The organism is Bacteroides reticulotermitis JCM 10512 (assembly GCF_000517545.1).
In the GTDB taxonomy this organism is placed as follows: domain Bacteria; phylum Bacteroidota; class Bacteroidia; order Bacteroidales; family Bacteroidaceae; genus Bacteroides; species Bacteroides reticulotermitis.
In genome coordinates, this window is the sequence record NZ_BAIV01000024.1 from 1 (window position 1) to 103,328 (window position 103,328).

Consider the following 103,328-nt stretch of genomic DNA (forward strand, 5'->3'; position numbering starts at 1 on the left):
TCATAATGCAAAGTTACTGGTAGCTGTTAATATCCGACAAAGGGATTATTAAGCTATAGGCCTATATTGGTCAGAGTAGGTCCGCCAAAGTTGGGAATTCGTACGACGAAGGTTGGTTTTCCCAAAATTAGTAAACGTCCATTTGTCTATCGGGATTTGTACAAACGAGGTTATTTAGGTCCATTCGGAAGGGATTATATCATAACCGGGTGGAGAATTCAAGAAGAATAACAGCATATTCGAAAACAAACGTTGAATTATGTCGATTGCTCAACCAGTCAATAGATTCTACTCTCTCTCTCTCTTTAATATAAAAATCCGGTTCTAATTGTGTCCGATGATAACGGTACGATTAGAACCGGAACCCTTTCAATAGCTTTCAATCATTTGTGGGAACTTTTCTTCTTTGACATCCTGAATATAGCTTTGTGTAGCTTCGGTCATTATGGTATGCAGGCCGGCGTATCGATAACAGCTTCTTTCGTTGTTTAAAGTATTGAAAACTATTTCGGTGCCTCAACAAATTCTTTTGCTTGAAGAAGTATCTCTGAATGGTGAGTTTGAGAAACTATAATATAGCGATTGTTCTTTTTATAGGGCAAAAAGATTTAAAATCTATCAAAAAAGAAACTTTATTATATAAATGTGGCTTTAATTAGTAGGTTTTACTTCTCTTTTATTATTTTTGTCGAAACATTCGCTAAAATGCTAAAAAGATTATTCAAGAAGAAAGATATCACTGCCATACTCAATGAATCGGAGAACTCCACCGACGGGCTCAAACGTAGCCTTTCGGCTTTCAACCTCGTAACACTCGGTATAGGCGCCATTGTAGGTACAGGAATATTTGTGATCACCGGTCAGGCAGCAGCCGCTTATGCAGGCCCTGCGCTGACCATTTCCTTTTTCATATCCGCACTGGGCTGTGTGATGGCAGGTCTATGTTATGCTGAGTTTGCCGCCATGATTCCCGTGTCCGGTAGTGTGTATTCGTACAGCTACACAACGATGGGGGAGATATTGGCTTGGTTTATCGGGTGGATTCTCATACTCGAATACCTCTTTGCTTGCTCGAGTGTGGCCGTTGGCTGGTCGGGGTATATGCTCAGCCTGCTCCATGAGTGGGGGCTGGATCTACCTGCGCAACTATCTTACGCTACGTTCGATCATACCAAAGAAGGTTGGGTGTGGACAGGCAGCATCATCAATTTTCCGGCAATCTTTATTGTGTCGGTCGTGTCGGCCTTCCTCATTGGAGGAATCAAGCAATCGGCCTGGGTGAACAATATCATTGTAATCATCAAAGTGAGTGTGATTCTGCTATTTGTAGGCTTCGGACTTTCGTATGTCGATGTAGGTAACTGGACTCCTTACATTCCCGAAAACACCGGAACTGTAGGCGAATACGGTTGGACTGGAATCCTCCGTGGAGCCGCGGTCGTCTTTTACGCCTACCTCGGCTTCGACGCATTGTCGACCGCTGCCGGTGAGGCACGCAATCCGCAGCGGGATATGCCCAAGGGAATATTAATCTCTTTGTCGATATGTGCGGTGCTTTACATTGCCGTAACCACGGTTCTCACCGGAATTGTACACTATAAAGAGTTGAATGTAGCGGCTCCTATCGCTGTGGCTGTTGATCAGGCAGGGGCGGGGCTTTCCTGGTTAAGCCCTTTCATCAAGTTGGGAGCGGTTGCGGGACTTAGTTCGGTGATTCTGGTGATGATGCTCGGACAAGCCCGTATCTACTATTCCATATCGAAAGACGGACTCTTGCCCAAAGTCTTCTCCAAAGTGCATAGCAAGCATGGCATACCGCGCAACGCTACGGTTTTCGCTAGCATTATTACCGGATTAATCGCCGGTCTCTTTCCGTTGCATGTTCTCAGCGAACTGGTGTCTATCGGTACGCTGATGGCGTTTACCATTGTTTGTATCTCTATCATGATATTGCGCAAAACACAACCCGGCCTCAAGCGTCCTTTCCGTACGCCTTGGGTGCCTTTTATTCCTTTGCTCGGAGCCGGAATCTGTATCGTACAGATGGTCTTTTTGCCATGGAGCACGTGGGAACGGATGATTGCATGGACAATTCTGGGATTCATTATTTATTTCCTTTATGGCATCAAACACAGCAAGCTGAATGAGCCGGATAAAACCGGGAGATAGATTGAAAGTAGTAGTAGATCAGTTACTTGGCTGTAGAAGTAACTCTGTATTACATCACACGGGCGGAAATGAATAGATTTCCCTGAAGTGCGAATTTAAGTGGTTGAAAATAGATCAACTTTATGTTTTATTGCTACCTTTGATGTAAGTACTTTAGAATTAAACATGAAACATGACAGACTTAACTAAAGATAACTTGTTTATAAAGCGTTTCAATGCCGGTGAACAGCATGCGTTTAAAGAGCTGTTTCACCGCTATTACAAACCCCTTTGCAGCTATGTTTATGCCATAATCAAAGACGTTGAAGCTACGGACGACATTGTACAGGATCTGTTTCTGGTGCTATGGAATAGAAAGGCCGATTTTGATCATATAAACCGCATCGCTTCTTTCTTGTTTATTTCCGCGCGCCATGCCAGCTTCAATTTATTGGATCATGAGGAAGTGAAGCTGAGGAAAATGAGCGAATACTTATCCGAATACCATAGCGAGGAGACGGAAGAACATCTGCTGATTGAAGAGTTTGACCATATGCTCAATCGCTGGGTGGAATCTCTGCCTACCGAGTGTGGCAAAATCATGAAGCTAACTTTAGCCGGCAAAAAGAATAAAGAGATTGCTGACGAACTCGCTATCTCTGTCCAGACAGTTAAAAACCAGAAGGTAAAGGGCTTTAAAATTTTACGTACTTTATACAGACAAGACTATCTGCTGATCATCCTTTTCATTAACTTGTTCAAATATTCGGGATAAAAATTTAAAACCCGCATAGTACGTTCTTCCTTCTCGGCTGTTATACTGTAAAACGACAAGACGATGAGGAGAGACAGGTTAACCTATTTATTATTTCAATACTATATACACGAACTTTCTGAACAGGAAATCAGAGAGCTACAACTGTGGTTGGATGAATCTCCTAAGCATCGGCTGTTGTTGGAGAAAGTAATGGATGCCGACAGGATAAATGAACAAAGAGACGTCGAAAGCCTTTTCGACGAACAGAAAGCCTGGCAAAAACTCTCTCCCCGTTTATCAATCAGAAAACAGAAAAAAAGGTTTCACCTTCGGTTGATTCGCTATGCGGTAGCCATATTGGCCGTGATCGCATTCGACTGTTTGTACTGGCTGAACCGCTCCGACTCAACCTCGGAAGTTACACGGCCGTTGACCGAACAGCCCGACTTATGGGCAGCGAAGGAAAATGTGACACTCTCATACAATGGCAAAGAAAAAGTACTCAATAGCAACCAATATACGGTAAAAGACACGACAATTCTTTCTGAACGTGAGTTGAAAACTGCCGAGATACTCACAATTGATGTGGCTCGGGGGAATACCTTTAGTCTGATTCTGGACGACGGAACTCAAATCGTACTCAACTCGGCTACCAGAATTAGCTTCCCCCGGCACTTCAATTCTAATATGCGCGAAGTAACGTTGTGGTATGGTGAGGCCTATTTTCAAGTGGCTAAGTCTGCACAAAAACCGTTTGTTGTCCACAAAGGGCAGTCGCAAATCCGTGTGCTTGGAACGAGTTTTAATATAAATGCGTATGCAAATGAAAATACGATAACTACGACATTGGTCGAAGGGGAAGTCTCTTTCTCCTCGGTAAACAAACAGAATTACTCACTCACCCCCGGTATGCAAAGCTGCATGAACACACAGACCGGCGAAACGGAGCTGAGGAGTGTGAATACAGCAGTTTACACAGCATGGATTGAAGGTAAGTTTATCTTCCAATCGATGGAACTGGAAGCGATCATGCGGCAGATAGAACGCTGGTATGCGGTGGATGTTGTCAATCGGGCCGGAGAATCGCAAAACTCTCACTTTCGGGGAACAATTAGCCGGGACCTGAGCCTGCAACAGGTACTGGACATACTACAACAAACGACGGACTTAACTTTTACTCTGGATGAACGCACGATAACTATCACACAATAAATCGGAACTGACTTAATCTAAATAACCTTTTAAGAATATATTAATGTAACCTTATTGAAAAATTATGATTATTAAACATGAAGACATTCTCAAGCAAAAGTCTCGCAAGGTGACGGAGACTCTTTCCCCGAAAGGGGTAAAACGTATGGTCTGTTTGGCAATCGTTCTGTGCATTTGTTCCATGCTGAATGTGCAGGCAACGGTCCAACAGCAACGAATCACAGTTTCTCTGAAAAACGTGACTATAGAAGCGGCAATGAGCAAAGTGGAGGCTTTATTGCATCAAAGTTTTTTTGTTAACCGGGAATCGGTCAATATGAACCGCACCGTGAATCTGGAATTGAACAATGCTACTTTGGAGGTCTTGGTTGAGAAGCTGTTTGGCAAAGGCTTCAAATACGAATTGGTGAATAATATTATTGTTATCTCTAAAAGGAAGGAAGAAAGCAGTGCTTTGCAGCAGGCTCAACAGCCCAAACAAGCTCAGGAAACGGTGGTTACGGGAGTTGTGCTCGAAGAGTCGGGCGGGATGGTACCGGGAGCCTCTGTTATGCTCAAAGGGACAACAATTGGTGTGGCAACCGATATAAACGGTAACTTTTCCTTGAAAGTACCGGCTTCTCATAAGGGGAAGAAAATAATTGTATCGGTTTCGTTTGTGGGTATGAAGAAAGTCGAAAGGGAATACACCGGCAAACCGTTGACTTTTAAATTGGAAGAGGATATGGCCGTTATTGGCGATGTGGTGGTGAATGGCTACTTCCAACAGGCGAAAAATAGCTTTACGGGTGCTGCTCGTACCATCTTACAGGAGGATTTGCAGAAGGCGAGTAATCAAAACATACTGACAGCACTTCAGAATATCGACCCTTCTTTTATGAAAGTCGAAAACAATTTGATGGGTTCTAACCCGAATGTAATACCTGATTTCCAAATTCGAGGATCGAGCAGTATCTCGACCATGGAAAGCTCGTATACCGGTAACCCGAATATGCCGGTGTTTATTGTCGACGGCTTTGAGGCGTCGGCAGAGAAGGTGTTTGATATGGACTTACCGGGTGGCTTCTATTACCCTGCTCAAGGATGCGGCAGCAACTGCTATTTACGGTTCGCGAGCATCTAATGGTGTGGTTGTAATTACGACCAATGTACCGGCTAAAGGTAAGATCCAGTTGAGCTACAATGCAGATGCTACTATCTATATGGCCGATCTGAGCGATTATGATTTATGTAACGCAACAGAAAAGCTGGAGATTGAACGCTTGGCAGGAATGTACACAGCCCGCGCTGTGGCCGATCAGATTAATCTGGATGAATCGTATAATACGAAATTGAGCAATATACAGAAAGGATATAATACATATTGGTTGGATAAACCGATTGACAAATCGGCTATTGCCCAAAAACATTCACTTCGTTTGGATGGGGGGACTGATAATATCCGCTATGCCATGGAAGTGAACTATAGTGATACGCCGGGAGTTATGAAAGGCTCCGGACGTAAACGTATGGGAGTCGGTATGGATTTGCAGTATATCTATAAGAATATCACATTTAAGAATAGTCTGACGTATTCGGATGTATCTGCTGTTGATTCACCTTACGGATCGTATAGCACGTATGGGACGTTAAACCCTTATGTACGTTATAAGAATGATGAGGGTCATTATATTTATAAAGTGGATGAGTTTGCTCCAGTGGGTTATGCAACTACTTACCCTTCTTACAACCCCTTGTTTAACACAACACTGCATACTAAAAGTGAAAATGGCTATAGTGACCTGACTAACAACTTCGGTATTGATTGGACGGTGATGGAAGACTTACGCTTAAAAGGAAGCTTCGCTATTATACGTCAGAATACGGACTCAGATACCTTTAAACCGGCTAAACATACGGATTTTGCCAACTATAGTATTGAGGACTTCGACCGTAGAGGTTCTTATGTCGCTTCTAGAGGCGAATCAACGATCTATAATGCTAACTTGATTTTGACGTATTTCTGGCAAATGAACAAACATGTCTTAAACAGTAATCTTGGCTGGAACATACAGGAGAATGTCAATAAATCATTTAGCGTACAGGCAGAAGGATTCCCGAATGAAAAGCTGGACTATATCAGTTTTGCAACTCAATATCAAAAAAACGGGTCACCATCCGGTAGCGAATATACATCGCGCCTAGTTGGTTTTCTGGGGAATGTGAATTATAGCTATGACGAGAAATATTTGTTAGATCTCTCTTTCCGTGGAGATGCTTCCTCACGCTTTGGCTCAGACAATCGTTGGGCACCTTTCTGGTCGGTAGGCTTAGGTTGGAATATTCACAATGAGAAATTCTTGAAAAAGGTGGAGTGGATAGACCGCCTGAAGATTAGAGCCTCTTATGGGCTGACCGGTAGCCAGGATTATAACCCTTATCAGGCGATTACCACGTATCAGTATCTGTCGGGTTCGCGTTATCACAATTCGGTTGGAGCATCGGTAATAGCTATGGGGAATGAAGATCTGGGATGGCAGCGGACTACGCAGCAGAACTATGGGCTTGATTTGGACTTTTGGAAGAATCGGATAACGTTGACTGCAAACTTTTATGTGAAAGACTCGAAGGATGTGTTGACGGCCGTCACACTTCCCCCTTCTTTGGGCTTTGGTTCGTATATGGACAATCTGGGAGAGGTGCAGAACGTGGGTTATGAGGTTGATCTTCGTGTAGCGATTCTTGAGAATAAGCGTGATCGTTTGTTCTGGAGTGTCAACGCAACTGTTCTACATAATACAAATAAACTGAAGAAAATCTCGAATGCACTGAAGGCTTATAACGAAAAGCAGGATAACGAGTCATCAGCCGGTTCTAACCGTCCGAAAGTACGCTATATTGAGGGACAATCAATGAACTCTATCTGGGTGAATGAGTCTTTGGGAATCGACCAGCCACGGGAAATGAACTCTTTCGCGCGAAGAATGGAGATGTCGTTTCTGACTGGAGCCCCGATAATTACGTGATCGGAGGATGTGCTGACCCTACAATACAAGGTACATTCGGCACAAATTTCTCATGGAAAGGATTCCAGTTGAATATGATTTTCAGGTATAGTTGTGGCGGGTATATTTATAACCAAACCTTGGTCGATAAAGTGCAAGATGCCGACTTACGCTACAATGTAGACCGTCGTGTATTCCTCGATCGTTGGCAGAAACCGGGTGACGAAGTGATGTTCGCTAAGTTTGGTGACGGATTCGGAGCTAATGTGGGTCATTCAACCAAGCCAACTTCCCGTTTTATTGAGAAGAATAACTATTTGGATCTTGCGACTCTGAATATTGCGTATGATATTAATATGCCGTGGATGAAACGTATCGGATTGAAACGTCTGAAGGCTACGTTCTACATGAATGATGTGTTTCATATCTCAACTGTAAAACAAGAGAGAGGAATAAGCTATCCATATGCTCGCAATTTCAGTGTCGGCTTGCAAGCCCGTTTCTAAACTTTATAAAAATAGATTGATTATGAAAATACAAACGAATATGTATATCGTACTTTTAGGACTTTTGGTCCTCACTTCTTGCAGTGACTGGCTGGATGTAGATCCAAAGTCGCAAGTCAAAAAAGAAGTGTTGTTTGAAAGTGAATCCGGATATCGGGATGCTTTGATGGGCGTCTATACAATAATGGGACGAACCGGACTTTACGGTGGCAATGAAACAATGGGTTTTTTGGATATTCTGGCACAAAGCTACTCGGAAATTGGTGCTGTTTTGGAAGAGATACCTAAATATAATTATGAAAATAGTACGGCAGAGTCAACTATTAATTCGATTTGGTCGGGCAACTATAATGCCATTGCCAACTGCAACTATATATTGGAGGATATTGATAAGAAGCAGTCGATCTTTAGTAAAGGAACTTACGAAACCGTCAAGGGTGAAGCTTTGGCACTGAGAGCCTATCTGCATTTTGACTTGCTCCGTGCTTTCGCTCCTTCCTATAAAACGGGAGCTGATCGGGACGCTATTCCGTATGTTAATATAATTTCTAAGAAACCGATCCCTCAATCTACCGTGGCGGAGGTGTTGGACTATGCGATTCGCGATGTAGAGGAAGCACGCACGTTGATTAAACCTTTTGATCCGCTAGGCCCTGCATACGAAACGTATGAGGAACTTAAGTATTCGAACGAGGAGTTTATTGAGGATGATGGATTTTGGTTGTATCGTAAGTCGCGTCTGAACTATTACGGGATGACTGGCCTACTTGCCCGCATGTATCTCTATCAAAACAACAAAGCGAAAGCGCTTGAATGTGCCCGGGAAGTTATTGACTCTGAGAAATTCTCTTTGATCACGGAAGAGGAAATCAAGAAGAGTGAGTATTCACTGGCCGAACTGATGGAGAAAAAGGAGTACATATCTTCTATTTACGTATATAATATGGATGATGGACGCTCGAAACGGTACTTTAAAGACAAGGCAGATATGATCTGTTTTATAGGATCCTCTCGTCGGTCTGATCTTTTTGGAGCATTAGGAGTCGATATTGACTGGCGGAACCAGAAAGGCTTTTCTATGAATAAAGGAGAAAGCAAGGCTTTTATTAATAAGTACATGATATCCAATCGCATCCCTTTGATCAAACTATCGGAAATGTACTTGATAGCCGCTGAAGCTTCGGGAGATAAAGAAGTATTGCAGGTGCTGCGTGACCATCGTGGCTATATGAACTATCCGTTGAGTGAAGCAAGCAGTTTGGGCGATGAAATTACGAAAGAGTACCGAAAAGAGTTCTTGGCAGAAGGACAACTCTTTTACTATTACAAACGACTGAATTTTGAGCGTATACCTTTCGCTACTTCTGTTGCGACTGAAAAGGTATATGTATTACCGATGCCGGATAATGAATTAGAATTTGGAGACATAAAACAATAAGCGTATATGAAAAAGATATTCATACTTAGTATACTGCTTGCCACGTTGTGTGCAAGTTGCAAAAACAATGAAAACTATCCATTTAAAGGAGCGGACGCTGTCTACTTTCAGGCAAATGGAGATTGGGCTGTGGTACAGGATAGTATAAACTATAGTTTTGCAGGAAAAGGCGTGGATGAGGCTGTTGTTGGGATCAGAATCAACCTGTTGGGTTATGCTAGTCCGCAGGATCGAAAGGTGCGTGTAGTAGTGGATGAGGAGGAAACAACCGCTAAGGAAGGGGTACATTATCAGGCATTGAAAAATGAATATACGCTTCCGGCAGACTCTGTTTACCTCATGCTTCCTGTAATTGTGTACAATAAGGACGAAACGCTCGAAAACAGAAGTGTAACTTTAGACTTACAGTTGGAGGAAACCGAAGATCTCCAGCTGGGGATTGCCGGCCGTACGAAAGTTCGTTTGCTTATTAACAATATGCTCAAGAAACCTACGTATTGGGAGCAAGCGTTAAAATATAGTTTTGGTGTTTATTCCCGTACCAAGCATGAACTGTGCATCTTATTACTCGGTTTCGATTTTCCGGAGGACGTGAATGATTATGATGTTACTGACCAATTTGGGAGGTCTCTGGAATGTACATGAGCAATTATTTTGAAGAGAACTATCCTGTCTATGATGAGAACGATAACATCATCGAACCTTGGTAAAACAGCGTAAATATAGATGATTATGAAAAAATATAAATTGGTTTTGCTGGCTTTCTTATCCGTATGCGTGTATTGTGCATGCGTAGAGGATAAAGGGAATTACGATTACATTGAATTGAACGATATGACGATTCAGCCGCTTGAGAAGAAATATACGGTTGAACTATTTTCTCAAGTAAAGATAGCTCCGGAAATAACGTTGAAAACGGGAACCTTCAATCCGGATAATTATACATATCTATGGATGCTGTACACAATATTCAGTGATCCGTTTACTGCCGATACCCTGTCTCTGGAAAAAGATCTGGATATTGAAATAAGTGCTCTTCCTAGGGACTATCAGTTGCACTATCAAGTGAAGGACAAAGAAACCGGATTGATCTGTACGCAAACAACCGAATTTACAGTGATCAACTCTTTTTCAATGGGTTTGATGGCATTAAGCCGGGTGAATGATGACGCTAATCTGACTTTTATTAATGTATTGGATCAGATAACTGAGGACGCATACGAGAAAATAAACGGAGAAATTGCCGGTAAGAATCCGAAGGGTCTCCGTCTTATTGGCGACGGTATGTTATCGGACGCTAATCCAACGGTTGTGATCATGACAGATGACGAGCGTGGAGGAACCGTAATTAATTCGCGGGATTTGGTGTCTATTATGGATTTTAGTGAAATGTTCTATTTTAAACTGGAGACTGTTAAGCCACAGGTGTTTATGAAAAACGAGTTTGCAATTATTGAATTTGTAATCAATGACGGAGGTATTTATAAACGTGACGTAATGGGTAATGGATTCTATCCTAAATACGGGGTAAAGCTGAAAGGGGACTACGAGTACATGGCTCCTTTTGAATTTCATGACATGTCTGTGGCTTACTTCTACGATCAGGTTAAGCAACGATTTATGTATATGCCAGGACCTATGCAAGGAAACTCTGTTATTGAGTTGAATGATATAGCTACTGAGGAACCCAATCCCGAAGATCCCGGTAAAGTTGTTATCGGAGCGTTTAACCCCAATGATGTCGGATTACACATGCTATGGGGCGGTTTGTTTGGACAGGACTATGCTAAAAAATATGGACGTGCTGTTATGGAGGATGAGGAAGGAGAACGATATCTGTTGTCATTTGAGGCTATTCCCGGGCCTGATTTTATGCCGCTTCATAAATTCCATGTCTCAACTGAAGGGATTAAAGAAGCAAAGACGTTCACCACTTCGCAAAATGGAACGTTTTTGTATTATGCTTATAAGAATAAGATTGTATGCGTGAGCTTTAGTTCCGGCATGGTGGTTAATACCTATGAATTTGCCGACGGACAGCGGGTAGACTATGTAGAATGTGACCAGAAGAATAATATTAATCATCTCTGGGTAGGGGTGAGCGATGGATCGAAGGCTAAACAATCGGGTTCCATTGTAATTATGGACATGAGTACGGATGGCTCTTTGAAGGAGGTTACACGCTATGAAAATGTATGTGGCCAGATCGTAGATTTTGAATACAAAGAATAGCTTATAACTCTATACAACTATCTCTCTTTTTAATTGGTTTATTTATGGTTTGAGCGAATCCCTCCTGTCCGATGTGTTGGACGGGAGGGATTTATAATTAGGAGGTGTGCTCACACGCTCCGATTGGGCTGTTTGAACGTTCTTCGTCACTTCAGGTGCAAGCCTGTTTTCTCAAAGAGATAATTCCGTAGGATAACAAAAACCACCGGATATTTACAAGTATAACCCCTATTTTCTATCGTTCTTCTCCGCTAGTTTTAGTCATTTCAGTAGCCAATGCGATTTCGTTCGACCCGGGTGTTTGTTTCGTTCCACCCCGGTGTACCTTTCGTTCGACCTGGGTGTTTGTTTCGTTCGACCCGGGTGGAACGAATTGGAATTTGCAGTCCGCCTCATAGATACTGGCTGTTATTTTTTCTTTCCAACCCTATAATTAGCTAGATGTCTGATAACTACAGGACTAAACGAAAGCTAATTTGCGCGAAGAGCCTGTTTTAATCGGGCGGGTTATTTCTCTTGACTCTTCTCGAGGGCATTCCGTTCGGTCTTCTTATTCACAAAACCGATTTTCAAGTTGGCAGCTTCTTGTTCTTTTTTAATTTGCTCGATAGCGGAAAGTATCTGAGCCAGTTCGTATACACTGGCAGCTGCCAATCGGTCGGTTGGACTCATGGTTGTATTGAACTTACGTTCGCCAAGATATTCCACGCGAATGTTTTTATCTTTGTTGCTACTGATAAAGCTAATCACATTACCGTCTTCGCCCAGTTTATAATCGGCTTTCTCGATCTTCTCGCTTCCGTCGGTTGTCTCGTAGCTGTCTTTGGAAGCAGGTGTCTCGGCAAAGCTTCCGTCGGGAAGAATCACTTTCACGCTGGTATGATGAATGTTGCTTCCACCGCAGTAGACGGAGGTCATGCTCATGATGCCTTGTTCGCTGACTTGGAAGCGGAGGTATGAGCGATGCATATTCTTTTCAATGGTTTGTGTAGGCCAGAGATAGTTACCTACGTTTTGGTATTCGGCATTTTTCTCTAACGTATACTTGCTTTTTATCGCTTCAAACTCTTGTTGTTTGGCTAGAAGTGCACTGTCGAGATAGGTCAATGTTTGCTGTTGAGCCTTCAACTCGACCTGTAACATCAACTCCTGACCGGCTTTGCGGGCTTCAAAAGCTTTGGGATACAGCGTCTTAATACTGTCTATTTGTAACTTTGCTTCAGCATAGTCGCCACGTTCATAAGCTGCGCGGGCAACATCCAGCTTTTCGCCGGCTTTCTTCTCGATGCTGTTTCCACAGGCTCCCAGCACCAGTGTGCCGCAAAGGAGGATAATCAGTCTTTTCATCTGCATATTGTTCTTGTTGTTAAAGGGGTAAACCAAAATAACCTTGGCAAAAATACAAATAATATCCCTTTTTTGTACCTTTGCCCCTTTAAAACTTCTAATTTGTACAGAATGATTGAGTTGACTCAGGAGGAATTGAAGCAGCAATTTAGCGAACCGATCTTTACACAGATCTCCGAAACAGCCGATGCACTTGGACTAGAGTGCTATGTTGTAGGCGGTTATGTACGCGATATATTTCTGCAACGTCCCTCTAAAGATATAGATGTGGTGGTAGTCGGTAGTGGAATTGCGATGGCAGAAGCGTTGGGCAAGCGTCTCGGACGAGGAGCTAATGTTTCTGTTTTCAAGAACTTCGGCACGGCACAGGTCAAATATAAAGGAACGGAGGTTGAATTTGTTGGAGCTCGTAAAGAATCTTATCAACGGGACTCTCGTAAACCGATTGTGGAAGACGGAACGCTGGAAGATGATCAGAATCGCCGTGACTTCACCATCAACGCACTAGCCGTTTGTTTGAATAAAGCACGTTTCGGTGAGTTGATCGATCCGTTTAACGGGATGGCGGATATGAAAGAGAAGAACATCCGTACACCTCTCGATCCTGACATTACCTTTAGCGACGATCCATTGCGCATGATGCGTTGCATTCGGTTTGCTACGCAACTGGGATTCTATATTGATGATGATACGTTCGATTCGCTCCGACGTAATGTGGAACGAATCAAGATCATTTCTCAAGAGCGCATTGCCGATGAACTGAATAAGATCATCCTTTCGCCTATTCCTTCAAAAGGCTTTGTTGAGCTTGAACGGAGTGGCTTGTTGCCGCTTATCTTTCCTGAATTGGCTGCTATGCAAGGGGTGGACACGCGTAACGGACGGGCGCATAAGGATAATTTCTATCATACGTTGGAGGTGCTCGACAATATCAGCAAACATACGGATAATCTTTGGTTGCGTTGGTCGGCATTGTTGCACGACATTGCCAAACCTGTGACGAAGCGCTGGGAACCCAGAGCGGGGTGGACCTTCCACAATCATAACTTTATCGGTGAACGGATGGTGCCTACTATCTTCCGGAGTATGAAGCTTCCCATGAACGAGAAGATGAAGTATGTACAGAAGATGGTAGGGTTGCATATGCGCCCCATTGCCATTGCCGACGATGTGGTGACTGATTCGGCCGTACGCAGGCTGCTTTTTGAAGCGGGTGATGATATTGATGACTTGATGACGCTTTGCGAAGCGGATATCACATCGAAGAATACTGAACGCAAACAACGCTTCTTGAACAACTTCCAACTGGTTCGCCAGAAGTTGAAGGACTTGGAGGAGAAAGATCGTGTCCGTAACTTCCAACCTCCTGTGAGTGGAGAAGAAATAATGAAGGTTTTCGGCTTGCATCCCTGTCAGGAGGTGGGCTCGTTGAAGAGTGCGATAAAGGATGCGATCCTGGATGGTGTTATCCCCAACGAATATGAGGCGGCTTATGCCTTTATGTTGGAGAGAGCGGCTAAGATGGGCTTGAAGCAGGTTGAGGAAACGAAAGAATAAAGAGGTGCTTGACGCTGCCAATAGGCGTTGAAGTATGCCGAGAATAAAAGAAGTACTTATTGTTTGCTAACCAACTTCTGCTGGTAGGAAAACAATAAGTACTTCTTATTTCTATACTTCTGTTAGCGAAGTGTTATGCCAGTTCGATAATCTCTTCTTCGCAGTGAGTTAGCTTTTCAGCACCTTCGTTGGTTACGACCCAGGTGTTTTCGATTCCCACAGGGCCTACTCCCGGCAGTACGATCTTGGGTTCGAGAGCGAATACCATTCCCGGTTCCAGTTCTTGTTTGACGCGAGGGGCTAATACCGGTGCTTCATTGATTTCGAGACCGATACCGTGGCCGATAAATTTGGCTTGTTGTCCGATACCCATAAACTTATCGGCAAATCCGGCTTGTGTAGCTATTTCGATAGCTGCGTTGTAAAGTACTTCACAAGGAGTTCCGGGGTTAGCGAGCGAGGCTACCTTATCCTGTATGTCCAGACAGACTTGATGAGCCCTATAGGCTTCTTCACTCAGTTTGCCAATGGAGAATACGCGACTCATGTCACCCATATAGCCGTTGAAGTTACCTCCCAGATCGACCATTACACTTTGACCTTCTCTCAACGGAGTTTTATTGGCTCCACCGGGTAGGGCAGGATCAAGTCCTTCGCCACCCAAAGCGAAGTCGTACGGAGAGGGATACGAGGCATTGTCACCCGTAAGTATGCTTCCCATGAAGATCTCCATGCTGCGTCCAAATACACGGAAGATTCCTAAGTTGCCTTGCAGGCGCATTAAGCGTTCGACCTCAATCGAGAATTCAATATCGGACATTCCCGGACGATAAACAGAGGGTATCTGCTCGTATGCTTTGGCGTGCGATACACTGGAGCGACGGAGCATTTCTACTTCAATATCTGTTTTCACGCTACGTGCCTGACGAATCAACGGAGTTCCGTTTACAACTTCTGTATCGGGGAATAATTGAGCCAAGCGGCAATATTCCGTATAAGGAAGTTCGTCACCTTCCAACATCAGTTTGGTTGGAACAGGCAGATCGTTCTCTTTCAGTAAATCAAGGATCTGTTCGGGTTTCCGAATGGGGAAAGCGCGTTCTCCGGTGATGTTATTGGGACGTTTGAAGAACAATACTGCCGGTGAGTGCAGGGGGAGATAAAGATATCCGCTGACTACTTGTCCATAGGTGTATATTAGGTTAGCATTACAAGTGATGAGCGCGGCATCTATGCCCTGCGCAGACATCAGGCTGCGAATCTTGTCGCGGCGAAGCTTTAATTCGGGTTGTAACATGAGCGTATTCGAGTTTTAATAGTTGCAATTGTTTTTATTTTCATCGTGCAAAGGTAATTAATTGAACTGAAAATAAGACCAAACTAAAAAAAATAGCACCACCCGCGTCCTATCACAGGGAGCGAGTGATGCAAACCACAAATACAAATACAACTAAACAAAGTTATTTAGATAATGCCTTGCCCGATCATAGCTTGAGCTACTTTCATGAATCCGGCTATATTGGCACCTTTCACATAATTGATGTATCCATCGGGCTCTGTACCGTATTTGGCGCATTGTGCGTGGATACCGTGCATAATTGTGTGAAGCTTTTCATCTACTTCGGCGGCAACCCAGCTCAGGTGCATGGCATTCTGAGACATTTCGAGGCCGGAAGTCGCAACGCCACCCGCATTGACTGCTTTACCCGGCGCATACATTACTTTATGTTCGATAAAGAGGTCGATAGCTTCAGGGGTACATCCCATATTGGATATCTCTCCAACACAGAGAACGTTGTTCTTTATCAGGCTTTCGGCATCTTTTCCATCCAACTCGTTTTGTGTGGCGCAAGGCAGAGCGATATCGGCCACTACTTCCCAAGGATGTTTGTTGGCTACGAAGGTTGCTTCCGGATATTTCTCGGCATAAGGGCAACAATATCATTGCCCGAAGCCCGAAGTTCGAGCATATAGTCGATTTTTTCACCGCTAACGCCTTTCGGATCGTAGATATATCCGTCGGGACCGGAAATCGTAATGACCTTGGCACCTAGTTCAGTTGCTTTGGTCGCAGCTCCCCAAGCGACATTGCCGAAGCCGGAGAGGGCAACTGTCTTTCCTTTAATATCAATGCCTTTTGCTTGCAACATCTGATTGACAAAGTAGAGTCCTCCGAAACCGGTTGCTTCCGGACGGATAAGGGAACCGCCAAATTCCAATCCCTTGCCTGTGAAGGTACCTGTGAATTCGCGTGTGAGCTTTTTGTACATACCGAACATATAACCGACTTCACGGCCACCTACTCCGATATCACCGGCAGGAATGTCCATGTCCGGTCCCAAATGACGCCACAGTTCGAGCATGAACGCTTGGCAGAAACGCATAATTTCAGCTTCGCTCTTACCACGGGGTGAGAAGTCGGAACCACCTTTTCCACCACCCATGGTAGGGTAGTCAATGCATTCTTGAATGTTTGCTCGAAACCGAGGAATTTAAGAATGGACAGGTTGACTGATGCGTGAAGACGGATACCGCCTTTGTAGGGGCCAATAGCGTTGTTGAACTGAACCCGATACCCAAGGTTGGTTTGTACTTCGCCTCGGTCGTCTACCCAGGTTACCCGAAAGGTGAAGATGCGGTCGGGTTCTACCAGTCTTTCAATGATCTTGGCTTTCTCAAACTCAGGATGTTGATTGTATATGTCTTCGATTGAAAGAAGTACTTCTTTTACGGCTTGAAGGTACTCAGATTCGCCGGGGTGCTTAGCCTCTAGAGAGGTCATAATCTTTTGGATGTTCATAATACGATGTGTTTAAAGGTTAGTTTTGATAAAACGTAAACTATCGTGCAGCAAATATAGGAAAAAATAATAAGAGCTATAATTTTTTATGCTTTTATTTTGCGGGAAAAGTGATAAAATGTTAGCGAATGTTCGAGGAAAAGGAAGTCCCATCTTCCTTTGATCTGTCAAAAGGAGGATGGGACTTATAATCGATTACAAAAAGTCAAAGTGGACTTCTCTTAGAATTTCGGTTTCATACCTAGGTTATACATGATGAATCCGTAGATGTCGGCTTGTTCTTCCAGTACTTTCGCCATCGGTTTACCGGCTCCGTGTCCGGCCTTGCTGTCTATGCGAATAAGCGTGGGGTAAGTTCCGTCGTTAGCTGCCTGTAGGGTTGCCGCAAACTTAAAAGAGTGGGCGGGTACTACGCGGTCGTCATGGTCGGCGGTTGTAACAAGTGTAGCGGGGTAGGTAGTGCCCGGCTTCAGATTATGTATCGGAGAGTAGGCTTTGAGATACTCGAACATCTCTTTGCTGTCTTCACTGGTTCCGTAATCGCTTGCCCAGTTCCATCCAATGGTGAATTTATGGTAGCGAAGCATATCCATAACACCTACCTGAGGGATGGCTACGCGGAATAGATCGGGGCGTTGTATCATACAGGCTCCTACAAGTAAGCCTCCGTTGGAACCTCCTACAATGGCAATCTTGTCTTTATCCGTATATTTCTGATCGATCAGGTATTCGGCAGCAGCGATGAAGTCGTCAAATACATTTTGTTTCTGCATCTTGGTTCCGGCTACGTGCCATTCTTCGCCATATTCGTTACCTCCACGCAGGTTGACTTGTACATAGATTCCTCCGTTTTCGAGGAAAGGAATACGGGCGGCACTAAAACCTGGGTTTAAGCTGATACCAAAGCCACCGTAACCGTAAAGGAATACCGGGTTCTTGCCATCTTTCTTCAAGTCTTTCTTATAGGTGAGGAACATCGGCACTTTTACACCGTCTTTGCTGGGGAAGAAGATCTGTTCGGTCACGAAATCATCGGAATTGAACTCTACTTTCGGAGCACGGTATAGTTCATAGGTGTTCTGATCCATATCGTACTTGTAAGTTGCTCCGGGAATGGTAAACGAAGTGAATCCGAAGAAGCATTCTTTATCGTCTTTATCACCTCTGAATCCTACCGAACCGAGTGAGGGCAGTTTGATCTCCTGCAATTGTTTTCCATCGAGATCGTATACGTAGGCATGGTTAGAGGCGTCCTTGTCGTAGGTAAGGAATAACTTGCCGCCAATTATCTCCGCGTCCGAAAGAACGGATTCCGATTCAGGAACAAGTTCCTTCCAATCGGCAAGCTTAGGACGGTTGATGTCGGCTACCATTATTTTATTCTTCGGCGCATTGTAATTGGTGGTAAGGTAAATCTTCTCGCCGATAACTTCGATCGGACTGTATTGATAGTCAAGATCGGTGGTTAGCTGCACAAAGGGTGCATTCGGTTTACTTAGATCGCGTATGGATAGATTGTTACCTCTACCTGCTCCCGACTCGAATAAGAAGAGTATCCGTTCGTCCTGACTGGTTGAAACGGTGTAGAAACGTTTCGGGTAAGCCGTATTCTGGTAGATCAGCTTGTCTTTCGACTGTGGTTCGCCTATCTTGTGGTAATACACCTTATGATTCTCATTTACGTTAGAGAACTCTTTGCCTTTGGTGGGAGCGTCATACGCACTGTAATAGAAGCCATCTCCCTGCCAGGCTGCACCCGCAAACTTAGCCCATTCAATATGGTCTTCCAATAGTTTGCCGGTTGCCGTATCCATCACATAGATTTCGGACCAGTCTGAGCCGCTACGTGAAATGCTATAAGCGGTATATTTCCCATTGTTGGAGAAGTAAAGCCCGGTCAGCGCAACGGTGCCGTCTTCCGAGAGTTTATTGGGATCGAGGAATACACGAGGTTCGCTGTCCAACGCATCTTGCACATAGAACACACTCTGATTCTGCAAACCGTCGTTCTTGCTGAAGTAGTATTTACCATGCTTCTTCATGGGTGCGCTGATCTTCTCATAGTCGGCTAGTTGGGTGAGCCGCTTCAGTAGGTTTTCCCGGAAAGGGATCTGGCTAAGATACTCATTTGTCACTTTGTTTTCTGCTTCTACCCATGCGGTAGTGGCAGCACTCGTATCGTTTTCCAACCAGCGATAGGGATCGGGAACTTGTGTACCGAAATACACGTCAACAGTATCTACCTTGGCTGTTTCGGGATAAACCAGCTTCTTTTGCTGGGGTGCACATGACATGACCATGATTCCACTCATTAATAAGGATGCTTTTTTCATGTAGTTAATCTCGTTTATAAATAGAACTTCGAGTCACAAACTTACAAAATAATTGAGGAATTGCAACTAATCTTTGTCAGAAGATAGTAGAAAATGATATATAAAGAATTAACTTTGCGAAATAGACAAGCCTTACTTCGAACAATTTGATATATAAAAAGAGAAAGACTTTATGCTCAGCAAATATAAATTAAACCAACTCTACTTCAAAGATACACAGTTTGCCAACCTCATGACCCGGCGTATCTTTAATATTCTGTTGATCGCCAATCCGTACGATGCTTTCATGTTGGAAGATGACGGACGGATAGACGAGAAAATCTTTAATGAATATACGTCACTTTCCTTGCGATATCCACCTCGGTTCTCGCAGGTGTCTACCGAAGAAGAGGCGTTTGCCCAATTGGAAAGTATGCCGTTCGACTTGGTTCTCTGTATGCCGAGTACGGGTGACAATGATAGTTTTGATATCGGACGCCAGATCAAGGAGAAATACGAACATATACCGATTGTTATTCTGACACCTTTCAGTCACGGTATTACCAAACGAATCAGTAACGAGGATTTGAGTGCGTTTGAGTATGTGTTTTGCTGGCTCGGAAATACGGATTTACTGGTTTCCATCATCAAGCTGATCGAAGATAAGATGAATCTGGAGCACGATGTGCAAGAGGTAGGTGTGCAGCTTATCCTGTTGGTTGAGGATGGAGTACGTTTCTACTCGTCGATCCTTCCCAATCTGTATAAGTTTGTATTGAAGCAGAGTCAGGAGTTCTCCACCGAAGCCTTGAACGCGCATCAGCGTACGCTGCGAATGCGTGGACGTCCTAAAATTGTATTGGCACGTACGTATCAGGAAGCGTCGGAGATTTATCATAAATACCAAAATAATATACTGGGCGTTATTACCGACGTACGTTTCCCGAAAGTGGAACGAGGCGAGAAAGATGGATTGGCGGGCATCAAACTTTGTGCTGAGATACGAAAGGACAATCCTTTCATTCCGCTTATTATCCAGTCCTCCGAGTCGGAGAATTCTTTGTATGCGGCCAAGTATGGTGCCAGCTTCATTGACAAGAACTCCAAGAAGATGGATGTCGACCTGCGTCGCATTGTTTCGGACAACTTTGGCTTTGGCGATTTTATCTTCCGCAATCCGGAGACCGGTGAGGAGATTGCCCGTGTACGAAATCTGAAGGAGTTGCAGAACATTCTGTTTGCTGTACCTGCCGAGTCTTTTCTTTATCACATCAGTCGTAATCACGTTTCCCGTTGGCTGTATTCGCGGGCGATGTTCCCCATTGCCGAATTTCTGCGACCGATAACCTGGAATAGCTTGCAGGATGTGGATGCTCATCGCAAGATCATATTCGAAGCCATTGTGAAATACCGTAAGATGAAGAACCAGGGTGTGGTTGCTGTCTTCAAACGCGATCGATTCGACCGTTACTCTAACTTTGCACGTATCGGCGACGGGTCGTTGGGCGGTAAAGGACGCGGTCTGGCGTTTATCGACAACATGGTGAAGCAATATCCAGAGTTTGACGAGTTTGAAAACGCAAGCGTAGCTATTCCTAAAACTGTAGTGCTGTGTACGGATGTGTTCGATGAGTTTATGGAATCGAACAATCTCTATCAGATCGGACTTTCGGAGGTTGATGATGATACCATACTACGCTATTTCCTGAAGGCGAAGCTGCCCGACCGACTGGTAGAGGACTTCTTTACCTTCTTTGATGTAGTGAAATCACCGATAGCTATCCGTTCGTCTTCTTTGTTGGAAGACTCGCATTATCAGCCATTCGCGGGGATTTACAGTACCTATATGATTCCTTACCTGGATGATAAATATGAAATGTTGCGTATGCTTTCCGATGCGATTAAAGGTGTGTATGCTTCGGTCTACTTTCGCGATAGCAAAGCCTATATGCAGGCTACTTCCAATGTGATCGATCAGGAGAAAATGGCGGTTATCTTGCAGGAGGTTGTCGGTAATCAGTATGGCGATCATTACTATCCGTCTATGTCGGGTGTGGCGCGTTCGCTCAATTATTATCCGATAGGGGACGAGAAAGCGGAAGAAGGAACGGTTAATCTCGCTTTAGGGTTGGGTAAATACATTGTAGATGGTGGCATGACACTTCGCTTTTCTCCCTATCATCCGCATCAGGTGTTGCAAACCAGTGAATTGGATATTGCGTTGAAGGAGACTCAGACTCGTTTCTATGCATTAGACTTGAAGAATGTGGGCGAAGAGTTTTCCATCGACGACGGTTTTAACCTGTTGAAACTTCATGTGAAGGAAGCCGAGAACGACGGTTCTCTGCACTACATCGCTTCTACATACGATCCACACGACCAAGTGATACGTGACGGACTTTACCCCGGTGGGCGCAAAGTAATCACATTCGCTAATATCCTACAGCATGACGTTTTCCCGCTGGCACGTATCCTGCAATTGGTGTTGAAGAATAGTGAACAGGAAATGCGACGTCCGGTAGAAATCGAATTCGCTGCTAGTCTGAGTCGGGACAAAGATAGGCAGGTACGTTCTACCTCTTGCAGATCCGTCCGATTGTGGACAGCAAAGAGATGCTTGATGAGGACCTGGCTCAAGTACCGGATGCGAGTGTGGTCTTACGTTCCGACAATTCATTGGGGCATGGCGTGATGAATGACATTTGTGACATTGTGTATGTAAAGACCGATAATTACAGTGCTTCCAACAATCAGGCCATTGCCTGGGAGATTGAGAAGATCAACCAACAGTTTCTGGCGGATGGTAAGAATTATATTCTGGTTGGACCGGGACGTTGGGGAAGTAGTGACTCTTGGTTGGGCATTCCTGTGAAGTGGCCGCATATCTCCGCTGCCCGTGTCATTGTGGAAGCCGGATTGACCAACTACCGCGTAGATCCCAGTCAGGGGACACATTTCTTTCAGAACCTGACTTCTTTCGGCGTGGGTTATTTCACGATCAATGCTTTTATTAACGATGGTGTATACAACCAGGAATTTCTGAATGCGCAGCCTGCTGTGGAAGAGACCAAGTTTCTGCGCCACGTCCGTTTTGAACACCCGGTTGTGGTGAAGATGGATGGAAAGAAGAAGTTGGGTGTTGTGCTGTTGCCGAAGGATGACGCACGGTAAGAGCAGTTAGTATATAAAAATACTCCCGCCTTCTCTTTCGAAAGACGGGAGTATAAACTATAGCTTACTATATAGGGCTGATTATAAGACTCCTTGTGCCATCATCGCTTTGGCAACCTTCATAAATCCGGCTACGTTAGCTCCTTTTACATAGTTTACATATCCGTCAGCTTCCGTACCGTACTGTACACAAGCTTCGTGGATGCTCTTCATGATGCTTTTCAGTTTATCGTCTACTTCTTCGGAACTCCAGCTTAGTTTGATTGAGTTCTGAGTCATTTCCAAACCGGATACCGATACACCACCGGCATTAGCTGCCTTACCCGGTGCATACAATATTTTTGCTTCCTGGAAGATACGAACCGCTTCCGGAGTAGAAGGCATATTAGCACCTTCGGCAACAGCGATCACGCCATTAGCAACCAATTTCTTGGCATCGTCACCATTAATCTCGTTCTGAGTAGCAGAAGGCAGAGCGATATCTCCCTTTTCTCCCCATGGGCGAGCTCCTTCTACGTATTTGCATCCGTATGTTTCGGCATATTCGCGGATACGACCCCGATACAAGCCTTTCAGTTCCATGATGTAATTCAGTTTTTCGCGGTCGATACCTGCGGGATCATAGATGTAACCATCCGAATCGGAGCAAGTTACTACTTTACCACCTAGTTCGAGAACTTTCTCAATGGTGTATTGAGCAACGTTACCGGAACCGGAAACCAGACAGGTTTTACCTTTCAGGTCGGTACCTTTAGTTTGCAGCATTTCCATCAGGAAGTAGATGTTACCGTAACCGGTTGCTTCCGGACGAATGAGTGAGCCTCCGAATTCGCGCCCTTTACCAGTGAATGTTCCGGTAAATTCATGAGTCAGCTTCTTATACATACCGAACATGAAGCCTACTTCACGACCTCCTACACCAATATCACCGGCTGGAACGTCTGTCTCAGGACCGATATGACGCCACAGTTCCAACATGAACGACTGTACAAAACGCATTACTTCAGCGTTTGATTTGCCACGTGGAGAGAAGTCCGATCCTCCTTTACCACCACCCATAGGCAGTGTGGTGAGTGAGTTTTTGAATGTTTGTTCAAAAGCCAAGAACTTCAGAATTGAAAGATTTACGGATGAGTGGAAACGGATACCGCCTTTGTAAGGGCCGATCGCGTTGTTGTGCTGTATACGGTAACCCATGTTTGTTTGGATATTGCCTTTATCGTCCATCCAAGTAACACGGAACTGGTATACTCTATCGGGAATACACAAACGTTCAATCAGGTTTGCTTTATCAAATTCCGGGTGTTTGTTGTATTCTTCTTCAATGGTAGAAAGAACTTCTTCCACTGCTTGATGATACTCTGGTTCGTTGGGGAACCGTCTTTTCAAATCGTCTAAGACCTTAGCTGCATTCATAATCTTTTTCTTTTATTGGTTGTTGTAAATTCGCTTATCCACTTCTTTTAATGCGGTTGCAAAAGTAAAGATAAAAATTGTACTTTCAAACATATTATAAATAAAAGTGCGATAAAATATTAAATATGATATTTTATCGCACTGAAAGTGGAAAAAAAGATATTATTTCTTTCTTTTGATTGCTTTGTATATAGGGATGCCTGCCAAGCTCCGGAGAGGATGATCATACCGATAGTCATTCCATTGATCTGCTTCGCTTTGGACAGTATTAAATAGCAAAGCGCCAGCCAAAAGAGGCTGACGCATACTATTTGTGATTTACTTAACGGACGTTTCACTTATTTCTTCTCTTCTTGTCTACGATGGCGTCAATCACAGCAACCGCAGTGATGTTGACAATGTCGCGAACCGAACTTTCGGAATCGGTGAAATGAATAGGTTTATTCAGTCCCATCTGGATCGGGCCAATAAGTTGAATGTCATGATTCATAGCCTGCAACAACTTATAACTGGCATTGGCAGAACTTAGATTCGGGAATATCAATGTATTGACATCCTTACCGTTCAGGCGAGTGAATGGGTACTTAGCATCACGTAGTTCGCGGTTGAATGCGAAGTTCACCTGCATTTCGCCATCAATAGCCAGATCCGGGTTCTGTTCCTGTATCGTAGCTACTGCCTGATGTACTTTCATCGGGCTACCGGATTGATCGGAACCGAAGTTCGAGTAACTAATCATGGCCATAACCGGCGTATGATTGAAGAAACGTACGGTCTTCTCGGCCAACTGAGCGATGTCTGTCAGCGTAGTTGTATCCGGATGACGGTTGATTAATGTATCCGCCAGGAAGTAAGTTCCTTTCTTCGTATTTAAGATGTGCATGGTACCGAAGTGTTTGTAGCCGGGCTGTATGCCGATTACCTCTTTGGCAACCTTAATCGTATTGCTATATTTGGTATAGAGTCCGGTAATGAAAGCATCGGCTTCACCTGTTTCCACCATCATCATACCGAAATAATTGCGTTCGAACAACTTATCGTTGGCTTCTTCGAAAGAGAAACCTTCGCGGGCACGCTTTTCTGCCAGAATATGTGCATAGCGTTCGCGGCGTTCAGTTTCGCGGTCGTGACGCATATTGACGATCTCAATACCTTCAAGGCACAATTCCATTTCCTTAGCTAGCTTTTCGATGCGTTCCTCATTGCCCAGCAATATGGGGTGACAGATGCCTTCCGACTTAGCTTCTACGGCAGCTTTCAGCATATTGGGGTGAATACCTTCGGCAAAGACTACGCGTTGCGGATTGCAACGAGCCGTATCAAACAGTTGACGAGTCATTTTGGATTCATATCCCATCAATTCGCGCAATTGGATCTTGTACGCGTCCCAGTCTGTAATTTCGTTGCGTGCCACACCGCTTTCCATAGCTGCTTTTGCCACAGCGCAAGAAACCTCGGTGATAAGACGTGGATCGACCGGCTTGGGAATAAAGTATTCGGGGCCGAAAGTGAAGTTATTTACGTGGTATGCCTCGTTCACTACATCGGGTACAGGCTGTTTGGCCAGATTAGCGATAGCGTGTACGGCGGCAATCTTCATCTCTTCGTTGATCGCTTTGGCGTGTGTATCCAATGCACCACGGAAGATATATGGGAATCCAATTACATTATTGATTTGATTCGGATAGTCGGAGCGTCCGGTAGCCATTAGCACATCGGGACGTGCCTCCATCGCTTCTTCGTACGAAATCTCGGGCGTTGGGTTAGCCAGTGCGAATACGATTGGCATGGGAGCCATGCTACGTACCATGTCTTGCGACAATACGTTACCTTTAGACAAGCCTAGGAATACATCGGCACCTTTTATCGCTTCTGCCAGCGTGTGAATATCAGTCCGATCCGTAGCGAAATATCTCTTCTGCTCATTCAGGTCGGTACGTATCTTATTGATAACGCCTTTACTGTCGAGCATGACGATGTTTTCGAGACGGGCTCCTAATGATACATACAATTTGGTACATGATACAGCGGAAGCACCGGCACCATTCACGACGATTTTTACCTCTTCGATCTTCTTGCCTGCTACCTGTAAAGCGTTCACCAGTCCGGCACTGGAAATAATGGCCGTACCGTGTTGGTCGTCGTGCATGACGGGAATATCTAATTCTTCCTTCAGCCGGCGTTCTATTTCAAAACACTCCGGGGCTTTGATATCTTCCAGATTGATACCTCCAAAGGTCGGTGCGATGGCTTTAACTGCTTGGATAAATTTCTCAGGATCTTTTTCGTCCAGTTCGATGTCAAACACATCTATCCCTGCGTAAATTTTGAAAAGCAATCCTTTTCCTTCCATTACCGGCTTGCCACTTAGTGCACCGATATCACCTAATCCAAGTACGGCTGTTCCATTTGAAATAACAGCGACAAGATTACCTTTGGCTGTATACTTATAAGCATCCAACGGATTCTTCTCAATTTCAAGACATGGTTCTGCTACACCGGGAGAATATGCTAGTGATAAGTCGGTTTGTGTACTGTACGGTTTGGTAGGAACTACCTCAATCTTACCGGGTTTGCCCTGTGAATGGTAGAGCAAAGCGGCTTCTTTGGTTATTTTACCCATAGTATTTAAGTATTTATATGTGAGTTTTTCGAGTGATCGCAAATTTAGGAATAAAAGTTAGAATTCGTCGCCCTACGGATATAAATTCTATTAAATTTATAGCAAAATGACTAAAAAAATGAGAATATTTGTTAGTTTAATCGGCTTGTATCTTAAAATCCTGAAATTGTTTATTTTATTGCTAAGCGGGTTAGTGGGAAACCTCAACAAGGCTTTCGGAATAAAGCGTTGTACACACGGGTGCTTTATTTAGGGCCTGCCTTTTTCGGAAACTTGCTTTGAGGAACTCATTCTGCCAAAAAACTTTGAAAAATAACTCTTTTTCGGCAAGACTCGCATCGGAGCAGTTAGTCAACGATCAACGATGCGTGGAAATCGCTCTTAAAAAGTAAACCGGATGCAGGGATAAGGAATAGATGCGTCCGTGCCGGAGGAGAAGATGTAGAGAAGGAACGCTGCTAAAAACAGGGATCAGGGAAAGGCTTGGCAATTGGTTAGAGCGAGAAGCGTAGACGAAGCCGGATAAAAGGGGAAGACGTAGGTGACCGGACAAAAGGTTACGGCGTTTGGTTATTCTCATGCCTATGAAACTTTATTCTCATGCGGAGGAAACAGTTGTTTCATGCCTGTGAAACACTTTTCTCATGCCTATGAAACAACTTTCTCATGCTTGTGAAACACTTTTCTCATGCCTGTGAAACAAAAGCTTCACCTATATGAAACAACTGATATGCAATGTTCTTCTGTGGCTACACTTCGGTTGTGTTTACCTTTGATCTCTCTATACACATTGCTGTGCATAGAGAGAATCTGGTTAGTTTTCGACAAACGTATTGAGCGAATGCGGTTGCAATGTGGCGTTTAAATAGCGTTTACCCAGTTTGAGGGTTATTTCTTTGACTTCATGATTGAAGTTGCCGACTGTAATCACCTGCTTTTGTTGCGGAGTCATTACCACTAGAATCGGTGTTTTATCATTCTCGCCGGCTTTGTAAGACACGATCTTCGAGTCGGGCAGGATGTAATGACTATAATGTTTTACCGCGTAATACTCCGGGGTGAATGTGGCGGTTCCGGCTTTGGAATCGACGTGAATCAGCGAGTTTTGCTTCCAACCCCATCCGCTGAAGCTCCGTCGGCCAGTATCGCATTCCAGAACGTGTACTCCTCACAGCCATTCCCTAAGTAATGGTTCATCAGTTCAAAGGTATGTTCGGCCGCTTTCCAGTCGAAACTGCCCCATCCACATTCGCTTTCCGACTGCACATATTTATATTCCGGATATTTGGCGCGCAGCTTGGCTAATATCTGTCTGCCTTCCCACTGAAGACCGATGCCTTGAACGCTGGCACGCATCCGAGGATCCGAGAGCACCTGATCGATGAAGTCGAATCGGTTGGTATTGATGGTACCGAAGTACAAAGCCACTTCCGGATGGCGCTTCTTTAATGTCGGTTGTAGATACTCCGTGTGGAAACGGATGATACCCTCCGGTGTCCAGGCGCAACCGGGATAATTGGTGTAGCTCCAGGCTTCGTTCTGAAACATCACCATCGATACGGGGATTCCCTGTTCCTTATACGCGTCGACGAACTTGCAGAAATAGTCGGCATACGTTTGCAAATAGCGCGGGTCTTGTATCAAGTAATCGTTCACGGCGAGTTGTTGCGGAAACACCTTCGCATTCTTCTCCGTTTGATTCTCGAACAAGGCCACGTCCGACAAAGGAGCCATCTCATTCTGATTCCGGTCGCTGCGTACCGAGTAGTAGTGATTGATCTTCAACCAGGATGGGGGAGACCATGGAGAGGTCCAGAAAGTCATGTTCGGATTGTATTGCTGCGCCGCTTTGATGAAAGGAATTAGCGTCGTTTGGTCTCGTTTGATGTTGAAGTGCTTCAACTGGAAATCGCCCGATACCTCATCACAGCTGTACCAGTCGCGGGCGTAGTCGTTGGCATTCATCGAGAAGCGTCCCAGGGTGAATTTCAGATCTCCATCGGGAGCAAACAACTTTCGCAGAATCGATTCCTGTTCGTTTCGGGGAAGCATGTTGAGCGCGTCCCAACCCAATTCATTGAAGCACGTCCCCCATGCTTTGAATGTCGTTCCCTCTTCCGCTCCGTTGACTGTGAGTAGCGGCGTTTGTTCGGCATTTGTCTGCAATTTCACCTTGACCGATTGCCACACACGGCCTTCGGTACTGCTGATCCACTCGAAAGATTGGGCATGAACGCCTGCGGATAGTGCTACCACCAGTCCGCTTAGTAGTATGATTCTTTTTGTTACGTTTTTCATGTCTTTACGCTTATTGATGTGTTTTAATTGAAATCGTTGCTTCCGGTAAACCCTTCGCCGACACGGTGAGCGAGATCACACCTGTTTCTGTGTCCGGCTGAACGATCGCGATTGCTTTTCCGCGGAACACTTTCGGTTGCAGCTGCGAAAACTTGCCATGTCGTCGGCACTCGCGTTACCGGCAGCAAGCACGCGGCCCGCTCCACTCTGTTTAATCTCCACAGGCAGGGAGCAGTCGGGAACCACATTCCCTTCGGCATCCACAACCTCGATCTGTACAAAAGAGAGGTCGTTTTTATCGGCCCGTATTTCCGAACGGTCGGCAGTCAGGCGGACGCTTGCCGGGCTACCCGCTGTGCGAAGTTCGGCTGAGGCTGTTTCTTTCTTCCCTTTCACGTTAACCGCTTTGAGCAGTCCCGGTTCGTAGCCGACCTCGAATGAAGCCGTGTAAGAGTCCGCAGACGTTGCCTTTTCACCTATCAGCCGGTTGTTCAGGTACAATCTTACCTTCGGAGAACGGCTATACACATGTACCGTCATTGTTTGGCCTTCCATCCCTTGCCAGTTCCAGCTTAGTAGTTCGTTTTTCCATCCCCAGTAGTTGATGTCTTCCTTTTTCCCTTCGGCCACAGGAGGTTGAACCGCCAGTGAAATATCCCGTCGATTCCAAAGAATGTCGCGATAATACGACTGGGGCTTTTTATCTCCGCAGAAGTCAATATCCCCGCACCAGGCATTGTACCAGGGCCATCCCATGAATTGCGGACTGCGTTCTCCCGGAGCGAGTTCGAGCGTATGGGCGAGCCCTGCTTCTCCGAGGTAGTCGACTGCCGTCCACACAAAATCACCTATTAAATAAGGATGCTTGTCAATCAGGTTCCAGTTCTGAGCAGCCTCTTTGGGCACGGATTCGCTGCCGTACATCACCCGTTCGGGGAATCCGGCATGATCTTCCTCGTACTTCGTCCATTGATAATTGTAACCCGCAACGTCCAAATGGCGGAAAGCTCTTTCCGAATCCTTCTCCCAAGTGAACTGCCGCCTGTCCCAGAAAGCGTTGACTCCGGCGGTTGTGAAGCGTGTGGTGTCGTATTGCTCGATGGTGGCGATCAGCTTTTTGGCTATATCCACTCCGGTGGGGTCGTCGGCACGCTCGGCTATCTCATTGCCGATGCTCCATAGGATGATGGACGGATGGTTTCTGTCCCGGCGAACCATCGTAGCCATGTCGTGTTCACTCCACTCATCGAAGTATTGGTGATAGTCCTGCGGTCGTTTCGCTTGTTGCCATTGGTCGAACACCTCGTCGATCACGAGCAGTCCGAGGCGGTCGCATGCTTGCAGGAAATATTCCGAAGGCAGGTTGTGCGCGCATCTGACGGCATTGAATCCATTGGCTTTCATCAGTTCCACTTTGCGTTCTTCGGCTCGGTCGATGGCTACGGCACCCAGCAGACCGTTGTCGTGGTGCAGACATCCGCCTTTAAGCTTCAGCGGTTTCCCATTGAGCAAGAATCCTTCGCGGGCATTGAACTCGATCGTCCGTATGCCGAAAGGGATTGCGATCTCATCCCGTTCTTGCGTGTTCGTTTCCCCACCGTCTGTCGATACGGATAGGTAAGCGGTGTATAAGTTGGGCGTATCTACCGACCACAACATCGGCTTGGGTACATCGAGCGCGAATGAAAGCGGCTGCGAACTGTCCTTCTGAACGGCGACTTCTTTGATTGTTGAGCAGACCTCGGCTCTTGTGGGCGAGAGGATTCGTATATGCAGCTTGCCACTCTTCTCTTTGAGAGCGGAATTGTGTACGAGGGTGTGTATGTTCACGATGGCTTTCTTGCCTTCCAACTTAGAGGCGTCTATGAATGTGTCCCATTCGTCGAGATGCACCTTAGCGGTTTTAATGAGCCACACGTGCCGATAAATGCCCGAGCCGGCGTACCAACGGCTGTTCAACCCTTCGTTGATCACTTTAACGGCCACGGTGTTTGGCGTGCCGGGAGCCTTGCAAAAGGGCGTGATGTTGATGCGAAACGGCATGTAGCCATACGGGGTGAAGCAAACCTTTTGTCCGTTGATCCACACTTCGGACTGATTATATGCTCCTTCAAAATAGAGCGACAGGTTTTTATCGGCATCTTCCGGAAGGAGAGTGAACTCTTTCCGATACCATCCTTCGCCACCTACGGTTTGTCCCGTGTCGGCGCCACCGATACTTAAACGTGAGAAGGGACCGAGGGTGATTCCTTCACGTTGTACCGGTACAGCTTCCACACTCCAATCGTGCGGTAGGTCGATCACTTTCCATTGGGAATCGTTAAAGGCGGGTTGTTCGGCGTTTGCCATACACCCGCGATGGAATTTCCAGTTGGCGTTCATGTTTACTTTGCGCTCCGAAGCAAATCCGACGGTCGCGATACTTAGCATGAAAAAAGAGAGAATCCATGCGCTACCTGAGAACATTGAATGTTTATTCATAGCTTTCGAATTATTCAATTAGTAATACAGGCAAAGATAGGGTGGAAGAGGGGCGTTTGCTGAACAACCATGTAACAAAAGCCTGCAATAAATGTATCAAAACACCGATGCAAGAGTCTTAAACTTGATAGTGGTACTTCCACCGGGTTTTATCCTTTATATTGCGTGGGCAGTACGCCGAACATCTCTTTGAAACATTTGCTGAAATAACTTGGAGTGGCGAAGCCAACCCTTTCGGAAATTTCAACAATAGACAGTTCGCTGTTTCTTATCAGTCGTGCCGCTTTCTTTAAACGGATGCTTCGGATGAACTCGGTCGGTTTCTGTCCCGTAATCGATTGAAGTTTGCGGTAGAGGTTCATCCGGCTCATACACATATCGTCGCTGAAAAGCTCCACACTGTAGTCGCTATTATCCAGATTCTTCTCCACCAGCGCCACCGCTTTCCGCAGAAACTCTTCGTCCACCTTAGACGATGTGAGGTCTTCCGAACGCACTTCAATCTCGGACAGGAATATCTGCTTGCGTTTCTGTTGCAATGCCAGCAAGTGGTGGATGCGGTTGTTCAGTATATCCATGTTGAAAGGTTTGGTGAGGTAGCAATCGGCTCCTGCCTGATAACCTTCCAGTGTGCTTTCGTCGCCTGTGCGGGCTGTGAGTAGGATAACGAAGAGATGTGAGGTCTTTACGTTTTGTTTCAAGCGCTGACAGAGTTCGAAGCCCGTCATTCCCGGCATCATCACATCACTCACCACGATGTCCACCTCTTTTTCGAGAGCGATCGTTTCCGCCTCTTCACCGTTGGACGCTTCCCATACGTTGTACGCCTGCGAGAGTTGTTGGTACATGAACTGCCGGAACTCGCTATTGTCTTCTACGAGCAGAATCGTTCTCCGGCTTCCCGTTTCGAGCGAAGGCGCTTTCCCGGCCAACTCCTCGCTTTCCGGCAATAACTGAGGTGCTGCCAACTTGGTGGGAAGGTAAACCCGGAATTCACTACCCTCGTTCAATTGACTATCTACCTCTATGAATCCTTGGTGCAGATTGATGTATGTTTTCACAAGATGCAAGCCTATGCCACTTCCGGTTGTTTCCTGTCGCCCGTCATGCGCGCTCATTTGGTAGTAGCGGTCGAATATGTGTGGAAGATCTATCGGATCGATTCCTTTTCCCGTATCCCGAATACCTATATATATATAAGGTATATCGTTTATGGTAACGTTCTCCATCGACACCTCAATGCAACCACCGGCATCGGTAAACTTGAAAGCGTTGTTTAGCAGGTTGTAGAGTACGCGGTGCACCTTCTCCCGATCGAAGTACATATAAAGCGGTGCTTCGGGTGGCGAGACTGAGAACCGAATCTCCCGGTTGGCGGCATAAGGCTGAAACGCTTCGCAGGTGGAGGAGACGAACTCGTGGATATCTCCGTTCATCAGGTGTAGCTTTTCGCCTTTCATCTCCAGCTTGCGGAAGTCCAGTAGCTGGTTGACCAACTGCAAAAGTTCTTGGGCGTTGTGGTAAATGCCGGATAACTGTTGTTTCAATCGGCTGTCCTGAATGCTCGGGAGCAGACTGTTTAAGGGCGTGATAATCAGTGTCAGGGGCGTGCGAAGCTCATGACTGATGTTGGTAAAGAAGCGGAACTTCATTTGAGTCAACTGCTCTTCCAACTGCGCATGCTGCTTGCGGTGCAGACGCTTGAAGTAGAACCGGAGCGATCCGCCCACCATCAACGTAGCCAATACTATATATAAGGTATAGGCCCACCAAGTTTCGTACCACGCCGGCAGCCGGTTGATGTGCAGACAAGATACCGGTTGCGCCCAACAGCCGTGAATGTCGGTCGCTTTGATTTCCAGCGTGTAGTTGCCTTTCGGGAGCTTGGTAAAGTACGCGATATTGATGCCCGGCGGAAGATAATTCCAATTCGTGTCCCATCCGCTGAGCCGGTATGCATAGCAGATCTGTTTGGCGTGCAAGTGCTCCAGTGTGGAGAATGCCACTTCGATGTTGGTGCTGTAAGGAGATAGCTCCAGTTGGTGCGTGTCCATACCGGTGAGACTCGTTTCCCCGTCGATCTTTACCGAAGAGACAACCGGAATAACATGGTCGGGAGACTGATCCAATTCAACCGAGGGCGTAACTTGACAAAACGCACCGATCCCTCCCAGGCAGATTGTTCCGTCAGCTTCCGGATGGATGGAAAGGAAATAGTCTACCTGAATGAATCGGTCGGAGTTATAGAGCAACCTGAACGACTGATTCTTCGGATTATACTCCTTTACATACTGATCGGCCAACACCCAGATATGCCCCAGATGGTCGACGGACATCGCTTTAACTGCGTCACCGTTGGCATTGGACGCACTGCCTTCTTGCGTCAACTCTCCCGTTTGCGGGTGATAGCTGTATACTTTGCCTTCGAGCGTTCCCACCCAGAGCCTGCCATCCGGAGCAAGAATTGCCGATGAGTAGTTTTCTCCTTTACAGATAACGTTCATGCGCCCGTTGGGTGTGATGTGTAAAAGCTCACTGCCTTCCGTAATGCAGTAGATATGCTTGTCTGGTGTGAGCACGATCTCTTTCACGGGCGCGGTGGTGGAGTAGACCTTCGTGATCTTATCCGTAGAAACCTCCTGGCAATAAATGGCGTTTTCGGTTCCGATCCATAGGTTCCCAAGTTGGTCTTCTCGCAATACCTGAATCTGTCGGGTTGCTGGCAGAGAAATCTCTTTCACCAGTTGCATACGCATGCCTTCGTGTTGTAGATGCAGTATGCGAGCGTTGTTGCACGCTGCCCATATGCCCGGTTGCGTGCGACAAGGTTCGATGCATTTCGTGACATAGCTATTCCCCGTTACGTTGGGGAAGTCCGAGGCAAAGGTCAGTTGTTCGGAAGCGGGGTGATACAGCGATAATCCCGTCCGTCCCTGCCATATCCAGTAATAGTCTTTCTCCTGAATCGTTCGGTCGGCCATGACCGGATAGCCCGTACTTGAAGACATAGCCGATACGGGATAGCGTTTGATCTTATTCGAATCGAACGAAAGAATGAAAGAGTGTGGCGAGTAGGCGGGTACCCATAGGTTGCCCGTGCGGTCGGCAAGCAGTCGGTCTAATATCTTCTTGTTTTGCGGAAGGAACGAGGCTGTGGAGATGCGTTGCAGTTTGTTGTTTTCGATTCGATATGCGTAGAGATCGTCCATAGCCGACACCCAGAGGATGTTTTGCCGAGGGTCTTTCAGAACGCTTAATAGCTGAGTCGTATGAGAACTTTGCGCGGTTGCTTCCAGCGTGGCGGGTTGGAGTTCGCAAACGGCATCCTTCGACAGGTCCGACGTGCCCGGAATGAAACGTACGACTCCCTTGCCCCAGGTTGCCACCCAGTAACAATTGTTCGCTACATCTTCAACCATCTGAGTCGGAGAAGCGTCACACGGCCATTGGCAAGGTGAGAAGTGCTCCGTTGCCGGGTCGTAATGCAGTAAACCACCTCCCCATTGCATGACCCAAAGCGTATGCCGACTGTCTTCATAGAAGTCGGTTACCGTGAATCGGCCTTGATTCCATACGGACGGATGAATGTCCAATAAACGTCCCGCAGGGGAATAATGGTAGATCATACCTTCGGATGCTACCCAAGTTGTCCCGTCGTGAACGGACAAAGCGGCATCGATTCGCTGCTTTCCGAGTTTCCGATCTGTGATCTCCGTTATCTGATAGTTGGCTTTATCCAGCTTGTACAATCCGCGATCGGTTCCGAACCATATCTGATTGTTCTTATCTTCCGTTATGCAGGTTATGTCGTTGCTCGTTAGTAAATGCGGCGTATGCAAATCCGAACGGAAAACATCGATCTGATAACCATTGTCACGGCATAAACCACCTCCTTCTGTTCCGTACCACATATAGCCTTCACGGTCTTGAAACATACGGTGGATGTGGGCTACCGGCAACAGTTTCTGGGTCGGAAGTTCGGTCATGACTATCTGCTGCGCCGCAATGGACAGCGTAGTCAAGAAACTAATGATAAGGATTATACAGCGTTTTGGGTACATGCTTTTTGTCTTACTATCGAGCATTTGGTAATGATCGTTTAGCAAAGATACCTTTTTTTATTCAAGCTGCGATTGCTTGCCTGAAACTACATCCTTTTGGAACATTTTTGTGGCAGTATGATGCCCGCATCGTGGATCGGGATAAAGACTACCTTATTGCAGCGCACGTATGCGGACGTCGATATTCGGGGTATCTTTCAGCCCTGTTTTTACTTTGTCGATCTCTGTATTTCCGTAATGGTAAGGATATAAAATAGATGGGCGAACCACTTTGGCTGCTTTTATGGCTTGTTCCGGCGTCATGGTATAAGGCTGGTTAACCGGCAAGAAAGCGATATCGATATGCTTGATCTGTTTCATCTCGGGAATATCCTCCGTATCTCCGGCAATGTAAATGCGGGTTCCGCCTAAGGTCAGAATGTATCCGTTGTCTCGCTCTTTGGGGTGAAACTGTTCCCGGCCGGGAGTTGTGTTATAGGCAGGCACTGCTTCCAGTTTAAACTCCGCTTCCAATTGGAGCACATCGCCATTCTTCATTGCTTTTCCTTTCTTGAGTGCTTTTTGGCAGTTGGGATTGGCTATTATCTGCGTGCGCGCTGCTGTAATGGCGGCAATAGCTTTTGTGTCGAAATGGTCCTGATGCTCATGGGTAATCAGGATGTAGTCGGCTTTCGGCTGTTGGGTATAGTCGGCATAGTCAGATACCGGATCGATGAAAATGGTTTTACCCGCATATTCTATCAATAGGCTGGCATGTTTGAAGAAGGTAATCTTCAGGCTCTTTCCGTTCTTGGCCGAAAATGAATCGCTCTCGAAATTCGGGCTTGCTACGGATGTATCAGCTGCTTTAACAAAAGAACGGGCGTATGAGAAGTTGTACGAAAAGCATAGTACAAATGCGATGAATAGGATCTTTTTCATGTCTATACGGGATTTAGTTCCCCACAAAGATAAAAGAAGTCTGGTTCTTTCGAATTAATATTCAACTGATTCTGTGCGATATTAACTTTCTTTTTGTGTAAAAGGTCGTGAAAAAAGGCATCGATTTACTCGATGCCTTTTCTCTATCTTATTTTAAAACGTCTGTTCTATGCGTTCAATGCCTGTTCGATATCCGCTATCAGGTCATCCGCATTTTCAATACCTACGGACATACGGATCAGATCCGGACGTACGCCGGCTTCGAGCAGTTGTTCGTCCGACATCTGGCGGTGTGTGTGGCTGGCTGGGTGAAGCACACAACTACGTGCATCCGCTACATGCGTCACGATGGCGATGATTTCCAAAGCATCCATAAACTTGATGGAAACATCACGTCCGCCTTTCAACCCGAAAGATATAACGCCGCAAGAACCATTCGGCATATACTTCTGTGCAAGCGCATAATATTTATTATCCGGCAGTCCGCAATAGTTCACCCAAGCTACTTTTTCATTCTTCAACAGATATTCGGCAATTTGCTGTGCGTTGCGACAGTGTTGAGGCATCCGTAAATGCAAAGTCTCGAGTCCGAGATTCAGTAAGAACGAATTCTGAGGGCTCGGGATGCTACCTAAGTCGCGCATCAGTTGGGCAGTGGCTTTGGTGATATACGCACCTTTACCGAACGCTTTGGTATACGTCAGTCCGTGATAAGATTCGTCGGGTGTACAGAGACCGGGGTATTTGTCGGCATACGCATCCCAATCGAAGTTACCGCTGTCCACAATGCAACCTCCTACACTCGTGGCGTGGCCATCCATATATTTAGTGGTAGAGTGAACTACAATGTCCGCTCCCCATTCAAAAGGGCGGCAGTTGATCGGTGTCGGGAATGTGTTATCTAGAATTAAAGGTACTCCATGGCTGTGAGCAACGCGGGCAAACTTTTCAATATCCAACACTTCGAGCGAAGGGTTCGAGATGGTTTCGCCGAACAATGCTTTCGTATTGGGACGGAAAGCTGCGGACAGTTCCTCTTCACTGGCATCGGGGCTGACAAAGGTTACTTCGATACCGAGCTTCTTCATGGTTACGCCAAACAGGTTGAACGTTCCGCCATAAATTGCCGATGAACAAACAAAGTGATCGCCTGCCTGACAAATATTAAAGATCGCGTAGAAGTTAGCCGCTTGTCCGCTGGATGTCAGCATGGCGGCAACACCTCCTTCGAGTGCGGCTATCTTAGCGGCCACAGCATCATTGGTCGGGTTTTGAAGACGTGTGTAAAAGTAACCGCTATCTTCCAGATCGAAGAGTCGGGCCATCTGTTCGCTTGTGTCGTATTTAAAGGTTGTACTTTGATAGATTGGAAGAACGCGAGGTTCACCTTTTTTGGGAGTCCACCCGGCTTGTACACACAAAGTTTCAGGCTTGAGTTGTTTTGCCATAATACTATTGAGATTTATATGATTAATTGTCAAAAAAAGCTTTAATGGCGCAAAAGTAGGAAAAAAAATGTATTTTTGTCACCTTTATAATTGAAATGATCTTGATAAAGCGACATAAGGTGACTATATGAAAATAAAACTCTACACATTTTTCTTGTTATTCTCTCTTTTAATGAGTTCTTCCGTTTTGTGGGCACAACAAAAAGCTACTCCCAAAGCAGGAGAGGGGATATCTTCTTTTCTACTTAGATATAACCGCTCTCCAAAGAAGTATTACGACGACTTTATCGAACTGAACAAAAAGCAATTGGGAGGCAAGCACGTGATAAAGATGGGAGTCACCTATGTAATACCTCCGGTGAAGAAGTCAACACCTTACTCCGCTACAACTTCGAAGAGTGATGAGAAAAAAGGTACAAAAGATACGAAAGAGGCCCCAAATAAAGCAACGGCAACTTCCAGAACCCGAGTCAATGAACCTCTGTTCGGCCCGAAACTGGCTGAAGTGAAAGTCACTTCCAAGCGTTTGGCAGGTGCTTGCTTCTATGTAGTCTGCGGACACGGTGGTCCCGATCCCGGTGCTATCGGTCGAGTGGGTAAGTATGAGTTGCATGAAGACGAATACGCTTATGACATTGCTTTGCGTCTGGCACGTAGTCTCCTGCAAGAAGGAGCTGAGGTGCGTATTATTATTCAGGATGCCAAAGATGGTATTCGCGACGAACCTTATCTGTCGAACAGTAAGCGGGAGACCTGCATGGGCGATCCGATTCCGCTGAATCAAGTGCAGCGTTTGCGACAGCGATGTGATAAAATAAACTATCTCTACCGGAAAGATCGGAAAAACTATACGTATTGCCGTTCTATCTTTATCCATGTCGATAGTCGTGGGAAAGGGAATCAGACTGATGTCTTTTTTTATCATTCGACTAAAAAGGTCGACAGTAAGCGATTGGCTAACAATATGAAAGATACTTTTGAGTCGAAATACGGCAAGCACCAACCCAATCGCGGATTTACCGGAACGGTAAGCGGACGGAATTTGTTTGTGCTGGCAAATGCCACTCCCACTTCTGTTTTTGTGGAATTGGGGAATATTCAGAACTCGCTCGATCAGCGTAGACTGATTATGAGCTCTAACCGTCAGGCTCTTGCTAACTGGTTAATGGAAGGTTTTCTGAAAGATTTCAGAGCCTCGAAGTAAGAATATTGTTTTTTTTAGAAAAAAAATATTAGATACTTGAACAAAACAGATTGCTATCTGTTATATATGTGTAAATCGACCTGGAATACTATTTATAGGTATGAGAATATAGATGAATAGTAGGTATGCCTCTCAGGCATCGCAGGTAAGATTGCATAGTAGTTTTGTCGTGTTTTATTTTGTGTTTGTGTTGTGACGGTGCTGCGATGTGAATCGAAGTACCGTTTTTTTTGTTTTTTTTAATATGTTTTTCATAACTTTTTCTCGCATAAAAGAAGAAGGTGAAGAAAATAAATTACTACCTTTGAAATCCCAAAGCTAATGAGCTCAGCAGGGATGATTGATCCCTGTAATCTTTGAATACTAATAAAAAAAAGAAAAGGCACTGTAAATCATGTATTCTGTTTCCAAAAAAACTCACCAACCCCCTAAAATAGCTGTTTCTGCGTGGTCTAACCTTATTTTAGATCACAATTTAGTTGTGCAGGATGTTTTCAATTATGTTCCGGAATTGTTGTTTTTGTTTCAAGAAGAACATATAAGAGGGGTTCCTATAAGCCAATGGACAGAATATGCAACAGAGCTGAATCGAGAATCGTTTTCTTCGTGGATAAAATCTCTGCACGAAGTACAGCAAAGTACCGAGAATACAGCGTTTGAGTACACATCTTACCGACTTAACGGTGAACCACTCAGCGTAAATTGCCGCGTTCATTTTTCTTCTACCGGCAACATCTCTTGCTACTTATACACTGAAGAAATATCGATGTCACCTGACGAGGCTAAAGACGTGCTATGTTATTCGGATATAGCAAGCACGAGCAATGCAGTTGATCGGGCTATGGAGTCAGTCAATATTATAACTTGGGAATATGATTTAGAAAAACAGCGCTACACAACGTTGATTGACGATGGTAACTATCTGAATGATTCCAATATTGAAAGCCTCTTGCTTCCGGAAGACCGGGATAAATACAATCGTCATATACAGATTATTAAGGATGGACAAAGAGAACAAGATTCCTTAGTTGTGCGACTTAAGCGAGATCAAGACCATGTTTGTCAGTTCTTTGAGAGTACGATTAAGGTTCGAAAGGATGAGCGTGGAAACACCACTCATTGATGGTGTGCTGAAAGATATAACCGCATTGATATTCAAAGAAGAAGAACTTCAGAAACAAAAAGAGTACATGAAATTGGCACTTAATGCCGGTAATATCTCTGTTTGGGTATATGAAGTGTCGGCTCAAGTCTTTTCTTCGTTTGAGGGAGACGCTTTATCGGGCGAGGGAATGACTATGCAACAAATGCTCGAACTGATGCACCCCGAAGATGCTATCTCTTATCCCGCGAGTATTCAGTCCTTAGTTACGGGAGAAGTCTCTAAATTAGTTCTGGTTACCCGATTCAAAGATGAATCTGTTCGGGGAGGATACCGGTATTATGAAGCTTCCATCATGCCGATGCATAAAGAAGATGGTAGAATAACTCAGATAATCGGTACGCAGAAAGATGTTACCGACCATTACTTTCAACAAAAAGAGCAGGGAGCCAGTATACAGAAAACTGATCTTGCCATTCAGAATGCCGATTTGGTGTTGTGGGAGTATGATAGCCAGGCTGAAGAGTTTACTTGTTATAATGAACCCCTCAATGGATATGACCGAACGCAAAAACTGCCCCCCTCGGCTTATTATTCTGCTGCACATCCCGATGATATAGCAGAAATGAAACGAGTAATCTCTATTATGAAAGATGGAGAAGATGAAGATGTAAAACTAGATATTCGCATTAAATACTCCTTTGATGAAGATGCGGAGTGGCAATACTGCACGCTTAGTGGTTCTCCATTTGAACGGAACGAATTAGGAAAAGTCACTAAGTATATTGGTTTTCGCAAGAATAATACGGCTATTATCAAGGAGAATACGTTGCTCAATATCATTTTGAACTCAATTCCTATGCCTATCTACATTATAGATATGGAGAAAAGTAGCAATTTCCTTTTTAGGAATGATGAGAGTAAGAAAATGTTTGGAGTTCCGGAAGCCAAAGATATGAGTGAACTCATTGGACTTGAAGCCGCGAATGAACTCAGTAAGGTAGATCAACAGGTGTTTGATTCGGAAATTCCCTATTGGGAGAAGAGACTGTTCATACATTGGAAGGACGAAGATACGATACAACCACGCGAAAGAGTACATTCTATGTAGGAAATAAGAAGTTGTTGTTGTGTGTGCGTTGGGATACGAGCCTGCGAAATGAACTTCAGCGAAAGTCGAAAGTCTTGAATATCTCGATGGATGCTTTCAAAGCCTTTACCTGGTATTACGATACGTATAGCGAGAAGTTCGTCTTTGGTGATGGCTTTGACAAAACCAGTGGTGAGCAAAGTGATATGAATAATTCGATTAAGCTATTGCGAAAGATACATCCGGAAGATCGGCACCTTGTTTCCACCGCAGTAAAGAGTCTGTTGCTGGAAGACAAAGGAGAACTGTTTCTGGAATTCAGATTTGACTTTCTCGAACAGGGTGTATATGAATGGTGGGAGTGTAGAGGGATTATGGAAACGAAGATGGTAAACAATCAACCCTATAAGTACTTCTATGGGATGGATTTCAATATCGATCGCCACAAAAAAAATCAGCAGACTCTTTTGCGAAATAAAATAGATTTGGCAGAACTGAATCGGCAGAATCAGCTTATCTTGAATAATGCAATATCCGGCTTAGCTTATATTTCGTCTGACTTTACAGTGCAATGGGAGAACGTAAATGCTTGTTTTCCCGATCTGGTTTTTGCGCGGTATGAGCAGGGTAAATTGTGTTACCAAACCGCCTATGGGCGCAATACTCCATGTGAGAATTGTGTCATGAAGCGTGCTTTCTCCTCCAAACAAACAGAAAGTGTTGTTCTGAAATTGGAAAATGGAAAGATCGTTGAACTATTTGCAACTCCTGTGTGGGATAAGGTGAGTGGCGAACTCGATGGAGCAGTCATGCGGGTAGATGATATTACAGACCGTGAATATATGATCCGTGAATTGCAACGGGCTAAACAGCAAGCTGAAAAGTCGGATAAGTTGAAGTCGGCCTTTCTAGCAATATGAGTCATGAAATACGGACCCCATTAAACGCTATCATTGGTTTTTCTGAGTTGTTGGCTACTGTTGCGGAGCCTGAGGAAAGGGACGAGTATGTTAAGATCATAATGACGAACAACGAACTGCTTCTGAAATTGATTAATGATATATTGGACTTATCTAAGATAGAAGCAGGTTTCGTAGAATTAAACCCTCAGTTGTTTGACTTGCACGAAGTCTTTGCTGAGATAGGATTAGCTATGCAATATCGGATAACTCATCCCAATATCAATTTCGTTTGCATCAATCCGTATAAGAAATGTCTGGTGACGCTCGATAAGAACCGTTTGATACAGATCTTGACGAATTATATAACGAATGCGATAAAATATACCGTTAGGGGCTTTATTGAGATGGGCTATGAATATGTGAACCACGGTATCCGATTGTACGTGAAAGATAGTGGCATCGGTATTGCAGACGGAAAGAAAGAAAAAGTATTCAAACGTTTCGAGAAGCTGGATGAGTTTGCTCAAGGTAGTGGGCTGGGATTGTCGATTTGTAAAGCGATAGCCGAAGCTTGTGGCGGCTGCACGGGCTTTGAGTCGCATCAGGGTGAAGGCTCTGTCTTCTGGGCTTGGTTGCCTTGTGAAGCGGAAATTCTGGAATAGTTTGATGCATTGAATATAAAAAGGTCGGAAGAAATCAATATTATGTTCTTCCGACCTTTTTTATATGGGATCTATTCTATTTAGAAGTAGCATGTGTTCCTTACAGCGGCATATTGCCGTGCTTCTTAGGCGGATTGGTTAGCATTTTATTCTCAGTCATTTCTAACGCCTGAATCAAACGCTTGCGAGTTTGTTTCGGTAAGATAATCTCATCGATAAAACCTAATTCAGCAGCCTGATAAGGGGTAGCGAACTTTTCTTTGTAAGCTTCCAGCTCTTTGGCCTTTGTTTCCGCATCTGCTTTGCGGAAAAGTACATTGATCGCTCCTTCAGCTCCCATTACGGCAATTTCCGCACTTGGGTAAGCAAAGTTAACGTCGGCACCGGTTTGTTTCGAGTTCATCACAATATAGGCTCCACCGTATGCCTTACGGGTGATAACCGTAATCTTAGGTACAGTAGCTTCGGCAAACGCGTATACAATCTTAGCACCGTGGCGGATAATACCATTGTTCTCTTGTGTATAGCCCGGCAAGAATCCCGGCACATCTTCGAACGTAATTAGTGGAATATTGAAGCAATCGCAGAAACGTACAAAACGACTTGCTTTATCGCTGGCGTCAATGTCGAGCACTCCAGCTAGATAAGCCGGTTGATTGGCGACAATACCTACCGAACGTCCTCCCAAACGAGCAAATCCAATGATGATGTTTTTAGCGAAATACGGCATCACTTCATAGAAATAGCCTTCGTCTACAACCCGTTCGATAATGTCTTTCATATCGTAAGGCATGTTTGGGTCGGACGGAATGATTGTATTAAGTGTAGGATCTTCGCGATTGCTTTCATCGGAGAAACTTTGTTTTTGCGGTTCATCCATATTGTTTTGCGGCAAGAAGGAGAGCAGTTCGCGAATGCTCATCAGCAATTCCTCTTCGGTATTGCACATAAAGTGAGCGACACCGCTTTTGGTGCTGTGAGTCAAAGCACCGCCCAGTTCTTCTTTGCTTACTTCTTCATGGATCACGGTTTTAACCACGTCCGGGCCAGTCACAAACATATGACTTTTTTCTTTAACCATGAAAATAAAGTCGGTCAGGGCAGGAGAGTAGCAAGCACCGCCTGCACATGGACCCAGAATGGCTGATATTTGCGGAATAACTCCGCTTGCCATTGTATTTTGGTAGAAGATGTCGGCATATCCCGAGAGACTTTCGATACCTTCTTGTATACGTGCGCCACCCGAATCGTTCAATGCGATAATAGGAGCACCGTTTTTGAGAGCCAGTTGTTGGACTTTTACAATCTTTTTCGCGTTGGAAGCCGACAAAGAACCACCATATACGGTGAAGTCGTAGGCGTAGACAAATACTTGACGCCCGTCTATCTTACCGTAACCGGAAACAACTCCATCACCGGGAATCTTGTTCTTATCCATGCCGTAATTGGTGCAGCGATGTACCATCAGCTTATCCAATTCTACAAATGTGCCTTTATCGAGCAGCATATCAATGCGTTCGCGTGCGGTCATTTTGCCGCTTTCATGCTGTATCTCTATTTTACTAGCACCACCACCCAGAGAAGCTACACGATCGCGTTCTTCAAATGTAGCAAAGGCTTTATTCATTTCTTCCATTTTATTCGATTGTTTCAAGGGTTATCAATGTTTGGTCACCGGTAATGCTGTCGCCTTCCTTGACCAATATTTCTTTGATACGGCAATCCGTACTTACTTTGTAATTGCTTTGCATTTTCATGGCTTCAATCACAATAACCGTATCGCCTGCTTTCACCTCTTGCCCGGCTACAACAGGTATTTTGACTACTTTTCCAGGCATTGGAGATGTGATACTGTCGTTCTGTCCTTCTTCTCCTTTCTTGCGCATACGCAGGTACTTGGCTTGGCTGTCTACAATCTCGACATTGAAGCTGCTGTAGTGAGTGTTTACTTTATAGCTTTTACCGTTTTCACGGCGAATCAGCTGTGCGTTCGAGCTGCGTCCGTCCATGAGGATGTTGCAAGTTCCATTTTCCGCCATAACAACGTCGGCTTCGAATGTTTGCCCGTCTATGGTAAGTACTACTTTATTGTCTTCTTTGCTGACCAATTCTACTTCGGCCACTCGGTTTCCTATATGAATTTCCATAATTGAATACTTTTTTAAGTTAGATGCGAAGTACGCCTTTTTGAAGTCCGAAAGCCTTCCACTTACTGATGGGGCGGGCGTCAGCAGCCAGTCCGCTGTTGTTTTCCTCCAGATTCATCAAGTAGTCGATATAGGCGGCAATCAGGGCGATGCTTTCTGCCCGTTCACTCGTGCGCATGATGTACGCTTTCAAGTATTCTGCATTCTTGGTAATGAAGCCTGTGTCATAATGTCCTTCTACAAAATCGGGCGTTTCCATAATGGCACGCAGGTAGCTGATGTTATTCTTGATACCGGTAATCTTGTATTCGTGAAGAACGCGACGCATACGTTCGATCGCATAATCGCGGGTAGTGGCCCATACGATTAGCTTGCCGATCATCGGGTCGTAGTAAATCGGAATTTCGTAGCCTTCATATACATAACTGTCGATGCGAACTCCGATTCCGTTTGGCTCGGTGATCTGTTTGATGACTCCCGGGCTGGGCATGAAGTTCATTTCAGTATCTTCGGCGCAGATACGACATTCGATGGCGTGTCCGCGTTGTTGAATATCTTCTTGTTTGAGTTGGAGGACCTCCCCGCCGGCTACCTTGATTTGTTCTTTCACCAAGTCTACGCCGATCACTTCTTCGGTGATGGGATGTTCCACTTGTAAGCGGGTATTCATTTCGAGGAAGTAGTAGTTGCGGTATTTGTCCACTAGAAATTCGATGGTCCCTGCGCCAACGTAGTTGACGGCTTTAGCGGCAGCTACGGCTTTCTCGCCCATGTCTTTTCTCAGTTCCGGCGTAATAAATGCCGATGGAGTCTCTTCTACGATTTTCTGGTTACGACGTTGTACGGAGCATTCGCGTTCGCAGAGGTGGATTACGTTGCCATGCTTATCGCCGAGGATCTGAAATTCGATATGATGGGGTTCTTCTACGAACTTTTCCAAGTAAACGGTGTCGTCACCGAACGAAGAGAGTGATTCGCTTTTGGCTGTGGTATAGGCTTCTTCTACTTCATCTGCGTTATGGATGAGGCGCATGCCTTTTCCACCACCTCCCATCGAAGCTTTCAGCATTACCGGATAACCGATCTGGTTGCAGAGCTCTACCGCTTCTTCAACGCTTTTCAAGTTTTCCTGTGTGCCGGGTACTACGGGTACTCCTGCTTCAATCATTCGGATGCGGGCAGCTATTTTATCACCCATCGCTTCCATTGTTTCCGCGTTCGGACCTATAAAAATAATACCTTCTTCCTGACAACGTCTGGTGAAGGTAGCATTTTCGGATAGGAAACCATATCCGGGATGAATAGCATCGGCCTGGCTGATTTTAGCCACTTCAATGATTTTTTCTATATTCAGATAACTTTCTTTAGACGCTGCCGGACCTACGCAATATGCTTCATCAGCATAGAGCACATGTTTTGCGGTTCGATCTGCTTCAGAGAATATGGCTATACTTTTAATCTCCATTTCTCGGCAGGAGCGCATTACCCTCACAGCTATTTCACCGCGATTGGCTACTAAGATTTTTTTTATCATACTTTTCTCTATTAAGTGCATACATATTCATACCTTCTCTTTCATCCTGCAGATACTCCGCCTGATGAAAATTCAGTAATTCTTCGATTTTGAGCTTAACAAACGATGTTTTTCCTCCTAGTCCACGAAGAGGAATAACGTCTAACTTGAATTGGCAGGTCTTCTGACTGACTCCTATCTTATGTGTCTTCCCGATTCTGCATCAGTGACGTGTTATTAGTTTATTCATAAGATATTGCATAGAGTTTCACAGCAGCGGGACTGTCCGGGATTTACACCCGATTCCCTTTTAATCACCATCTGTTGGATACAGGCGATGAACCAAATCGCGGCAAAGATAAATAATTCTTGAATAGAAACCCCTTTTTTTGAGCGAAAGTTTTATTTATGTATATTGTTTTCATGTAATGGGGAGTCGTAATTCACGTAAGCATGCCTGCACTTCTTCCGGCGTACCGGTGTGTTTGCCTTCATCATCGGACAGCTTGATGCATTGTCTCCATTCTTGGTTGATATTCATCTTGCATTGAGAAAGCTTCATGACTATATTCGACGGATCAAAGCCTGTGTCGTTGGTTAGGTTCGTGCCAATGCCGAACGAACACCTTATTCGTCCCTTGCAGTATGCTTGTATCTTTAGTGCTTTTTTGAAGTCGAGTCCATTGCTAAAGACAACTGTTTTGGTGGTTGAATCAATCCCTAGTTCTTTATACCTGAAGGTAAGTTTGTCAATAAACTCAAACTCGTTGCCGGAGTCGCATCGAACCCCGTCAAATAATTTTGCTTGCTTACGGCTAATGTTGGTAAGAAAAATATCCGAGGTATAGGTGTCAGATAAGGCTATGCCCAAATCGCCGTCGTACACATTAACCCAATTTTCAAGTGCCATGTAGTTCGCGTGTTTGTATCCGAACTGGGCCCCGTGAAACATAAACCACTCGTGTGGATGAGTTCCCATCATCTTCGTGTTGTACTTCATGGCGAAATAGCAATTGGATGTTCCGGTGCAATAACGTGACGTTTCTTTGAGCTCTTTGATCACTGCGTCTTGTACATCGAATGAGAATCGTCTGCGGGTTCCGAACTCTGAGAAAAGAAGCTTTTCCCGATTCGATAGTCTGATTTTCTCCGATAGTTTGTCGAGAATCTGATTTTTATCGGGTACGTATCCAAAGAAGCGGTTTTTTATTTCGGATACGATAGCGAGTAAAGGCACTTCATACAGAGTTACTTTATAGAGTAGGTCGGTAACTTCCATGTGGAGTTGGTGATTCGCATCCAGATAAATATTTATTTTTCTCGGATCAAACCGAAAAGAAGATAACCACTCCCAATAGACTCTTGGAAGAAAGCGACAATTATTTGCCATATATTCCAATTCTTCTTCCGTCAGTCGTAGGCGTCTCAACTTCTCAATCTCCGTTTTGAGTGTTTGCAGAAACTCCTCCGTGTAGTGCGTTTCGTTTCTGTCGTTGAAACTAAAAGTCCCTATGGCGTATGGGAATAGTTTGATATAGGCATACGATGTGGTAAACTTATACAAATCGGTGTCAAGTAGCGTTTTTATAATCATTCTTACAGTCTTTTTAAATGAAAACACCGCAAGACTCACAATTGTTGGATAGAATCGTTTAATAATCTTTTGGGCGGCCTTGGTTAATCTTCTAGCTGCATACCTAGCATGCTTTTTGAAGAATAGATTTGAAGACTTAGGATGGATGAATTGCTCGAAATATTTAAGAAAGCTACGGTATGTTAACGCACACGGTCGGTTTGTTAACAGGATAGGTGATCTTGTTAAACCATGTTGTAAAACAGATCTATTTATACGAAATATTTGGAGAAAAGCGGAAAGTCCGTATCTTTGCAATGTGTTTTTCATAGTATTAGATTTAAGGTTAACAAAGATTGGCTGTCTGGGATAGATAGCCTTTTTTTATGCCCGTAAGTTTCGACTCTCGAACCCCTTTGGGGCGGCACAAAATATTAATAGGGGTTATCTGCAAAAGTTTGTGGGCTTACGGTTCACCAGTGAAAATGGGAAGTAACAGCATCGGTTTGCTGCAAAATGCGCTGTTTCCTTCTTGCTGACTCTTAAGAGTTTTTTTGGGTTCTTCGGCACTATACGTGCAAATAATCCCGCTTCATCCCATCATTTATTACTCCCTTCAGGCTGTTTCTCCACATTCGTTTTAGCATTGACTATCGGATTTGTTGCCGAAATCCTCCTTTTGTGCACCAACATGCTAAAAGAGCAAAGCATATTACGGTGTATTACGTGTAATGCTGCTTGCTTTTATCTTATTACTGCCAACTATTTAGGTTTAATAATCGGTTTATAATAATATTTAATCCGATTAATTAGGCGTCTCACCTGGCTGAGACGATCTGCGCACTTGGGTACTTTAAGTCTGCTCACTAGGGTGCAACGATCTACGCACTCCAGTGCGCAGCTAAAAATAGGTACTTCTTACGGAATGAATTGGCTTGTTTTTACTATTAATAAGATGACTATTTAAGATACTTCCGGTGATATGTTCAATATACAACGAGCTTGCGCAGACTTAAGAGAATAAAAATCGAGTATGCGTTTCCCTACCTTTCTATTAACTAGTCTGCAAATAGCCGGATTTTTGAGGCTTATATCGGTTTAACCGCAGTCAATAATGGCTTAAATTTATGAGAGATACCTAAAAAATGATGAGAGATAAGCCTTTTTTGATGGCAAATAGCGATAAAATGATGAGAGATAGGCTTCTTTTGAAAGTATCTCTCATTCGGCAATTGATTGATTTATATATGGTTATGTCTAAAATGATGAGACCATGAGAGATGAATTTTTTTATTTATTTAGGGGGGAGTATGTTTAGGGAAATGGGCTCGCACCCTTTTTCGGTACTTGACTCAGTTCATTGTTGCGCATGCTTTCCGTAGCTCTTATATTCGCTTCAACGTGTGAATCTGAATTGCGTTTCTTTCTTCTTTGACCTCAATCGTTATCCGTGCCAATCAATGCTACTATTTAATTTGAAGTGTGAATGAATATGTTAAATGTTAACGTATGAATCTTTAATTGTTAATGCGCGGTCTTTACTCTTAAACCGTGTTATTTTATGACTCGATTTGAACTGCAAATTTGCTATTTTCCGGAAAGATCGTACCTTTGTAATGTGTTTTTCATAGTATTAGATTTAAGGTTAATAAGGATTGGCTGTCTGGGATAGATAGCCTTTTTTTATGCCTATAATTCTGCTATCGGTTGTAGACCGTTTCGATGCTAATCCAAACTCTCGAACGATTCAATACTTCCCAAATTCTGCAATCTACTTGCTTTAATGTTATCTATGTTCGACTGTTTATTCTAAGAGATTACTAATAAAGACTCTTGTGCATTCTCCATGACTTTTCTAGCCATCCTCTGAGTACGTTGTATGGACTCAATAAGAATTTAAACTCATAAGTCATACTATCAGTAGGTTAAGTCCTGGTGTTTTTGTCTGTTTAAACTTGTATACCTTCTTGAAAGAGCCGAATACTCGCTTGTAATCGATTTTATTGCCTAAAAGAAACGCATTAGCGTATATGTTAAACGTTAACATCTAAAGTCTGAATTGTTAATGTGAATAGACTGGTATTAAACCGTGTTATATTATCGTTCGATTTGGACTGTAAATTTGCTATCTTCCGGGAAGATCATACCTTTGTAATGTGTTTTTTCATAAGTATTAGATTTAAGGTTAACAAAGATTGGTTGCTCGTGATGAGTAGCCAATCTTTGTTTTAGTACGTAACGGTTCTTATTGGCAGAATGTCTCTTTTCTACTATCAGCTGTCTAACTTAGCTTCTACCTTTGTGTTCAATTTGAAAAAGTGATTATATTTGTTGCATGCAGTCGTTTGAAATCATAAAGCCTACTCCGGCATTGTCTTCGTATATCCGCTACTACTGGATATTGCGGGACGATGCTTTGCGTGCTGTAACCGAGCGTACGCTTCCTGTTGGCTGCATACAACTGGTATTTCATAGGGGACAAAGGCTGTTTATGCAAAATGAACGAATGCTTCAGCCTTCTTCTTTTATCTCCGGACAGTTCATTGGCTATGCGGATGTTGTATCTACAGGGCGACTGGAGATGATTGTGGTTGTCTTCCAACCTCAGGCGGCAAAGACTTTCCTGCGCATTCCCAGCCGTCTGTTCTATGGACAGCATATATCGACGGATGATGTAGGCGATATTGAACTCACAGATTTGGCTAAACAAGTGGCTGATACTCCTGAATGCGAACTCTGCATTCGGCTGATCGAAGAATTTCTCTTCCGGCGGCTACATGCTTTGACTGATTTTCACCTGAAACGAATCACGGCGGTTCTTCATGAAATTGATTCTCGTCCGCAGATTCAGTTGCTCCAGCTTGCCGACGTGGCTTGCCTGAGTAGCAAACAACTTGGGCGAGTATTTGCCGATTATATTGGGGCCACTCCGAAAGAGTTTATTCGCATTGTACGTATGCAACGAGCCTTGTCGATCCTCCAGCGGGACGCGAATATCTCTTTTGCCCAAATAGCCTATGAATGTGGATTTGCCGACCAGTCTCATATGATTAAAGAGTTCAAACTCTTCTCTGGATATACTCCTGCTGAATATCTTTCTGCTTGCGCACCTTATTCGGATTATTTCTCGGATTACTAAAGATGTCTTTTTTCTTCTATCAGGGGGCGTGTCTCTGCCTTACCTTTGCCGTGTCTTTGCAAAGATAAAGTAGTAACTATAAAAGAGAACAGAATGAAAAAACTAATTGCTTTTTTTGAGATTCCCTCTACTGACTTTCGTCGGGCAGTCGATTTTTACGAATTTGTGTTAGGTGTACGCCTCGATGTTTTGGAATGTGAGACGGAAAAGATGGCTTTCTTTACGGAAGAAGGTGAAGCGATCGGGGCCGTATCTTATGCAGCCGACTTTCTACCTTCTGAAAAAGGCGTACTGATTCATTTCAATTGTGCAGATATTGCCGAAACACTTGAGAAAGTACTTCGCAAAGGTGGAAAAATAGCGATCCCGAAAACGAAGATTGAAGCGGAGGGTAAAGGCTGGTTTGCCGTATTTGCTGATAGCGAAGGCAACAAAGTCGGCATCTATGCGCAAGCTTGATATGCGCGTTGAATAGGGTCTAAAGATCTTTTAAACTGAATCTTAACTTTTACATACGTACATCTTGGCATGAACGTATGTAAAAGTCAAGATCTGGTTTTGGTTACTCTACCGGTATGTAAATTTCCGTAAGTAAGTCTTCGGGTGCAGTATCACGCGGATTGTTCAGATAGCGTTCGGCACTGGCCTCATCGCGTAGTGTGCATTCCATTTCCGGCAGATATTTCCCATAAATCGTATCATACACCGCTTGCAGATTTTCATACGTACCTTTATAGAGAAATATAGCATAGCGTCCTGCGGGCAGCTGTTTGTATCCAATCTCACCTTTAGGCGTAGCGTTACAGGGTAGCACCATGCAAACATCCGTGCGCAGTTTGTCGGTAGGGGTCACTTTCGGGTCATCGTGGTAGATACATAAAGGGCTACATTCTCCCATCGGAAGTTCCTGTTCCATGACGAATTGATACAACCGTCCCCAAGTGCCGGCATAATCATTTAGTTTGTAGTCGCCCGTCAAGCGGATATAAATCAAGTCTCTTGCAGGGACGTTTCTAACTTCTTTTTCTAGTTTCAAGTCCGGTCTGATAATTGCTGGTCTCATAATTACAAAGTTTTTATTGTTTCTATATGCTAACGGTGAAATACCATAAAATTGTCTGAATACTTTCGACAAGGATGAGGGAGAGGAGTAACCGATGCGATACGCGATATCGGCTATCGGAAGGTCGGAGTAGCGCAACAAACGTGCAGCTGCTTCAGTCCGCGTCCGGACAATAAACGTTCCGACAGGTTCACCCAGAAATGCTTCATGATTCGGTGGAAGTAGAAAGGAGAGAAGTTTGAGATGCCGGCCAGCGATTTCAAATCGATTTCTTCTCCCAAGTGCAAGTTGATATAATCCACCACCTTATTCACGCATTTCTGATACTCTTCCTGGGTTGTCTTTTTTTGTTTCATCATTTCATTGTTTATATTTCACTATGCAAATATAGAGGTAAAAAAGAGGAGGGACTTTTCCTATGTTGCTAAAATGCTTACTTTTGTGGTATAAAGATCGAAATATATTCGGAATGACGGAAGAGATAAAGAATAAACTACTCGAAAGTGCGGAAACTTACCATTGCGCGCACTTTATAACTAATGATCCTGTACAGTTTCCACATCGTTATCGGGTGAAGCAAGATATAGAAATTAGCGGCTTGCTAACGGCTATCATGAGTTTCGGTAACCGGAAGCAGATTGTGAAGAAAGCAAACGAACTACACGATCGAATGGGAGAGTCGCCTTATCAATATGTATTGTCGCGCCGTTGGGAGCGTGAGTTTCCCGCCGAAGATTCCCGTAGCTTCTACCGGATGCTTTCGTTTGCCGACTTTCACGGATATTTCCAACGCTTGTATGCTGCTTATCGCGAGTTCGACAGTTTGGAAGATGCATTGAATACCTTTGAAGGTGTACCGATGGAGAAATTATGTACTTTTCTGGGAGTCTCTGCCAAAAGTCCGCAGAAGAAGCTGAACATGTTCTTGCGCTGGATGGTGCGTGGCAATTCAGCTGTCGATTTCGGATTGTGGCAAACGATGGATTGTCGCGAACTGATTGTCCCCTTGGATACCCATGTTTGCCGGGTAGCCCATACGTTGGGACTGACCGAAACTAATTCGTTTACGCTGACGAATGCCCGTTGCATTACGAATGCGCTAGCGCAAATATTCCCGGATGATCCTTGTTTAGGCGATTTTGCTCTCTTTGGGATTGGAGTCAACCGGGAACCGTTGTAGAGTGACTCCGACTATGATCTAGCATATGAAAGGGCAGTCTATGGAATCAAGCTACTGGTATAAAGAATCATAATTATTCTTGCAGTACGTTCTCGAGCAGTGCCTGCATCTTTTTAATACCAGGAAATCCGATGGATTTATCTTTCAGGCTTCCTTTGGAATTATAAATCAGATAAGTTGGGATTGTGTTGAACTCAAACTGCTCTGTTATAAAGGACCATTCATCTGCCGTGAGATAATAATGCTCTCCACCAATTATCTTAATTTGGTTTTCCCAGACTTTCTTGGGGGAGGATGGATTGGCTATATAGACGAAAACTACATCTTTTTCTTTCAATGCTTCTTTCAGTCCTCTTATTTTTTTTATTGCGTCTGCACATGGAGTACACCATGTAGCCCAGAAGTCAACTAATACCACTTTCCCTTTATAGCCGGCAATGAGGGTGTCCATGAGTTTTTCTTTAGCAACATTAGGCGTGTTCTTTACTTTTAGGTCTTGGCTGCTCTTAAGCTTTTCAATTAGTTGGCTATTTTGATTCAGCAAAACAGTTGCGATAGCTGAATTTTGAGTACTGTAATAATTGGTGATGTTTGCAATCTGAGTCTTTGTCAGCGGCTTGTTTTCGTAAGAGAGTTGCAGATCAAAAGAGTTAGCGGCGAGTAAGTCGTAAAATAATTCCGAATCGATTTTCAGCACCTTCTTAATTCTACCTTTTACTTCGTCTATCCAGACTTTTATAGAAGTGTTGCCGACTGTGGGAATATCGAATGCTTTGATTGATAAGAAAGCTTTTATAAAGCCGGAGTAGGAGAAGCAGTACAAATGTTGAGGTGTCAACTCATACTGATTTAAGAAAGAGTAGTATGAAGCATCGGGTTCTGAAGCCACATAATTCGATTCTACTTTATCGGTTGTGTTTCGATAACTGCGTTCGGCTTCTTCTTTATATTGAAAAAGCTTTCCGTTGAAAAAGAGTAGTTCTAGTGAGTTTCTTAAGTAATTATTGATTCGTTCAGACTGATTGTAAACATTGAAAGCAGCTTTCATCCTTTCTTTCAAATTGAAATTTAACTCTTGATTGACAAACTCTTCGGGAGTCATGCGATAATATTTGTCTGGTGAGTGGAATTCTTCAAATGCCATTATTGCTCCGCCGAAAGATACGGTTTCATTGGATGTTAGCCCAAGCCCGCCTTTCGACTCTGTGATTATCATGCTGTTTTCATTCTTGTTGAATTTAATATCCAGATTTAATTTTTCTTTTTGACTCAATCCAACAATAAAGAAACCGTAATATTCCGTATCAGAAGATATTCGAAGACTTCCTATTGCAGTGGTGCAATCGAGCGGAATATTCAGATGAAATGTTTGGTCTTGCTCAAGAACTGTCCTATACTCATGCTGGCCAGTAATGGGGCTATATACAATAGCATCTACGTAAACTGACAATTCTTTTGGCAAAAGAGTGAAATTCTCAATGCGTCCTGATAACTTGGCATTGCCAATTCTTAATACTGGATCAGCTAGTTTACGACTAGCAGACATGTGGCATGGAAATCCGAAGCAATATATTATGGTAATGCAAAGGAAAAAAAAGACATAGTAATATCTCTTTATAATGTTTGTCATAAAGAATATGTATTCTTATTTTTGATAAGTTACTTTGTTGCGTATTGTTTTCTTCCTTCGGTATACATATCATTGCCCATGGAGTCGATGGCTACAATGACGGGCAGTTCCTTGACCACCAATCGCCGAACAGCTTCCGTTCCTAAATCTTCATAGGCAATGACTTCGGCACTTTCTACACATTTACCCATCAGGCAGCGGCACCACCGATAGCGGCAAAGTAGATGCCTCCATGTTTTACGATGGAATTCTTTACTTCCGTATCTCTCAAACCTTTGCCTATCATGACCTTGAGTCCTTTATCCATAAGCGCAGGCGCATATAAATCCATGCGGCCGCTAGTTGTCGGACCGACCGATCCGATTGGCTTACCCGGTTTGGGCGGACAAGGCCCGGCATAATATATGGCGGCTCCCTGAAAGTCGAAAGGCATTGGCATACCCGCTTTCAATGATTCGCACATCCGTTTGTGAGCTGCATCCCGTCCGGTATACACAACTCCTGAAAGATAGACCATTTCGCCTGCTTTCAGCGATTTGATTGTGTCGTCGTGGAAAGGAGATGTTATTATTTTCTTTTCATTCATACCTGTCTGATTTATAAATAGCCTTCAGCGTGGCGAGTGGCATGACAGCCAATATTCACCGACACCGGAAGTCCGGCTATGTGTGTGGCATACGTTAATATATTTACACTTAGAGCTGTGGTCGTTCCTCCGAAACCTGCCGGACCAATACCTAGCTTGTTGATGGAACCGAGCAATTCGTCTTCCAATTCTGCCAAAGCAGGGTTCGTATTCTTTTCATGGATAGGGCGGAGCAACGCTTTTTTGCTTAACAAGGCACTCTTTTCCATCGTACCACCTATCCCAACACCTACGATAATGGGTGGGCAAGGGTTTGATCCCGCAGCGGATATTGTTTGGATGACGAAGTCTTTCACGCCTTCCAGCCCTTGGCTTGGCTTAAGCATGCACAACCGGCTCATGTTTTCACTTCCGAAGCCTTTCGGAGCGACCACAATATGCAAGTCTTTTCCCGGAACGATTTCATAATGAATCACCGCCGGTGTGTTGTCTTGGGTATTGATCCGATCGATCGGATCTCTGACAACTGATTTACGTAAGTAGCCTTTCTCATACCCACGGCGTACACCTTCATTGATTGCATCTTCTATACTTCCTCCCGCAATGTGTACGTCCTGTCCTATGGTGACAAAGACAACAGTCAGGCCGGTGTCTTGGCAGATCGGGCTGTTTTCCTCACGAGCGATTGTCGCGTTTTCGAGCAAGGTATGCAGGATATCTTTGCCTAATGTCGATTTCTCAACAGGCTGTGAGGTTTTCAAGGCATCGCAAATATCGCCGGGAAGTTGGCAATTGGCTTCGATGCAGAGCTTTTCGACCAGATTTGTAATCCGATCGATTGTTATTTCTTTGATCATAATTATCAGTCTCCTCTTTTCAGAAAATGAACCGTATTTAAATTTGATATATCGATGTTATCATCTTCACTCAGTAAACCGACAATGCAGTAAGTGTCTGTTCGCGGGTCAGGAATAAACCGTTTGATAATGGTGAATTTCTTGACCTCCGATGTATTGTGAATGTGAAGTCTGGGGAAACTACACTCCACCTTTCTATCACCGATCATGATGTGGTCTTCATCGCAGCAACATACGGTCAGCTCTTTGGCGACCTCTTCTCTTACTCGATCGGTGAGCTTATAAAAGTCGAGCTCAAATTTCTCTCGCGAATGAATAATGAATCCATTCCGCATATCCGAAGCGAATACCTGTTTGCGATCAACTCCGAATTCAGTAGACAGAATAAGGAGTGTGATGTCCTCAAGGGTATGCGCTACTTTACGGAAATGCAGTGATTGGGAAACTATTTCGTAGATACTTTGTGGCAGAGGCCCGAATATATTCGGTCGAGTAACGATGATCTCTTCGCCGATGCGACAATCATATCGGCGTTGACGCCCAGTGCCGGATAGAGGAGGTCGAAATGCTCGATAACGACCCTGCGTCCATGTGCCAGTACTGTCTTAACGAACTCTACCACTTCATACATCTGAGTGAAGGCGATTTGAAACCGCATATCGATGTGATAGGTTGTCGTGTCCTGGATATTATCAAACAGGTCACGTACCTGCATAATTTTGCGCGAACTGAGCATGTCATCGTCATTGGACAACTCTAACCCCGGAAACATACCTCGGATTAGAGAAGATTTGCCTGAACCTGCGTCACCCACTACCCCGATCAAACGATCGGTGTAGGTGAGGTGGCGTTGTGAGATTTGCTCACCCAGAAACAAAAGTCTCTCTCTGCCGTGTGGCGCAAAATATTGAGAGATAACCGAATATTCCCGTATCAAGTCGCGCATAGCTTATAGTTTAAATGTGAAACCTAGTAACGGTGAGTGTTGTTGCGCGCCGTACACATCTGTCTCGCCTAACGCTCCCGAAGGAATTGGGCGTACAATCGTGATCTTAACTGCTTTGGCCGGGTCGAAATAGACTAGCTTGATGATGTCCGATTCCGGAATGTTGTACAACGAAGCGAATACCTTCTCGTTGATAGCGTTGGCAGCTTTCACTTTATTGAACATTTCAAACTCCTTGAATATGACATCGAAAGTCAGTTCGTAAGGCCCTGAGTTCTTGCTTCTGATAACCGAAGCTACGTCTCTTAAGTTATATTCCATATTTGTTCCTCCTCTTTTTAATGGCTACCGTTAGTAAACTGCATATAGGTGATGGGGAAGTATTCCGACGGATCGGCTACTCGCATCAAGTGATATATGCTAAATTCGTATACTTCTCCTACTTTACAATCGGAAGGGGAGAAGGGGAAAGCCAGATTACCCGCAGTCGATATGCGGCCTTCGTAACCAAAGTGAAGCATGGTGCTGCGGGCAAAACCGCAGATTGTATCAGCCTGTTCCTGAGTCGGTGCTACTGCTTCGATGACCAAAGCCAGTTCGTGTCCGATACGTTGATCGATGCCGGGGAAGAATCCCATCACACCATTCTTGCCATATATTTTAAAGTCGAGGAAGAAGTCTTTGATTCCGTAGCTTTCGAAGTTGTTTTGTACCCGTTCTTTCACGCTTTGCACCACTTCGTCGATCTTTTCAATCATAACGGGGTCTTTCACGCCTGCGATGGATATCGTACGGTAACCAACTTTCTTAACTCCTTCCAACTTAACAAAGTACTCCTCTGTGGGTACAAAGGTACTGCCTGTCACCTTCACCGTGTTTTCCGTGAGTTGGGTGAATTGAGTGTTGTGCAGATTGATTGCACCTCCGGGACCGGGTAGCATATACGGATTGGTTTTCTCGTATAATGTGTGCGCAGCTACCGAAAGTGTTGTGCATTTGCGTAAAGGAGACAATGGTTCTAACACAAAGTCATCTTGATGTAGATAGCCCATCATGCAATCGCTACCACTTCCGGGGATAGCGGCAATAGCTGCACATTCCAGAATCTTGCCTAAATGAATAGCCAAGCCCTTGTTGAATCCTTCTTTGATAGCTAAAGCGGCAAAGACCGAAGGGTCGTAAGCACGTCCTGCGAGAATGACGTTAGCACCTCCTTCTAAAGCCTTGATGAAGGGATCTTCTCCAATCTGAGCAACAATGCGGACACAGTTGTCTACATCTTCGGCCGTAATTTGCTTAGCGGGGAATAGGGGTTCGATATCACCACCTGCCAACTTCTCTTTAATCAGTTCTTTGTCCAGTTCCGATTGTATGACTGCCAGTTTGAAAGAGAGTTTCTTTGCGGCTGCAATCTGTTGGATGATCTCTAGGTTGAAAGCAACATGAGGATATCCACCACATCCGCCGGCAGTTCCGATTATAACCGGGATACCGGCTTCCAGTGCTGCGGGGATCATGATCTCCAAGTCTCTTTTGACTGAATTGAAGTCCGTAAATGATTCGCCTGCTCCTAAGTAGTAAGGCCCCGGATCAGTAGATCCGGCATCTACTGCTATGACGTGCGGCTTCCGTTTCATCCCTTCCGTAAAAGATTCCATCGGAAACCCATAGCCCAGAATAGCAGTAGGTGAGAGTATTCTTAATTCTTGCATCATATCATCTTAACTTTATAATTTATCTTTTAATGCCAATATACGTTGCATCTCGTTGAAGGCGATCATATACCCTTCGTCTACTCCCATACCCGGTTTGGCAAGACATTGTAGGGGAGAGGTAGCCATTGCGATGTGAGCGCATACTTCAGCCGAACGAGAAGTCTCGTTGCATGTTCCACCCAGATAAGCTTCCATAGCATTGTTTTTGCAGAAGAGAACTGCTTCAATGGAGTTGTTTATGCCTCCTAAATCGGGTGTCTTGATCTGAATCATATGACCGGCTTTGTGCAGGGTGAAGTCTTTAATATCTTCTAGCGTATTGCACCATTCGTCGGCTACGATCTCTGTTTTAGAGCCTTTCTTTTCCAATAGTTCGCGCAGCGTACGCAACGCTTCTATCTGCGACTTTTTATCACCCATATCTACCGGGCCTTCAATGCGGAGTTTGAAAGGAGCAGCCTTCTTTTCCAACTGACTCATGTATTCGGCTATCTTTTCGAGATCATTGTTGAATACGATTCCCAGTGTACCGTATACGTCGATATGCATGATTGGATTATAACGATCGTTTGTTCTAAACTGGAGAATGCGATCGCGTAGCCATTCCACATAGGCCGCTAGCTTTTCCCCTTGGAGTCCGGTTTTCTCCTCCGGATGATTAAACAAGGCATGCGGCAGAACTTCCGCTTCTTTCATAATCATCTTATCGGCATTGTTGTAACGGTCGTCACCCGACTGGGTAAAGATCGCAATGGAGTGGTTGGACACCTGCGTGCCGTACTCTTCGGCAATGATTTGTGCCATGAGCTTATGCTTGCTTTTTGCTACCGCATCCAAACAGGCTTGCGTTACCCCGTAGCGGATAGCCGTGTGATAGTGTTTACCGGTCGATGGATTTTTAGCCTGATCGACGAGAGCGGCCAACTCCTTGAAAGAGTTAATTTCTTTACCTTTATATAAAGGAGCGATCTCTTTCTCGATTAATGGAATAAAATCTTTGGCGAGGAACAACGGGTCGCGTCCGCCGGCTCCTGAATATTGCACAGCAGCACAATCGCCGTGCGCAATGGCTCCGTTGTCAAGTATGAACAAGACAGAGATTGATTCGCCTGCCTGACGGACGGCTGTGAAGCCTCAGTCATTGGTTCGCCTATATAAAATGCACCGTCGTGTCCGGCGCCTGCCTTAATCGCTTTCTGATCGTCAAAGTAGAAACCTGTCTTACCTTGCGCACATACAACATCTATAATCTTCATAGCTTTTGTTTTTAAGTTTACATATTAATGGGGCCTGCCTACTAAGAACCCTTTACCTATCGCATATACATCGTCTACTACCATCTGGAAGTTGATCGGACGTTTTTCAAAGTCGGCTCTTTCCTGCAGCTTCTGTTTATGGAAGTCTTTTAAATCCTGCGTCAACGGAATGTTACCCGCATCCAGCAAGCGAACTGCTCCCAGATTGTCTCGGGCAGGCATTACCTTACCTGCATTGTAGCGGCTTGGTGCAAACGGTACATCGAGCACCCCGGCTTGAAACGCTGCAATTGTTCCCAACGCATAATCGCCCTTACCGAGTTCTTCGATTTTGTCGAGGATGCATTCCATCTCCCGCATGATAATATCACTTTCCATAATAACCGCCGGAATATCGATGAAGCTTTGGTCTTTCAGCATGGAAGTAAGCTGTTTGGTTGCCTTTAAGCCGGCAGCATTTGCTTCTTTAGTCGGTACCCCCATCGCCTCGTGTGGGGTCTTGACAATTACTTTAGTTGCTTTGGCGAGTACGGCAGCGGCCGCTCCCCATGAGATAACAGCAAATGATTTAGCTTCATCTTGTGGGAAACCTCCCATCCATTGGTGGAATACGGTTGTCACCCGAACATCTGAAAAACCGAACTTATCGAGGTATTTGCGGGTAACATACTCCAGCGAACGAATAGCTGCTACGTCCTGTATCAGATTTCCGCATTGTCCGTAACCAACGGTGAGATCTTTCACGCCTTGTGTGGCTGCCAGCAAAGATTCTACCACTGCTACCGCATTGGAGATACAGGGCGGAACAAGGGTTCCGGTTAGTGGGCCGAAAGGTTCGCGGTTAATCGAAATACCGGCTTCCTCGTATAGGCCGATCAATCGGTCGGTGTACTGCCAGTGGGCAATCGTTTTTTCTAAAGAATGATTCTTAGAATAAGGAATGTTGTAAGAAATGCCTCCTCCTTCATAAGAGGTAAAGCCACCGGCTATGGTGATTTCGGTGAGCAAGCGGGCGTCCGGAGTTCCATGACGTACTTGTACAGGCTTTTTTAAAACCGAAGTTACTTCACGACAAATGTCCACTCCATAGTTCACAGCCGGAAATCCGTTCAACATCGAACGTCCGGTCTCTTTACTCTTTGCGATTCCGTCTTCTGCTTCTTTGTAACGATTCAGACGGGTATAGCTGTCGATTGTGGTAGGCAGTAAGTCGGCCTCTCCCTCAGTCTCCAGGTATTGCAACAACTGGATATGCTCAGACGGTAGGGCGACTCCCGCCCGTGGCTGAATGAGTGTCACCTTCTCGGCTTTCGCTTTTGATAGTTTTTCACCGAAACGTTTTTCAGGCAAGATAGCCCGTTGATATTCTACGGCCTCGTCAAAGTTTACTGCTTTGCCGGTAGGCCATTGTTGAAGTACCTCTTCACGTTCTTTGAAGAAAGCATCCTTAGACAGTTTTTCATTTTTTAGAGTCATATTCACTTGGTTTTATTGTATTAGTTTAATTTCTTCTTTCATAAAATGCAGGGCGAGCTCAGGATCAACTGTACTGAGCAGTCCCATCGATGCGAAAATATATTTCTTATCCAGATAATATCGTGGCTTTTTGGGTTTCATCGAATGAAACTTCTGCGGATTGTATTTGGCTCCGTCCAATATAGCTTCGGGGTGTTTGCTGTTGACCAGGCTACCTCCGATGCCGATTATACGGTCTACATCGGATAAGTCTTTTCCGGTCATGACATAGATTTCACCCATAGGCGTGAACGAACGTTCGATAGAACCGCAATGTCGTTCGACAGCAATCTCGATTGCTTTCTTTGCCAGGAGTTCTTCTAACTGCTCCTCGGCACTGCCTGCCGCAGCTAGAGCGGAAGGATGCGCTATGCAGTGGGTCAACCAGTGCTGTATTTCTTCCTGCGAAAGTCCGCTTTCGGCTTCCAAGACTTGCGTTCCTGCCTCTTCGGACAATGCTTTCAAACTGTAACGCATGCCTAAGTCACCTTCTACCGTCCGTTTGCTGAACGGCTCGGGCAAACCTTTTATCAAAACGTTCTCTAATGTCGGGCTTCCTTCGGCCATCGAGTAAATATCGGTAGTTGCTCCTCCCAGGTCCGCGGCCATGAAATCGCCTATTCCCGGAGTCTTCGCTGTGCCTTTACTGAGTAATTCGCATGCGTTCATAACTGCGAGCGGAGTTGGAATTATATCATTGAATGACATCTTTTGTATGCCCGACAAGCCTTTCGCATCAATTATCTTCCGAATAAACACCTCTCGGATGCTTTGTTTGGCCGATGCTATGTTGAGCTTGTTGAATGTGGGCATTACATTGTCTGTCAGTACGTAATCTTTGCCTGAGTGAGCGAATATTTCCTCCAACTCGTGAGACGCGCTTTTATTGCCTGCTATTACTACAGTGAAATCCCAATCGATGGCACATAGTCGGCGGGCATTGGCAATGATTACCTCTTTATTTCCTCCGTCGGTACCTCCGCAAAGCAAAACAAGATCCGGCCGGATAGCGTAGATCTCATCTTGTTCTTGCTTGGAAATCTCAAAGGCATAGGTTTTTATTACTTTGGCTCCTGCACTGGAAGCAGCCATGCGTGCTGCTTTTGCCGTTAACTCCGGCACTAGGCCCAGAGCAACCATCTTTAAACCTCCTCCGGCACTGCTGCAACAAAGTAATTGGTCGTATCGGAATGTACCGATGCTAGCTTCCAACTGCGCCAAAGCTGTCCGGAAACCATGGATAATATCTGTATCGATGGTGGTAAACGCATTGGCGGTACCCAGAATGGTTGCGTGTTGCGTATCAATGGCCGTGAGCTTCGTATATGTACTGCCGAAGTCCGCAGTCAGAATTTTCATAATCAGGATAGAGCTAATATTTCTTTTAAATCGGCTATAGTTGTTTCGATAGCTGTTCCGGGTGGATATGCTTTGGTGAATCCCATTGCTAGAAAGCGTTTCTCTACATCAACGAAGTCTTGCTTACCAACTACTAGGTTGCCACCAACTAAAAGTGGAATGCTTTTTAAGCCCGCTTCGTCGCATTTCTCGCGAAGGCCGTTGCAGTCAATCTCGCCATGTCCATACAGCGAAGAAACGAGAATCACGTCTGCGTTTGTTTCGATTGCAGCTGCAATGTATTCTTCTTGTGAAACCATCACACCGAGATTTACAACATTGAAACCTTCTTTCTCTAATGCGTATGTGATAATTTTATTACCTACCGCATGCACGTCGGCACCAATTACGCCTGTTACAATCGTTTTCTTTTCCATGTGTTTTCTTTCTAAATTTAGTTAACTTTTTCCGAAACAGACAGCGTGTTCTGAAAGTATCGGATTAAGGTCGGAATTTAGAATAATGTCTGTGAATTTGAATTACATTATTTCCTTCCATAGCCTTGTTCGTACTACAAATGTAGGCCAAAATTTGAATTAAACATATTTATCCGTCGGAAAAAAGATCGATCGAGGTGTCGTTTTATTATTATCTGACTTTCAGTTAGTAAGGTAAATCTTAGACAAAATGTACTTTTGATTTTAACCTCTGGTTTTCTGTTTCACAAACTTCGTTTTATTGGTTTTTATGCATATTTATTCTATTTGCTTAAAAAGACCGAAAATAGATTGTTTTTAAACTATTTGTCGATCTTTTTATGAGATTTATGAGGATTGATCTAGTAATTAGGCTGCAATAAATAATTTATATGCTAAAAACGGTTGATGTTAATGATGGAATTAATAGGATAATTACAGTTAGTCTGTGATATAATGTTTACATGTTTTCGATTTGATCTCCTAGGGTTACTTGATGCTCTTCGAATAAAAGTGGCTGTCGGGAAATACATCTATAAAAAGGGAAGCGTACATGACTCTGTTTCATGCGGAGCTTGCGTAATTATCTTCCGCACGCCGGAACAATTGCTAATGTGTAATTGTTAAAAATGGGTGTGTTTTTATTGGTTTCGAAGTGAATCGGACGCCGTTTTACGAAGTAGGAGCATGTGATAGACGCTGATGTTTGAAAGATAAAACCGAAAAAAGATGAAAAAAGAGAGAAACGTATTGCATCGAGATTGGCACTCAATGGAGATAGGACGTGTTTTAGGCTTGTTAGGCACCAATGTTATAAAAGGATTGACTGAAACAGAGGCAGGAGCACGCTTGCATGAGTTTGGTGAAAACATACTTCCTGAGAAGAAGAAAGAGAGTAAACTAATACGCTTCTTCAGACATTTTAATGATGTTTTGATCTATATATTGCTGGTGGCAGCCGTGGTTACAGTGCTGCTGGGGCATTGGGCCGATACGGTTGTTATTGTAGTTGTTGCGGTGATAAACGCTTGCATAGGCTATTTTCAGGAAGGAAAAGCTGAAAAGGCATTGGAGGATATTAAGAAAATGCTTTCTCATACCGCGCAAGTAATTCGAGAAGGTAAACGCATAGAGATAGGGGCTTCCCATCTCGCAGTCGGTGATTTGGTAATGCTTCATCCGGGGGATAAAGTGCCGGCGGACTTACGGTTGATCAAAGCCGATAATTTGCGAATTGAAGAATCTGCTCTGACCGGGGAATCTTTGCCTTCTCAGAAAAGGACTTCCGTCCTATCGATTGAAACACCGCTAGGCGATAGAAGTAACATGGCTTTCTCTACTACAACCGTCAGTGCGGGAACCGGGATGGGGGTGGTAGTTGCCACGGGACAGCAAACGGAGATTGGCAAAATTAACCGCCTGATGTCCGAGTTGCAACCAATTACGACACCTTTGCTGCGACAGACGGCACGTTTTGGCAAATCTGTTTCGTTAGTTATTATCATTATAGCGGTACTCGTTTTTGTTTTCGGCTATTTCTTCAGAGATTACAGTGTCGGCGAATTATTAATGTCTGTAATCGGTCTTACTGTAGCGGCCATTCCGGAAGGACTCCCCGCCATTCTATCTATCATTCTTGCTATCGGTGTGCAAAATATGGCAAAGCGTAAGGCGATCATACGTACCTTGCCTTCGGTAGAAACGCTTGGTTCGGTCGCTGTTATCTGTTCGGATAAAACGGGCACGTTGACAAAGAACGAGATGACTGTGAAAACTCTGGTAACAAGTGATGCACGCTTTGAAGTAACCGGAACGGGTTATTCTCCCTACGGTGAGGTATTGCGGGATGAGGCTATTGTTGATTTCACGGCCGAACCTGTACTCGAGACTCTCATCGGCTGTTTCTATATCTGCAATGAGGCATCGTTAGGCAAAAATGATGAGGACAATTGGTATGTGAAGGGCGATCCTACCGAAGGGGCCTTGATAACCCTGTATGAGAAAGTGCCCGTCGACCATCATGAAACGGAGCGATTGGCGACCGTTCCTTTTGATTCGGAATATAAGTATATGGCAACCTTGGCAGAAGCCGGCAATAAGAATGTGGTATATATAAAAGGTGCACCCGATCGTTTGTTCGATATGGCCGAGCAGGAAAAAGGAGCATATGGAACCCAAACATTCGATCGTTCGTATTGGGAAGAGCGTATCGTTGAATTGGCGGGACAAGGACAGCGCGTAATCGGGGCCGCCTATAAGTTTGTAGATAAAGAGAAGACCGATTTGTCACATGATGATCTTCATCATGGAATTGTCTTTTTGGGGCTGGCGGGTATTATCGATCCACCTCGTGAAGAAGCTATTGAAGCTATTAAGCAGTGTGCGGAAGCGGGGATACGGGTGAAGATGATAACAGGCGATCACATTGAAACAGCTAAGTCGATCGGACTTGAGATGGGAATTGGTGATGGCGTAAAAGCGTTGGAAGGTAAAATAATTGAGGTGATGAGTGATGAGGAGTTGGAATCTGTCGCGGTCGAATACGATATTTTTGCCCGTACAAGTCCTGAACATAAACTCCGTCTGGTGAAAGCACTTCAGGCGCGTAATATTATTTGTGCAATGACAGGCGATGGAGTCAATGACGCACCGGCTTTGAAGAAAGCGGATGTTGGCATTGCCATGGGTATAAAAGGTACCGAAGTGGCTAAAGATGCTGCGGAGATGGTGCTCGCTGATGATAACTTTTCTACGATAGCCGCTGCTGTGGAAGAAGGGCGGCGGGTGTATGATAACTTAAAGAAAACGATCTTGTTTATCTTGCCGACCAATGGAGCGGAGAGTTTTCTGATTATAGCAAGTATTCTTTTCGGTACCCTGATGCCGCTTACCCCGATTCAGATATTGTGGGTGAACATGGTGACCTCGGTTACTATATCTTTGGCGCTTGCCTTCGAGAAACTGGAACCGGACACGATGAAGCGTCCTCCGCGTGCCAGCCGGACACCTTTGCTGGATGGGTACTTTATCTGGCGTATTCTGTTTGTTTCGATTTTGATAGGTGGAGGAACGTTGCTATTGAATCTTTATCTCCTGAATAGTGGTGTAGACGAAATGACGGTGCGAACGGTCACCATTCAGACGATTGTTATCACGCAGATGTTTCACCTTTATAATAGCCGTAGCATTCGCCGCTCCGCTTTTTGTGGAGACTTCTGGGGAAACAAAGCAGTCTTTGTTGTTTCCGCCTTGCTGATATTATTGCAACTATCCATAACCTACCTACCGTTTATGAATCAGGTATTCGGCACTGTTGCACTTCCGGTTTCATACTGGCTGTATCCGTTTATTTTTGGTTTCCTCATCTTTGTTGTTGTGGAGATCGAAAAGTGGGTGATGAGGCTACTTGATAGCAAACGAATTTGAAATTAAAACTTTGGGAGAAGGAGGAATCTTCGTCGATTTCGGTCAAGCCTGCTTGTTTAAAGAGATAATTCCATTGGGTATTCAGAATAAACGATTACTCGTTTTAAGTAAACTGAGTGCTTGGATTAGGCAACTTAAGTAGTTGAGTGAGGTAAACCCAGTAGTAGGTCGAGGTAACTTAAGTACTGGGGCTGAGTAACTGAAAATTTTGATTAAGGTTACTTGAGTTTCAGACTATTAATAGCTTGGTCTTGAACTATTAATAGTTCAAGACCAAGCTATTAATACCCGAGGAGTTAGCAACAATAGGCCGATTCCTGATTCTATAAAACAAAGGAATACAACTAGAATCCGGCTTCTTCTGTCGTGTTTAAGCCATACTTTCCCCTTGAGTGAATAAGAAGAATCAGCAGAAACTGTACCTTATATATAGGGACTATCTAAATGATGTTTACCGCTCCAGATACTTTTTAAAATGTCTGCCGGTAAGTGAGACATTATGCTCCGGCAGTGCATTGGGTAGACCTTCGAAAAGGACTTTACCTCCATCTTTGCCTGCACCCGGACCGATGTCGATTATCCAGTCCGCCTGACTGATAATGTCCATATTGTGCTCGATAATTATAATTGTATTCCGGTTGTTGACCAGTTTATCAAACAGCTTGCTAAGCTTGGCTATGTCCGAACCATGCAAACCTGTAGTCGGTTCGTCGAACACATAGATGTTGCCCTTTCTGCCCAACTCATTAGCTAACTTTAACCGCTGTCTTTCTCCGCCGGAAAAAGTATCGAGTGACTGTCCTACCGTGATGTAGTCCAAGCCGACTCCGCACAGACGCCGGAGTGGCTCTGTTATCTCCCGTTCCTGAAAGAAGTGTGAAGCTTCGCTAATTGTCATGCCAAGTATGTCGGTGATATTTTTGCCATACAGTTTATAGGGCAATACTTCGGGCTTGTACCCGCTACCTCCACAGTGTTCGCAACGGATTTCGACCGAATCCAGGAAAGCCAGATCGGTAGCAATGTATCCTAATCCTTTGCATTCGGGACAAGCTCCATCGGAATTGCTGCTGAACAGAGACTGCTTCACGCGATTCTCCTTGGCAAATACGGTTCGGATAATATCTAATATGCCGGTGTATGTAGCAATGTTGGAACGTTTACTACCACGCAATGCAGTCTGATCTATCAATACAATGTCTTTGTTTCTTTGAATGAGCGACTTTACCAGCGAACTTTTACCTGAACCGGCCACGCCTGTTATTACGGTCAGTACCTCTTTGGGTATTTGTACCGATACATCTTTCAGGTTATGAAATGTGATGTGATCAACGGTCAACATTCCCTTTCCTTTCCGGAAGTTGGACTTGAGTTGATTGTTGCGCATTAAATAGTTACCGGTTAAGGTGCCCGATGTCCGCAGTCCGTTCAGATTACCTTCGTAAACAATATTCCCGCCATGCTTACCGGCACCGATGCCCATATCTACCACATGGTCGGCAATGTCTATTACATCCGGATCATGCTCGATAATTAGCACTGTGTTTCCTTTGTCCCGTAGGTCGATTAACAGCTTATTAAGTTTCTGTACGTCGTTGGGATGCAGGCCTACGCTGGGTTCGTCGAATATGTAAGTCAGATCGGTTAGGCTACTTCCTAAATGACGGACAAGCTTAACTCGTTGTGCTTCACCGCCTGATAAAGAAGCGGTTTGCCTGTCTAATGTCAGGTAGCCCAGTCCGATAGCCAATAAGTTTTGCAGGCTTTTCTGGATGGACTCTATCAAGGGTTGCACCGAATCAACTTGTATGGTTTTGATAAAAGCCAGTAACTCGTCTATTTGCATGCGGCAACAGTCGGCTATATTCTTGCCATCGATCCGGCATGCCAATACTTTTGCGTTTAAGCGTGCTCCGTTGCATAGCGGACATGTACTTTGTTTGACTACTTCTTTGAATCGGGCTGCATGTTTCTCGCTGACTGCCTTCGCATCTTTATTGAAAAATGAACGCTCAAACCGTGGGAATACTCCTTCATACGTACCTGTCTTGGGAAATCGGGGATCCGGATTCGTCAACTTCAGATTATCCGCATCCATCAGGTTGTGCCATTCCTCTTCGCTATAGTCTTTTATCTTCTTGTCATTATCGAAAAGTCCCGAATACACATAGCGGGTCCATCGCCATCCGCCTACTTCAAAACTAGGGAATCGGATTGCGCCTTCGTTTAGTGACTTCTCTTTGTCTATCAATTCGTCAACGTCTACCGCATTTACTTTTCCGAGTCCTTCGCAGCGTGGGCACATTCCCGCAGGATTGTTGAACGAGAAAGCTGTGGAGTGTCCTGCAAATGGTTGCCCGATTCGGGAGAATAAAAGTCGGAGTAGGGAATAGATATCGGTAACTGTACCTACGGTCGAACGCGCATTGCCTTCGATCCGTTTCTGATTGACAATAATGGCCACCGATAAGTTTTCGATGCTGTCGACATCCGGCTTACCGTATTGTTGCAATCGATGGCGGATGAAGCTGTCGTACGTTTCATTCAGCAAGCGTTGCGATTCGGCCGCTATGGTTTCAAATACCAGTGAGGATTTACCCGAGCCGGATACACCGGTGAATAGTGTGATCTTCTTTTTAGGGATTGTGACTGATATGTTTTTTAAATTATTCTCTCTCGCTCCTCTGACTATTATTACCTCTTTGCTCATAAGACATGCTCTTGGTTTGATGCAAAAGTAGAGCTTCTCTATGAGGTAGGCAATAAGTGATAAATTTATCACTCGGTGATCTTTTTATCGCTATTTGAATGATAATTAATTAACTTTGCAGACTAACAGGTTAGGAGGGAAATTTATTATGTATGTAAAGAAGAACCCGATGGATTATGCCGGTTGTCCGGTACGAATTGCTATAGATATCCTATCGTCCAGTTGGAATGCGTGGTTGCTTTCGGAAATAAACAAAGGAGTGGTGCGCCCCTGCGATTTGCAACGAAGCATAAGTGTTGCACCCCGGAGAGTTTTGACCAAGCAATTGGGCGAGCTGGAGAAAATGGGCATCTTGGAGAAAAAGGTCTACCCCGGCTTGCCGTTGAAAGTCGAGTACTACCTCACGGAGGCAGGGGAAGGATTGATTCAAATCTTGGATCAGCTTGAAGCGTGGGGCGGTAAATATCAAGATGATTTTGTGAATAAAACCGCTGGGATATAGTATCGCTCGTTTTTACGTACAGGTTTTTTCAAGTATGTCTTGGAAATCGGACAAGCGTTCGATGAGTTCACCGACTTACCTATACAGCTTGTATTGATTCCTGAATTTAAGATAGAATGGGGCTGCGAATATCAGCATTGCCGTCCAACCGATAACACAAGAGTAGGCGATTCCGTTTATTCCCAGCGTAGGTGAAAGAAGGTACGTGAATACAACCCTCAATGAAGTCTGAATGAGTGTACCAATCAGTGTGAGGTTCATATTGCCCATTCCTCTGAAAAAGCCCTGTACTCCATTGGTAAATGCCGGAAGAATGTAGAAGAAAGCCATCAAACCCAGGTATTGCGAGCCTAATGCGATGATATCACCGCTGCCTTCTTCTGTTACGAACATCCTCATGATCGGTTCTTTGAGTAGGAGAACAGTAGCACAGATCAACATCCAATAGATAACTTCGATCACCATTCCGTTTTTAAATCCATTCAAGATGCGATTGTATTTCTTTGCCCCTCTGTTCTGGGCTACGAATGTGGTGATTCCGTGTGAGACGCTTTGTTGTGGAGTAAAGGCGAAATCGTCGATGCGGCTTACTGCATTGAAGGCAGCTATCATATCTACTCCGTGTAAATTGACTGCACCCTGTATCAATAGTTTGCCTATGGGTTGGCAGGATTGTTGCAAAGCCGTAATGCTACCATACCCCAATGTCTTTTTCAACAGTGCCCGGTCGATTCTAAACTCCGAGTATCGCACTTGCAGTATCGGAATCTTCTTGTAGACATAAGCCACACAGAGCAGGGCTGAAACTGCTTCGGCTATTACGGTAGTTGTTGCAGAGCAGACAATGCCAAAATTCAGGCCTCCGATAAATATCAGGTCGAGTACGGCATTGAGGGTGGCTGCGAAAGCCAAAAACTTCAAAGGAGTTTTGGAGTCGCCAATACTCTTGAGCGCAGCGGCTATTGAGTTATAGAAATAAGTAAAGGGGATTCCTAGGTATATTATTCGCAAATAAGTAGTCGCCATATCAAGAATTTCGGCCGGTGTGTTGAATAGTTCCAAGAATGGCCTGGCGGTGATAACGCCTATCAGCGTAAGTACCAACGAAAAGAATAGGCCGAAAACAGAGGTTGTAGCCATTTCTTTTTTGAGCATCTTGTAGTCTTTGGCTCCGAAAAACTCGCTCATAATGACGGAAGCTCCGATGCAAATACCCGATATGCCTAATATCAATATATTGGCTATAGGGGCGGTTGCTCCCACGGCAGCCAAAGCCTCTTTTCCGATGAAACGACCTACTATAATGGAATCCAGCGTGTTGTAAGTCAGCTGAAATAGATTTCCCAAAATCAAAGGAATGGAATATGTTACCAGCTGCCTGGATATTTTCCCTTCCGTCATGTGCATTATTGCCATCCTATAAGTTTAAAACAATCGTTGTCTCGTCCTGAAAACGGTGCGATAAGTGGGTGCAAAAGTACTATTTTCTATAATAAATCCGACTTTTGCTCTGTTAAATAACACTGAGTTTATTTATTTTATAAAAGCGAAGTAATACTGCGGCAACGGTGGATTGATTCTGGTTTTTAAGCTGCGTGGTTCTATCTTTTTCTGTATGTTTGTGTCATGAAAAGAAAGACGATGCGTACTTCTTTTGAAACCTTGGTTGAAAACGATTGGAGGTGTCCATCGGGAGATACAAGGGGAAACTTATTATTTACTAATCTTTAATATTGCGTAATGACAAAATTAGAAGAATACTATTCAAAGCAGCCGGAGCCGGTACAAGGGAGCCTGCTTGCGCTAAAGCATATAATTATGAGTGTAGATAAAGAGATAACTCATACGCGGGTTTTTCAAATTCCATTCTTCTTATACAAAGGCTGGAGGTTGGCCTTCCTACAGGTTTACGGGAAAAAGATCATGTTCTCAATCGTGATTGATCGATGTTTGCAACCTGCCACTAAAGGTCATAAGCGTAGAGATGGTATGGGAGCTACATTCATGCTTGATTCCAACAAAGACCTTCCCATTGATGATATACTGCGTAGCCTTCGCGAACAAATTGCATGCTATGATAAGGTCGGTGTTAAGGTAGAATAGTTACTTTTTTTATTGTTTTGTAATAAACAGGCTTTTATCTCCGACTATATAAGAAAACCAACGAATGTATGGAGCATTTACAAAAGGAGTTTCTCAAGATACTTGCGGATTATCAAGGCATAATCCATAAAGTGAACCTGATTTACTTTAGGTCGGAACCGGATAAGCAAGATAATTTTCAGGAAATAGTGTATCAATTGTGGCGATCTTTCCCTACATTGAAGGGTCGGGATAAATTAGCTCATGGATTTATGCGGTTGCAATCAATACTTCAATATCCAAAATAAGAAAAGATAGCAAACTTAAGTATTGTGATTCAATTCCGGATTTTATTGCAGCTGAGCAAAGTGAATCTAATGAGAATTATCATAAGCTAGTGGAAGCATTGTATCGGTTGAATGAGGTCGATAAGTCTATCATGTTGTTGTATCTGGAAGACTATAGTTATGAGGAAATCTCGGATATTGTAGGTATTAGTGCCTCAAATGTAGGTGTGAAGATACATCGTTTGAAAGTTCAATTACAAAAACAATTAAATAACTAAAGGTATGAAAGAGAGTAATATAAAAGAACTGTGGAAATCGGGTACGGATTCAAATACTAAATCCTACTCTGATTCTGAATTGAATGAAATCATTGTAAGAACTGCTAAGAAGTCAATGAAAGCAGTCCAACTGGATGGCGTATTTCAATACGTTGTAATTGCAGTTGTAGTTTATTTAATCTTCACATTACTTTTTCGTAATAATAGTCTTGAAATGAAGCTGCTGGATTTTGCCGGACTTACTATTTTGCTTCTATGTGCTTTCTTCTGGAAACGTTCGGACTATAAGATGGGTACATACAAATGTGATATGCCTGTTAAAGAGTGGTTGGAATATCGTATCAATGAGCTGAATAAAACCGTTTACAGAAAAAAGAAATACAACAGACTTATTATCTGCCTGTCACTTCTTTTAGGCTTTGGGTTTCATGTGGTGCAGCAAATGCTAGTAAAAGCTCCTTTTAATCCCATACTTTCAGGTTCTATCTTCATCGCACTTGCCATCTTCTGTGTATTTATAACCCGCTCCCTGAATGGGAAATACCGGAAAACACGCGATGAGCTCAAAGAACTGTACCGGCAATTTGAAGAATCAAACTAAGCTCTCAATTTGAACCGGTACGAAGTGTTTAGCCAATGAACGTTCTATAAGATGAATACGGACTTGGGGTGGGGTTAATAACCATAACTCCCATCCAACAAGATCAGCTCGATCCGTTCATCGTCAAATTGCCCCTGAATAACACTGAGGTAATTACATATTTTGGTTTTCGATTTGCAGTCTACGCAAGTGCCGGCCTTGATGCAGGGATTCTTCTTCTGCAGGCGAACATTATCGAGTGGAGCGGCAATGTTTCTGATTCTTTCAATCGCAGCGTCATGATCGGCCACGATTTTGTTGACTCCTGCTATGAGGAAGACCTTTCGGGGCCCGTATATGATAGGAGCTACCCGAGTTCCGTTACCATCCATATTGAATAGTTTGCCATCCATGCTAATCGCATTCACGCTGCTAATGAAGAAGTCCGCATTGAAATTATCCAAATAAAGCTTCCGCTTCTCTTCTTTGCTCAAGTTCTCGCGATACTTATCCAGCAAACGATACTGTCCCGTCCGGAGTAGGTGATAAACTCCCGTCTCTTCCAATGTGACGGAATCACCTACACCAACGACACTATCTACGGGAATCTGTTCTTTCAAGAAGTCGATTAATTGCTCCTTGTCTTTTAATAACGTTGTTTTTATTCTATTTCTCAGCAGTGCTTTGATCAGCATATTTATCTCCATACAGGCAGTTTTTACGTTGCAAAGATATAAAAAGCAATCTGTCTTTGCCCGCAATTCGGAGAATGAAATAAACAATCCTCTCTTCTTTTATGCTGAACAAGTTATTCAAGAACTCTTTTGTAAGAGCGATATCCGTAGATGGATACCACGACAAAGCATATGAATGGGAGTATGAAAGATAAGTTCACAGCCGGCATATCAAATACTTCCTTCATATCGATGATTTTTGCTTGTAAAGGTGGCAATACAGAGCCACCGAGGATAGCCATAATTAGTCCGGCAGCACCGAACTTGGCGTCGTCTCCCAGCCTTTTAAGGCAATTCCATAAATTGTGGGGAACATTAAAGACATACAAGCTGAGATAGCAACCAAACAATATAGCCCCCAGATGTCGTGGAATACGATGGTTCCAACACAAAGAAAACCTCCAGCAATGGCTAAAATCATTAATAGCTTGCCGGCATTGAGGTAGCGCAAGATGAAAGTACAAATGAAGCGGCTGATGCAGAAGATTACCATGGCAACAATGTTGTATTCCTGAGAAAGAATCTCCGCACTTTTCTCGTCCATACCTTGTTCCATAAACAAACGCGTACCATATTGAATGATGAATGTCCAGCACATGATTTGTGCGCCTACATAAAAGAATTGCGCAATAATACCTTCCCGGTAATTGTGGATGGAGAAAATACGTTTGATCGTCGGTATGAAATTAATGCTGTGCGACTGGTCTCCATTCTTAGGCATTTTGCTGAAGTAAATCAGTAGGAACATCAGCAGGATAACCAAACCAATACTCAGATAGGGGGCAATCAGCGTGGATAGATCCGCCTCTTTAATCACTTGGAATTCGGCATCATTGAGTTCGTGCCGGGAAGCTGTATCCAATGGGTTGAGCCGTGCCAGAATAAAGTTCTTGGCGACAAACATGCCCAACAACGCGCCCATCGGGTTGAATGACTGAGCAAGGTTTAGTCTCCGGGTTGCGGTTTCTTCCGATCCCATGGACAAAATATAAGGGTTGGCACTTGTCTCGAGAAAAGAAAGTCCGCAAGTCAAAATGAAGTAAGCCAGCAGGAACGGATAATACTCGCCTGTCATCTTAGCGGGAAGGAAAGAAAGCGCTCCGATGGTATAAAGAGCAAGCCCTAATAGGATTCCGGCTTTGTATGAGTATTTGCGAATAAAGATTGCGGCGGGAAATGCCATAGCAAAATATCCTCCGTAGAATGCAACCATGACCAGAGTGCCATCAGTAGTGCTCATGCGAAATATCTTCGAGAAAGCTTTTACCATCGGATTGGTAATGTCATTGGCGAATCCCCATAAGGCAAAGCAGCTGGTAATCAGGATGAAAGGCAGCACATAGCTGATTCCGTCTTTATGTAGGATTGATTTGTTAGTGTCTTTCATTGTTCTTTGTTTAATTGTTAACTAATAGGGGATGCTCGGCTTTTCGCCGCCCACTTGGCAAGATGTTCATGGTATGAGGTATTTAAAAGGTATTGTTTGCGATTGGTAGGGACAAGATTCTACCCCTGTCCCTACCAAGTTGTTATTTGTAAATCGGGCCGTAAGTTGTGCAAGCACGATAGTCGGCTCCTTCTTTATCCATTCCGAAAGCGTTCCAAGTAGCAGGGCGGAAGATTTTTTCTTCTTCCACATTGTGCATACAAACCGGAATGCGGAGAATGGAGGCCATTGTTATCAGATCCGCTCCGATATGGCCGTAGCTGATTGCTCCATGATTAGCGCCCCAGTTGTTCATCACAGCATAAACATCTTTGAAAGCGGATTTGTCATTTAAGCGAGGTACGAACCAGGTGGTCGGCCACGTGCGGTCGGTGCGTTCATCGAGTAATTTATGGATTTCGGATTCAATTTCCACAGTCCATCCTTCCGCTATTTGGAGTACAGGACCTAAACCTTTGACCAGATTCAGACGCATCATCGTTACCGGCATACCACCTTTGCTAAGGAAGTTAGATGAGAAACCACCTCCACGGAAATAATCACGATTAGCCGGATACCAAGTTGTAGCTTCCAGACAATCTTCTACTTCCTTTTCGTTTATTTCCCAGAAAGGTTTCATTATCGGTTGGTTATTTTGCGTTTGGCAACCAGTTCCATCCAAAGTTGTTGCACCTGAGTTGATAAGATGGATAATGCCGTTAGCAGCCTGTCCGGTTAATTTCTTGCCGGTAACACGTTCTACAGCTTCGGGACTCCAGTAAGTCCGTACGTCTGAGAATATTTGGGCTCTGTTTGTAAGCAAGTGCCCGAACAACATACTCACGCCATTGCACGCGTCGTTTTCGGTTGCCACTACGTAGGCTTCGCGAATCCCGTTCCAATCGAAAGATGTATTCAGCAAAGCTTCCGAGAAGTCGCCATTCGGATAGAAGTCTGTCCATTGGCGTTGCCCTTGGAAGCCGGCTGCGATGGCGTTGTGTCCTAAGGCTTCTTCTTTAAATCCCATTTCACGGAGTTTCGGATTCCCCTGCATCAGGTCGCGCATGATGATTGTCATTTTTACGACAAACTCCCAGTCTGCGTCCTTTGCCTCACGAGTCTTTGTTTTAGCGGGTTGATTGAAGTCGGTTCCCTCATTCTTCGTGCAATGTTTTTTTGTCCAAGCCATTGCTTTGGCATATTCTTCTTTATCGTAAATACCTTCGCTCATGCGGCGGATAATCTCTGTCGAGTCTACCGACTCGTTGCGCATGCCCAGATACTCCTGAAAGAAGTCGGGGTTGACAATCGAACCTGCAATACCCATCGATACGCTACCTATCGACAGATAAGATTTTCCTCTCATGGTTGCAACAGCTTGTGCGGAACGAGCAAAGCGAAGAAGCTTTTCGGCCACATCTGCAGGAATAGAGTTGTCGGCTAGATCTTGCACATCGCGACCGTAAATACCGAAAGCCGGCAATCCTTTTTGGGCATGCCCGGCAAGAACAGCAGCCAGATAAACAGCTCCGGGACGTTCTGTGCCATTGAATCCCCAAACGGCTTTCGGATAGTGTGGGTTCATATCCATTGTTTCTGCTCCGTAGCACCAGCACGAGGTGACGGTAATTGTGGAACCTACGTTCTCGCGTTCGAACTTCTCAGCACAAGCGGCACTCTCGGGAACACGCCCGATTGTTGAATCCGCTATGACGCACTCAACCGGTGAGCCATCTCCATTTTTAAGATTAGAACTGATTAAGTTAGCAACGGCTTTTGCCAATGCCATTGTTTTTTCTTCTAGACTTTCACGAACGCCACCTTGACGGCCATCGATTGTAGGACGAATCCCGATTTTCGGATACTTTTTCATAATTGTTGTTTTTAAAGTTGTTTATGTTTAAGTTGATTTCTCTTTGCTTTACTATGCTGAGCTGTGCTGATTTAAGGGCGTAGAAAAAGCTACAATGAGTTTCTCAAACGTACTTCGGTCGGTAAGTACTCCCGAACGGGCTTGCCGAATAAAACGAATTCGGCAGCACGGGCGCCTACTTTATCCCAATCAATGCTTAGCGAGGTTATTCCGTCATCAATAACTTCATAAGATGGAATATCATTGTACGCCAATAGCCCGAAATCTTTGCCACACTTCAATCCTTGCGCACGTCCTTGCTTGATAATGTTTACTACATCTTGTTGCTTAATGACAATATACACATCGCCTCTTTCGATCGATTCGCCTACCTCTTCTTTTACTTCGTAAAGAAAGTGATTGTCTATGCAAAACTTATGGAAATACTCTTTCGTACTTTGCGGATGGTAGGACCCTTTGGGGAATATCATAACCAGGCGCTTGTATGTACGCAATTGTTCATCTAGCTGTGTCAATGCATCGTAGAATGATTGATCGAAGTCCTGACATAGATAAGAATATGAGGCTTTGTCGAATTTACCAAAGTCGAGTAAAAGAAGTTTGGAACTGTCAATACGTGAAAGGTTCCGGCTAAACTTCTCATTGTGGAAGTTCATCACGATGTATTTGTTATACCGTCCTATCGATTCGCGAATGATCGTATTAAAAAGTCGTTCGTTGTATTGATGGAACAAGAGGTCTACTTTATAGTTAATAGAAAGCCCTTTGATGAAACTGTTGTAAAGTGCATCTTTAAAGGGGGTGTATTCATCGAGTAGTAATAGTACATTGGTCAACTTGTTCGTCACATAATAGCCTTTACCGGGAGTAGAATCAATAAGTCCCCGTTTGCGTAAATCTAAGAAAGCTTTGAAAACCGTATCTCTCGAGACTGCATATTTGGCACTCAGCTGATTGATCGATGGAAGAGGATCTCCGGCTCTGTATTCATTCATGGAGATGGCTTGTCCCAATGTATCTGCCAATTGCTTAACCTTAGTAGTTTGTTGTCCGAAAATTAACTTCATGCTTTTCCTGTTTTTCTTAGATAATGTGCAGCCGGTAACTGTGCTGAACTATTCTGGTGTAAAGAAGGGTAATTAATTTGGAATTAAGTAGTTATTACCCTATGTTTTAGAACATCTTCTGCATAATTATCTGGAATTACCGTTCCAATCTCAATCTTTGGCATGCAAACAGGAGGCCGTATACACTACTGAACGGCTTATTAAAGATACGTACGATATGCACGTGTCTTCCGGTTATTTGTCAAGGGACTGAGCAAATACATATTGTGCCCGTACAGAGCGTTTACCCGGTAGGCGTTTCTTAAAGATGTTTTGCAAGTTCTCGTCTACAAAACAAGCTTTCTGGTTGTCGGACAATTGTATGTTGAGCATATTGATCAGACTACGGCGTAGATCGGGATCGAGTATCGGAGTCACAGCTTCGATGCGACGATAGAGGTTGCGACGCATCCAATCCGGTGACCCGAGGAAGAGTTTCGGCTTGCCGTTATTGCCGAAGTAGCAGATACGGGCATGCTCCAGGAAACTATCCACAATGCGGGTGACACGAATGTTGCGACTGTAAGGCTGATTGGGTATCAGGCAACAGATTCCACGAACAATCAGGTCGATCTGTACACCGTGTTCAGAAGCCTCGTAGAGCCGGTTGATCATGGCGGGGTCTTGCAAGGCGTTCATCTTTAGAATGATTCGTCCCTCTTTTCCCTGATCAGCCAGTTCTATTTCGTGATCGATCAGTAGGTTTAGTTTTGTGATTAGGTTGAAACGAGCCACAAGTAGCTTCTTAAAAGTCGGCTTTCCTTTACCCTGTAAGGTTCGGAATAGATTATGAAGATCGTTTACGATGTCTTTGTGACAGGTGAAAAGTCCACAATCCGCATATTGCGTGGCTGTCTTTTCGTTGAAATTACCGGTGCTGATGTAAGCGAAGCTGGGAGCTCTCTTACCGTTTGTTCCCCGACGCCGAACAAGAGCCACCTTGGCGTGTACTTTCAGTCCCGGAATGCTGTAGATAATCTTAATTCCGGCGGCCTGCATCATTTCGGCGGTAGAGAGATTGTTCTCTTCATCAAACCGTGCTTTCAGTTCAACGAAAACCGTCACCTTTTTGCCGTTCTGAGCAGCCGCTATCAAAGTATTGATTACTGCCGAATTCTCTGCAACACGGTATTGAGTCAGCATGATTTCACGAGTCGAAGGGTCATGCACAGCTTCATAGAGGAAATGAATGAAGTGTTCGAAAGAGTGATATGGATAGTATAGAAGCAGATCTTTTCGAATCACGTACGAAAAAATAGATTCTTTTTCATCCAGACAACTCAGCTTTATCGGTTTCGGCTTTTCAATCATGCGAAGTTTCTTGTTCGGATTGGGTAGCCGGATTAAATCTTCCAGGTTGAGGTGATGATCGCCGAGTATTATCTCTTCCCGTTCTATTTTGAAAGCATCTATGAGGAAGTCGAGGAAATCTTGTGGCATAGCTCGGTCATGTACAAAACGACAGACAGCTCCTATCTTGCGCTTTTTCACCTTTTGCTTCACCTGTTCCACCAAATCCGCACTATTAGCGGTATCTTCAATTAGAATATCAGCATCCCGCGAGATCTTAATGCTGTAACTCGATTCGACTTCGTATCCCGGGAAGATAAGACTGAGATTTGCTTTGATAATATCTTCGAGATACATCAGGTAGTAATTGTCTCCGTGAGGCGGCAGGTTGATGAAACGAGGGAGTTTTGCGTAAGGTTGCTTCATCACAAAATACGAAGGAACTCTCTTCGCGTCACCTTTCAGGTAGACACGTATGGCCAGATAGAGGCGATTGTCTCGCAGGAACGAGATAATCCGGTCTTTGGCCACGGGAACAGGTTGGAGGTAAGGAAAGATCTCCTCCTTGAAGAATTTCTTGATGAACGATCGGTGGAACGGTTCTACATATTGGCTCTGGTAGAATATGATATGATTCTTACGGAGAGCAGGTATAATCTTTTCTTCGTATATACGTACGCGATCACTTAATTGGCGGGTTACTTCTTGATTTATATCCTCCACCAATCGACGGGCGGAGGATACACTCTCTTCATCACTTCGGGTCACTCCCGATGCTACGGCTTTGTGATCGGCTACCCGAACTTTGTAAAATTCCTCCAGGTTTGAAGAGTAGATAGCGATGAAATTGATACGCTCATACAGGGGGAGGCGTTCATCTAACGCCTCTAAAAGCACTCGGTAATTGAATGAGAGCCAACTGATATCCCTTTTGAAATAATCATATTTGTGTTCCATGCACGCCAAGATTTCCCCAAATATAGTACCTTTGCAGGATTAAGCAAAAAAAAATGATAAGAATCGGATTATTATCGGATACACATAGCTTCTGGGATGAGAAATACCTGACGTATTTTGAGCCTTGTGATGAGATTTGGCATGCCGGAGATATTGGCTCGGTCGAGGTTGCTCAGAAGTTGGCGGATTTTCGCACATTGCGTGCGGTCTATGGCAATATCGACGGACAGGAAATACGAAAAATGTACCTCAGGTCAATCGGTTCACCGTCGAAGGGGCCGAAGTGCTGATCAAGCATATCGGGGGATATCCCGGGAGGTATGATCCATCCATCGTGGGCAGCCTGATGGCCCGTCCGCCAAAGCTATTTATCAGCGGGCACTCCCATATCTTGAAGGTGAAGTTCGACAAGACGCTGGGGATGTTGCATATCAATCCCGGAGCAGCAGGAATGTCCGGTTTCCACAAAGTGCGGACGCTGGTTCGGTTTGTGATCGATCAGGGAGAATTTAAAGATTTGGAAGTGATCGAATTGGCCGACTAACGATCTTATAAACTATACTTAATGATCCTAACACGAATAACAGATAGTAAACACGCGGATGTGGAGGCACTTGTGACATTGCACAGAGCCGAGTTCTCCGAGTATGAGCGTTTTCAACATAGGCGTCTTCTGTACAACCTGATTGATGGAGCGCAGAATATGTATTTTCATTCGGTCTTTGAAGGTGATAAACTGGCCGGCTTCTTTATTTACTGGGATCTTGACGATGCTTACTATATTCATTTTATCGCGATCTTTCCCGAGATGCGGAATCACAAGATCGGCCAGAAGATACTTGACTGGGTAGCCGGTAACCTCCATAAACCGGTCTTTCTGGAGGTAGATATCCCCTTTGACGAGATAACCCAAAGAAGACTCGGTTTTTATAAACGCAATGGATTTGCGGAGATAGCGAATGACCCGCATACACTGTCCAGTGTCCGGATGGGGGAACATCCTCTTTGGCTAATGTCCACCGTGCCTGTTGATAATCTCGAAAGCTACCTTATCAAAATCAGAGATATAGTCTATTACGGAACCGGTGTGTGATTGCACCTATGGGATGGGGCGTAGGAGCAGGGAATATGCTGGGGACAGCTTGATTCATCTGTCAGACCCCTTTCTTGCTCTGTGTATAAAGGCTCTGGACGGAAAGCAGATAAGTCGGTTGCTTTCTGAAATATATTGGAAAACGAGTCGGAAAAATGGTAAATTCTTGCTTCTTGGGAGTGACTAAAAGGGGCATTTATTTTGCCACGTCAAAATTCTTTCCGAAATTTGCACGTATAATGACTAATGCAACGAAATCATGAAAGGAATTATTTTAGCTGGCGGTAGTGCTACTCGCCTTTATCCGCTATCAAAAGCTATATCCAAGCAGATTATGCCGGTATATGATAAACCTATGATTTACTATCCGTTGTCTACGCTTATGTTAGCGGGAATACGTGAGGTACTGATAATCTCCACGCCCCGTGATCTGCCGATGTTTCGCGAACTGCTCGGTACGGGTGAAGAGCTAGGCATGTCTTTCTCTTATAAGATTCAAGAACAGCCCAACGGCTTGGCACAAGCGTTTGTATTGGGTGCTGACTTTCTGAATGGAGAGCCGGGCTGTCTCATTCTGGGAGACAACATGTTCTACGGACAAGGTTTTTCAGCTATGCTTCGACGTGCGGCAAATTTGGAGAAAGGCGCTTGCATTTTTGGCTATTATGTGAAAGATCCCCGTGCCTATGGAGTCGTAGAGTTTGACGAAGAGGGAAAAGTTATTTCTCTGGAAGAAAAACCCATTAAACCCAAAAGCAACTATGCCGTACCCGGTTTGTACTTCTATGATGCTACGGTGACAGCCAAAGCAGCATCTTTACAGCCTTCGGTACGTGGAGAATATGAAATAACCGATCTCAATCGACTCTATCTGGACGAAGGTACGTTGCAAGTCGAACTCTTCGGACGTGGTTTTGCCTGGCTCGATACGGGCAATTGCGACAGCCTGCTTGAAGCGTCTAACTTCGTAGCTACCATTCAGAACCGGCAAGGGTTTTATGTGAGCTGCATTGAAGAGATCGCATGGCGTCAGGGGTGGATTACTTCCCAACAACTACTCTGTTTAGGCGAGCAACTGGGGAAGACCGAATACGGTAAGTATCTCATTGAACTGTCCAAAGCATAGCAATCCTAGATTAATAATAATAATAACTGAATATGAAAACTTATCTCGTAACCGGTGCAGCCGGCTTTATCGGTGCTAATTACATTAAATATATCTTAGCTCAACAAAATGATGTGCGAGTTGTGATATTGGATGCTTTGACTTATGCCGGCGATTTGGGAACAGTAGCGAAAGACATTGATAACGAGCGTTGCTTCTTTATTAAAGGTAATATTTGTGATCGCGAACAGGTAGACCGGTTATTTGCTGAATACCGTTTTGATTATGTTGTGAACTTCGCTGCCGAAAGCCATGTGGATCGGAGTATCGAAGATCCGCAACTCTTTCTGACAACTAATATTCTGGGAACTCAGAACCTGCTTGATGCTGCGCGTCGTGCCTGGGTAATGGGAAAGGACGAACAAGGTTATCCTACTTGGCGTAAAGGCGTACGTTACCATCAGGTTTCTACTGACGAAGTATACGGATCGTTGGGAGCTACCGGCTATTTCACCGAGACGACTCCACTTTGTCCGCATAGCCCGTACAGTGCTTCCAAAGCAAGTGCGGATATGGTTGTGATGGCTTATCACGATACGTATAAAATGCCGGTTACCATCACAAGATGCTCCAACAACTATGGCCCTTATCACTTCCCCGAGAAACTGATTCCGTTGATTATCAAAAACATTCTCGAAGGCAAACATCTGCCTGTATATGGTGACGGAAGCAATGTACGCGACTGGCTTTATGTGGAAGACCATTGCAAAGCAATCGACTTGGTTGTACGCGAAGGACAAGACGGTGAAGTCTACAATGTGGGCGGACATAATGAGAAAACAAACCTCGAGATTGTCAAGCTTACCATCGCAACTATTCGTCGCTTGATGGAAGAGCGTCCGGCTTACCGACAGATGCTCAAGAAGAAAGTGAAAGATGAAAATGGCGAAATAGCCATTGACTGGATCAATGAAGACCTGATCTCTTTTGTGAAGGACCGCTTGGGACATGACCAACGTTATGCCATCGATCCTACGAAGATATCCGACGCCCTAGGATGGTATCCTGAAACGAAGTTTGAAGTCGGTATTGTGAAGACCATCGAATGGTACCTCGACAATCAGGCATGGGTGGAAGAAGTCACTAGCGGTGATTACCAGGGATACTACGAGAAGATGTATAACAAATAAGATCGTCAGCAAGCGGAAAGAATCATTCCGATTGATAATAAGACACCAAATAGCAGCATATTACGCGAAGTCTCGCCTAGTATGCTGTTTAATTTTTTACCACTGTGTATCTTAACCATCCGTTGCCAGGTACGCACGTGCATTATCACGTACAACTGTGGCAGAAGAGCCGCGAATAAGTGCCCTTCGATGGCGAACCAGAGGCATAACCAAGCGGCAAACAAACCGAGAAGAAGATAAAAACGCTGTCCGAATTTCTCTCCGAATCGAACCACAAGTGTACGTTTGCCACTGCGAGCATCTGCTTCCCGGTCCCGGTAGTTGTTGACCACCAGCAACGTATCAATTAAGATTCCGCAAATCAGCGAAGCAATGGTCACATCGGCAGTCCACGTTAACGCCTGCACGTAGTAAGTACCTCCCACCGGTACAAAGCCGAAGAAGACAATAACCAGCGCATCCCCCCAACCGTTGTATGATAATGGATAAGGCCCCGTTGTATAAAGGAAGGCGAATAGCACACACACCAAGCCGACCAGAATGAGTTGCCAGCCTGCATAGAATAGGAGTGTGGAGCCGATGAGGCAAGCCAATGCGATGGTGGCGAAGATACCTTTACGCATGGCCTGTGGAGATATCCACCCTTGGGCACATGCTCGTTCGGGGCCGAGGCGATCTTCCCGGTCGGTTCCTTTCAGGTAATCGAATAAATCATTGATAAAGTTGGCGGCAATCTGCATGAGTCCGGCGAATAGGGCACATACCAAAGCGGGAAGCCATTGGAAGTGTCCGTCCATCGTAGCCAGAGCTGTTCCTATGAGCACCGGTGTAATTGCTCCTGTCAATGTTTTGGGTCGTGCTGCCAATAGCCATGCACGTAGCGAGTTGCGCTTAACTTCTTCCATCTTCTTTTAAAAAAAACTAAATGTTATAACGGGTTTTGTTAGGCAAAGATAGTTGAAATTTTGTATCTTTGTCTAACAAATATTAGAGAATATGAAGAAAACAGTTTACCTACTCTATGTGTGCATGGCCCTGTGTTTGCTCGTCTCCTGTAAGTCGAAAAAACAATTGGTAGCCACTCCAACGGCTGCTTTCTGGACTATCGAACATGTCTCGGGGGATAGCGTAACAATATCGCGCCATTCAGGTCCTACCGATACATTGCCTCTTGTCGATTCTGTTTACGCTGAACCAAAACTGGTATCCAAGGATCAACAGACGGTTTCAGCTACGCAAACCCCTGCAAAGAAACAACGTAAAAAAGCGGTGGGAGAAGCTCGTATCACGCATTCTTCCATCGGAGTTTCCTCCTCTTATTCGGGTGTAGACCGGGTTGTGAACTATGAGTTTACCCACCGTGATGTGCCGGAAGCTTTTGAAGGCTTTCGCATCGCTTTTATTTCCGACCTGCATTACCAAAGTCTGCTGAAAGAAACGGGACTGAAAGACCTGGTTCGCCTGCTCATTGCTCAAAAGGCGGATGTATTACTCATGGGAGGCGACTATCAGGAAGGTTGCGAGTATGTAGATCCCCTGTTTAAAGCCTTGGCCGGTGTGCAGACCCCGTTAGGTACGTATGGCGTAATGGGGAATAACGATTACGAACGTTGTCACGATGAAATCGTACAATCCATGCAACACTATGGTATGCACGTCTTGGAGCATAAGGTAGACACATTGCGTAAAGATGGGCAATATATTATCCTGGCCGGTGTTCGTGATCCTTTTGATTTAACTCGTAACGGTGAATCGCCGACTTTAGGTTTGTCGGCCGATGATTTTGTGATCTTGTTGGTGCATACACCCGACTATATCGAGCAGGTTCCGGTGACTCATACCGATTTGGCGTTAGCCGGTCATACCCATGGCGGACAGGTTCGCGTATTTGGTATTGCTCCGGTGCTCAATTCGCATTACGGAACCCGATTCCTTACGGGCTTAGCCTATAATTCGCAGAATGTCCCTATCATTGTGACGAACGGTATCGGCACATCTCGTATGCCGATACGCATGGGTGCTCCGGCGGAAGTAATAATCATCACTCTCCATCGATTGACGGAGTAATCGATCAACGCATATTCGAAAGAAAAGAGCTGTTCCAAGTACTGGAAGTAATCACTTCCCAGACCCGGTTGCACACAATGTAGAGAGACTTATTTTACCTTTCGGAGATATTCCCAGGCATTTGGGTGTATGAAATAGCGTACATCTTTGCCCTCACTCAGAGCCTGCCGGATGAAAGTGGAACTAATCTCCAATACAGGTGTATGTAGCAAGTGTACGGTCGGGGGAAGCTTAGTTTCGTCCACAGGATGTCCGGAGCGTGGATAGATTAATAGTTGGTTTTCGGCAATAATTCGTTCCGACTGAAACCAGCGGTCGAAGCAGGTCCAGTTGTCAGAGCCGATAATGAAGTAAAAGTCCCGTTCGGGATACACCTCCCGTAGTTTCTCCAATGTGTAAACACTGTAAGAAGGGCGGGGAAGGTGGAATTCGAAGTCTGAAGCCCGAAAGTGCGGATAATCACCGATAGACAATTCCACCAGCTTGATCCGCAATTCGTCGCTCCATAACTCATTTTCCGCTTTCAACGGGTTTTGTGGGCTTACCATAAACCACACCTCATTCAGTCCCTCGTATTCGCAGAGATAATTGGCTAAAGCGAGGTGTCCGATGTGAACCGGATTGAATGAGCCGCTGAATATGCCGGTTTTTAGTTTACCCATATAGGTTGTTTTTATCTCAAGTGTGCCGGATGCTAGTTTCCTTTTTCCAGAAACTCCTTGATTACCTGTAGAACTTCTGCTTTGGCTCTCTCCAGATCGTCATTGATGATGATGCGGTCGAACTTAGAAGCAAAGCCTAATTCGTACTCAGCCTTTGCTATCCGGCTCTCTATGATTTCCGGTGCATCGGTTCCCCGGCCCGTTAGCCGTTTTCTTAATTCTTCTACCGAAGGCGGCTCAACAAATATCGCTAAAGCACGGTCTCCGTAAAACTTCTTAATGTTACATCCGCCCACTACGTCTACATCGAATACGACATTCTGTCCGGCTTCCAATTGCTTTTCGACTTGTTCTTTCAACGTGCCATAGTAGCGGTCGTTGTAAACCTCTTCGTATTCCAGAAACTCATCGTTGTCGATGCGTGTGCGGAACTCTTCCGGTGTGAGGAAAAAATACTCAACTCCATGTTGTTCGGTACCCCTCGGTTCACGACTGGTTGCTGAAATGGAAAAAGCCAGCTTCAAATCCTGCGTTAGCAGGTAGTTGATAAGAGTCGATTTGCCCGAACCCGACGGAGCGGAGAATATGATTAGTTTACCACTCATCTCTTTATATCAAAAGTTTAGAATTTAAATTGAGAAACTCAAGCAATCATCTCATGCAGTGTGATTAACACTACCTTACATAATGTTGAGTACCTGTTCTTTAATTTGCTCCAGTTCGTCTTTCATTTGTACGACGATCTTTTGCATTTCCGCATGATTTGATTTGCTGCCCAGCGTATTGATCTCACGGCCCATTTCCTGAGCGATGAATCCTAACTTCTTACCTTGCCATGGCCATTTTCAAGCGTGGTGATGAAATATTTCAGGTGATTGGTTAGTCGTTGTTTTTCTTCGTTGATATCTAGTTTCTCAATGTAGAAAATCAGTTCCTGCTCCAAACGGTTCTTATCGTAGTCTATACTTAACGTTTTTTCGAGTGCATCGGTAATGCGTTCTTTTACCTTTTCTATCCGTTCCTTTTCGAAAGGCGTTATCAATTTGAGCAGGTTGGTTATGTTAGAAATCTTTTCACGGAACTTCTGTTCCAAAGCTGCGCCTTCTTGTTTGCGGAATTCTGTTAAATGTTCGAGAGTTTCCAGAATCGTTTTTAGAACCACTTGCCACTCTTCGTCAGACAGTTCCTGAATCTCCGGTTTCGACATTACATCCGGTAAGCGAAGTAAGGTTTGAAACCAATCGTGAGGTACCGGGATATTCAGATTTTCGGAAATTGTTAAGATCTGATCATAGTATCCTTGTACTAAGGCTAGGTTGATGGGTGTTGCACTTTCTGCACACTCTTTCTTTTCAATCCAGAGGCTAAAGTCAACTTTACCTCGTTCGAGTGCTTTAGAAACTTCGTTCCTTATCTCTATCTCTTTTTCGCGGTAGGTAGGAGCAATACGTGTAGATATGTCCATCGCTTTACTGTTGAGTGACTTAATTTCTACGTTGATTTTTTTATCGGGAAGTTCGGCTGTAGCTTTGCCATATCCCGTCATGGATTGTATCATAAGCTTAAAGTTTTACGCAAAAGTACATGATTATTTTAAGATGTGGAAATAATCATGTATTTTTGCGTCAATTTAATAAGCTTATTTTATATGTCGTGTATACTGAATATAGAGACCTCTACCACCGTTTGCTCGGTAGCGGCCAGTCAAGATGGTCAGATTTTGTTTGTGAAAGAAGACCTTGTAGGACCTTCACATGCCGTTTCGTTAGGAGTTTTTGTAGATGAGACACTGTCGTATATCGATAGTCATGGTATACCGCTTGATGCAGTAGCGGTCAGTTGTGGACCGGGCTCTTATACCGGATTGCGTATTGGCGTCTCTATGGCGAAAGGTATTTGCTACGGACGTAATATTCCTTTAATCGGTTTGCCTACTTTAGAAGTACTTTGTGTGCCTGTGTTGTTGCAGACGGAATTACCGGAGAATGCATTGCTTTGCCCCATGATCGATGCTCGCCGTATGGAAGTTTATGCAGCCATTTACGATCGGGCATTGAACCTGAAACGTGCGATTGCTGCCGATATTGTGGATGAACACTCCTATGCTGAGTATCTGGAACAACATCCGGTTTACTTTTTTGGTAACGGAGCAGCCAAGTGCCGGGATAAAATAACTCATCCCAATGCACACTTTATCGACAATGTAAATCCATTGGCTCGAATGATGTTTCCATTGGCCGAGAAAGCCGTAGCCATGGAAAAATACGAAGATGTAGCTTATTTTGAACCCTTCTACCTGAAGGAATTTGTTGCCACGCAACCTAAAAAACTTTTGTGAAATTGAAAAAAAACATTGAATTAATGCATTACAATACCCAACAGAAAAGAATGCCTTTGCCCGAATACGGGCGTAGTATACAGAATATGGTTGATCATGCCCTGACCGTTGAGGATCGTGCCGAACGTCAGCGTTGTGCGAATACCATCATCAACATTATGGGGAATATGTTTCCTCATTTGCGTGATATCCCCGACTTCAAACATAAGCTGTGGGATCATCTGGCTATTATGGCGGACTTTAAGCTGGACATTGATTATCCCTATGAAATAATCCGCAAAGACAAACTCATCACCAAACCCGATTGTATTCCGTACTCTCAGGTTCGCATGCGTTATCGCCATTACGGACATACCTTGGAAGTATTGATCAAGAAAACCATCGAATTCCCGGAAGGCCCTGAAAAGCAAAACTTGATAGCTTTGATCTGCAACCATATGAAGAAAGATTATATCGCTTGGAATAAGGATACGGTGGATGAGCATAAGATTGCTGAGGACTTGTACGAACTTTCCGATGGAAGACTTCAACTGACTGAAGATATTTCACGGCTCATGGCCGATCGGTTGGCGCATAACTATCGTCCTAAGGCGAATTACACCAATACCAACCGCAGTAGTAACCAACGGAGAAGTTACCGATAATTATTCAGCTCGAATGCCTTGTCCTAATAGTGGTTGAAATTCTTTTTGTTTCACCATTCTCCGGTTCGGCATTCGATATTCAATATTTAAACAGCTATGGCTTCATTTGTAATTGAAGGAGGACACCGCCTGCATGGTGAGATACACCCGCAAGGTGCTAAAAACGAGGTTCTACAGATTGTTTGTGCAACATTGCTGACAGGCGAGGAAGTGACGGTAAATAATATACCGGACATTCTGGATGTTAATAACCTGATTCAGCTTATGCGTGAGATGGGAGTGAAAGTTGCTAAGAAAGGTATCTCTACCTACAGCTTTCAAGCCGCATCAGTAGATATGACCTATCTCGAAAGTGACGAATTCCTCCGGAAATGTTCTAGCCTTCGCGGTTCGGTCATGCTGATCGGCCCGATGGTTGCACGCTTTGGCAGGGCACTTATTTCCAAACCGGGAGGAGACAAAATTGGTCGCCGCCGTTTGGATACCCACTTTCTGGGCATACAGAATCTGGGCGCGGATTTCGATTATGATGAAGAACGTGGTATTTACGAGATAACAGCTGATGAACTGCATGGCACCTATATGTTGCTCGATGAGGCTTCAGTTACCGGAACAGCCAATATAATCATGGCTGCCGTATTGGCAAAGGGAAGAACAACGATTTATAACGCGGCCTGCGAACCTTATTTGCAGCAGCTTTGTAAAATGCTCAACCGCATGGGAGCCAGAATCAGTGGCATCGCTTCCAACCTTTTGATAATCGAAGGAGTTGAAACACTTCATGGAACAGAACATACCGTTCTACCCGATATGATTGAAGTCGGAAGCTTTATCGGTATGGCTGCTATGACGCAAAGTGAAATTACCATCAAGAACGTATCGAACGAGAATCTGGGAATCATTCCCGAAAGTTTTCGTCGGTTGGGAATTAAACTCGAACAACGTGGAGACGATATCTTTGTCCCCGCACAAGAATCGTATGAAATAGAATCATTTATCGATGGTTCCATTATGACTATAGCCGATGCTCCCTGGCCGGGTTTGACACCGGACTTGCTGAGTGTGATGCTCGTTGTAGCTACACAGGCTAAAGGAAGCGTACTCATCCACCAGAAGATGTTTGAGAGCCGCTTGTTCTTTGTCGATAAACTGATCGATATGGGTGCACAGATCATTCTTTGCGATCCGCATCGGGCAGTTGTCATCGGACATAATCACAACTTCAAACTTCGTGGTGCACGCCTTACCTCGCCCGACATACGTGCCGGTATCGCCATGCTGATAGCAGCAATGAGTGCCGAAGGAACAAGTACCATCAGTAATATTGAGCAGATAGACCGTGGTTACCAAGACATTGAGAGAAGACTCAACGCTATTGGAGCCAGAATAACTCGTATATGATCAGAAAAGAAGAAGTCTATAAGATCGGAATACTAAATAAACCGCACGGTATTCATGGCGAACTGCAGTTTACTTTTACGGACGATATATTCGATCGGGCAGACAATGACTATTTGGTGTGTCTGATCGACGGCATTTTGGTTCCCTTCTTTTTAGAAGAGTACCGTTTTCGTTCCGATTCAACCGCACTGGTGAAGTTCGAAGGAATAGATACAGCAGAGCGTGCCCGTGTGTTTACCAATATCGAAGTCTATTTTCCGAAAGAGTATGCCGAAGAAGAGAGTGATGTTAGTGAGTTGTCATGGAACTACTTCATCGGCTTTCGTTTGGACGATATTCATCACGGATTGTTGGGAGAAGTAGTCGATGTAGATACGCTTACCATCAATACGTTGTTCGTTATCGATCACCAGGGAGATGAATTGTTGGTGCCTGCTCGCGAAGAGTTTATTGTCGGTATAGATCAGGAGCAGAAGCTTATCACAGTAGATCTTCCCGAAGGATTACTAACTCTGGAGGAACTGGAAGAAGATTAAACCGTTTGTCGAGGCTTGTATATTAAAACAATAGATTGAGAAATGCCAAAGAAAAAGCGTAGTAAAGCTATTTGGAGTAATATTAAGTTTAAGTATAAACTGACGATTCTCAACGAGAATACTCTTGAAGAGATCGTCGGGCTTCGTGTATCCAAACTGAATGGCTTTTCCGTGCTACTTTCCGTATTGATCGTACTCTTTCTGATTGCCGCCTGCATTATTGCTTTCACTCCTTTACGTAACTACTTACCGGGATATATGAACAGTGAAGTTCGTGCCCAAATGGTGCAGAACGCTCTCCGTGTCGACTCACTTCAACAAGTATTGGAGCGGCAGAATCTGTATATTATGAACATACAAGATATCTTTAGCGGGAGAGTCAAGATAGATAGTGTCGAAACCATGGATTCGCTGACTACCGCCCGTGAAGACACGCTGATGCAACGTACGGAACGTGAGGAGGAATTCCGGCGTCAGTACGAAGAGAACGAGAAATACAACTTAACTACCATTGTCTCACAGCCTGATGTGAATGGGATGATCTTCTATCGCCCCACTCGTGGAATGGTGACCGACGTTTTTAATATCGACAAGAAACATTTTGGCACAGACATTGCAGCCAATCCTAACGAAAGCGTTTTGGCAACAATGGATGGAACAGTCATTCTGAGCACTTATACGGCTGAGACCGGCTATCTGATCGAAGTTCAGCATAGCAGGATTTGATTTCGGTCTATAAGCATTGCGGCTCTTTGCTCAAACGTGAAGGCGACCGGGTGAAAGGAGGCGAGGCGATTGCGTTGGTGGGAAATAGCGGTACGTTGAGTACAGGCCCTCATTTGCATTTCGAATTATGGTATAAAGGACGTCCGGTGAATCCGGAAAAATATATTGTGTTTTGATAATGAATAAAGATAAAGACTCTAAAAGGAAACAGATAGCGATACTCGGATCGACCGGATCCATCGGTACGCAGGCACTACAGGTTATTGAGGAACATCCCGATCTGTATGAAGTCTACGCACTGACGGCCAACAACCGGGTGGAGCAACTCATTGCTCAGGTACGGAAGTTTCAGCCTGAAGTAGTCGTGATAGCTAATGAAGATAAATACGGCCAACTGAAAGAGGCTCTTGCCGATCTGCCCGTCAAGGTGTATGCCGGTACGGAAGCGATCTGCCAAATGGTAGAGTCCGGCCCGATAGATATCGTATTGACAGCGATGGTCGGTTACGCCGGATTGAAGCCGACGATCCATGCGATTCGTGCACGGAAAACCATTGCACTGGCGAATAAAGAAACTCTGGTGGTTGCCGGAGAATTGATCAACCAACTCGCACAGCAATACCATTCTCCCATATTACCTGTCGATTCCGAACATTCCGCTGTATTCCAATGCCTGACCGGTGAGATAGGTAATCCCATTGAAAAGATTATCCTGACAGCTTCGGGCGGTCCGTTCCGTACATGCTCGATGGAGCAATTGAAGACGGTAACTAAGGTACAAGCTTTGAAGCATCCCAACTGGGACATGGGAGCTAAAGTAACCATTGACTCGGCCAGCCTGATGAATAAAGGTTTCGAGATGATTGAAGCTAAATGGCTGTTTGGTGTTGCTCCCCAACAGATAGAGGTTGTGGTTCATCCGCAGTCGGTAATTCATTCGATGGTACAGTTTGAAGATGGATCCATTAAGGCACAACTGGGTATGCCGGATATGCGTCTGCCTATTCAGTACGCGTTCTCTTACCCCGACCGTGTTCGCTCCTCGTTTGATCGGATCGACTTCGCCACTTGTTCGAACCTCACTTTCGAACAACCCGATACCACCCGCTTTCGCAACCTGGCTCTAGCCTATGAAGCGATGAACCGGGGAGGTAATATGCCCTGCATTGTCAATGCGGCCAACGAAGTAGTGGTAGCCTCCTTCCTCAAAGACGGAATTAGCTTTTTGGGAATGAGTGATGTGATTGAAAAAACAATGGAACGTGCTACTTTTGTAGCCGCCCCAACATACGACGATTATGTGGCTTCCGATGCGGAAGCGCGGAAGATAGCGGCAAGTTTCGTCCCTTCCTTTCCGGCCTGATAAGTTCCGGAAAGTTGTGATGACGTTTGTGGAAGTCGCACTTCAATGTAAATAGATAAGTATAAATAATAAATAGCAAGTAGCTTCGGTGCTCTCTACGATAGAGGGAATAAGGTCGAGGCCAAAATAGTAAGACTGTATGGAAACATTTTTGATTCGTGCCCTGCAATTGATCATGAGCCTTTCGTTGCTCGTAGTCATTCACGAAGGCGGGCATTTTCTTTTTGCCCGTTTATTTAAGGTGCGTGTAGAAAAGTTCTGCTTATTCTTCGACCCTTGGTTCACTCTCTTCAAGTTTAAACCTAAAAAGAGTGATACCGAATATGCTGTAGGTTGGTTGCCACTTGGTGGTTACGTTAAGATCTCCGGTATGATTGACGAGTCGATGGACACGGAACAAATGAAACAACCCGAGCAACCTTGGGAGTTTCGCTCCAAACCGGCTTGGCAACGTTTGTTGATCATGGTTGGTGGTGTGTTGTTCAACTTCCTGTTGGCACTGTTCATTTACTCAATGATTCTTTTTGCCTGGGGCGATCAGTATATAAAGGTACAGGAAGCCCCTCTGGGAATGGACTTTAATGAAACAGCCAAAGCAGCGGGCTTTCAGGATGGCGACATTCTATTGTCAGCCGATGATGTTGCCTTTGAACGCTATGACGGTGATATGTTGAGCCGCATTGCCGATGCGCGTGTAGTCAGTGTACTTCGCGATGGACAGCAGGCTTCCGTTTATATCCCGGAGGACTTTATGCAACGTCTACTGGCGGACAGTGTGCGCTTTGCTTCTTTCCGTTTCCCCTACGTGGTGGATAGTGTGCGAGTAAACTCTCCTGCGGCGCAAGCCGGGTTCCTGCGGGGCGATAGCATCGTTGCGCTGGATGGTAAATCCATATCCTTCCCCGACTTCGTAGCAGCGATGGCTGATCGGAAAAAGAATGAAGCGGCTTTGCTCAAAGACAGCATTGATTCCCGTTTAATCGCTTTGACTTACGTGCGTGCCGGAGTGACCGATACACTTACCATGCGTGTCGATTCGGCTTACCTGATGGGGATAACTCCATTTACGCCCGATCGTCTGTTGCCGATGGTTAAGAAGACCTATGGTTTCCTCGAATCCTTTCCAGCCGGTGTGAATCTGGGCGTGAAAACGCTCAAAGGGTATGTTAATAACATGAAGTATCTCTTCTCCAAAGAAGGGGCGAAGCAATTGGGTGGTTTCGGTACAATCGGAAGTATTTTCCCTGCTACCTGGGATTGGCATCAGTTCTGGTACATGACCGCTTTCCTTTCCATTATTCTGGCTTTTATGAATATACTACCTATTCCGGCATTGGATGGCGGACACGTACTATTCCTCTTCTATGAAATAATTGCGCGTCGCAAGCCGAGCGAGAAGTTCATGGAATATGCGCAGATGACCGGTATGGTTTTGCTCTTCGGTTTATTGATCTGGGCAAACTTTAATGATATTCTGAGGTTCTTCTTCTAATAGCCTCTGTGGGAGGTATTAAGGAGCCAGAAGCTCGTAAGGTTCAGGCCTTGTTCCGGTTGCTTTGAGAATACCTTCTTTCAGATAGAGAACTTCTTACTGTAACAACGTCCTCTGATTGCACGGCCATTCCGCTAGGAATTGGAACCGCAATCAGAGGACGTTGCTGTATATCCCCTTCTTTGTAGCAAGTACGCGTTGATTACTCACTCGTATGTCTTACCTTCAACGTGGAAGGCTGAGACAGACGCAGGCTGCTTACAATAGCTGCTACTATGGCGAAACCGCTTCCGGCTATCAGACAAGCGTGGTGCTTTGGGCAGGAGCAATCAGACTGAAAAGCAAGGCGACCAAGGTCGTTCCCGCAGTCTGTCCCAAGAGTCGTGCCATGCCCAACATGCCACTTGCTCCACCCGAGCGTTGCGTGGGTGCTGAAGAGATAATCGTACTGTTATTGGGCGTCTGAAAGAGTCCGAAGCCTGCGCCGCAGAGTATCAGGCGGAATATAATATCTATCTCCGAAGAGTCAGGCGTGAGACGTGAAAGCAGGAACAGTCCGGTGGAGAGCAATACCATCCCGATGCTGCCCAGTACTCCCGGATGAATACGATCGACCAGATAACCCGCCAAGGGGGCGGCTACCAGAGTTGCCAAAGCCCAAGGCGTCATTAGTAGCCCCGTCATCACCTCGCTGTGTCCCAACGTATTTTGCAGGAAGAACGGCAAGGATACCATTGCCAGCATTTGCGCGATAAACGAACATATGGAGGTCAGAATCGATAAACGGAAGATCGGAATACGCAGTAAATCAAGCGGCAGCAGAGGGGTCTCTTGTCGCAGTTGACGGCGGACATAATAGGTTCCCACGATGACGAGGACGATTAACTGAATCGCTAGCAAATCCATCTCTTCCTGATGAGCAAATCCATCGAGCGTATAAATAAGTAGCCCGAAGGTCAGCGCGTTGGCTATCGCACTGATGGTATCGAACTTACGTTTGGTTCGCTCTTCCCGGCGAGGCAGGTATTTGTAGCCGAGCACCAAGGCTATGATGCCCAGTGGAACATTGATGGCAAACAGCCAATGCCAGGAGGCAACAGATAAGATTCCGCTGGCAATGGAAGGCCCGGCAGCTGCCGACACGGCCACGATCATCGCATTGATGCCCATTCCTCGTGCAATTAACCTCTTGGGGTAGATGTAGCGTAGTTGGGCTGTATTCACGCTTGTGATGGCGGATGCACTGAATCCTTGAAAAACCCGGGCAATCGTTAGTGTCCAGAAAGAGTCGGAGAGTGCGCATATCAGAGAAGTGATGCAGAACAGCCCGATACCGGACAGGAACACCTTTCGGTATCCGACAATTTCACCGAGTGAGGCGAATGATAAAAGTGAAATGACAATAGCCAGCTGGTAGCCGTTGAGTATCCAGGTCGTTGCTGAGGGAGAAGTTCCGAATTCTTGTGAGAGTGTAGGCAGAGCTATGTTGATAATATTGACATCGAGCACCGACATACATAAGGCAAAACCTACGGAGACAATTGCCCATATCCGCCGCTGAAGGGGCAATCCGTCCGGTTTGTCTGTTTGGATTGTAGTTCCTGTTTCTACCATAAAATAACGACTTTGTTTACCTCGCGCAAAGGTAAGCAAAGTCGTTACTACTCAGTATTTTTATTTCCTAATAATCGTTTTTTTTAGGCAATCGGCCTGTTATGAGCGATGCAGTCGCAGGATCCGTTGGTTACTGCTTCCCCTGAACTCCAGGTAAGGCGAATAGAGCGATTGCTCAAAACGTCCGTCCACAAGTACATCGATGTAGGGGAGTAGTGCGCTCAGCCGCGAATCAGCTTGAATCTCTTCATAGGTATAACCGGTATAGCACCACACGTTTTGTTTCGTCTCCTCCTTGACCCGTTTGGCCAGATGCAGGAACGCTTCCGGGTTGAAGAAAGGGTCTCCCCCCGAGAAGGTAACCCCGTCGAGTAGCGGATTGGCGTTGATTTCCCGAATTATTTCGGTAATTCGTTGCTCCGTCAGTCTTTCTCCGGCCAGTGGATTCCAACTTTCCGGATTATGACATCCGGGGCAGCCATGCGAGCATCCTGCCAGATAAATGGAATACCGGATTCCTTCTCCATCGACAATTGTCTCCGCGTATGTACCTAACAAATTCACGATGCTGTAGAATATAAACAGATGGTTTTAGTTATGCTTGATCCGGTCTTTCTCCTCCGCCCGTTTGGCCGAGTTCCACGAACTCAGGTCGCCCGTCAGGTAGCCGGTAATACGACGCATACGCATAATGTTTTCACTCTGGCATACCGGACATTTATCATAAATTACCCCTTTATAGCCACAAGCGTGACAAGTGTCTACCGGATGGTTGATAGAGCCGTAGCTACCTGTTCGTCATGCATCACTTTCACCACTTTGGCGATGGCACGTACGTTCTTCTGCGCTTCACCGTCTAGTTCCACATACGTGATGTGTCCGCCTTTGGTGATGGCATGGAACGGAGCTTCGCTTTTAATCTTATCCGTAATGCTGATAGGCTCTTTAACGTCCACATGGAACGAGTTGACATAATAATCACGATCGGTTACTCCCGGTATTTTGCCATACTTGCGACGGTCCATCTTCGTGAAACGTCCCGATAACCCTTCGGCCGGAGTAGCCAGTACCGAATAGTTAAGCTCGTATTTGGCTTTGTACTCGTCGACAACCTTATTCATCTCCATCACCGCTTCGTAGAGCGTATCCCAAGACTTCTGGCTGTGCGCATGTCCCTGCCCGTAGAGAGCCACCATGGCGTTGTGTCCGCCAATGAAGCCGATACCCAGCGTACCGCTACGCAATACATCGCCTACCTGCTCGTTGGGGTTGAGTGCTCCGCCGCCTTTCCATACATCGTTACCCATCATGAACGGGAACTGGCGAGCCAGTGCGCTACGTTGGTATTTATACCGTTCGTATAGTTGGTCGGCTATCAGTTTGGATAAGTTGCGTACTGATTTGAGGAAGAGATCCTTCGCTTTCTCTTCCACCGCTTCTTTATGACGAGTGTCTTCCACCAGGCTTTCGGCTTGATACGTGCTTCAATAGCCAAGCGCGGCATATTCAGGGTCGTGAATGAAAGGTTGCCACGTCCCAGTGAACTCTTTTCACCGGCTATGTTTTCGAATACGCGTGTACGGCATCCCATGGTGGCAAGCTCGTAACGGTAACGTTTCGGATCGTTGATATCCCATTTTTCGTTCTTGTTGAATTCCGTATCGAGGAACATAAAATTGGGGAACAGTGCTTTGGATGTAGTCCGGCACGCTTTCAGAAGTAAGTCGAAGTTAGGTGCTTCGTATTTGGCTTTCATAGCCTCCTCGATGTTCTCGACAGCCATTGCTTTTGCGAAGTCTTTATCAGAGTAAGATACCCCGTCTTTGACTTTAAATATCTGGATGGGGAATACCGGAACCTCACCGCGTGCACCCAATCCTTCGATGGTTGCTTTCAAGAGTTCTTCAATCACCATGCGTCCTTCCGAAGAGGTATCTGTTCCGTAGTTGATTGAGCTGAATACCACCTGATTACCTCCGCGTGAGTGCATCGTGTTCAGGTTGTGAATGAAGCCTTCCATGGCTTGATGTGTATCTTTTTGTGTCAGGGTATAGGCTTTATCCATGATGCGGATCAGATGCTCTTTATCCAGGTTGATTTGCAGGGCGATCAATGCGATACGGAAGCTCTCCCGTTCCAACTCGGTTGATTGGATCGAGCAGATGCGCTTCGAGTAGCTTGCGAATGGCTTTCTCATCCGGTTGCGTACCCAGCTCCAGATTTACGTAGAAGCTGATGAGTGAAGACATATGTTTGTAGAACGACTTGCGTACCCCTTTGGCCATGAAGAAGTCGAATGCGGGAATAGATTGTCCGCCATGTTGTTCATTCTGGTTGGTCTGGAAGATGATGGTTGCCAACGTGGCATAGCTCTGAATGCTTTGCGGTGTACGGATGCTACCATTCTTGGTGCGGAATCCCCGTTCGAAGAGATCATCCATGTCATATTGAATGCAGGTGGTTGTCTTGGTGGGGTAGTAATCGAGGTCGTGAATATGGATGTCGCCCAACTGATGCGCTTCGGCAAACCGTTTGGGGAGCAAGTATTTATAGGTATAATCTTTAGTCACTTCCGAAGCGAAAGTCATCATTTGTCCGGCGGGAGTATGGCTGCTCATATTAGCGTTGCTCAGGTTGACATCGTTTTTGTCGATCGCCACAATGCCGTCCATCACATGCTTCATCTGAGTTTTCTTGTCGCGTTCGGTATTACGCCATTCGCGGTAGATAATGTACTTCTTGGCAACTTCAGGCCGTACTCTCATAAGTTCCTTTTCCACCAAATCCTGGATTTCCTCCACGGTAATGGTTGGCGTGGAAAACTGATTGATTACATTCATGGTGACATCAGCGATGAGCTGATATTCGTCCTGAAATCCGGTAGCACTGAATGCTTTGCTAATCGCATTCTTAATCTTACTAATAGAGAAATCTTCTCTCTTACCATCTCTTTTGATGATACAAATTTCCGCGTAGTTCATAACTTTAACTCCCGAAAGTTTTTTCAACGGACAGCTTTTATGAGCAATTGCGTTTGTGCAATCAGGCATAAGCGGCCGGCTGTTGATGATTAAAAAATAATTAAACAGTTCTCTGGTTGATTGCTAGCGGTTTGCGTCTCATTTGGTTTGTCAAAACGAATAATTGCTTTGTTTTTTCACCAGTCAGTTGCAAACTTCCATCCGGAGAATGGTTGAGGCCGTTTTTGACTGTTGATGCTTTTTGGGGCAAAGCTTTGGTACGACTAAGTTTTCTAAAAATGAAATTCATCTCTTCGAAATGGAACTGTAACTTCCCCGTACATCTTCCGTTTATAAGAAAAAACGTCTTGAATCAAATCGCTAGTTTTCAATCGGTTTCGGCAGGTATTCTGACTTATCTCTCCCTCGCAACGCCTTCCCATACCGGTGATACAGTGACATATTGTGCGGATTCTTAGAGACTTACAGCAGCGGGTACTGTCGCTGATTCGCACAGCGTTCCCTCATGACTAACCCCCTTTTTAGTTCCGAAGCCGTAGGCAAAGATAGAAAATATTGTAATAACCCGGTTAGCTTTTAACATTAAATTTTGGGAAACATTTCTTTCTCGCTGATACAGAAAGTTTTCCGTTCCGGATAACTTTCTTCATTTTTTTTAGTTGTGGTATGTTCGGTTCTTGCGTGTTTTTTCCGGAAGTCAGACACTACTTTGTGTGCTTTGCAGTGTGGATGGGTACAAAAGTAATAAAAATTTTTCTTATATTATGACTGAAACGGAACTTTATGTGTATTTATTCTAAATCTCTATATTATGGAAAAAAACGAAACGCTTTGTCCGCTGAGCGAAACATCTTTTCATTTCTATCGGCGTCTGAGTCGTTTGTCAATCTTGGAAGAGATGCTGGCAAGCACCTATGAGTATTTCTTCTCCCGAGTGGTTCAACCTTACTCGCACGAGGAGCAAGAAATCCTCATGCGGATCATCGACTCTTTATCCGCTCTGATTCAGGGCGAGACTCCTGCTCCTTGTTCTTTTTGTCGGTTTACGGAGCATGAGCTTGCTTTTTGGCGGCAGCCGGAGTTTTTCAGGCTGATTTTACCGGAAAGTGAGCCTTTTGGTTTGTATGCTCGTTTGTATTGCCTGCAAGAGTTGGAGAAGCGGTTGATCTGCTTTTTTGTGAGTGAAACAGGTAGGGGGCCTTGTTCGTACCGGGAGGCGAAGGTGCTGCGGCGTATAAAGAAGTTGTTTGTCCACGAGCTTCGGGATACGCCCATGTACGATCTGTTTAAGGCGACACGTGCCCGTCGCTTGTCGGCCGAGAAGCAGCAGGAGTTGAAGTTGCAGAAGAAGGATGAGGCGCGGTTGAAGCATGTATCTATCTATCGCTACAATCCGCTTTCACAGAAATACAAGCAGATTAAAGAGGAGTATTTGCGGAAAGGGGGTGATGAGGTGGGGGAGTTGTAAATGACTGCCAAAGCATTATTTAGCCTGATTGTCGTTCCATATATCGCCCGATCGATTAGGGTTTGAATGTAACTTCAATGTTTGAGTTGTATATCTTTTGGGACAGTTCTTCCCAGAACCCCTTATGACTCTCGGACAACGTTAAGTGCAAGGATTGCGCATTGCCGTTTTCATCGGTTTGCTCACCGCAGCTCAGTATGAGGTCTTCTTCATCGAAAGTCATTCCGGAAGCATCCAGTTCAGTGAGACAGTTGTTGTGACAAATCAAATAACTGAGTTTGGGCAAAGCCTTCAAATCGAGGGAAGTCAGTTTGTTGAAAGAGCAAAAAAGAAATTGCAGGCGAGGGTTATCCGACAGATCCAGAGAGGATAACTCATTACCGTTGCAGGTTAGTGCTTCGAGTAGAGGCGTGTTGGGGATGTTGAGATGAGTAAGTGCCCTTCCCGAGCAGTTCAGGGATGTTAGGTATTCCATGTTACTGACGTCCAATGCTTCGATCTCACTATTGAAATATAGCTTATTCAACGTAACTAGGTTGCGGATGCCTGTCAAGTCATAGATTGGTTTGGCGTCATTGATGATAAGCTGTGTGATGGCTTTCAAGCGTACTTGTGTCATCGCGTCGTTGAGATCGATCTTACCGTTCGCGGTTACCGGTACTTGATGGTTTTCATGAAGATACTCAATAAAGTTAGAATCGGCGAACTCTTCCCCCGTAGGCATCTCGTCTTTCGAGCAGGCGGCACACATCCATAGGCAGGTCAAAAAACAGATTAATTTTGTTCTCATCTTCTCTTATTCTTTAAAAACCGGTATAACATCTTTGAACATCGGTTTCCAATACTTTTCCCAGTACGGTTTTTGGTCAGGCGACATGATTAACGTCATTTGCAGAGTCTGGTCGTTGTTGTCCGTCTGATTGTGGCAGATTAAAGACAGGAGAGATTTGCATCCTTGTATGTTCAGGGTTTGGAGTTGGTTACGCCAGCAATCGATTGTTCGGAGTCTATCCATTCCACTTACATCGAGCGAAGTCAGCCGATTGCCATCGCACGCTAAGCTGACGAGATTCGGCATGTGTTTGATACCTATCAGATTCAAACATTTTGCGTTGCGCAGTTCTAAGGCGGTGATTTCCCTCAGGGCTACCCGTGTCGCTTCGTCGTTCATGTCGATGCGTCCTTTGGAGGTGAGAGGAATGCCGTAGTCATCGTGCAGGATAGTTACAAAGATTGGATCTTCAAATTGGACCCATTCATCTTCCGAATGGCATGAATAAAGGCAGAAGATGAGCAGTCCTGCCAAGAGATATTTGTGCATCATATTAGATAAAGTGTTTCGTTAATAGGGGTAATTTGTCGGGTAAAGATAAACAAAAAGATCGCAACCGGGAGCTTTTTGTTTATCTTTTATCATTGAGTGAAGTTGTAACCTCCACTCAATGAGTGTTCTTCCAAAATAGTAAAGGCCATATCCATATAACACATTGTCGAATCAGTGTTTATTATTTGTAGGTTTTCTTTTCCCATAATTCAACATTTTACTTCGATCATGCCGTTTATCGCTCTTCGACCCTCCACCCGGCTATGATGTAATCCTTTCCGAATGGGCCCACATAACCTCGTTTGTACAAATCCCGAAAGATATATTGGCGTTGATTTATTCTGGGCAAATCAAGCTTAGCTCCACGAACTCCCAACTTGGATGAATCTACTCTGACTAATATAGGCCTATAGGTTAATAATCCCTTTGTCGGAATATCAACAGCTACCAGTAACTTTGCATTATGG

69 protein-coding genes, 14 pseudogenes and 2 riboswitches are annotated in these 103,328 nt (G+C 44.7%); of the genes and pseudogenes, 38 read left to right on the top strand and 45 right to left on the bottom strand.

Annotated features, from left to right (window positions below; genetic code table 11):
• Nucleotides 1-330: 330 nt before the first annotated feature.
• The 10 genes from JCM10512_RS22795 (at nucleotide 331) to JCM10512_RS14170 (ending at nucleotide 11,277) form a co-directional block, all read left to right on the top strand.
• Nucleotides 331-492 carry a hypothetical protein gene (locus JCM10512_RS22795; protein ID WP_158332224.1) on the top strand — a complete coding sequence of 54 codons (162 nt, stop codon included), beginning with the start codon at nucleotides 331-333 and terminating at the stop codon, nucleotides 490-492.
• Between the two features lie 213 nt (nucleotides 493-705).
• The gene (locus JCM10512_RS14140) at nucleotides 706-2,169 is read left to right on the top strand and encodes an amino acid permease (RefSeq protein WP_044164096.1); all 1,464 of its coding nucleotides are present in this window, start codon (nucleotides 706-708) and stop codon (nucleotides 2,167-2,169) included.
• Between the two features lie 172 nt (nucleotides 2,170-2,341).
• A complete protein-coding gene (locus JCM10512_RS14145) occupies nucleotides 2,342-2,923 on the top strand; it encodes an RNA polymerase sigma-70 factor (protein WP_044164098.1) in 582 nt (193 codons plus the stop codon).
• 63 nt (nucleotides 2,924-2,986) lie between these two features.
• On the top strand, nucleotides 2,987-4,117 hold the full coding sequence (locus tag JCM10512_RS14150; protein WP_081741326.1) for a FecR family protein: 1,131 nt from the start codon (nucleotides 2,987-2,989) through the stop codon (nucleotides 4,115-4,117).
• 64 nt (nucleotides 4,118-4,181) lie between these two features.
• Complete coding sequence (locus JCM10512_RS24135) at nucleotides 4,182-5,240, top strand: STN domain-containing protein (RefSeq protein ID WP_052517231.1); 1,059 nt, start codon at nucleotides 4,182-4,184, stop codon at nucleotides 5,238-5,240.
• Complete coding sequence (locus JCM10512_RS24140; RefSeq protein WP_244437212.1) at nucleotides 5,176-7,122, top strand: SusC/RagA family TonB-linked outer membrane protein; 1,947 nt, start codon at nucleotides 5,176-5,178, stop codon at nucleotides 7,120-7,122. Before JCM10512_RS24135 ends, JCM10512_RS24140 begins: the two co-directional genes overlap by 65 nt.
• Nucleotides 7,119-7,607: a hypothetical protein gene (locus JCM10512_RS24145; protein WP_052517233.1), complete on the top strand. Its 489-nt coding sequence runs from the start codon at nucleotides 7,119-7,121 to the stop codon at nucleotides 7,605-7,607. Before JCM10512_RS24140 ends, JCM10512_RS24145 begins: the two co-directional genes overlap by 4 nt.
• Nucleotides 7,608-7,629: 22 nt before the next feature.
• Nucleotides 7,630-9,045 carry a RagB/SusD family nutrient uptake outer membrane protein gene (locus JCM10512_RS14160; RefSeq protein ID WP_044164102.1) on the top strand — a complete coding sequence of 472 codons (1,416 nt, stop codon included), beginning with the start codon at nucleotides 7,630-7,632 and terminating at the stop codon, nucleotides 9,043-9,045.
• Between the two features lie 6 nt (nucleotides 9,046-9,051).
• Nucleotides 9,052-9,690: a DUF4843 domain-containing protein gene (locus JCM10512_RS14165; RefSeq protein WP_081741329.1), complete on the top strand. Its 639-nt coding sequence runs from the start codon at nucleotides 9,052-9,054 to the stop codon at nucleotides 9,688-9,690.
• A gap of 87 nt (nucleotides 9,691-9,777) precedes the next feature.
• A complete protein-coding gene (locus JCM10512_RS14170) occupies nucleotides 9,778-11,277 on the top strand; it encodes a PKD-like family lipoprotein (protein WP_158332225.1) in 1,500 nt (499 codons plus the stop codon).
• Between the two features lie 507 nt (nucleotides 11,278-11,784).
• On the opposite strand, the gene JCM10512_RS14175 is transcribed toward JCM10512_RS14170, so the two are convergent.
• Nucleotides 11,785-12,624: an outer membrane protein assembly factor BamD gene (locus tag JCM10512_RS14175; protein WP_044164196.1), complete on the bottom strand. Its 840-nt coding sequence runs from the start codon at nucleotides 12,622-12,624 to the stop codon at nucleotides 11,785-11,787.
• Between the two features lie 111 nt (nucleotides 12,625-12,735).
• Between JCM10512_RS14175 and JCM10512_RS14180 the strand changes: the two genes are divergently transcribed.
• Nucleotides 12,736-14,181 carry a CCA tRNA nucleotidyltransferase gene (locus JCM10512_RS14180; RefSeq protein WP_044164109.1) on the top strand — a complete coding sequence of 482 codons (1,446 nt, stop codon included), beginning with the start codon at nucleotides 12,736-12,738 and terminating at the stop codon, nucleotides 14,179-14,181.
• Between the two features lie 133 nt (nucleotides 14,182-14,314).
• On the opposite strand, the gene JCM10512_RS14185 is transcribed toward JCM10512_RS14180, so the two are convergent.
• The 3 genes and pseudogenes from JCM10512_RS14185 to JCM10512_RS14195 form a co-directional block, all read right to left on the bottom strand.
• Complete coding sequence (locus JCM10512_RS14185) at nucleotides 14,315-15,478, bottom strand: M24 family metallopeptidase (protein WP_044164111.1); 1,164 nt, start codon at nucleotides 15,476-15,478, stop codon at nucleotides 14,315-14,317.
• A gap of 167 nt (nucleotides 15,479-15,645) precedes the next feature.
• Nucleotides 15,646-16,981, bottom strand: a pseudogene (gdhA, locus tag JCM10512_RS14190) (NADP-specific glutamate dehydrogenase).
• A gap of 221 nt (nucleotides 16,982-17,202) precedes the next feature.
• Nucleotides 17,203-19,314, bottom strand: coding sequence for a prolyl oligopeptidase family serine peptidase (locus JCM10512_RS14195; RefSeq protein ID WP_044164113.1), 2,112 nt, complete (start codon nucleotides 19,312-19,314; stop codon nucleotides 17,203-17,205).
• Between the two features lie 172 nt (nucleotides 19,315-19,486).
• Between JCM10512_RS14195 and JCM10512_RS14200 the strand changes: the two are divergent.
• Nucleotides 19,487-22,464, top strand: a pseudogene (locus JCM10512_RS14200) (PEP/pyruvate-binding domain-containing protein).
• Nucleotides 22,465-22,545: 81 nt separating this feature from the next.
• On the opposite strand, the gene JCM10512_RS14205 reads toward JCM10512_RS14200, so the two are convergent.
• From JCM10512_RS14205 to JCM10512_RS14235, 7 genes and pseudogenes are all read right to left on the bottom strand, one after another.
• Nucleotides 22,546-23,880: an NADP-specific glutamate dehydrogenase gene (locus JCM10512_RS14205; protein WP_044164114.1), complete on the bottom strand. Its 1,335-nt coding sequence runs from the start codon at nucleotides 23,878-23,880 to the stop codon at nucleotides 22,546-22,548.
• Nucleotides 23,881-24,214: 334 nt separating this feature from the next.
• Entirely contained in the window at nucleotides 24,215-26,503 is a 2,289-nt protein-coding gene (locus tag JCM10512_RS14210) for an NADP-dependent malic enzyme (RefSeq protein WP_044164116.1), read from the bottom strand.
• 814 nt (nucleotides 26,504-27,317) lie between these two features.
• Nucleotides 27,318-28,801 (bottom strand): annotated as a pseudogene (locus tag JCM10512_RS14215) (glycoside hydrolase family 30 protein).
• A gap of 10 nt (nucleotides 28,802-28,811) precedes the next feature.
• Nucleotides 28,812-31,105, bottom strand: a pseudogene (locus JCM10512_RS14220) (glycoside hydrolase family 2 protein).
• A 326-nt stretch (nucleotides 31,106-31,431) separates the two neighbouring features.
• A complete protein-coding gene (locus JCM10512_RS14225) occupies nucleotides 31,432-35,343 on the bottom strand; it encodes a hybrid sensor histidine kinase/response regulator transcription factor (protein WP_148298412.1) in 3,912 nt (1,303 codons plus the stop codon).
• Between the two features lie 153 nt (nucleotides 35,344-35,496).
• A complete protein-coding gene (locus JCM10512_RS14230) occupies nucleotides 35,497-36,264 on the bottom strand; it encodes an MBL fold metallo-hydrolase (RefSeq protein ID WP_044164198.1) in 768 nt (255 codons plus the stop codon).
• A gap of 167 nt (nucleotides 36,265-36,431) precedes the next feature.
• Nucleotides 36,432-37,712 (bottom strand): O-acetylhomoserine aminocarboxypropyltransferase/cysteine synthase family protein, encoded by a 1,281-nt coding sequence (locus JCM10512_RS14235; RefSeq protein WP_044164121.1) that lies wholly within the window; start codon nucleotides 37,710-37,712, stop codon nucleotides 36,432-36,434.
• Nucleotides 37,713-37,839: 127 nt separating this feature from the next.
• On the opposite strand from JCM10512_RS14235, the gene JCM10512_RS14240 reads away from it, so the two are divergent.
• From JCM10512_RS14240 to JCM10512_RS24155, 5 genes are all read left to right on the top strand, one after another.
• Nucleotides 37,840-38,916 carry an N-acetylmuramoyl-L-alanine amidase family protein gene (locus JCM10512_RS14240; protein ID WP_044164123.1) on the top strand — a complete coding sequence of 359 codons (1,077 nt, stop codon included), beginning with the start codon at nucleotides 37,840-37,842 and terminating at the stop codon, nucleotides 38,914-38,916.
• Between the two features lie 766 nt (nucleotides 38,917-39,682).
• Nucleotides 39,683-40,039, top strand: a complete 357-nt coding sequence (locus tag JCM10512_RS22535; protein WP_148298413.1) for a hypothetical protein — start codon at nucleotides 39,683-39,685, stop codon at nucleotides 40,037-40,039.
• Nucleotides 40,020-41,129, top strand: coding sequence for a diguanylate cyclase family protein (locus JCM10512_RS21480; protein WP_148298414.1), 1,110 nt, complete (start codon nucleotides 40,020-40,022; stop codon nucleotides 41,127-41,129). The genes JCM10512_RS22535 and JCM10512_RS21480 overlap by 20 nt, the downstream gene beginning before the upstream one ends.
• Nucleotides 41,078-42,028: a hypothetical protein gene (locus JCM10512_RS24150; RefSeq protein ID WP_244437213.1), complete on the top strand. Its 951-nt coding sequence runs from the start codon at nucleotides 41,078-41,080 to the stop codon at nucleotides 42,026-42,028. Before JCM10512_RS21480 ends, JCM10512_RS24150 begins: the two co-directional genes overlap by 52 nt.
• Entirely contained in the window at nucleotides 42,025-42,672 is a 648-nt protein-coding gene (locus JCM10512_RS24155; RefSeq protein WP_052517236.1) for a sensor histidine kinase, read from the top strand. Before JCM10512_RS24150 ends, JCM10512_RS24155 begins: the two co-directional genes overlap by 4 nt.
• Nucleotides 42,673-42,772: 100 nt before the next feature.
• On the opposite strand, the gene JCM10512_RS14255 is transcribed toward JCM10512_RS24155, so the two are convergent.
• From JCM10512_RS14255 to pncB, 4 genes are all read right to left on the bottom strand, one after another.
• A complete protein-coding gene (locus tag JCM10512_RS14255; protein WP_148298415.1) occupies nucleotides 42,773-44,308 on the bottom strand; it encodes an acyl-CoA carboxylase subunit beta in 1,536 nt (511 codons plus the stop codon).
• Between the two features lies 1 nt (nucleotide 44,309).
• Nucleotides 44,310-44,819 (bottom strand): acyl-CoA carboxylase biotin carboxyl carrier protein subunit, encoded by a 510-nt coding sequence (locus JCM10512_RS14260; protein WP_044164130.1) that lies wholly within the window; start codon nucleotides 44,817-44,819, stop codon nucleotides 44,310-44,312.
• A 19-nt stretch (nucleotides 44,820-44,838) separates the two neighbouring features.
• Nucleotides 44,839-46,353 carry an acetyl-CoA carboxylase biotin carboxylase subunit gene (gene accC, locus JCM10512_RS14265; protein WP_044164133.1) on the bottom strand — a complete coding sequence of 505 codons (1,515 nt, stop codon included), beginning with the start codon at nucleotides 46,351-46,353 and terminating at the stop codon, nucleotides 44,839-44,841.
• A gap of 136 nt (nucleotides 46,354-46,489) precedes the next feature.
• Nucleotides 46,490-46,694: riboswitch (cobalamin riboswitch) on the bottom strand.
• A 59-nt stretch (nucleotides 46,695-46,753) separates the two neighbouring features.
• Nucleotides 46,754-47,926: a nicotinate phosphoribosyltransferase gene (gene pncB / locus JCM10512_RS14270; protein ID WP_044164202.1), complete on the bottom strand. Its 1,173-nt coding sequence runs from the start codon at nucleotides 47,924-47,926 to the stop codon at nucleotides 46,754-46,756.
• 2,314 nt (nucleotides 47,927-50,240) lie between these two features.
• On the opposite strand from pncB, the gene JCM10512_RS14275 reads away from it, so the two are divergent.
• Together JCM10512_RS14275 and JCM10512_RS14280 are read left to right on the top strand one after the other, a co-directional pair.
• A complete protein-coding gene (locus JCM10512_RS14275; protein ID WP_044164135.1) occupies nucleotides 50,241-51,044 on the top strand; it encodes an AraC family transcriptional regulator in 804 nt (267 codons plus the stop codon).
• 93 nt (nucleotides 51,045-51,137) lie between these two features.
• Nucleotides 51,138-51,503 carry a VOC family protein gene (locus JCM10512_RS14280; protein ID WP_044164137.1) on the top strand — a complete coding sequence of 122 codons (366 nt, stop codon included), beginning with the start codon at nucleotides 51,138-51,140 and terminating at the stop codon, nucleotides 51,501-51,503.
• A 103-nt stretch (nucleotides 51,504-51,606) separates the two neighbouring features.
• Here JCM10512_RS14280 and JCM10512_RS14285 read toward each other — a convergent pair.
• A pseudogene (locus JCM10512_RS14285) lies at nucleotides 51,607-52,463 on the bottom strand (AraC family transcriptional regulator).
• 113 nt (nucleotides 52,464-52,576) lie between these two features.
• Between JCM10512_RS14285 and JCM10512_RS14290 the strand changes: the two are divergent.
• Nucleotides 52,577-53,287, top strand: a complete 711-nt coding sequence (locus JCM10512_RS14290) for a TIGR02757 family protein (RefSeq protein ID WP_044164204.1) — start codon at nucleotides 52,577-52,579, stop codon at nucleotides 53,285-53,287.
• Between the two features lie 73 nt (nucleotides 53,288-53,360).
• Here JCM10512_RS14290 and JCM10512_RS14295 read toward each other — a convergent pair whose 3' ends face one another.
• From JCM10512_RS14295 to glmS, 11 genes and pseudogenes are all read right to left on the bottom strand, one after another.
• Entirely contained in the window at nucleotides 53,361-54,737 is a 1,377-nt protein-coding gene (locus JCM10512_RS14295) for a TlpA family protein disulfide reductase (protein ID WP_044164139.1), read from the bottom strand.
• A gap of 209 nt (nucleotides 54,738-54,946) precedes the next feature.
• Nucleotides 54,947-55,503, bottom strand: a pseudogene (locus JCM10512_RS14300) (Fe-S-containing hydro-lyase).
• 11 nt (nucleotides 55,504-55,514) lie between these two features.
• Nucleotides 55,515-56,357, bottom strand: a complete 843-nt coding sequence (locus JCM10512_RS14305; protein WP_044164205.1) for a fumarate hydratase — start codon at nucleotides 56,355-56,357, stop codon at nucleotides 55,515-55,517.
• Nucleotides 56,358-56,365: 8 nt separating this feature from the next.
• On the bottom strand, nucleotides 56,366-56,695 hold the full coding sequence (locus tag JCM10512_RS24890; RefSeq protein WP_369346477.1) for a hypothetical protein: 330 nt from the start codon (nucleotides 56,693-56,695) through the stop codon (nucleotides 56,366-56,368).
• Between the two features lie 110 nt (nucleotides 56,696-56,805).
• Entirely contained in the window at nucleotides 56,806-57,306 is a 501-nt protein-coding gene (locus tag JCM10512_RS24895; RefSeq protein WP_369346478.1) for a hypothetical protein, read from the bottom strand.
• 3 nt (nucleotides 57,307-57,309) lie between these two features.
• Entirely contained in the window at nucleotides 57,310-57,627 is a 318-nt protein-coding gene (locus JCM10512_RS14315) for a DUF4387 domain-containing protein (RefSeq protein WP_044164142.1), read from the bottom strand.
• 17 nt (nucleotides 57,628-57,644) lie between these two features.
• A complete protein-coding gene (locus JCM10512_RS14320) occupies nucleotides 57,645-59,018 on the bottom strand; it encodes an acyclic terpene utilization AtuA family protein (RefSeq protein ID WP_044164207.1) in 1,374 nt (457 codons plus the stop codon).
• Nucleotides 59,019-59,102: 84 nt separating this feature from the next.
• Nucleotides 59,103-60,277 (bottom strand): annotated as a pseudogene (locus tag JCM10512_RS14325) (methylaspartate ammonia-lyase); the annotation flags it as partial.
• A gap of 24 nt (nucleotides 60,278-60,301) precedes the next feature.
• Nucleotides 60,302-61,753, bottom strand: a complete 1,452-nt coding sequence (locus JCM10512_RS14330; protein WP_044164144.1) for a methylaspartate mutase subunit E — start codon at nucleotides 61,751-61,753, stop codon at nucleotides 60,302-60,304.
• Nucleotides 61,754-61,765: 12 nt separating this feature from the next.
• Nucleotides 61,766-63,151, bottom strand: a complete 1,386-nt coding sequence (gene glmL / locus JCM10512_RS14335; protein WP_044164147.1) for a methylaspartate mutase accessory protein GlmL — start codon at nucleotides 63,149-63,151, stop codon at nucleotides 61,766-61,768.
• A 2-nt stretch (nucleotides 63,152-63,153) separates the two neighbouring features.
• Nucleotides 63,154-63,567, bottom strand: coding sequence for a methylaspartate mutase subunit S (glmS, locus tag JCM10512_RS14340; RefSeq protein ID WP_044164149.1), 414 nt, complete (start codon nucleotides 63,565-63,567; stop codon nucleotides 63,154-63,156).
• Between the two features lie 768 nt (nucleotides 63,568-64,335).
• On the opposite strand from glmS, the gene JCM10512_RS14345 reads away from it, so the two are divergent.
• Complete coding sequence (locus JCM10512_RS14345; RefSeq protein ID WP_044164152.1) at nucleotides 64,336-67,032, top strand: cation-transporting P-type ATPase; 2,697 nt, start codon at nucleotides 64,336-64,338, stop codon at nucleotides 67,030-67,032.
• A 451-nt stretch (nucleotides 67,033-67,483) separates the two neighbouring features.
• Here the strand turns inward: JCM10512_RS14345 and JCM10512_RS14350 are convergent, their stop codons facing one another.
• The gene (locus JCM10512_RS14350; RefSeq protein WP_044164154.1) at nucleotides 67,484-69,742 is read right to left on the bottom strand and encodes an ATP-binding cassette domain-containing protein; all 2,259 of its coding nucleotides are present in this window, start codon (nucleotides 69,740-69,742) and stop codon (nucleotides 67,484-67,486) included.
• Nucleotides 69,743-69,890: 148 nt separating this feature from the next.
• Between JCM10512_RS14350 and JCM10512_RS14355 the strand changes: the two genes are divergently transcribed.
• Nucleotides 69,891-70,244: a winged helix-turn-helix transcriptional regulator gene (locus JCM10512_RS14355; protein WP_044164156.1), complete on the top strand. Its 354-nt coding sequence runs from the start codon at nucleotides 69,891-69,893 to the stop codon at nucleotides 70,242-70,244.
• Between the two features lie 75 nt (nucleotides 70,245-70,319).
• Here the strand turns inward: JCM10512_RS14355 and JCM10512_RS14360 are convergent, their stop codons facing one another.
• Nucleotides 70,320-71,660, bottom strand: a complete 1,341-nt coding sequence (locus tag JCM10512_RS14360) for an MATE family efflux transporter (RefSeq protein ID WP_044164158.1) — start codon at nucleotides 71,658-71,660, stop codon at nucleotides 70,320-70,322.
• 324 nt (nucleotides 71,661-71,984) lie between these two features.
• On the opposite strand from JCM10512_RS14360, the gene JCM10512_RS14365 reads away from it, so the two are divergent.
• The 3 genes from JCM10512_RS14365 to JCM10512_RS14375 all read left to right on the top strand — a co-directional run bounded on the left by JCM10512_RS14365 (nucleotide 71,985) and on the right by JCM10512_RS14375 (nucleotide 73,492).
• Nucleotides 71,985-72,347 (top strand): hypothetical protein, encoded by a 363-nt coding sequence (locus tag JCM10512_RS14365; protein WP_044164160.1) that lies wholly within the window; start codon nucleotides 71,985-71,987, stop codon nucleotides 72,345-72,347.
• Between the two features lie 283 nt (nucleotides 72,348-72,630).
• Nucleotides 72,631-72,891, top strand: a complete 261-nt coding sequence (locus JCM10512_RS24160) for an RNA polymerase sigma factor (protein WP_244437214.1) — start codon at nucleotides 72,631-72,633, stop codon at nucleotides 72,889-72,891.
• Nucleotides 72,892-72,895: 4 nt separating this feature from the next.
• Complete coding sequence (locus tag JCM10512_RS14375) at nucleotides 72,896-73,492, top strand: hypothetical protein (protein WP_044164161.1); 597 nt, start codon at nucleotides 72,896-72,898, stop codon at nucleotides 73,490-73,492.
• A 74-nt stretch (nucleotides 73,493-73,566) separates the two neighbouring features.
• Here JCM10512_RS14375 and JCM10512_RS14380 read toward each other — a convergent pair whose 3' ends face one another.
• The 5 genes and pseudogenes from JCM10512_RS14380 to JCM10512_RS14400 form a co-directional block, all read right to left on the bottom strand.
• Nucleotides 73,567-74,178, bottom strand: a complete 612-nt coding sequence (locus JCM10512_RS14380) for a lactate utilization protein (protein ID WP_044164164.1) — start codon at nucleotides 74,176-74,178, stop codon at nucleotides 73,567-73,569.
• A gap of 101 nt (nucleotides 74,179-74,279) precedes the next feature.
• A pseudogene (gene fucP, locus JCM10512_RS14385) lies at nucleotides 74,280-75,592 on the bottom strand (L-fucose:H+ symporter permease).
• A 142-nt stretch (nucleotides 75,593-75,734) separates the two neighbouring features.
• The gene (gene fucI / locus JCM10512_RS14390; RefSeq protein WP_044164166.1) at nucleotides 75,735-77,504 is read right to left on the bottom strand and encodes an L-fucose isomerase; all 1,770 of its coding nucleotides are present in this window, start codon (nucleotides 77,502-77,504) and stop codon (nucleotides 75,735-75,737) included.
• An 89-nt stretch (nucleotides 77,505-77,593) separates the two neighbouring features.
• Nucleotides 77,594-78,571, bottom strand: a complete 978-nt coding sequence (locus JCM10512_RS14395) for a GntR family transcriptional regulator (RefSeq protein WP_044164167.1) — start codon at nucleotides 78,569-78,571, stop codon at nucleotides 77,594-77,596.
• A 234-nt stretch (nucleotides 78,572-78,805) separates the two neighbouring features.
• Nucleotides 78,806-80,857, bottom strand: coding sequence for an RNA degradosome polyphosphate kinase (locus JCM10512_RS14400; RefSeq protein ID WP_044164168.1), 2,052 nt, complete (start codon nucleotides 80,855-80,857; stop codon nucleotides 78,806-78,808).
• Nucleotides 80,858-80,910: 53 nt separating this feature from the next.
• Between JCM10512_RS14400 and JCM10512_RS14405 the strand changes: the two are divergent.
• From JCM10512_RS14405 to rfbB, 4 genes and pseudogenes are all read left to right on the top strand, one after another.
• A pseudogene (locus tag JCM10512_RS14405) lies at nucleotides 80,911-81,401 on the top strand (metallophosphoesterase family protein).
• A 21-nt stretch (nucleotides 81,402-81,422) separates the two neighbouring features.
• Nucleotides 81,423-81,950, top strand: coding sequence for a GNAT family N-acetyltransferase (locus tag JCM10512_RS21495; RefSeq protein WP_081741335.1), 528 nt, complete (start codon nucleotides 81,423-81,425; stop codon nucleotides 81,948-81,950).
• A gap of 259 nt (nucleotides 81,951-82,209) precedes the next feature.
• Complete coding sequence (rfbA, locus tag JCM10512_RS14415) at nucleotides 82,210-83,076, top strand: glucose-1-phosphate thymidylyltransferase RfbA (RefSeq protein WP_044164169.1); 867 nt, start codon at nucleotides 82,210-82,212, stop codon at nucleotides 83,074-83,076.
• Between the two features lie 32 nt (nucleotides 83,077-83,108).
• Nucleotides 83,109-84,245 carry a dTDP-glucose 4,6-dehydratase gene (rfbB, locus tag JCM10512_RS14420; protein WP_044164170.1) on the top strand — a complete coding sequence of 379 codons (1,137 nt, stop codon included), beginning with the start codon at nucleotides 83,109-83,111 and terminating at the stop codon, nucleotides 84,243-84,245.
• Between the two features lie 5 nt (nucleotides 84,246-84,250).
• On the opposite strand, the gene JCM10512_RS14425 is transcribed toward rfbB, so the two are convergent.
• Nucleotides 84,251-85,150: a 1,4-dihydroxy-2-naphthoate polyprenyltransferase gene (locus JCM10512_RS14425; RefSeq protein ID WP_044164171.1), complete on the bottom strand. Its 900-nt coding sequence runs from the start codon at nucleotides 85,148-85,150 to the stop codon at nucleotides 84,251-84,253.
• Nucleotides 85,151-85,241: 91 nt separating this feature from the next.
• On the opposite strand from JCM10512_RS14425, the gene JCM10512_RS14430 reads away from it, so the two are divergent.
• Nucleotides 85,242-86,312, top strand: a complete 1,071-nt coding sequence (locus JCM10512_RS14430) for a metallophosphoesterase (protein ID WP_044164172.1) — start codon at nucleotides 85,242-85,244, stop codon at nucleotides 86,310-86,312.
• A gap of 89 nt (nucleotides 86,313-86,401) precedes the next feature.
• Here JCM10512_RS14430 and nadD read toward each other — a convergent pair whose 3' ends face one another.
• The 3 genes and pseudogenes from nadD to JCM10512_RS14445 form a co-directional block, all read right to left on the bottom strand.
• Nucleotides 86,402-86,974, bottom strand: a complete 573-nt coding sequence (gene nadD / locus JCM10512_RS14435) for a nicotinate (nicotinamide) nucleotide adenylyltransferase (protein ID WP_044164173.1) — start codon at nucleotides 86,972-86,974, stop codon at nucleotides 86,402-86,404.
• Nucleotides 86,975-87,006: 32 nt separating this feature from the next.
• On the bottom strand, nucleotides 87,007-87,579 hold the full coding sequence (gene gmk, locus JCM10512_RS14440; RefSeq protein ID WP_044164175.1) for a guanylate kinase: 573 nt from the start codon (nucleotides 87,577-87,579) through the stop codon (nucleotides 87,007-87,009).
• Nucleotides 87,580-87,654: 75 nt separating this feature from the next.
• Nucleotides 87,655-88,532, bottom strand: a pseudogene (locus JCM10512_RS14445) (YicC/YloC family endoribonuclease).
• A 90-nt stretch (nucleotides 88,533-88,622) separates the two neighbouring features.
• Between JCM10512_RS14445 and tsaB the strand changes: the two are divergent.
• From tsaB to rseP, 7 genes and pseudogenes are all read left to right on the top strand, one after another.
• Nucleotides 88,623-89,312: a tRNA (adenosine(37)-N6)-threonylcarbamoyltransferase complex dimerization subunit type 1 TsaB gene (tsaB, locus tag JCM10512_RS14450; protein WP_044164211.1), complete on the top strand. Its 690-nt coding sequence runs from the start codon at nucleotides 88,623-88,625 to the stop codon at nucleotides 89,310-89,312.
• A 23-nt stretch (nucleotides 89,313-89,335) separates the two neighbouring features.
• Nucleotides 89,336-89,956 (top strand): DUF4290 domain-containing protein, encoded by a 621-nt coding sequence (locus JCM10512_RS14455; RefSeq protein WP_044164177.1) that lies wholly within the window; start codon nucleotides 89,336-89,338, stop codon nucleotides 89,954-89,956.
• A gap of 96 nt (nucleotides 89,957-90,052) precedes the next feature.
• Complete coding sequence (gene murA / locus JCM10512_RS14460; RefSeq protein WP_044164179.1) at nucleotides 90,053-91,357, top strand: UDP-N-acetylglucosamine 1-carboxyvinyltransferase; 1,305 nt, start codon at nucleotides 90,053-90,055, stop codon at nucleotides 91,355-91,357.
• Entirely contained in the window at nucleotides 91,354-91,893 is a 540-nt protein-coding gene (gene rimM / locus JCM10512_RS14465) for a ribosome maturation factor RimM (protein ID WP_044164182.1), read from the top strand. The genes murA and rimM overlap by 4 nt, the downstream gene beginning before the upstream one ends.
• A 42-nt stretch (nucleotides 91,894-91,935) precedes the next feature.
• Nucleotides 91,936-92,795: pseudogene (locus JCM10512_RS14470) on the top strand (M23 family metallopeptidase).
• A 2-nt stretch (nucleotides 92,796-92,797) separates the two neighbouring features.
• On the top strand, nucleotides 92,798-93,982 hold the full coding sequence (locus JCM10512_RS14475) for a 1-deoxy-D-xylulose-5-phosphate reductoisomerase (RefSeq protein ID WP_044164184.1): 1,185 nt from the start codon (nucleotides 92,798-92,800) through the stop codon (nucleotides 93,980-93,982).
• A gap of 139 nt (nucleotides 93,983-94,121) precedes the next feature.
• A complete protein-coding gene (gene rseP / locus JCM10512_RS14480; protein ID WP_044164186.1) occupies nucleotides 94,122-95,474 on the top strand; it encodes an RIP metalloprotease RseP in 1,353 nt (450 codons plus the stop codon).
• 202 nt (nucleotides 95,475-95,676) lie between these two features.
• Here rseP and JCM10512_RS14485 read toward each other — a convergent pair.
• The 4 genes and pseudogenes from JCM10512_RS14485 to nrdD form a co-directional block, all read right to left on the bottom strand.
• Nucleotides 95,677-97,088: pseudogene (locus tag JCM10512_RS14485) on the bottom strand (MFS transporter).
• 99 nt (nucleotides 97,089-97,187) lie between these two features.
• Entirely contained in the window at nucleotides 97,188-97,652 is a 465-nt protein-coding gene (gene nrdG, locus JCM10512_RS14490) for an anaerobic ribonucleoside-triphosphate reductase activating protein (protein ID WP_044164188.1), read from the bottom strand.
• Nucleotides 97,653-97,679: 27 nt separating this feature from the next.
• Nucleotides 97,680-99,190 (bottom strand): annotated as a pseudogene (locus tag JCM10512_RS25135) (anaerobic ribonucleoside triphosphate reductase); the annotation flags it as partial.
• Between the two features lie 111 nt (nucleotides 99,191-99,301).
• Nucleotides 99,302-100,069 (bottom strand): annotated as a pseudogene (gene nrdD / locus JCM10512_RS25140) (anaerobic ribonucleoside-triphosphate reductase); the annotation flags it as partial.
• A gap of 362 nt (nucleotides 100,070-100,431) precedes the next feature.
• A riboswitch (cobalamin riboswitch) is annotated at nucleotides 100,432-100,616 on the bottom strand.
• A 264-nt stretch (nucleotides 100,617-100,880) separates the two neighbouring features.
• On the opposite strand from nrdD, the gene JCM10512_RS21500 reads away from it, so the two are divergent.
• Nucleotides 100,881-101,537, top strand: a complete 657-nt coding sequence (locus JCM10512_RS21500) for a hypothetical protein (RefSeq protein ID WP_148298416.1) — start codon at nucleotides 100,881-100,883, stop codon at nucleotides 101,535-101,537.
• A 55-nt stretch (nucleotides 101,538-101,592) separates the two neighbouring features.
• Here JCM10512_RS21500 and JCM10512_RS14510 read toward each other — a convergent pair whose 3' ends face one another.
• From JCM10512_RS14510 to JCM10512_RS23125, 3 genes are all read right to left on the bottom strand, one after another.
• Entirely contained in the window at nucleotides 101,593-102,327 is a 735-nt protein-coding gene (locus tag JCM10512_RS14510) for a leucine-rich repeat domain-containing protein (protein ID WP_148298417.1), read from the bottom strand.
• A gap of 6 nt (nucleotides 102,328-102,333) precedes the next feature.
• On the bottom strand, nucleotides 102,334-102,861 hold the full coding sequence (locus tag JCM10512_RS14515) for a leucine-rich repeat domain-containing protein (protein WP_044164194.1): 528 nt from the start codon (nucleotides 102,859-102,861) through the stop codon (nucleotides 102,334-102,336).
• 235 nt (nucleotides 102,862-103,096) lie between these two features.
• On the bottom strand, nucleotides 103,097-103,328 hold a 232-nt coding region (locus JCM10512_RS23125), incomplete at its 5' end, for a hypothetical protein (protein ID WP_206777882.1).

Bases quoted from the DNA above. Each gene is read 5' to 3' on its own strand.
- JCM10512_RS14380 (WP_044164164.1), bottom strand. From the start codon at position 74,178: ATGGAGATAAATATGCTGATCAAAGCACTGCTGAGAAATAGAATAAAA.
- JCM10512_RS24890 (WP_369346477.1), bottom strand. From the start codon at position 56,695: ATGCGGAATGGATTCATTATTCATTCGCGAGAGAAATTTGAGCTCGAC.
- accC (WP_044164133.1), bottom strand. From the start codon at position 46,353: ATGATAAAAAAAATCTTAGTAGCCAATCGCGGTGAAATAGCTGTGAGG.
- JCM10512_RS14355 (WP_044164156.1), top strand. From the start codon at position 69,891: ATGTATGTAAAGAAGAACCCGATGGATTATGCCGGTTGTCCGGTACGA.
- JCM10512_RS14165 (WP_081741329.1), top strand. From the start codon at position 9,052: ATGAAAAAGATATTCATACTTAGTATACTGCTTGCCACGTTGTGTGCA.
- murA (WP_044164179.1), top strand. From the start codon at position 90,053: ATGGCTTCATTTGTAATTGAAGGAGGACACCGCCTGCATGGTGAGATA.
- JCM10512_RS14160 (WP_044164102.1), top strand. From the start codon at position 7,630: ATGAAAATACAAACGAATATGTATATCGTACTTTTAGGACTTTTGGTC.
- JCM10512_RS14360 (WP_044164158.1), bottom strand. From the start codon at position 71,660: ATGGCAATAATGCACATGACGGAAGGGAAAATATCCAGGCAGCTGGTA.
- JCM10512_RS14330 (WP_044164144.1), bottom strand. From the start codon at position 61,753: ATGACTCTAAAAAATGAAAAACTGTCTAAGGATGCTTTCTTCAAAGAA.
- JCM10512_RS14180 (WP_044164109.1), top strand. From the start codon at position 12,736: ATGATTGAGTTGACTCAGGAGGAATTGAAGCAGCAATTTAGCGAACCG.
- JCM10512_RS14400 (WP_044164168.1), bottom strand. From the start codon at position 80,857: ATGGAACACAAATATGATTATTTCAAAAGGGATATCAGTTGGCTCTCA.
- JCM10512_RS14255 (WP_148298415.1), bottom strand. From the start codon at position 44,308: ATGGAAGAAATGAATAAAGCCTTTGCTACATTTGAAGAACGCGATCGT.
- JCM10512_RS21500 (WP_148298416.1), top strand. From the start codon at position 100,881: ATGGAAAAAAACGAAACGCTTTGTCCGCTGAGCGAAACATCTTTTCAT.
- JCM10512_RS14230 (WP_044164198.1), bottom strand. From the start codon at position 36,264: ATGAAAAAGATCCTATTCATCGCATTTGTACTATGCTTTTCGTACAAC.
- tsaB (WP_044164211.1), top strand. From the start codon at position 88,623: ATGTCGTGTATACTGAATATAGAGACCTCTACCACCGTTTGCTCGGTA.
- gmk (WP_044164175.1), bottom strand. From the start codon at position 87,579: ATGAGTGGTAAACTAATCATATTCTCCGCTCCGTCGGGTTCGGGCAAA.
- rseP (WP_044164186.1), top strand. From the start codon at position 94,122: ATGGAAACATTTTTGATTCGTGCCCTGCAATTGATCATGAGCCTTTCG.
- JCM10512_RS14510 (WP_148298417.1), bottom strand. From the start codon at position 102,327: ATGAGAACAAAATTAATCTGTTTTTTGACCTGCCTATGGATGTGTGCC.
- JCM10512_RS14350 (WP_044164154.1), bottom strand. From the start codon at position 69,742: ATGAGCAAAGAGGTAATAATAGTCAGAGGAGCGAGAGAGAATAATTTA.
- JCM10512_RS14375 (WP_044164161.1), top strand. From the start codon at position 72,896: ATGAAAGAGAGTAATATAAAAGAACTGTGGAAATCGGGTACGGATTCA.
- JCM10512_RS14195 (WP_044164113.1), bottom strand. From the start codon at position 19,314: ATGAAAAAAGCATCCTTATTAATGAGTGGAATCATGGTCATGTCATGT.
- JCM10512_RS24155 (WP_052517236.1), top strand. From the start codon at position 42,025: ATGAGTCATGAAATACGGACCCCATTAAACGCTATCATTGGTTTTTCT.
- JCM10512_RS14365 (WP_044164160.1), top strand. From the start codon at position 71,985: ATGACAAAATTAGAAGAATACTATTCAAAGCAGCCGGAGCCGGTACAA.
- JCM10512_RS14140 (WP_044164096.1), top strand. From the start codon at position 706: ATGCTAAAAAGATTATTCAAGAAGAAAGATATCACTGCCATACTCAAT.
- rimM (WP_044164182.1), top strand. From the start codon at position 91,354: ATGATCAGAAAAGAAGAAGTCTATAAGATCGGAATACTAAATAAACCG.
- JCM10512_RS14275 (WP_044164135.1), top strand. From the start codon at position 50,241: ATGCAGTCGTTTGAAATCATAAAGCCTACTCCGGCATTGTCTTCGTAT.
- JCM10512_RS14170 (WP_158332225.1), top strand. From the start codon at position 9,778: ATGAAAAAATATAAATTGGTTTTGCTGGCTTTCTTATCCGTATGCGTG.
- JCM10512_RS14205 (WP_044164114.1), bottom strand. From the start codon at position 23,880: ATGAATGCAGCTAAGGTCTTAGACGATTTGAAAAGACGGTTCCCCAAC.
- glmL (WP_044164147.1), bottom strand. From the start codon at position 63,151: ATGAAAATTCTGACTGCGGACTTCGGCAGTACATATACGAAGCTCACG.
- JCM10512_RS14315 (WP_044164142.1), bottom strand. From the start codon at position 57,627: ATGGAATATAACTTAAGAGACGTAGCTTCGGTTATCAGAAGCAAGAAC.
- rfbB (WP_044164170.1), top strand. From the start codon at position 83,109: ATGAAAACTTATCTCGTAACCGGTGCAGCCGGCTTTATCGGTGCTAAT.
- JCM10512_RS14280 (WP_044164137.1), top strand. From the start codon at position 51,138: ATGAAAAAACTAATTGCTTTTTTTGAGATTCCCTCTACTGACTTTCGT.
- JCM10512_RS14235 (WP_044164121.1), bottom strand. From the start codon at position 37,712: ATGGCAAAACAACTCAAGCCTGAAACTTTGTGTGTACAAGCCGGGTGG.
- rfbA (WP_044164169.1), top strand. From the start codon at position 82,210: ATGAAAGGAATTATTTTAGCTGGCGGTAGTGCTACTCGCCTTTATCCG.
- JCM10512_RS14145 (WP_044164098.1), top strand. From the start codon at position 2,342: ATGACAGACTTAACTAAAGATAACTTGTTTATAAAGCGTTTCAATGCC.
- JCM10512_RS14455 (WP_044164177.1), top strand. From the start codon at position 89,336: ATGCATTACAATACCCAACAGAAAAGAATGCCTTTGCCCGAATACGGG.
- JCM10512_RS14345 (WP_044164152.1), top strand. From the start codon at position 64,336: ATGAAAAAAGAGAGAAACGTATTGCATCGAGATTGGCACTCAATGGAG.
- JCM10512_RS14425 (WP_044164171.1), bottom strand. From the start codon at position 85,150: ATGGAAGAAGTTAAGCGCAACTCGCTACGTGCATGGCTATTGGCAGCA.
- nadD (WP_044164173.1), bottom strand. From the start codon at position 86,974: ATGGGTAAACTAAAAACCGGCATATTCAGCGGCTCATTCAATCCGGTT.
- JCM10512_RS14185 (WP_044164111.1), bottom strand. From the start codon at position 15,478: ATGTTACAACCCGAATTAAAGCTTCGCCGCGACAAGATTCGCAGCCTG.
- JCM10512_RS14290 (WP_044164204.1), top strand. From the start codon at position 52,577: ATGACGGAAGAGATAAAGAATAAACTACTCGAAAGTGCGGAAACTTAC.
- JCM10512_RS14320 (WP_044164207.1), bottom strand. From the start codon at position 59,018: ATGCAAGAATTAAGAATACTCTCACCTACTGCTATTCTGGGCTATGGG.
- JCM10512_RS21495 (WP_081741335.1), top strand. From the start codon at position 81,423: ATGATCCTAACACGAATAACAGATAGTAAACACGCGGATGTGGAGGCA.
- JCM10512_RS14515 (WP_044164194.1), bottom strand. From the start codon at position 102,861: ATGATGCACAAATATCTCTTGGCAGGACTGCTCATCTTCTGCCTTTAT.
- JCM10512_RS14240 (WP_044164123.1), top strand. From the start codon at position 37,840: ATGAAAATAAAACTCTACACATTTTTCTTGTTATTCTCTCTTTTAATG.
- glmS (WP_044164149.1), bottom strand. From the start codon at position 63,567: ATGGAAAAGAAAACGATTGTAACAGGCGTAATTGGTGCCGACGTGCAT.
- JCM10512_RS24135 (WP_052517231.1), top strand. From the start codon at position 4,182: ATGATTATTAAACATGAAGACATTCTCAAGCAAAAGTCTCGCAAGGTG.
- JCM10512_RS24895 (WP_369346478.1), bottom strand. From the start codon at position 57,306: ATGCGCGACTTGATACGGGAATATTCGGTTATCTCTCAATATTTTGCG.
- pncB (WP_044164202.1), bottom strand. From the start codon at position 47,926: ATGATTATAAAAACGCTACTTGACACCGATTTGTATAAGTTTACCACA.
- JCM10512_RS14260 (WP_044164130.1), bottom strand. From the start codon at position 44,819: ATGGAAATTCATATAGGAAACCGAGTGGCCGAAGTAGAATTGGTCAGC.
- JCM10512_RS14430 (WP_044164172.1), top strand. From the start codon at position 85,242: ATGAAGAAAACAGTTTACCTACTCTATGTGTGCATGGCCCTGTGTTTG.
- JCM10512_RS14395 (WP_044164167.1), bottom strand. From the start codon at position 78,571: ATGAAGTTAATTTTCGGACAACAAACTACTAAGGTTAAGCAATTGGCA.
- JCM10512_RS14210 (WP_044164116.1), bottom strand. From the start codon at position 26,503: ATGGGTAAAATAACCAAAGAAGCCGCTTTGCTCTACCATTCACAGGGC.
- fucI (WP_044164166.1), bottom strand. From the start codon at position 77,504: ATGAAAAAGTATCCGAAAATCGGGATTCGTCCTACAATCGATGGCCGT.
- JCM10512_RS14175 (WP_044164196.1), bottom strand. From the start codon at position 12,624: ATGAAAAGACTGATTATCCTCCTTTGCGGCACACTGGTGCTGGGAGCC.
- JCM10512_RS14225 (WP_148298412.1), bottom strand. From the start codon at position 35,343: ATGTACCCAAAACGCTGTATAATCCTTATCATTAGTTTCTTGACTACG.
- JCM10512_RS14150 (WP_081741326.1), top strand. From the start codon at position 2,987: ATGAGGAGAGACAGGTTAACCTATTTATTATTTCAATACTATATACAC.
- JCM10512_RS22535 (WP_148298413.1), top strand. From the start codon at position 39,683: ATGTCACCTGACGAGGCTAAAGACGTGCTATGTTATTCGGATATAGCA.
- JCM10512_RS14475 (WP_044164184.1), top strand. From the start codon at position 92,798: ATGAATAAAGATAAAGACTCTAAAAGGAAACAGATAGCGATACTCGGA.